We start from the raw sequence: 115343 nt of genomic DNA, 5'->3' as shown, positions 1-115343 counted from the left end.
AAAGCAAGGCGATGAAATCACGATAAAAATGGTGAAAAACCCGGATATCGTTGCCGGTGTCGCCGCGCTAAAAGATCGTCGTCCTTACGTTGTTGGGTTTGCCGCTGAAACGAATAATGTGGAAGAATATGCCCGGCAAAAACGTACCCGCAAAAACCTCGATTTGATTTGCGCGAACGACGTATCGCTGGCCACCCAAGGATTTAACAGCGACAGCAACGCACTGCACCTATTCTGGCAGGATGGAGATAAAGTCTTACCGCTTGAGCGCAAGGAACTCCTGGGCCAACTATTACTGGACGAGATCGTTACCCGTTATGATGAAAAAAATCGACGTTAAGATTCTGGACCCGCGTGTTGGTCAGGAATTCCCGCTGCCGACCTATGCCACTTCCGGCTCTGCCGGTCTTGATCTGCGCGCCTGCCTCGACGACGCGGTAGAGCTGGCACCGGGCGCCACCACGCTGCTGCCGACCGGTCTTGCCATCCACATTGCCGATGCCTCTCTGGCGGCGGTGATCCTGCCGCGTTCTGGCCTTGGCCATAAGCATGGTATCGTGCTGGGCAACCTGGTAGGCCTGATCGATTCTGACTATCAGGGTCAGCTGATGGTCTCCGTCTGGAACCGTGGCCAGGACAGCTTCACCATTCAACCCGGCGAGCGTGTCGCCCAGATGGTGTTCGTCCCGGTGGTACAGGCTGAATTTAATCTGGTAGAAGACTTCGACGCCACCGATCGCGGCGAAGGCGGCTTCGGCCATTCCGGGCGTAAATAAACCCGGCTAAACGCATCCCACAATCTAATAACGTATTAACAAACCGCAAACGTCTGTTTGCGGTCGTTGTGTGGATGTCAGCCTGACAAGTGCTTATTTTCAGGGGTATTTTGCAACATGGCAGAAAAACAAACAGCGAAAAGGAATCGTCGCGAAGAAATACTTCAATCTCTGGCTCTGATGCTTGAATCCAGCGATGGCAGTCAACGCATCACCACCGCAAAACTGGCCGCCTCTGTGGGCGTGTCGGAAGCGGCGCTGTACCGTCATTTCCCCAGCAAAACGCGGATGTTCGACAGCCTGATCGAGTTTATCGAAGACAGCCTGATCACCCGTATCAACCTGATTCTGAAGGATGAAAAAGACACCACCGCACGGCTGCGTCTGATTGTTCAGCTGATCCTCGGTTTCGGCGAGCGCAATCCGGGTTTAACCCGTATCCTGACCGGCCACGCACTGATGTTTGAACAGGACAGACTGCAGGGGCGTATTAACCAGCTGTTTGAGCGTATTGAAGCGCAGCTGCGCCAGGTTTTACGCGAAAAGAAGATGCGTGAAGGCGAGGGTTACAGCATTGATGAGTCGCTGCTTGCCGGGCAGGTGCTGGCCTTCTGTGAAGGGATGCTCTCCCGCTTCGTGCGCAGCGAATTCAAATATCGTCCAACGGACGATTTTGACGCCCGCTGGCCGTTAGTGGCTGCTCAACTGCAGTAACGCCGGATGGCGGCTGCGCCTTATCCGGCCTACCCTGTAGGCCCGGTAAGCGCAGCGCCACCGGGCAATTCATTTACACGCCAAACTCTTCGCGATACGCACGCACCGCCGCCAGGCTCCCGGCCATCTCCGGCTTCTCTTCCAGATACGCAATCAGGTCTTTCAGGGTGATGATCGACGTCACTTTGCAGCTGTAGTCGCGCTCCACTTCCTGAATGGCAGAGATGTCGCCACGTCCGCGCTCCTGGCGGTCCAGCGAGATCAGCACGCCCGCCAGCGTCGCGTTGTTGGCCTGGATAATCTCCATCGATTCACGAATGGCAGTGCCCGCGGTGATCACATCGTCCACCAGCATGACGCGACCCTGCAGCGCGCTGCCGACCAGATTACCGCCTTCGCCGTGGGTTTTGGCCTCTTTACGGTTAAAGCAGTACGGCACGTCGCGATCGTGATGCTCCGCCAGCGCCACGGCGGTGGTGGTGGCAATCGGAATACCTTTGTACGCCGGGCCAAACAGCAGGTCGAATTCGATCCCGGAGTCCACCAGCGCTTCGGCATAGAAGCGGCCTAACAGTGCCAGATCGCGCCCGGTATTAAACAGCCCGGCGTTAAAGAAATAGGGGCTCTTGCGCCCGGATTTCAGCGTAAATTCGCCAAACTTAAGTACCTGCTTGCTAAGCGCAAACTCAATAAACTGGCGCTGATAGGGTTTCATGGGTTTACTCCTCATCTGACTTTTGCTTTTCTACGAACAAAAAAAAGGCGACTCATCAGTCGCCTTTAAAATCAATTTTCTAACGCCGCCTTCTGCGTCGTTACGATAGATTCGATTCCCTCTCGGGCTAACGCCAACAGCGCCAGAAGCTCTTCATGGGTGAACGGCTCACCCTCTGCGGTGCCCTGCACCTCAATGATACGACCGTCTTCGGTCATCACCACGTTCATGTCGGTCTCGGCCGCAGAGTCTTCAACGTACTCCAGATCGCACAGCGCTTCGCCATTAACGATCCCAACAGATACCGCTGCAACCATGCCTTTCAGCGGGTTAGCTTTCAGCTTACCGGCCGCGACCAGTTTGTTCAGGGCATCGGCCAGCGCCACGCAGGCACCGGTAATAGAGGCGGTGCGGGTGCCGCCATCCGCCTGGATCACGTCGCAGTCCAGGGTGATGGTGAATTCGCCCAGCGTTTTCAGATCCACCGCCGCGCGCAGCGCACGGGCGATCAGACGCTGGATTTCCATGGTGCGGCCGCCCTGTTTACCCTTAGCCGCTTCGCGGGCGTTACGGGTATGGGTGGAGCGTGGCAGCATGCCGTATTCGGCAGTGATCCAGCCCTGACCCTGGCCTTTCAGGAAGCGCGGCACGCCCTCTTCGATGGAGGCGGTGCACAGCACTTTGGTGTCACCAAATTCAACAAGCACAGAGCCTTCAGCGTGTTTTGTATAGTTACGGGTCAGGGTGACGGGGCGCACCTGGTTGGCGCTACGACCTGATGGACGCATGATGATATCTCCGGCTTGAAACGAATGTGGCTGCGCATTATACGGATTAAACGCGCTTATTCCTATCCTGAGAAAGCCCCGAAAGCTATAATCCCCCCATCTCTCCTTCAAAAACGGAAATGTCTATGATCCGCAGTATGACCGCCTACGCCCGCCGTGAAATCAAGGGTAGCTGGGGCAGCGCTACCTGGGAAATGCGCTCGGTAAACCAACGCTATCTTGAAACCTATTTCCGTATGCCGGAGCAGTTCCGCAGTCTTGAGCCCGTGGTTCGTGAACGTATCCGTGCTCGCCTGACGCGCGGCAAGGTTGAATGCAACCTGCGTTTTGAGCCCGATGCGAGTGCGCAAGGGGAGCTGATCCTCAACGAAAAACTGGCTAAACAGCTGGTGAACGCCGCTAACTGGGTCAAGATGCAAAGCGACGAAGGCGAAATCAATCCGGTTGATATTCTGCGCTGGCCTGGCGTGATGGCGGCTGGCGAACAGGATCTGGACGCCATTACCGCAGAGATCCTGGCGGCATTGGACGGTACGCTGGACGATTTCATCGTGGCCCGTGAAACCGAAGGCCAGGCGCTGAAAGCGCTGATCGAGCAGCGCCTGGAAGGCGTGAGCGGCGAAGTGGTAAAAGTTCGTTCCCATATGCCAGAAATCCTGCAGTGGCAGCGCGAACGTCTGGTCGCCAAACTGGAAGATGCCGAAGTTCAGCTGGAGAATAACCGTCTTGAGCAGGAACTGGTGCTGATGGCCCAGCGTATCGACGTTTCCGAAGAGCTGGACCGTCTGGAAGCGCACGTTAAAGAGACCTACAACATTCTGAAGAAGAAAGAAGCTGTGGGCCGCCGTCTCGACTTTATGATGCAGGAGTTCAACCGCGAATCGAACACCCTGGCGTCTAAATCGATCAACGCCGAAGTCACTAATTCTGCGATTGAACTGAAAGTGCTGATTGAACAAATGCGCGAGCAGATCCAGAACATCGAATAAGCCGTAACCGCGTTACTTTGTTATTAATGGTCCCGTTAAGGGACCATTTTTATTTAATAGCCATAAGAATTTACTGTCTGCTTTCGGCGCATCAGAACATAAGCAGTCTTTTCGTGATTTTGATAGAATGCAGGCCGCATTCCTTATTCTGATCGTTCTTTTCAGGAAACTTAATGGCAAACATCAACTTATCTTTAGAGGGCGTCTCAAGCCTCTCAGTTGACCGCGATTTCAGGCAGGACATCAACCTGCTGCGTGGAATAGCCATTCTTTCTGTTGTGTTCTATCACTTTACCGCCACCCTGCTGCCCGGCGGTTTCGCAGGCGTGGATGTGTTTTTTGTTATCTCCGGCTTCCTGATGACCAAAATCATCGCCACGGGCCTGGAACGCAACCGCTTCAACCTTATTCAGTTTTATGCCGCGCGCTGCAAAAGAATAATTCCCGCCCTGCTGGCGATGTGTCTGGTTATCGCCGTGGCGACCTTTTTCTGGCTACCGACAAATGAGTATAAAAAGCTCGGAAACTATATTGGCTATGCCGCCCTGTTTATTTCCAACCTGAAACTCAACAAAGAGACCGGGGACTATTTTGCCCTCGACTCGCATGAAAACTGGTTTTTACATACCTGGTCTTTGTCTGTGGAATGGCAATTCTATCTGGTATTGCCGTTTATAATGATGGGCTTATATCCCCTCAGGAAAAAGCTGAACACCGGGCTCTGCCTGCTGATCCTCACCGTCGCATCGTTTGTGGTGAGCATTACACACACTTCCATAAACGCGGCCACCAGCTTCTATCTGATGCCCTATCGCGCCTGGGAGATGCTGTGCGGTGGGCTGGTCTGGTATGCCGCGCAGCGTTTTGTCCTGCCGTTAAGGCTGCGGCCGTTTACGGCGATCGCCGGTTACGCCCTGATCCTGCTCTCCCTGTTTTTCATCACCGCAGAGCAAGCCTGGCCCGGGCCACTGACCTTACTGCCCGTCGCAGGCGCGATGCTGGTGATTTACAGCGACTACCAGCCGCTGGTTAGTCTGTTCGACCGCAACTTCCGCTGGGCAGGGCTGAGCTCGTATTCCGTCTACCTTTGGCACTGGCCTATTGTGGTGTTTCTGATCTATTCCGGTCGCCAGCATAACGGGCTGTGGGTGATGAGCGCGATTGCGCTCTCCTTCGCCGCCGGATGGCTCTCCTGGGCTTTGATCGAACAGCCCGGCAAAAACTACCTGAACCAGCGTTCGACCCGCGCATTCTGGTTAATCCTGTTTGCCTGCGTGGGTGTAGCCTGGCTGTTCAGCTATCTGGTGAAAAACAATATCGTTGTCAGCCAGCCCGATCCGTTGGTAAACAAAATCGCGCTGGAAGCCACCAACAAAAACTATGCCGCCAACCCAAAAACGCACCTGAGCACATACGGTACGGGTAAGCCTGTCGCCATTATTATTGGCGACAGCCATGCGGAAGCCACCGCAACCGCCCTGGCAGAAGCCGCACAGGGAAAAGGCTCGGTTATCGGCATTACTTACTCTGGCTGCCCGACGCTGGCGACGGGTGAACTGGGCGAGAACAAAGGATGCGGCGAATTCAACCGCTCCCTCCCTTCGCGACTGCAGGATTACCCGTCAGATGTACCGGTAGTGATCGTGAACCGCCTGACGCATTACGCCGAACAGCAACTGGTAACCTTCGACGCCAGGGCGCAAAACAAGCAGGCGTACCTGCAGCAGTATGCCGATGCAATTGTCGGGATGGCGTGCACCCTGAACCGCACGCATCCGGTCTGGCTGGTTAACCCGATCCCCGAGATGGCGCATAATGTTCCCCGCACGTTATCTCATCGCCTGATGACCGGCAAAGCCACTCGCGATATATCGGTTCCGCTGGTGGACTACGAGCAAAAGAACGCGGCCATTTTGCAGGCCCAGGCGCGGGCGGCAAAACAGTGCGGCGTTCAGGTGATGGACCCCACCGCCTGGCTCTGTACCGCGGGTCGTTGCATGGGCAGCAAAAATCTACAGCCCTGGTACTTCGACGATAACCACCTCAGCGAAACCGGTAATAAAATACTGGTGCCGATGTTCCGCCAGGTTTTTAACCGCACGCAGCAGTAGTGACCTAATAAATCTAATGCGATATCTGGATAAAAACCCCGGAATAGCTTTTATCAGGCCAGGCATCCATTAGCTAAACTAAGGCATATCCGCTCACACAAAAAAATCTAAATCGTGAGCCAGCCCACAAAACGTTACCCTGACCGCCTTAACGTTGGGGGTAACATGCTGCTGCACATCCTGTATCTGATCGGTATCACCGCTGAAGCCATGACCGGTGCCCTGGCCGCCGGGCGTCGTCGTATGGACACCTTCGGGGTCATTATTATCGCCACGGCAACGGCGCTGGGTGGAGGTTCCGTCCGGGATATTCTGCTGGGCCACTATCCGCTCGGCTGGGTGCAACATCCGGAATATGTGATTATCGTCGCCGTCGCGGCGGTGCTGACCACTATCGTTGCCCCGGTGATGCCCCATCTGCGACGCCTGTTTCTGGTGCTGGATGCGCTCGGCCTGATCGTTTTCTCCATTATCGGTGCCCAGGTCGCGCTGGATATGGGCGAAGGCCCGGTTATCGCCACTATCGCGGCGGTGATCACCGGCGTCTTTGGCGGCGTACTGCGCGATATGTTCTGCAAACGCATTCCGCTGGTGTTTCAGAAAGAGCTCTATGCCGGGGTCTCCTTCGCTGCAGCGGTGCTGTACGTCGCCCTGCAGCACTACGTCAGTAATCAGGATGTGGTAATCATCTCCACGCTGCTCTTTGGCTTTACCGCCCGTCTGCTGGCGCTGCGTTTAAAGCTGGGCCTGCCGGTCTTTTATTACCGCCACGACAGCCACTAAAATCCCTGTACGCCCTGCTCATTGAGCCAGGAGGTCAGGATGTTAACGGTGGGGTGATGAACAAACTCCACCAGCCTGCGTGCTTTTCCCATGCCAATACCCGGAATCTGCTGCCAGCCCAGCAGATCCCTGCTCTGCAGCTGCTGCCAGTGCCGATCGCCCAGCGCGCGGATAGCCACCCTCGGGAGCGGCACGCCAAGCGCATCCAGCCAGCGGGTAAAAGGCTGACGGCGCGCCAGGTTGAACTGGTGCCAGAGCTGCAGGCCGCGCTGCGTCGAAAGCCCCGGCGTGTGCTGGAGCTGCTCCTGGGTCAGCGTCAGCCACGAAAACAGATGCTCAAAATGATGCGCCTGATGAAGCACCTGCCAGCCTGCGTCACCCAGCCCGCCGATATTTAACACCGACGACGAACTCAGCCAGGCCAGCCGGGCCATAAACTGCTCGTGGCATTCCGGCGAGGCATAAAAACAGGTGAGCGGCGTAAAGCGCGATTCAGGCGGGATCGGTTTTTGTCGGTTGGTCCCTCGCCAGACGACTTTATCCACCCGCGGGATCCCCTGCCCGGCCAGGCTGACCTGAACCTGATCGCCCGGCGCAATATCCAGTGCCTGCCAGCGACCCACCGACCCCAGATTGACGCGCTGCACCCGTTTATCATCAAGCTGCACGGGCTCAAGGGTAGCGACCACCGCGATCCTGCCGGTACGCCCTACGGTAAAGGTGATAGCGCGGACCTCAGCAACCCGTGCCGCCGGAGCATATTTCCACGCCACCACCCAGCTGCCGTCCCCGGGCAGCCAGAGGTTCCCTGCGGGCTCCTGCGCCGAGCGGATCACAATGCCATCGGTGACAAAGGGCAGGGGCGACTTCAGCCAGCGGTTGCGCATTTTTTCAGCCTCCTCCACCGAACTGACCCGATGCGTCCAGGGTTCGGTCAGGGTGAAGCCTGCCCGGGTTAATGCCTGCAGGCGTTCGCCCATCTGGGCGGGGCCGTCCGGCCAGGCCCAGATAAAGATGCCGATGTGATCCAGGGCGGCGCTGGCATCCTGGCGCATCATCGCCCCGGCGACTTTTGCCCGCGCATTCATGCCACCCATCTGCTGCTGGATATGGTTGTCGCGACGCAAGAAGAGCTCTCCCTGCAACACGCTGTTGGCGAGCGGGCCCGTTATCTGGCTGGGTACCGAGGCGATGCGCTTCACTTTTGCCGTCCAGTCTTCGCCTTTCAGCCCGTCGCCCCGGCTGGTGGCCTGCACCAGTTGGCCCTGACGGTAAACCAGCGTCACCGCCACGCCGTCTACCTTTGGCTGGATCCACAGGTCGCGACGCGAACGCATCCACTGCCGCAGCTCTGCTTTATCGGCTACCTTCGCCACCCCGGTATGGCTGACCGGATGCCTGACCGTCCCCTGTACAGGTGCCAGTACGTCTGTCGCCGGTTCATCGCCAAAGCAGTGCCGCCACTGCTTCAGCCGCGCGGCCAGCTGGTCATAGACTTCGTCGTTTACGTCGCTGACGCCCTGCTGCCAGTACGCTTTATCCCAGCGGGCTATCTGCGCACTGAGTCGGGCGATCTCCTGCTCTGCCTGCGCGGGCGACCAGACCGGGCATATCGCCAGACCGCAACCACTCCAGAATCCCATCACCACCGCTAACCCTCGCCACATCGTTACTCCTCCCTGTTTTCCAGAGGGTATAACGCGGTACGCAACCGCAGGCGACAGGCAAAACCAGGCTTTACGAGCCCGCATCAGGACTTTGTTTCTGTTGCAGCAAACGGCGGAGAAAAACGGAAAAGGGAGAGCAAAAATCAACTAAGAAGCGGAAAAAGTGTGACAAAGGCTACGTCACGAAGCGGCGACGTGTATAATAAGCCCGTATGTAGGACTTTCTTCGCTAACACATACAAAAGACTCTCATGGCTCAAGGCACGCTTTATATTGTTTCTGCCCCTAGTGGCGCGGGTAAATCCAGCCTGATTCAGGCACTGTTAAAAACCCAACCGCTGTACGATACCCAGGTGTCGGTTTCTCACACCACGCGCGCGCCGCGTCCGGGTGAGGTGCACGGTGAACACTATTTCTTTGTCGATCACGATGAATTCAGAACGATGATTGGCAGGGATGCGTTTCTTGAACACGCTGAGGTCTTCGGTAACTACTACGGTACCTCGCGTGAGACCATCGAGCAGGTGCTGTCCACCGGCGTGAACGTGTTCCTGGATATCGACTGGCAGGGCGCACAGCAGATTCGCAAGAAAATGCCTGATTCTCGCAGTATCTTTATTTTACCGCCGTCGAAAGATGAGCTGGATCGCCGTCTCCGCGGCCGCGGCCAGGACAGCGAAGAGGTTATCGCAAAACGTATGGCCCAGGCAGTTGCGGAAATGAGCCATTACGCCGAATATGATTACCTGATTGTGAATGATGATTTTGACGCCGCCCTGAGCGATCTCAAAACTATCCTTCGCGCCGAACGTCTGCGCATGAGCCGCCAGAAGCAGCGACATGACGCATTAATCACCAAACTGTTGGCAGACTGAACCCACATTCAGTATCATGCCCAGTCATTTCTTCATCTGTGGAGCATTTTAAGTATGGCACGCGTAACTGTTCAGGACGCTGTAGAGAAAATTGGTAACCGTTTTGACCTGGTGCTGGTCGCCGCGCGTCGCGCTCGTCAGATGCAGTCAGGCGGTAAAGATCCGCTGGTACCGGAAGAAAACGATAAAACTACCGTTATCGCACTGCGCGAAATCGAAGAAGGCCTGATCAACAGCCAGATCCTCGATGTTCGTGAGCGCCAGGAGCAGCAAGAGCAGGAAGCCGCAGAACTGCAGGCCGTTACCGCCATTGCTGAAGGTCGTCGTTAATTAAACCTGCGGGTCGCCCTTGTATCTGTTTGAAAGCCTGAATCAACTGATTCAAACCTACCTGCCGGTAGACCAGATTAAGCGTCTCCAGCAGGCGTATCTCGTTGCACGTGACGCTCACGAGGGCCAGACACGTTCAAGCGGTGAACCCTATATCACGCACCCGGTAGCGGTGGCCTGTATTCTGGCCGAGATGAAACTCGACTATGAAACGCTGATGGCCGCCCTGCTGCATGACGTGATCGAAGATACCCCCGCCACCTACCAGGACATGGAACAGCTGTTTGGCAAAAGCGTTGCCGAACTGGTGGAAGGGGTCTCTAAGCTTGATAAGCTGAATTTCCGCGATAAGAAAGAGGCGCAGGCCGAAAACTTCCGCAAAATGATCATGGCGATGGTGCAGGATATCCGCGTCATTCTGATCAAACTCGCTGACCGTACCCACAATATGCGCACCCTGGGCTCACTGCGCCCGGACAAACGTCGTCGCATAGCCCGTGAAACCCTCGAAATCTACAGCCCGCTGGCGCACCGTTTAGGTATTCATCACATTAAAACCGAGCTGGAAGAGCTGGGTTTTGAAGCCTTGTACCCGAACCGCTTCCGGGTGATCAAAGAGGTGGTGAAAGCCGCACGTGGTAACCGTAAAGAGATGATTCAGAAAATCCTCTCTGAAATCGAAGGGCGTTTGCAGGAAGCCGGTATTCCCTGCCGCGTCAGCGGTCGCGAAAAGCATTTGTACTCCATCTACTGCAAAATGGTGCTCAAGGAGCAGCGTTTTCACTCGATCATGGATATTTACGCGTTCCGCGTGATCGTCCACGACGCCGACACCTGCTATCGCGTACTCGGCCAGATGCACAGCCTGTACAAACCGCGTCCGGGCCGGATGAAAGACTATATCGCCATTCCCAAGGCGAACGGATATCAGTCCCTGCACACCTCGATGATTGGCCCGCACGGCGTGCCGGTTGAGGTGCAGATCCGTACCGAAGACATGGATCAGATGGCGGAGATGGGTGTTGCCGCGCACTGGGCCTATAAAGAGCGTGGCGGCGAAAGCAGCACCACCGCGCAGATCCGCGCCCAGCGCTGGATGCAGAGCCTGCTGGAGCTGCAACAGAGCGCCGGTAGCTCGTTTGAATTTATCGAGAGCGTTAAATCCGATCTCTTCCCGGATGAGATTTACGTTTTCACGCCAGAGGGGCGCATTGTCGAGCTGCCTGCTGGCGCAACCCCGGTCGACTTCGCTTACGCCGTGCATACCGATATCGGTCATGCCTGTGTTGGCGCACGCGTCGACCGCCAGCCGTACCCGCTGTCACAGCCGTTGACCAGCGGCCAGACGGTGGAAATCATTACCGCACCTGGCGCACGTCCGAACGCGGCGTGGCTCAACTTTGTTGTGAGCTCGAAAGCCCGCGCCAAGATCCGCCAGCTGCTGAAGAACCTCAAACGCGACGACTCTGTCAGCCTGGGCCGCCGACTGCTCAACCATGCGTTGGGCGGCAGCCGTAAGCTCGCTGAGATCCCGAAAGAGAACGTGCAGCGTGAAATCGAGCGCATGAAGCTCGCCACGCTTGACGATCTGCTGGCGGAAATCGGTCTCGGCAACGCGATGAGCGTGGTAGTGGCGAAGAACCTGCAGCAGGGCGAAACCTCTGTGCCGCAGCCGTCATCAACCAGCCACGGCCATCTGCCAATCAAAGGCGCCGACGGCGTATTGATCACCTTTGCCAAGTGCTGCCGACCGATCCCCGGCGACCCGATTATCGCTCACGTCAGCCCCGGTAAAGGCCTGGTTATCCATCACGAATCCTGTCGTAACATCCGTGGCTACCAGAAAGAGCCTGAGAAGTTTATGGCGGTAGAGTGGGATAAAGAGACCGAGCAGGAGTTCATCACCGAAATCAAGGTGGATATGTTCAACCACCAGGGTGCGCTGGCGAACCTGACGGCGGCAATCAACACTGCCTCTTCCAACATTCATAGCCTGAATACGGAAGAGAAAGATGGCCGGGTCTACAGCGCCTTTATTCGTCTGACCGCGCGGGACCGTGTGCATCTGGCGAACATCATGCGCAAAATCCGCGTGATGGCCGACGTGATTAAAGTCACCCGTAACCGAAACTAGCTTTATGAATTCAACACGTTATGCCCGTATCTGTGAGATGCTCGCCAGGCGTCAGCCCGATCTGACGGTCTGCATGGAGCAGGTACACAAACCTCATAACGTGGCTGCGATTGTCCGTACCGCCGACGCCGTCGGCGTGCATGAAGTGCATGCTGTCTGGAAGGGTACGCGGATGCGTCCCATGGCCTCAGCTGCCGCGGGCAGCAACAGCTGGGTCCAGGTCAAAGCCCACGACAATATTGCCGACGCCATTTCGCATCTGAAAGGGCGCGGTATGCAGATCCTGGCGACCCACCTTTCCGACAAAGCCGTCGACTTCCGCGAGATCGATTACACCCGCCCGACCTGCATTCTGATGGGTCAGGAGAAGACGGGGATCACCCAGGAAGCTTTAGATCTGGCGGATCAGGACATCATCATTCCGATGATCGGCATGGTGCAGTCCCTGAACGTCTCCGTGGCTTCCGCGCTTATTCTGTATGAAGCCCAGCGCCAGCGACAAAATGCCGGGATGTACAAACGCGAGAACAGCATGCTGCCGGAAGAAGAGCAGCAGCGCCTGCTGTTTGAAGGCGGTTATCCGGTGCTGGCCAACGTGGCGAAGCAGAAAAGATTACCCTACCCCCACGTGAACATGCAGGGCGAAATTGAAGCCGATGCGACGTGGTGGGCCACCATGCAAGCGGCGAAATAATCATGCAAGGCCGCCTGCTGGATGCTGTGCCGCTCAATTCACTGACGGGCGTTGGCGCGGCCCAGAGCAGCAAACTGGCAAAAATTGGCCTGCATACCGTGCAGGATCTTCTCCTGCACCTCCCCCTGCGTTACGAAGACCGCACCCAGCTCTATCAGATTGGCGACCTGCTGCCCGGCATTTACGCCACGGTTGAAGGCGAAGTCCTGAACAGCAACATCACCTTCGGCGGTCGCCGGATGATGACCTGCCAGATCAGCGACGGCTCCGGCATCCTGACCATGCGCTTCTTTAACTTCAGCGCGGCGATGAAAAACAGCCTCGCCCCCGGGCGCCGTGTGCTGGCCTACGGCGAAGCCAAACGCGGCAAATACGGCGCGGAGATGATCCACCCGGAATACCGCGTGCAGGGCGATCTCAGCACCCCTGAGATGCAGGAGACGCTGACCCCGGTCTACCCAACCACCGAAGGCATCAAGCAGGCGACGCTGCGCAAGCTGACCGATCAGGCGCTGGAGCTGCTCGACACCTGCGCCATTGCCGAGCTGCTGCCGCCCGAACTCGCACAGGGAATGATGAGCCTGCCGGAGGCGTTGCGCACATTGCATCGCCCGCCGCCGACGCTGCAGTTAAGCGATCTGGAGAGCGGGCAACATCCGGCCCAGCGCCGTCTGATTCTGGAAGAGCTGCTGGCGCATAACCTGAGCATGCTGGCGCTGCGCGCCGGTGCCCAGCGTTTTCACGCCCTGCCGCTCCCGGCCCGTAACGAGTTAAAAGATAAGCTGCTGGCCTCGCTGCCGTTTAAACCCACCGGGGCACAGGCCCGCGTGACTGCCGAGATCGAGCATGACCTGGCGCTGGACGTGCCGATGATGCGCCTGGTGCAGGGCGACGTCGGCTCCGGTAAAACGCTGGTGGCCGCACTGGCCGCACTGCGCGCCATTGCGCACGGCAGACAGGTCGCCCTGATGGCGCCGACCGAACTGCTGGCCGAGCAGCACGCGAATAACTTCCGCAGCTGGTTTGCCCCGCTGGGGGTTGAAGTGGGCTGGCTGGCCGGAAAGCAAAAAGGCAAGGCGCGACAGGCGCAGCAGGACGCCATTGCCAGCGGTCAGGTGCAGATGATTGTCGGCACGCACGCCATCTTCCAGGAGCAGGTGCAGTTTCACGGCCTGGCACTGGTGATCATTGATGAGCAGCACCGTTTTGGCGTGCATCAGCGCCTGGCGCTGTGGGAGAAAGGGCTCCAGCAGGGCTACCATCCGCACCAGCTGATCATGACCGCAACGCCGATCCCGCGCACCCTGGCGATGACCGCCTATGCCGATCTCGACACCTCCACCATCGACGAACTGCCGCCGGGGCGTACGCCGGTGACGACCGTCGCCATTCCGGACACGCGCCGCAGCGACATTATCGATCGCGTGCGCAACGCCTGTCAGGAAGGGCGTCAGGCCTACTGGGTCTGTACCCTGATTGAAGAGTCGGATCTGCTGGAAGCTCAGGCGGCGGAAGCCACCTGGGAAGAGCTAAAGCTGGCCCTGCCGGAGCTGAACGTCGGCCTGGTGCATGGCCGGATGAAGCCTGCCGAGAAGCAGGCGGTGATGCAGGCCTTCAAGCAGGGCGACCTGCATCTGCTGATCGCCACCACGGTGATTGAAGTGGGGGTGGATGTGCCTAACGCCAGCCTGATGATCATCGAGAACCCGGAGCGTCTGGGCCTGGCGCAGCTCCACCAGCTGCGGGGTCGCGTCGGACGTGGCGCGGTGGCGTCGCACTGCGTGTTGCTCTACAAAGCCCCGCTGTCGAAAACCGCCCAGAAGCGTCTGCAGGTGCTGCGCGACAGCAATGACGGCTTTGTGATTGCGCAACAGGATCTGGAGATCCGCGGCCCGGGCGAACTGCTCGGTACCCGCCAGACCGGTAACGCCGAGTTTAAAGTGGCCGATTTACTGCGCGATCAGGGCATGATCCCCGAAGTTCAGCGTCTGGCACGCCATATCCATGAACGCTACCCCGACCAGGCGGCAGCGTTAATCGAGCGCTGGATGCCCGAGACCGAGCGCTACTCCAACGCCTGATCAGCCAAACATTGGCAGCAGCAGATAGAGTTTGATCACCAGCGCGTTGACGATATCAATAAAGAACGCCCCCACCATCGGCACCACCAGAAACGCCATATGTGATGGACCGAAACGCTCGGTAATGGCCTGCATATTGGCGATCGCCGTCGGCGTGGCTCCCAGACCAAAGCCGCAATGCCCTGCCGCCAACACCGCCGCGTCGTAGTTTTTGCCCATCATCCGCCAGGTCACGAACACCGCGTACAGCGCCATAAACAGGGTCTGCACGGCGAGAATGGCCAGCATCGGCAGCGCCAGCGAGGCCAGCTCCCACAGTTTGAGGCTCATCAGCGCCATCGCCAGGAACAGGGACAGGCAGACGTTGCCCAGCACCGATACCGCCCGCTCAAAGACGCGATAAAAGCCCATCAGCGCCAGGCCGTTGCTGAGGATCACCCCGACAAACAGCACGCAGACAAAAGTCGGCAGCTCAAATGCGGATCCCGCCAGCAGTTGCGCAATCACCTTACCCACCGTCAGGCAGATGGCGATCAGCGCAATGGTTTCGATCAGCACCAGGGAGCTGATAATGCGCCCGACGTCCGGCTTTTCAAACGCCGACGGCACCGCTTCATCTTCCGGACAACCGTTCGGAGTGGCGGAATGTTTTACCAGATAGCGCGCCACCGGCCCGCCGATCAGCCCGCCCAGCACCAGCCCGAAGGTGGCGCAGGCCATCGCCACTTCGGTGGCATTCTGAAAACCATAGCGCTCGATAAACAGCTTGCTCCACGCCGCCCCGGTGCCATGTCCGCCGGAGAGGGTAATGGAACCAGCCAGCAGGCCCATCAGCGGATCCAGCCCCAGCAGGGAGGCCATACCGATCCCAATGGCGTTCTGCATTACCAGTAGCCCGACCACCACAATCAGGAACACCCCCAGCACTTTACCGCCGGCCCGCAGGCTGGCGAGGTTGGCGTTCAGGCCGATGGTGGCGAAAAAGGCCAGCATCAGCGGGTCTTTTAACGACATATCAAAGTTGATTTCCCAGCCCATGCTTTTGTTCAGCACCAGCAGCGCAACGGCGGCCAGCAGCCCGCCCGCGACGGGCTCCGGGATGGTGTATTTTCTGAGAAGGGGGACACTGTGAACCAGCTTTCGGCCAAGCAGTAAAACCAGCGTTGCCGCAACGAGAGTCGACAACGTATCGAGATGAATCATAGTGGGCTCCTTATATGGCACGTGCTCCATCAACATGCGCGTTTTCCTGAACCGTTTGCGCGACTTAAGCGCAATCGGGAGCAGGAGTGTAATGAACTTTGCCCTGGCGTGACAGAAAAGCCGTATTAAGCGGAAGGTTTTCTCTGCGATTTTTGCGAGCAATCGTTTGCTTTTCTCATCCACTCGGCTAAAATGCCCGCTTTTCTTCCTGGGGATCGCAGCAGATGTCCGTTAACGCCGTAGAACAGCAAGATGCGCAACCGATTGCGCAGCCGCATAACAGTGAACTGATTTACCGTCTTGAAGATCGCCCCCCGCTGGCGCAGACCTTGTTCGCCGCCTGTCAGCACCTGCTGGCGATGTTCGTGGCGGTCATCACCCCTGCCCTGCTGATCTGCCAGGCGCTCGGCTTACCGGCGCAGGACACCCAGCACATCATCAGCATGTCGCTGTTTGCCTCGGGCGTGGCCTCTATCATCCAGATTAAAGCCTGGGGTCCGGTGGGCTCCGGTCTGCTGTCGATTCAGGGCACCAGCTTTAACTTTGTCGCCCCGCTGATCATGGGCGGTACGGCGCTGAAAACCGGCGGCGCGGATGTGCCAACGATGATGGCCGCGCTGTTCGGCACCCTGATGCTGGCCAGCTGCACCGAGATGGTTATCTCCCGCGTGCTGCACCTGGCGCGCCGCATTATTACTCCGCTGGTCTCCGGCGTGGTGGTGATGATTATCGGCCTGTCGCTGATTCAGGTGGGTCTGACCTCCATCGGCGGCGGCTACGCTGCAATGGCCGACCACACCTTTGGTGCCCCGAAAAACCTGCTGCTGGCAGGTGTGGTGCTGGCAATCATTATTCTGCTCAACCGTCAGCGTAACCCGTACCTGCGCGTCGCTTCGCTGGTGATTGCCATGGCGGCAGGCTACCTCGCTGCCTGGGCGATGGACATGCTGCCGCAAAACACTGCCCCGACCGAGAGCCCGCTGATCGTGGTCCCGACCCCGCTCTACTACGGCCTGGGCATCGACTGGAACCTGCTTCTGCCGCTGATGCTGGTGTTTATGATCACCTCCCTGGAAACCATCGGGGATATCACCGCCACCTCCGACGTCTCTGAGCAGCCGGTCTCTGGCCCGCTGTACATGAAGCGTCTGAAGGGCGGCGTGCTGGCGAACGGCCTGAACTCCTTTGTCTCCGGCGTGTTCAACACCTTCCCGAACTCCTGCTTCGGCCAGAACAACGGCGTGATCCAGCTGACCGGCGTCGCCAGCCGCTACGTGGGCTTTGTGGTAGCGCTGATGCTGATCGTGCTGGGTCTGTTCCCGGCGGTGAGTGGCTTTGTACAGCACATTCCTGAGCCGGTACTGGGTGGCGCAACGCTGGTGATGTTCGGCACTATCGCGGCATCGGGCGTGCGTATCGTCTCCCGCGAGCCGCTGAACCGCCGCGCCATCATGATCATCGCCCTGTCGCTGGCGGTCGGTCTGGGCGTGTCTCAGCAGCCGCTGATCCTGCAGTTTGCACCGGACTGGGTGAAAAACCTGCTCTCTTCCGGCATCGCCGCCGGCGGGATCACCGCTATCGTCCTGAACCTGATTTTCCCGCCAGAAAAGAACTAATCTCTTTCACGGCAGCAGGCAACTGCTGCCGTAACCCAGAATTCCGCCCTTCCCGCCTTGAGCATTGCGCATAAATCGTGCATAACTCCTTTATGTGCGTTTTACGTGATGGAAGACCATGAAATTTATTGGAAAGCTTCTCGTTGGTATTCTGGCCGTTCTGCTTATTGCGATCCTCGCGCTCTATATCCTTGTTCAGACTCGTTGGGGCGCGGCGCAGGTCAGCAGCTGGATCACGGTAAACACCGACTACGAACTCAATTTCGACCTGATGGATCACCGCTTTTCGTCGCCCACGCACCTGGTGCTGAAAAACGTCACCTTCGGGCGCGACGGTCAGCCTGCGACCCTGGTAGCAAAAATGGTCGATATCGGCGTAAGCAGCCGCCAGCTCACCGATCCGCTGCACATGGATACCATCACCCTCTTTGACGGCACGCTGAACCTCTCGCCGCAGACGGCTCCCCTTCCCTTCCAGGCCGATCGCCTGCTGCTGAACAACATGGCCTTTAACAGCCCCAATACCGCGTGGGATCTGAGCGCGCAGAAAGTCACCGGCGGTGTGCGTCCCTGGGACCCTGAAGCAGGCAACGTGCTGGGTAAAAAAGCCAACATCCAGATCAGCGCCGGGTCGCTGACGCTGAACGGCGTCCCGGCCAGCAACGTGCTGATCGAGGGCGAGCTGACCGACAAAGAGGTGATACTGACCACCATCGGCGCCGACATGGCGCGAGGCTCGCTCACCGGCACCGCGCGCCGCGACGCCAACGGCGGCTGGAAGGTGGATAACATGCGCCTGAACGAGATCCGCCTGCAGAGCGATAAGTCGCTGTCCGACTTTTTTGCCCCCATCACCACCCTGCCGTCGCTGCAGATTGGCCGCCTCGACGTGACCGACGCCCGCCTGCAGGGGCCGGACTGGGCGGTCACCGATCTTGATTTAAGCCTGCGCAATCTGACCCTGAGCCGGGGGGGACTGGCAGAGCGAAGATGGTCGCCTGTCGATGAATGCCAGCGAGTATATCTACGGCTCGCTGCACCTGTTCGACCCGATCCTGAATGCGGAATTTTCTCCGCAGGGGATCGCCCTGCGCCAGTTTACCTCGCGCTGGGAAGGCGGGATGGTGCGTACCTCCGGCAACTGGTTGCGCAGCGGTAAAGAGCTGGTGCTGGATGATGTCGCCGTCGCCGGGCTGGAATACACCCTGCCGGAAAACTGGAAAACGCAGTGGATGGAGACCCTGCCGGAGTGGCTGCACAGCGTCACGCTGCGCAAATTCGGCCTGAGCCGTAACCTGGTGATCGACGTTGACCCCACCTTCCCGTGGCAGGTCACCGCGCTCGACGGTTATGGCACCAACCTGCAGCTGGCGAAAGATCGCCAGTGGGGCGTATGGGCGGGCACCGCCACCCTGAACGGCGCGGCGGCAACCTTTAACCGCGTGGACGTGCGCCGTCCGTCGCTGTCGCTCACGGCCAACGCCTCGACGGTGAATATCAGTGAACTGAGTGCCTTTACCGAAAAAGGCATTCTGGAAGCGAAGGCCAGCGTCTCGCAGACGCCGGTGCGCCAGACCACCATCAACCTGACCGGGCGCGGCGTGCCGTTGAACGTGATCCAGCAGTGGGGATGGCCGGCGTTGCCGGTGACGGGCGACGGCAATTTCCAGCTCACCGCCAGCGGCAACGTGCAGAAAGATTCGCCGTTGAAGCCGACGGTCAACGGCAGGCTGAATGCGGTGAATATGGATAAACAGCAGGTCACGCAGACGATGACCGGTGGGGCGGTGGGTGCGGTTGAAACACCCGCACCAACACCGTAGGCCCGGTAAGCGTAGCGCCACCGGGCATGAAGCCGCACTGCATCGCCGGGTGGCGGCTTCGCCTTACCCGGCCTACAACATCAAAACCGTAGGCCCGGTAAGCGCAGCGCCACCGGGCGTTTTACAGACGGCTCAGAGATGAATGACCACCTCATCCCCCTCCGCTTTCACCACCACGCCCCACTCGCTGCCCGCGTGTGACGCGCCTTTCACGCCGCTAATCTGATGCACATTGCGCAAACAGACCGACCAGCCCCGCGCCTCGCCGCTGCCTTTTAACGTCAGGGTATTGCCACTGCGCGTCGCGGTCAGGGTAAAGGCCACGGCACCGTTAGCCGCCGGCACTTCGCTTACCGCCGTGGCGCCATCGTCGAGGTTAAACAGCTGGAAAGCGGTGCCTTCATTCCACGCATAGTCCGGCTTCTGGTCGTTGTTGCCCAGCGCCAGCAGGGTATTGTTGCGCACGTACACCGGCAGGCTGCGGAAGTCGTGCTGCTGTTTGTGCCAGCGGCTGCCCTGCACCTCATCGTTATGCCACAGGTGCGTCCAGCGCCCTTCCGGCAGGTAAAACTGCACGTCGCCCGCCTCGCTGAATACCGGAGCCACCATCACCGAATCCCCCAGCATGTACTGGCGGTCGAGATAGTCGCAGGCCGGATCGTCCGGGAACTCGAGCATCATCGCCCGCAGCATCGGGGTACCAAACTCGCGGGCCAGCGCCGCCTGGCGATACAGATACGGCATCATCCGGCATTTCAGCTGCGTGAAGTGACGCACCACGTCGCAGGACTCGTCGTCATACGCCCACGGCACGCGGTAGGATTTGCTGCCGTGCAGGCGGCTGTGGCTGGAGAGCAGCCCGAACGCGCACCAGCGTTTATAGACGTGCGCCGGGGCGGTGTTTTCGAACCCGCCGATGTCGTGGCTCCAGAATCCGAACCCGGAGAGCCCAATCGACAGCCCACCGCGCAGGCTTTCGGCCATCGACTCGTAGTTGGCATAGCAGTCCCCGCCCCAGTGCACCGGGAACTGTTGCGCCCCCACCGAGGCCGAACGCGCAAACAGCACCGCCTCCTCTTCGCCCACCGTCTCTTTCAGCACGTTCCACACCAGCTCGTTGTAGATGTAGGCGTAGTGGTTGTGCATCTTCTGCGGATCGGAACCGTCGAACCACTGCACATCGGTCGGGATGCGCTCGCCAAAATCGGTTTTGAAGCAGTCGACGCCGATCTCCACCAGGCCTTTCAGCTTGTCGGCATACCACTGGCAGGCTTCCGGGTTGGTAAAGTCGTAGATCGCCAGCCCCGGCTGCCACTTATCCCACTGCCACAGGGAGCCGTCCGGGCGTTTCAGCAGGTAGCCCTTCTCTTTCAGCTCCTTAAAGATCGGCGATTTCTGGCCGATGTACGGGTTGATCCACACGCAGACCTTCAGCCCTTTCTCCTTCAGGCGGCGGATCATCCCTTCCGGATCCGGGAAAGTCACCGGGTCCCACTCGAAGTCGCACCACTGGAAGGCCTTCATCCAGAAGCAGTCGAAGTGGAAGACGTGCAGCGGCAGGTCGCGTTCGGCCATGCCGTCGATAAAGCTGTTCACCGTCGCTTCGTCATAGTTGGTGGTGAACGAGGTGGTGAGCCACAGGCCAAACGACCAGGCCGGGGGCAGCGCCGGACGCCCGGTGAACCGGGTATAGCGGTTGAGCACCTCTTTCGGCGTCGGGCCGTCGATCACGAAATACTCCAGATACTCGCCCTCGACGCTGAACTGCACTTTCGACACCTTCTCGGAGCCGATTTCAAATGAGACGTTTTCCGGATGGTTCACCAGCACGCCGTAGCCGCGGTTGGTGAGGTAGAACGGGATATTTTTGTACGACTGCTCGGTGCTGGTGCCGCCGTCACGGTTCCAGGTTTCCACCGTCTGGCCGTTGCGCACCAGGGCGGTAAAGCGCTCGCCGAGGCCGTAGACGGTTTCACCCACGCCCAGATCCAGACGCTCAAACAGGTAGTTGCGGTCGCTGTTGCCGTCCTGCACGTAGCCGTTGTTTTTCAGCTGGCTGCCGGTGATGCGCTGCCCGTTGCGCAGGAAATCCAGCGCCCAGAACTCGCCTTTGGTGACGCGCACGCTGACGTTACCGCTTTTCAGCTCGGCAAACGCCGCATTGTTTTCAATCTGCACCTTGACGTCTTTCAGGACGTTGAGCGGATAGTGCGGGCCCTTATCCAGTGCGCCCTGGAAGTGCTCGATACGCACCCCGACAATCCCCTCCTGCGGGGCAAACAGGCGCACCGCGAACATCAGGGTGTCGAGCTGCCAGGTGCGCTCGCGCACGTCGCGCGGGGCGACATAGACCACCAGGTCGTTGCCCTGCTGCTCGACATCGAACACCTGCACCGGGTAGGTCACGTTCAGACCCGGTTGAATGAGCCAGTTTCCATCACTGATTTTCATGCTTTCGTCCTCTTAGTTCTGCAATTCTTTGCTGACCGGCAGGGTGTTGAAATCCTGCTGATTACGACGCGCGCCCTGCGCCAGGTCGTTCATGATTTTCATCAGGAATGGCGTCTTCAGGCTGTAGTAGCGTTTGGCGATCGCCGCGCTCAGCAGGTAGCACGCCGCCGGGACCAGGGTAAACAGGGCGATGATGATGCTGATGGTGGCGCCGTTCTGGGTTTTGGCTGCGGCATCGTAGCCGCCGCCTGCCAGCATCCAGCCGATTAACGCCCCGCCCAGCGCCAGGCCCAGCTTGAGCACGAACAGCGTGCCCGCAAAGCTGATGCCGGTGAGGCGTTTACCGTTGGTCCACTCGCCGTAATCGACGGTGTCGGACATCATCACCCACTGGATCGGCGTCACCAGCTGGTGCAGGACGCCAATCACGAAGATAAAGCCGAACATGGTGATGCTGGCCTGCATCGGCACGAAGAACATCGCCACGCTCGCCACCGCCAGCAGGGCGTTGGTCCACCAGAAGACGCTGACTTTGCATTTCCAGTCGGTGAGCGGTTTCGCCAGCGCGGAGCCAATCAGGTTGCCGACGCAGTAGGTGGTGAGGAAGGCGACGAACAGCTCCGGCGAGCCCATGATCCAGGTGACGTAATACATCATCGCGCCGCCGCGCACGCAGACCGCCAGAATGTTGAGGATGGTGAGCAGCCCGACGATGCGCCACTGGTCGTTTTGCCAGATATCGCGCAGATCTTCGCGCATGGAAGTGGTGCTCGGCGGCACCTGGATGCGCTCTTTGGTGGTGAAGAAGCAGAACGCCAGCATCAGGAAGGCCACCACCGACAGCACCGCGATGCCGCCCTGGAAGCCGAGCGCCTTATCCTCGCCGCCAATCAGGTTCACCAGCGGCATCATCAGCACCGTGGAGAGCATGCCGCCCGCCGTCGCCAGCACGAAGCGCCAGGACTGGAGGGAGATACGCTGCGTCGGGTCGTTGGTGATCACTCCGCCCAGCGCGCAGTACGGGATGTTGACCACGGTATAGAGCAGGGTCAGCAGGGTGTAGGTGACGGCGGCGTAGATCATTTTGCCGTTCAGGCTGAGATCCGGCGTGGTGTAGGCCAGCACGCAGACCAGGCCAAAGGGGATGGCACCGAACAGGATCCATGGACGGAATTTCCCCCAGCGGCTGCGGGTACGGTCGGCAAGCAGCCCCATGCAGGGGTCGGAGATGGCATCCAGCGCACGCGCCAGCAGGAACATGGTGCCGACGAACCCGGCGGGGATACCGAAGATATCGGTGTAGAAGAACATCATGTAGAGCATGACGTTGTCGAAAATGATGTGACTTGCGGCGTCACCCATGCCGTAACCAATTTTCTCTTTGACGGATAAAACTTCGCTTTTCATTGTTATTCCTTCACGCGTAGGGCGCTGAGACCGGTTACATATTTTGTAAACCAAGGCCTCCCAGGCAGGTATTGCGTTTTCTGGTTACGTTTTTACGTTTCTTGTTTTTTGTGATCGCGGTAAAAGTGCGGGAGTAAAAATCGTAACGTGAGGATTTTCTTAAGGTTTAGTCTGGAGGGGTTAACACAGGTCAAAAAAGGGGTGAAATAAGTGAGGGAAAAGATGGGGTAAATGATTGAAAGTAGCTATAATGCGCCCCGCCTCCATGTAGCAATCGAGGCGCGGAAGATCGTCATCTCCGGTGAGGTGGCTGGACTTCAAATCCAGTTGGGGCCGCCAGCGGTCCTGGGCAGGTTCGACTCCTGTGATCTTCCGCCAAAATAACGCTCATGAGTATTTGAAACTTCTTATAATTCTTTAAATTACTTAAAGTATTTACTCTCTCACACGTACAATTCCCACATACTAGCTCTACTTTTATAAAAATAGATTTAATATAGTATTACCCCCCCCTTTACAGGGGGGAGCATTTTATTGAATACCATATTTCTTTTCGCGCACAGAAAAGGCAACATGTCCACCTTCAAGAATGGAGCATATATGGTATCTTATTCCATCCTGCATTTTAATATCGCCATCTTCAATTGCTCCGACGTCATAACTTATAAGGCTACCATCATAATTTGCAACGATAACTTGCTCTGAATCAGAATTTATAACTAAATTTGCATTATGTGTAACTATTATTACTTGCCGATATTTTTTAATTTTTTTGAAAAGTGGCACAAGCTGCTTCATAATGAAACTATTGTCAAGATCATCTTCAGGTTGGTCGAATACAAATGGACTTCCAAAAGGATCCGTAGCAAGCTTCAAACTTACATAAAAAGTACCACGCTGTCCAACAGAAAGCTTATCAACCGTTTTACCTTTATATGTAAATTCGGCATTTACATATAAATACCCCTTCATTTTATCGGTGGAAAACAAATAATGCATTAACTCGTAACGTCCACCTTGATTAAAATACTCATTTTTCCAGAAAAATTCTTCTATTGAAATTAATTGACCATTCCCTTCAGAGTCAATGACTTTTTCATTATTAATTAACCGAAAAAATTCATCGTAAGACTGTACATTAAACGTTTCCATTAGTTTTTGCTGTGTACTTTTTTCAGTGGAAGCCCTAAATTTACCACGATTAATACAACCTTCTAATCCTTTATAGAATTTTTCATTATCGAAAATAACTTTTCCACTTATATTAATATCTGACAATATATCTTTAACGATATAGTTTTGCTCGTCATTCCAACTATCATTTTTTATATGAAGAAAATCATATAATTTCTGTATTTCCAATGCTTGCTCTTCAATAAATTCTTTATATTTTACAGCATATTCACTTCGTTCTTTAACATAAGTAAAATACCTTTTCTTATACTCTTCGATTTCATTTATTTTTGACTTGGCTTTATCAATATTTTCTTGATATTCACTAAGTTTGCTTAGCAAGGATGAAATATCTTGATTAATACCTTGTTCTACAAATCCTTTTCTTATCTCTTCATTTTTATTATGAATTTCTTCGATACAAATTTTTATTGCTGCTAGATTTTCGTTTAACAAACTAACATATGCTGCATCTAGTACAGGAGGCAATTTTTGTTTTACAGCGTCTAATACATTATAATATTCAATTCTCTCGTTAATTTCAGTAAAACTTCTATTAATGAAAGAGAGTAACTCTTGTGTCTTATTGTATGCTAACTGCGATTTATTAATAGCCTCAGAATTTTTTGATATTCAGAGATTAATGATTTATTTTTTGGATTAGTTAGAGTCTCTGTAAGCTTCTGGTTATCATTGATTATTTTATTCTGAAATGAATCAGTATTGATCCTATTGCCCTGAGAGTCGGTAAGATTCCAATAATCGACGAACCCTCTATATTTTGAAAGATTGTCTAATAATAAACCCGAGTTTATAGGATCATATTCTTTTTCTTTTATTCCCAACATCCTCTTGATTTCATTACTCAAACTATCTGGATTTTTTGCAAAACTTACGATATCACCCTGAGAAACATGCAGATAATTATAAGGAGATTGCGTTTGAGAATCAAAAATTATGGATGACTCTTCACCGTAGCCTTTATCAAGAAAAACGCTAACACCATTTGTCGATAAATTTCGTTCAGAAAAGGAATTTATACCCGGCATTAAAACAGCTTTCATTGCATCGAGAAAAACACTTTTCCCAGTACCCCGACCACCTATTATTGAAACCATATTTTTATTTAAAGGGATTGTCTGCTTATTAAATGATAACTGGTTTTCATTAAAAATTTCACCTGACAACACTATTCGACTAAAGTGAGGCTTTATATAATTCAGCTCAATGAAATCATTTGACTGCTGTACTCTTTCTTCTGGTTCAAAAATCGTCTGCCTTAAGCCTTGGAATGTTGGCTTAGCTTTTACCCATGTAAATTTACTACCAATATCACCTAATTGATGCGCATCCGAGCAGACGAATACAGGTTTTTTAGGTGCTTCTTCATATCTGGTATCTAGCAAGAAAAAATCACGATCTCGGGCACGTCCAAGAACAATATCTCCAAGCTTATCTATCTCTTTAGCTACAGCCACAGAACGCCCTTCTGTTTTTTCCGGCTGAAAGCCACCATAGCCATTCGGACATATTGCAATAAAAAATTCCTTGCCAATTATAAAAGCATCTTTTAGTCCTTCTGAAAGCGTTTCATAATCTATTATAGCTCCATCAAAACTTATCTTTGCCTCATCCATAGAGTCTTTACTGCACCATATTGTCTTTTTATTATCGGTGGTGTTTTGTAGTTTAATACGAGATAGAGCCTTATTTATTTTTTCAGTTCCAATGCTTTCAGAAAAAATCGCATGGATATTTATCCATTCTCCAGCCTTATTTGGCTGGGCAATTCTGAATTCTATATTAGCCAGAATGCAAATAGGGTAATTTTTTTCTTGAAACTTACTCTTAATAACTTCAAGCTCATTAGGTGCGAGAAACCAGTAATTTGTTATTGCGATCAACCTCAGTTCACTTTTTATAACTTCATCTACAAATAAATCGATATCTTTTCTAATATAATTATTATTTATATGCGTCATTGGAGAGTGAATATGAAGATCCCATTTATTCCAAATTGAGCCAATCATGTTTAATCCTTCTTATCAATTGCTATGCACGGTTATAGTAAAAAATCATTGTAATATATTAAATATAATTATCCATCGCATAAAACTTATGTAAATGCTGTTAACATACCCAGATCACCTCAACAGCGAATCTCTAAGCTCTCAACTATTACATAACTGCCGTAACCACGCTTCTATATCAAAATGACTTTGTGATGCTCTCCACGAACTGACTATCTGTAAAGCTTAAAGCATGTCCTAGCCCCATCTCGCCTGCTTTCAAGAAGAGAATGTTTTATTGACGAGACATGAACGGCATCAGATGCTGTAGAGCCTGTACAAGCAATTGAAAACAGGATAAGGAAACTAGATCATGCATCGTGCATATACATGGTTTTTCATTAAGAATGACATGATTGCCAAAGATTTTATCGGCAGATTACTGCCCAATCGATTCCTTACGTTTTTTGGCTATAGTTTTGGTAATATAAAGCTAAGAATAAATTGTGGCGTTTATACTGCCACTGACCTGCTCCCCGTTGATTAATACACCGCGATGTTAGTAATGTCTTCATAAGCCACATGAGGACATCCCCATGAAGAAGCGTTTTTCCGAAGAACAGATCATCAGTATTCTCCGAGAGGCCGAAGCCGGGGTTTCTGCCCGTGAGCTCTGCCGCAAGCACGCCATTTCCGACGCCACCTTTTACACCTGGCGTAAGAAGTATGGCGGTATGGAGGTGCCCGAGGTTAAGCGCCTGAAGTCGCTTGAGGAAGAGAACGCCCGCCTCAAGAAGCTGCTCGCTGAAGCCATGCTGGATAAGGAGGCGCTTCAGGTGGCTCTGGGGCGAAAGTACTGACGACAGACCAGAAGCGGGAAGCTGTGGTGTTGATGTGTGATGCGACCGGTCTGTCGCAACGTCGTGCCTGCAGGCTTACAGGTTTGTCCCTGTCGACCTGCCGCTATGAGGCTCAGCGACCGGCTGCTGATGCGCATTTATCAGGGCGTATCACTGAGCTGGCACTGGAGCGCAGGCGTTTTGGCTACCGACGCATCTGGCAGTTACTGCGCCGTGAAGGCCTTCATGTTAATCACAAGCGCGTGTACCGCCTTTACCACCTTAACGGGCTGGGCGTAAAACGCAGACGACGTCGTAAAGGGCTGGCAACAGAACGTCTGCCGCTGCTCCGCCCGGAGGCGCCCAACCTGACCTGGTCGATGGATTTTGTCATGGACGCGCTGGCCACCGGTCGCAGGATCAAGTGCCTGACCTGCGTGGACGACTTCACGAAGGAGTGTCTGACGATTACCGCCGCATTCGGGATTTCAGGCGTTCAGGTCACGCGAATTCTGGACAGCATTGCACTGTTTCGCGGCTATCCGGCGACGATAAGAACGGACCAGGGGCCGGAGTTTACCTGCAGAGCACTTGACCAGTGGGCTTATGAGCATGGGGTGGAGCTGCGGCTTATCCAGCCGGGCAAGCCAACACAGAACGGATTTATTGAAAGTTTTAACGGACGATTCAGGGATGAGTGCCTCAATGAGCACTGGTTCAGCGATATAGTTCACGCCAGGAAAACGATTAATGACTGGCGGCAGGATTATAACGAGTGTCGTCCACATTCATCGCTGAACTACCAGACTCCGGCTGAATTTGCAGCGGACTGGCGAAACGGGAAATATGAAGAAAAACCAACCGACATTACTAACTGAAGGTTGTATCTAATCCTGGGGGCAGGTCACCACGCAGCGTTAAATTTGAAGTGAAGAGCTATTAATACGCTACTACTTTTTAAAACGTAAATATTATTTAAACCAGAATTATTACAGACTGATAATCATTACAGCAAAATATATTATTTTATAAATTGCTAATTTGAGGGTAAGTGGGGCGACTAGATGTGTAAAGTTTATCTACATTTTTTGAGTCAGTAGTGATGTGTTGTTCTATTCTCAAAGATTACAATATTAAGACAAATATACTAAAAAAAAGAAGTGTTATATATGCATCTATAACAATATAAATAAAATGAAACCCATACTAAAATAACAATAATCTTATGAGAATATTCCTCGGAAATTAAAAAAGAACAACAAGCCAAAATTTGAAATATTATTAATTACATACTCTGGGTTATTAAATAATAAATTATTTTTTAAGCCTTACATGCTCCAATTATTCAATATAATCATATTGGTGATTATGCTAGTAAAATAAAACCAATCAAAGCTAAAGATTATTCCCCAAATTCATATAATACCTTACGATTCTACTTTCTTTGATTTTTCTAATTCTTTACGACCTAAAGATTTAAGCCAGTTCCCCAAACTCATCCCCTCAGCCTTAGCAGCCGCCTCAAACTGTGCCTTCAACTCCGGCGTAATTCGAATCTGAAAAGTCGGTGCTTTACCGGATTTTGACTGATTTGGATCGCGTTTAACCGTTGACATGTACGTACCTATGAGAGCAATATCTAACCATTCAGGTACGTACCTTAGCAGAGGATAACCTGAGTCGAAACGCCCTCGCCCGGTACTCGCAATACCCGACGAGAGCTAACCTCACCAACTATCAAGGAGTTGATTATGGCTGATTCGCATTCTACCCCAGACACCACCGCAACCGGAACTGAGCGTACATTAATTGTGGGATATCGCCCGCAAGGTCTCGATCGCAGTACGCCAAACCTGATCCTTTCCGGCAAATGGCTGCGTGCGGCGGGGTTTGATACCGGGGATAAAGTCACGGTGAAAGTCATGGATGGCTGCATTGTCGTGATGGCACACAACCCGCATGAGAAGGCGCTGCTGGAAGAATTAAAGCTGGCACAGCAGAAGCTTAAAGGCATCGAAGGGGCGCTGGCGCTGGCTTCATGACCCTGGGTTAAACCGAGTGCGGGATGTTCACCCTCACCCCAACCCTCTCCCTCAGGGAGAGGGAGAAGTTCATGCCCGTATGTTTCCCCTCTCCCAACTCAACTCCCTGTGACCCCCTTCACAACTCCACCGCAAACTCCCTCTCGCGCAAAAAATGGGAACTCTGTGAACAAAGGCTGGCAAGCCGCTCTTTAGCGCCCCGGTATACTCAGGACGACACAAATCAGAATGAGTACCCTACAACATGAAAACAACAGACATCGCCTCGGGCAGCTACGTCAAAGTCAGCGTTCGGGAAAAGATTGGCTACGGGTTTGGCGATCTGGCTTCCAACCTGTCGTTTGGGTTTGTTTCGCTGTTTTTACTGTTCTTCTACACCAACATCTACGGCATCACCGCCGTTCAGGCGAGCCTGATCTTTGTTATCGCCCGCGTGCTGGACGCCCTGTTCAATATCTTTATCGGCTACGTGATCGATAAAACCAATACCCGCTACGGCAAGCTGCGCCCTTATTTGCTGTTCGGTGCCGTACCGCTGGGGCTGCTCACCATCCTCTGCTTCAGTACTCTGGGCGACGAGTTCAAGTTTTACTACGCCCTGATCTCCTACACCCTCTATTGCCTGGCCTATACCGCGGTGAACACCCCCTACTCCGCGATGACCAACATGCTCACCCAGCATGAAGGCTCCCGCGCGTCGCTCTCGGTCTACCGCATGGTGCTGGCGATTGTGGGGTATCTGATTGTCTCAACCACGGCGGATATGCTGATTTCACAGTTCGCCGATAAGAAACTGGGCTACGTGTTCGCCGTCAGCTGCTTCAGCCTGCTCGCCACCTTCTTCTTCCTCGCCTGCTTTGGCATGACCAAAGAGCGCGTTAAAAGCCAGCCGGAGCAAAAAGCCCCGACGCTGAAAGAGATGGTCGCCGCGGTCTCCGGCAACCTGCCGTTAATCAACCTCTCGGCGTTTACCGTCTTCTTCTACGTCGCCTACACGGTGTGGATGGCGATCGCGATTTACTTCATCAAATACACCCTGGGCGATGAGGCCTTTACCGCCAAATTCTTTATGATCCAGTCGGCGGCGTACGTGGCAGGCACCGTGGTCTCCGAAAAACTGATCGCCATGATGGGTAAAAAGCGCATGGTGCAGTTCGCGCTGCTGATCGGCATCCTCGGCATGCTGTTCCAGTATTTCCTCGCGGGCAGCAACGGCACCCTGATCATGACCGGCGTCTGTCTGTTCAGCATCACCTTAGGGATGGGCTTTGTGGCGATGTGGTCGATGATTGCCGACACCGTGGAGTACGCCGAATGGAAACAGGGCGTGCGTGCCGAAGGGGCGATTTACGGCTTCTTCAACTTCATCACCAAAATCGCGATGGCCATTGGCGGCGGCTGCGCCGGGCTGATGCTCGACTATTTTGACTACTCTTCCGACCATCTCAGCGCCAGTGCCCTGGACGGCATCAACCTGATGATGACCCTGTTCCCGGCCCTGATGTTCGCCCTGAGCATGGTGTTCATCTTCTTCTACACCCTCGATGAAAATACCTACCGAAACATCATCAAAGACATTGCGTTACGCAAAGCTAACGCGCTGTGATCTCAAAGGACATAAACATGAAAACTGACTTCCACACCCTGATTGCAGCGATGAACGCCGAAGATAAAGTCGCCCTGCTTACCGGCAGCGGCCTGTGGCGCACCGCCACTCTGCCACAGCACGGCATTGAAGACATTGTGATGACCGACGGCACCTACGGCGTGCGCTACAGCACCAGCCAGATTGAACAGGGCGAAAGCTGGAACATCACCGATTTTCTCGACGTGATCGCGCAAAGTGCCGGTGAAGTGGAGAACGAAGAGCAGAAAGGCGGCTCCGAGGCATTATTCAGCAAATCCCGACCGGCCACCTGCTTCCCGAACGGCTCAACTCTGGCCTGCAGCTGGGATATTTCGCTGGTTTATCAGATGGGCGAGGCGCTGGCGAAAGAGTGTCAGGAGATGGGCGTCGGGATCCTGCTTGGGCCGGGCATCAATATTCGCCGCACGCCGCTGGCCGGACGCGGGTACGAATACTACTCGGAGGATCCGGTGGTGAGCGGCGATATTGCCGCCGCGCTGATCAATGGCCTGCAGGACAACGGCGTGGGCGCCAGCCTGAAACATTTTGCCGCCAACAACTCCGAATACCACCGCACCGAGATGGACTCGGTGATTGAAGAGCGGGCGCTTCGAGAGATCTACCTGGCAGGCTTTAAGCGCGCCATCGATAAATCGAATCCGTGGACGGTGATGTCCTCCTACAACCTGCTCAACGGCGTGCAGACCTCGCAGAACCCCTGGCTGCTGACCGATGTGCTGCGTAATGAGTGGCAGTACGACGGGCTGGTGATGTCCGACTGGTACGGGATCAAAAACCGTCCGGCCTCTCTGCTGGCGGGCAACGATCTGGCGATGCCGGAAACGCGGCTCGACAAGCAGGATTTGCTCGAGGCCATCAACCGGGGCGAGATCCCCGCTGATATCCTCGACACCGCCTGCCTGCGGATGCTGACCCTGATCGAAAAAGTCCAGCGCCACCGCAAGCCGGGCTTTAAGGCCGACTTTCACCAGCATCACCAGCTGGCGCAGCGTCTGGCGACTGAATCCATCGTCCTGCTGAAAAATGAAGACGCCATTCTGCCGCTGCAGAAAGGCAAACAGCGCACCCTGGCGGTGCTGGGCAAGCCAGCCCAGGAGCCGGTGATCCAGGGCTCCGGCTGTGCCACCACCGTGCCGTACATGCTCGACCGTCCGCTGGACGAGATTTTTGAGGTCGCCGGAAACGACTTCAACATCGAGTACGCGGTGGGCACGCCAGATGACAACGCCACCGATGAACAGGCGCTGGCGCAGGCGGTGGCGGTGGCGAAAAATGCCGACGTCGCGATCCTGTTTGTCAGCACCGCCATCGGTGAGGACGGGGAGAACGGCGACCGCAAAGACCTGGCTATTTTGCCCAGGCATGAGGCGCTGATCCGCGCCGTCGCCAGCGTGCAGCCCAACGTGGTGGTGGTGCTGGCCAACAGCGATGCGGTGGTGATGCCATGGTTATCCGACTGTAAAGCCCTGCTGGAAACCCACTTTGGCGGCCAGGGCATGGGCCGTGCCGTGGCGGATATTCTGTTCGGTCGCGCCAACCCGTGCGGCAAGCTAACGGTCACGGTGCCCAATACCCTGGAAGAGACCCCGGCCTGGCTCAGCTATCCTGGCGAGAACCTGCGCCACCACTACAGCGAAGGGTTGTTCGTGGGATATCGCTATTACGATCGCCGTCAGCTCACGCCGCGCTTCCCGTTTGGTTTTGGTCTGAGCTATACCACCTTCGACTACAGCGGCCTAACCACCTCGGTGAGCGAGCTGGACGAAGGCCAGGCGTTAACCGTCAGCGTGGACGTGACCAACAGCGGCAGCATGGCGGGGAAAGAGGTGGTTCAGCTCTATCTTTCCGCCCCGGCGGGCGAACTGCTGCGTGAAGAGAAGGCCCTGAAAGCCTTTGCCAAGGTGCATCTTGAACCCGGCGAAACCAAAACCGTGACCCTGCAGCTTAACCGGGACGACTTCGCCTGCTATCACCCGGGCATCGGCGACTGGATTGTCGATTCCGGGGAATATCACCTGCACGTGGCGCGATCGTCACGGGATATTGCATTGAGCACTGCCATCACCGTGCGGGCCACGCCGCGCTATGCCCCGCTGGAGATTAATAATTCGTTGACCCAGCTGATTAACAACCCGCCAGCCTTCGCCCGGGTGGTGAAGCTGGTCGCCAGCAAAAATGGCGTCTCTGAGCAGCTGGTGCGCGAAAAACTCTGTGCGATTGCGCCCGATCTGGTCTTCGGCCTGTTTATCTCGCTAACCGAATTCCTGACGATTGATATTACGCGTGAGGAGCTGGCGGAAGCCCTTGCCGGGCCCGCATCACAGCAGTAAAGTCCGATCGCGCCCACTTGCTTCGGCAAGAGGGCCTTCACTCGACGGAGAGCCAGCCGATGTTTCCATTTTCTGTCACCCAGCATCCAGGGAAGATCTCCCGGCAGCAGGCCGGGACCACCGTCCATGAAGGCAGCGGCTACGAACTGATCTCCTTTGACGCGGAGAAACTGAACGTATTCGCCGCCGAGGTGTACTACTGCGAGCCGCACTGGCACTCGGCCCCGGAGCTGATCTGCATTCTGTCGGGAGAGTTTTCCGTCACCCTCGGCCATAGCACCTCGGTCTTTGCCGCCGGCGACATGCTGTGGATCAACCCGGATGAGATCCACTCCCTGGAGGCACGCGCACCGAACAGCCAGCTGCTGACGATCCAGTTTGCGCCGAGCCTGTTTGATGAGACCCATCCTGCGCCGCTGATGGAGAACGGTTCCCTGACCAGTCAGCAGGCAGATGACATCAGAAACAGCGTGATTGCGCTGGTCGAGCACCTGGTGCATGCCCGGCCGTCGTTCAGCCGTATCGCCCTGATTTATCAGCTTTTAGGCTCGCTAGCCGTGCAGGATGACCGCCAGCAGGTCACCGTCAGAAATAAAGATCAGCAGCTGGTGAAGTACGGCATTGAGTTTATTAATCAGCACTTTGACGATGAGCTGACCTTAACCACCATTGCCGATAACGCCGGGGTCAGTTACCACCACTTCTCGCGCATTTTTAAGAAGATCAGCGGCTACAACTTTAAAGAGTATCTGACCATGATCCGCATAAATAAGGCCAAGCGGCTGCTGAAGGATACCCAGATTCCGATCACCGATATCAGCTACAGCTGCGGGTTTAGCGGTCACAAGCAGCTGATTTTTGCCTTCAATAAATACTGCCGCATGACGCCAACGGCTTTTCGTAAAAGCTACATTACGGCGCTTAATTCTGCTGATGAGTTGCAGGTGATGACTGACTCACGATTTTTGCCGCTGGATGAAGGGGTGATTGCGCAGCTGCACAGGTTTAATCAGATATCTTTGTAGGTTTTGTAGGCCGGGTAAGGCGAAACCGCCACCCGGCAATGCATAGCGATAATGCATTTAATCCAATAGATAATCCCTGTAAATAATATTCCATAATTAATAGTAATATCCCGCACTATTTTAAAACTCTTTTCAGGCACGAATCACATTCTAAGCCTTTAACTAAAGCTATTTTATTTTCAATCTACATAAGGAGGTGAAAATGGCCATACCCGTTTATTTGTGGCTTGAAGATGATTCTGGCCGATCTATTAAAGGTTCAGTTGACATAAAAAATCGTGAGGGTTCAATTGAAGTTATCGAATTAATGCATTCAGTCGAGCAACCCATCGATAAATTTTCCGGAAAAATAACATCCAAGCGCATATATAGTTCTTATGCATTCATGAAAGAGATTGATTCATCATCCCCTTGGTTATACAAGGCTCTCAGCACTGGCCAAACGTTAAAAAAAGCAGAATTCATATTTTATCGAATAAATTGTAACGGACTGGAGGAAGCGTACTTCAAAACAACTTTAGAGAACGCGAAGGTCGTTCAAATTGAGCCGGTTATGTTTGATATCAAACACCCTCAAAATGCGCGCAACACGCATCAGGAGTATATCGACCTGACATATGAAAAAATCACGTGGCATTACCTTGACGGAAACATTATCCACTCGGACACATGGAAAGAAAGAGACTAAGGAGGAAGTATGTCGTGGGAATATGACGTAAAAGAACACAAATTTTATCTCGATGGAGTCTACCAGTTCGATGCTGATTACGCAGGGGCAAGTGGATATAAGAACGATCCCGCTCAGGAGTGCGTTAAGAACAGCGGGCCTCTGCCGCGAGGAAAATATACTATCGGTGCGCCCCATAATTCTGCCCACACTGGGAAATATACCCTCAGCCTTACACCTTATTCGACAAATGATATGTGCGGGAGAGATGCGTTCAAAATTCATGGGAAAAGCAGTCAGCATCCGGAAGACTCATCTGAAGGATGTATTATTGCTCCATTAAGTGCCAGAAGGAGCATCTGGAAAAGTGAGGATACGGAGCTGATAGTCAAATGAAACACTTATCGAGTCTACTCCTCTTGCTGCTTTCGGCCAGCCAATACGTTTACGCAGATCAAATGTCCGGCTTTGCAACGCAATATTATCAGGAAGATATCCCTTTACCGGAAATCGCATCAGCGTTTTCGCTTTCTCCTGTTGTCACTATCGGCAACAAAGCCATTCAGATTGAGGCTACTTCCCTGACGGATATTGCTGATATACCCATTCAGATAGACAGCTCTGCTCGCTGGATCTGCCTGCATTCAAAAGACGGTATAAATTATTGGTTTATTTCCGATAATGAAATGGGGAGAGGATTACTCACTGCTATTGCCATGGCTAAAGATGGCAATCATAAAGAGTGTGTAGCATCCCCAGCATCGATTCGCGTTTCCATAGGGAAGAGATCCCTGCTTGATGCCACTCGTCAGGATATCGCTCAGTCATTCGGTAATAATGAGGAAATAAAAAAGGAGGCTGTTCTTTTTTATCGGGAAACCCCCGTTCAGGGCGGATTCACTCAAAGCAATACCGTCTCTTATTACTTCAATGGCAAGAAAGTGCGCGGCGTTATCGTTGGGCAGATTACGAGTAACTAATCGGCTTCTGGAAACCCCTCTCTCCCAAAGAGGAGAGAGGGTCGAATGTGCGGCAGTTAACCGCCATACCGCATATGTAGCAATGGAAACGGATTACCCTGCCCGTCCAGTTCTGACCGTCCGGTTTGCACAAACCCCATATGCTGATAAAACCCCACGCCCTGCGGGTTTTGCTCGTTAACATCCACCTCGTTAGCGCCGAAATGGTTAATGGCGTACCTCAGCAACAGCGAGCCGACGCCTTTTCCCCAGCTCGCATCATCGACAAACAGCATTTCGATGCGGTTTTCGTCCACGCCCAAAAAGCCCTTTGTCAGGGAACGGCGGGTTCGATTTTGATGATGCGATCGTGGATAGCAGCGCTTCCAGAATCAAGCGGCTCAAGCCATTTAACGTCTTAGGTCGGAGAGAAAACTGTTTGGGCTTACGACGAACGTATGAACTTTATAGCATCCGTTTTCTTCAGGGCTACGATTTGATCATAGCATGCTGTCTCAGCACCAGGAGATCCCCAAATGGCAGATCAAAATGACAATTTTCTTAAAGATGAATATTTAAAACTGCAGGATCAATACGAAGACTACGATCGCAGGGCATTGATTATAAAGGGATGGATCGGTGCGGGAGCAGTTGCCGGTTTCGCATTGGGCACCAATTCAGATAAACATGTAACGTCGATCACGTTGTTTGCTATTGCGTCAATAGCACTTTGCTTCTGGTATCTTGAGGCAAAATGGAAAACTTTTCAGTACGCCATTGCTGATCGAATAAGAATCATTGAAGCACATTTTCGCCAGGAGTCAGATGTGCTTATAAAGGAACCGAAGCCATTACAAATATATCATTGGTGGTATAAATCTTATTTAAATAATGAACCTATTTACGAGTATGAAAATGCCTCAAGACCTCTCAGCAAATGGCGAAGATTAAAAAATGCTGCATTTCAGGATTTTGTCCATTTACCCTATTCGTTGATTATTGGGCTCTGCATTTTAATTGGTTTAATGGATACTACTGCCGATAAACCAACTCCTCCTTCCTGTAAACCTGCAGTTATTCTGACCCAACCCGCGTCGGGCATTCCGGTTTCTCCAACAGCCTATGTATGTATCTGGAATAAATGACGAAATTTATCCCCGAACAGCGCCTGGCTTGCCAGATCCGGGAAATCATCTCTGCAAGCTTTTCCCCTAACCCTCTCCCTAAATGGAGAGGGGGCCGACCGTGCTAATATTTTTTTGTGGGAAGCTCTCAGGGAGAGGGGGAGAGGGTCTAATGTGCGGTAGTTAACCGCCATACCGCATATGCAGCAACGGAAACGGATTACCCTGCCCGTCCAGTTCCGACCGCCCGGTTTGCACAAACCCCATATGCTGATAAAACCCCACGCCCTGCGGGTTTTGCTCGTTAACGTCCACCTCGTTAGCACCGAAATGGTCAATGGCGTACCTCAGCAACAGCGAGCCGACGCCTTTCCCCCGGCTCGCATCGTCGACAAACAGCATTTCGATGCGGTTTTCGTCCACGCCTAAAAAGCCGTGAATAGCGCCGGTTTCATCCCGGGCAATCACAACGTTTAAATTTGGCAGATAAGCGTTGAGCAATAGCGGGCGTAACGCCGCGATATCGCTCTCCTGCAGAAAGTGGTGAGTGGCACGAACGGAGGACTCCCAGATCGCGACGAGACGTTCAAATTGTGAGGGAACTGCGGTTTCGATTTTCATAATGCGATCATGGTCGAGAAAGGAATCTACTTCAAGCATAAGCACGTGCATTTATAAGTCGTAGCTTATACGATTCATGATTAGCAACAATGGAGACAAAAAATTGAAAACCCTGAATGAAGCGATCACTTCGCGTTCCCCTGAAAGCCAAAAAACGCATCAAAGAGATGGCCGACGAAATGATCCTCGAAACGGGTCTGCAAATGATGCGCGAAGAGCTGAAATTATCGCAAAAGCACGTCGCTGAGGTGATGGGGATCAGCCAGCCCGCAGTCACTCAACTTGAACAGCGCGGGAATGAGCTAAAAATCGCTACGCTTAAACGCTACATCGAAGCCATGGGCGGGAAGCTGAGTCTGGATATTGAGCTTCCGACGGGGAAGCGCGTAGCGTTTCACATATAGTGCAGCAAAACAAAAAATATCCTTAAAAAGGGGGGGGCAGCCATCGCTTTCCCCCATAAAAAGTAAATAACCTGCGCCACAGCCCTACCCCTTCACCTTCCCGGCCAGCACCTGCCACACAAAGGGGGCCAGCGCAGCATAACTCACCCCACGCTCCGCCATCTTCTCGGGTAACTGGCGTTGCGCCTGCACGGTCGCCTGGCTCATCACCCCATCGCCACCCACGTCACGCAGGGTTTTGACCACCTCTTCCATCTCTTCGCTGCGGCGGATACCGTGCTCGGCGACGCGGCCGATCAGATAACCGGGGAACTCCCCGTTCCAGCCCAGCGACGGAAAACTGGCGTGTAGCGAGGCCAGCACCTCTTCCTCCACCCCGTATTCACGAGCAGCGAACAGGCATTCGGTGGTAAGGGCTTCCAGCCCTTTGATCATCACGCTGCGACACATTTTGATTGCCGACACCTTCCCGATCTCGTCTGCGCCAGAGCGGGCGTTTAACCCCATCGCACTCAGTACCGACGCGATCGCCTCTGCCTGCGGGCCGCCGACAAGCAGCGGTGATTTACGTCGTGCAGGGGGAACCGGCGCCATGACCGCCACATCGACATACGCGCCGGGCAGGAAATGGCGGGCGGCATCGCGTTTGGTCTGCGGCGCCACCGAGTTGAGATCGAGAAAATACTGCCCGGCCGTTAACAGCGGCGCGGCCTGCTGCGCCACATCCAGGGCAGAACCCGCCGTGACGGTCGAGAAGACCAGCGCCGCGCCTTCAAGGGCTTCCGCCAGCGAGCCGGCGGCACGTACGCCAGCCTGACGGGCTTTAGTCAGCATCGGTTCGCGCTCTGCGCCGCTGAGCTTGCAGTCCCAGACGGTGACGGCATGATCCCGCGCCAGTTCGCTGGCAAAAATACCGCCCGCCTCGCCAAAACCAATAAAGGTTATTGCCGTCATGTTGACTCCTTACGTGGCCAGATGCTGGCCGGAATACAGACCTCACCCGCAAACAGCAGGCGGGCAGTGCGCAACAGGCCGCAGCCTGCCAGTTCGCCAGCGGCATTGCGTTGCAGCGCTACGCTGAACTCCCCGCTGGGATGTTCGACACTCAGAACCGGCGCGTTTCCGCCAGCAACCTGCGCCAGCCCGGCGGTGATGCTGCCGGGGATCAGGCAGGCGCTGGCGACGCTCACCGCCCCAAAAACGCCAATCGAGGCATGGCAGCGATGGGGAATAAAGGTACGGCTGCAGAGTGCGCCTCCGGCACGCGGCTCTGCGATCAGCGTCATTTTGGGTACCGTGCGTTGCGACACGTCGCCCAGGTTCATGCGCGGCCCGGCCTGCAGGCGGATCGACTCCAGACGCTGCTTCAGCTCAGGGTCATTATCCAGCTGCTCACGGGTTTCGTAGCCGCTGCGGCCCAGATCGCTGGCGCGCAGCAGCACCACCGGCATGCCGTTGTCGATACAGGTAACGCCGATGCCGTCAAAACGGTCAGTGGCCTTGCCGGTTGGCAGTAAGGCACCGCAGCTGGAGCCCGCCACGTCCAGGAAGTTGAGGACGATTTTGCTGGCGGTACCCGGTACGCCATCGATGCGGGTATCGCCCGTATACTCCACGCCATCGTCACCACAGGGCACCTCGGCAATCGCCAGTTGCCCTGTGTTCTCCATATAGATCCGCACCTGAGTCAGGGGCGTGGCCGGTGCAATTAATCCGCGCTCGATGGCGAACGGACCGACGGCCGCCAGGATATTGCCGCAGTTCTGGCCGTAATCGACCGTCGCGCTATCGACATTCACCTGGGCAAAGAGGTAATCGACGTCAGCATCCGGGCGGGCGGAGCGGCGAACGATCGCCACTTTGCTGGTCAGCGGATCGGCCCCGCCGATGCCGTCGATCTGCCGGGCATCCGGGGAACCCATTACCGCCAGCAGTACCGCATCGCGCAGAGTGTCATCTGAAGGCAGGTCATCCGCCAGGAAGCAGGCGGCCTTCGAGGTGCCGCCACGCATCATCAGGCAGGGAATTCTGCGTTGCGCCATCTTAACCCTCCACGTCATCCGCATTGTCGTAGTAGCGCAGCCCTTTCTCTGCCAGCCGCGGGCGCATGGCGTAGATATCCAGCCCCAGCTCGCCGTTGCGCATCCGATCGCGTTTCGCCTCTTCATTGGCCATGCGGGTTTCCGCTTTCGCCAGTACCGATCGGGCGTCAGCATGCGGTACCACCACCACGCCATCATCATCGGCAACGACCACATCGCCGGGGTTGACCAGTTGGCCGCCGCAAATCACCGGCACATTCACCGAGCCGAGCGTCTCTTTCACCGTGCCCTGGGCATAGACCTGGCGCGACCAGACGGCAAACCCCATTTCGCGCAGGGTCTGCGAGTCGCGGATCCCGATATCGCCCACCAGCCCGACCACGCCACGGGACTGCAACGAGGTCGCCAGCAGATCGCCGAAAAAGCCGTCGCCACAGGGCGAGGTTGGCGCTACCACCAGAATATCCCCCCGGAAGGCACTGCTCTACCGCCACATGGAACATCCAGTTATCGCCAGGGGTCACCAGTACGGTAACGGCATTTCCGGCGCGGCTTACCCCCTGCTGGATGGGGCGGATAGCCGGGTTCATCAGCCCCTGACGTTGATACGCTTCGTGCAGCGTGGCCACGCCCGCGGCGGCAAACAGGCGCAGGGTTGAGTGGTCATGGCGCGGCAGGTTGCGCACTACAATCCCTTTTTTATTCAACAGGTTCATGCTAGGTTCTCCGTCACGCGTGGGAAGATACTCTGGAAGCCTTCGGCATGAACGATATCGCGCGCGGCGGTGATGCCGATATTACGTTTTGCCTGCACGCCACGCTGAAGCGCCACGCGGGTGTAGTATTCCCACAAATGCTCCTGGCCCTGCATGCACTGAATGGCCTGGTATTTTTTCTCCCACGCGCTGGTGATATCCAGCAGCACGTCCGGTTTCCAGTTGCACTGTTCCGGCTGGTGCGGTTCAAAGCAGTACACCGGCGGCGCCTGCACCACCGTCTCTCCCGGGCGATAGCCTTCCGCCTGGGCGATGATCCGCGCTTCCTGGGCCAGGTTCGACGCCAGGGGGTGATCGTAGTTGTAGGGATCGTGCATCGAGTGGGTCAGCACAAAGTGCGGCTGCACGCGGCGATAGACATCGGCCAGGCGGAACAGGGTGGCGTTATCGGCGCGCAACGGATAGTCGCCGATATCAAAAAACTCGATGCTGGCCCCAAGGATATCGGCGGCGGCCTGCGCCTCTTCCCGGCGGTGATGTTTTACCGTCTCTTCTGTCATATTGCCTTTGCGCCACAGTTTGGCCGATTCCCCACGCTCGCCGAACGACAGACACACCACATGAACCTGATAGCCTTGCTGGGCATGCAGGGCGATCGCACCGCCCGCACGCCAGACGAAATCGGCAGAATGGGCGCTGACAACAAGGGCACTTTTTTTGGTTAACCGGATGAGACATGATGACTTCCTCTGCTGTTTTTTTCAGAGTGTCATGTCCGGGCGCAGGCGGGTAATTCGTTAAGTTGCGAATGCTATGATTTTTATTTATGTTGTCGATAAATTCACATTTCGGGATCGGGCGAATCATGGCGACAGAAAAACGAAATAACACAATAAATATCATGCAGCTGCGCTTTTTCTGCCGGGTTGCTCAGCGCGGCAGCGTCTCGCGGGCAGCCGATGATTTATTCCGTACGCAGTCGGCCATCACCCGGGCGATCCGTGACCTCGAAGAGAGCCTGAATGTCACCCTGTTTGAACGGCATCACAGCGGCATGGTCCTGACGGAATACGGCAAATGCATTCTGCCCCGCGCGCAGCGCGCCATCGACGATTTACAGGCCGTGCCCACGCTGATGCATAAGCTTAAGGCCCGTGCCACGGCGGTGCCGGATGCTGCCTGGCTGTTTAATACCCGACGGCTGGAGATTTTTATTCAGCTCTATCATGTCAATCATACCCAGACCGTCGCCACGCAGCTGGGCGTGACCCAGCCCGCGGTCAGTGCAGCGTTAAAAGTGCTGGAAAAGGGGGCCGATGCGGCGCTGTTTCGCCGTACCGCTGAAGGCGTACGCCCCACTCCGGCGGCAGATTTGCTCTATCCGCCTGTCAGCCGGGCGTTGAATGAGCTGGAGAATATCTGGAGCGATCTGGCGGCGCGGCGCGGGGTGCTGGAAGGCAGTGTGCGCATCGGCGCGCTGCCGCTGAGCCGTACCCGGCTGTTGCCGGTGGTGATCGGCGCGTTTCTGGCGCGTCACCCGGGTATCCGGGTGATCACCAATGAAAGCCCGTATGAGTCCCTGGTGTCGGACATGCGGGCCGGTAATATTGATTTTATTATTGGTGCGCTGCGTCAGGATGAGGATCTGCCGGACCTCAGCAGCGAAGCGCTGTTTGAAGAAGATATGCTCATTTTGCTGCGTAATAACCACCCATTGCTGAACGATCCCGATCCGCGCAGCAAACTGGCCGACGCGCAGTGGGTGTTACCGCGTTCCAATGCCCCCGCGCGTCATCTGCTGGATCGGGCCTTCCTGACCCTGCATTTGCCGCTGCCGCAACCGACCGTCGAAACCGGCGATGCCGCCATGGTGCGCGGGTTACTGCGTGACTCCGATATGCTGGCAGCGGTATCAGCCAGCCAGATGCGTTTTGAAATTGATAATGGCCTGCTCACCGTGCTGCCGGTGAGCCTGCCGGATACCACCCGCCGCATCGGGCTGACCTTCCGCGAAGGCAGCCTGCCCTCACCAGCAACCCAGGCGCTGCTGGGGTTTATCCATCAACAGGTGGCGCAGGGTTAGCGGCCCGCCACTGAGTACGTCACCTGCTGATTACGCGTCTTCTGGAATTCCTCCAGCGTTTGTCCGCGCATGGCCGCGTAAATGTGCAGGTTAGAAACGCCGACCACCGCCCCCATTTTTTCCAGCAGGAAGAAGCTGGCGCCATACTGGATCAGGCCACGCCAGTCGCGGCTATCCAGCAGGCGTTGCTCCTGCTCGCTCAGACCCGCTTCGGCGTACAGCGCCTGCGGTTCATTCAGGAAACGTTCGCGCCAGGCCGGCTGCGTCAGCTGGTGCAGGAAGCTGTTCAGCCGCAGGCCGTTCAGGCTCCGCTCGTGGGTAAACGGATAGGTGCCCGGCAGATTTTCTACCCCGGCAAGCTGCTGCGCCATATGCTGGCGGTGGCGGCTAAGGGTATCAACAGGCGGCGTGCGGGCGTTGTTTTCGAGGATCAGAGTGGCGATGCCGGTCATCGACGGCAGGTAGTAATCGCGCCAGGTTTCGGTGACGTTCGCCGACAGCGCACCGCGCATCACCAGCCACATGATCACCTCTGAGCCCTCCATACCGCCAAGCGTCGCGTATTCGCCCAGGGTCATTTCGGTCAGTTTTTCCGGGTCGTTCACCAGCATATCGACAAACTGCGCGTCCCAGTCGGGATTGTTAAAACCGCAGCGCTCGCCATGTACCTGATGCGACAGGCCCCCGGTGGCGACAATCGCCACGTTGATCTCCTCCGGGTAACTCTCGATAGCCCGGCGCAGCGCCTGGCCCAGCTTGTAACAGCGGCGGGCGCTGGGTACCGGAAATTGCAGTACGCCGATCTGCAACGGGATCACTTTTGTCGGCCAGCCGGCTTCCTGCTCCCAGGGCATCAGGGCGGAGAGCGGTGAGAACAGCCCGTGATCGAGTTTTTTATTCATAAAGAACGACATATCAAACTCGTCAGCCATCAGGCTGGCACCGATATGGCGCGACAGTGCCGCATCGCCTTTCACCGGCGGTAGATCGCGCGCGCCGCCGCCTTCATCCGCCACGCCATACTCGTGGTCAATCCCGAGGGTGAACGTGGAATAGTGATCAAAGAAAAAGGCGGTGACGTGATCGTTAAAGATATAGACCAGCGCATCGGGCTTTTTCTCGTCCAGCCAGCGTTTCAGCGGTTCAAAGCTCTGGAAGATAGGTGCCCAGGCCGCCTCCTGCTGTTTATGATGATCGACGGCAAAGCCGATGGTCGGGGTATGCGAGACGGCGATCCCGCCGAGTATTCTGGCCATGAATTTACTCCACTTATCGGTTATGCACGGTTTGCGACAGTGCGTTTAATTCTGCCTCTGTTTCCCGAGGCTTAATGCGGTTCATACGATGCAGCAAAATAGCGATCCCCGCCAGACAGGCCGGTAACGCCAGCACCAGAAAGATGGAAGAGTGCCCTGGCACCGCCAGCATGATCACCCCACCCAGCGTTGAGCTGAGAATGGCCCCCGTACGACCGATACCGTGCATCCAGCTTACGCCGGTGGCGCGGATTTCCGTCTGGTAAAAGGCGGGGGAGTAGGCCTGCAGGCCATTCTGTGCGCCGTTGATACACATGCCGCTGATAAAAATCAGTACCGCCAGCGCCAGCGACCCGAAGTCCATCAACCCTTGCGACAGCAGACACAGACAGCCGAGGAAATAGGTTACGGCAATCACTTTCTTCGCGGCTGTGCGGTCCATCAGATAGCCGACAATGATGCCGCCCAGCGGGCCGCCGAGCTGGAACAGACCGGTGATGATAGCCGCCTGCTGCAACGACAACCCGCCTGAACGCAGGATAGTCGGCAGCCAGCCATTGAGCAGATAGATGACAAACAGCCCCATAAAGTAGGTCAGCCACAGGGCCACCGTTCCGCGGCCATAGCCGTTGCGGAACAGCTGCGCGACTTTGCTGCGGCGGGAAATTTCCGGGGTATTGAGTTTGAACAGAGTATCAGCCGTGAAAGTTCCGCCCAGCCGGTTAAGCACCCGGGCAATCTGCGCGGGCGGAACGCGGCGCGCGACCATGCTCATCGCCGACTCCGGCAGCATGGCAAACATAAAGGGCAGCAGCACCAGCGGCAGCACGCCGCCAAAAATCAGTGCCGAGTGCCAGCTGAAGTGCGACAGCAGCGCCGCAGCAATAAACCCGCCCAGCCCGGAGCCAACGTTAAAGCCGCTGTACATCAGGGTGATCATCAACCCCTTGCGACGCTCCGGCATATACTCCGCCACCAGCGTGACGCAGTTCGGCATGACGGCCCCCAGCCCCAGCCCGGTCAGAAAACGAATCAGCGCGAGTTGTGCCGGGCTTTGCGCCAGCGCGGCGGCAAGGCTGAAAATGGCGAAGAGCGCCACCGACCATAGCAGAACCTGTTTACGGCCATAGCGATCCGACAGAGGTCCGGCGACCAGCGCGCCGATGGCAACACCGAACATCGCCGCTCCGAGGATGGGGCCGAGTGCGGAGCGGCTGATGCCCCAGTCTTCGATTAACGCCGGGGCGATAAACCCCATGACCGCGGCGTCATAACCATCAAGCATAATGATGACAAAACAGAGCAGCAGGACCTTCCACTGAAAGCGTGAGACAGGCCGGGCATCTATCCATGCCTTCACATCGACAACATGCGTCTGATTCATAGGGTGACTTCCTTAAGCAGGCGATACGAATGTTCTGGTTAGTGTTATGTGTTGAACGTTCGTAACCAACTTAAGGCAGACGGGGGGGCGCTGTCCGGTTCAAAAAACCCGCGCCAGGTATGAGTTCTGTTTATATTGTGATGAGGCTTACGAAATGCGTCAGGCCTGAACGGCCTGGCCCACACGGATCTCCATCACCGCATATACCCCGTCTTTCGGCACGATCACCGTGACGTTTTCCGCCGGGATCCCAGCCGCGAGGTGAATATCCTGCAGCTGCTGCAACGTGCGCGGGAAGATGGGCGTCCAGCCGATACAGCGCAGGGCGAAATCAATCTGCGGGCTGCTGGTCAGCATGTTCGAGATAATCAGCGCCCCGCCGGGTTTAATCAGGCGCAGGACATGTTGCAGGAAGGTCACCGCTTCAGCGTCGTTGAAATATTCGAAGATCCCCAGCGCATCCACCAGCTCGACGTTGCCTTCACCCAGCTCCTGTATCAGTTTATCGCTGTTGATCAGGCTTTCTTTTAGATCGCGCTGCAATATCGTCACCTGTTCCCCGACTCTCAGCCCTTCGGCAGCGGTCATTTTTTCTGCCCAGCGCAGGGAGACGGGATCGTAATCCACCAGGGTCAGATGCACGTTTTGTCCGTCCAGATGGGCGCCGCGCAGCGCCTCCAGCACCGGGACGGCCGCGCCGCTGGCGAGGCTGACCCAGACGTTGTCGATGTCGTTATGCAGGTACTGTTCCGCCAGCACCGAGAGCACCTTTGCGCGGGAACGGATGCCGATGGCATCGTTGGCGTGGATAAACCACTGGCGGCTGCGGCTGTCCATCCGGGTGCCGTCGGGGAGATGCTCATCCAGCGGGTTCTGGATGGCGTACAGGGCCAGCGCGGTGGGCACCAGCCGGGTACGCCAGGCGACGACTGCGGGGCGTGCGGTGAACGCCTCTTCAGACCAGCGGTGCTGGCACTTTATCGTCTTCTCGCCATTGGCGTCCTTTTCAATCAGCGGCGGCTTCAGCTGCGGGTCCGCCTTTAAGGCCCGATCGACGGCGTTCAGCTCGCGCGTCACCTCGTCCTTCATCGGCCAGTTGTCGCTGACATCGGGAAAGGACGCGCTGTAGAGGGTCATGCCGGTCGGCGCGGTGCCGCGAAAGGGTTGCCAGTGCATATGTCATCTCCCGTGTGCCCATGACGCAAGTCTATTACCCTTTCCGCACATTGCCCCAGGAAGAAAGCACGATCTTTACTGCTTCACCCATACCAGCTCATCCACCCGGAAGCCCAGGCTGCGCGCGGTATTGAGGTAATCCTGTTTCACCGCATCCGGAATGGTTGGCGTACGCGACAGGATCCACAGATAGTCGCGGTCCGGGCCGCTGACCAGCGCATACTGGTAGTCATCGTCCAGCTTGATCACGTTATAACCGCCGTAGAACGGGCCGAAGAACGAGACCTTCAGCGCTGCGGTGGTTGGCTCGCCGGTGTAATAGGCTTTGCCTTCGCTCTCATTCCACTTGCGCTTCAACGGATCATAGCCCCGGTTAAGCACGCTGATCCCGCCGTCGCTGCGCTTGCCGTAGGTGGCGGTCACCTGCTCCATCCCACGTTCGAAGCGGTTTTCCAGACGGGCGATTTCGTACCACTTGCCCAGATAGCGGCTGGCGTCAAAGTTGGTTATCGGCTGCACGCCTTTCGGCGGCGTAGGGGATTTACAGGCCACCAGGGTCAACGCGATGGCGACACCGGTCACAACGGGCCATAGTTTCATGAGAACTCCTGTCATTTTGCTCGGTTGGAATTAAAGTGTAGTGCAGCGCTCTGGTGCTTCATCCCGCCGGAAAATATTCGTAGAATATTGAGACTAATCCTCTTCGGACGCAGACATGGCATACTCCATTGGCGAATTCGCCAGGCTCAGTGGGATCACCCCCACCACGCTGCGGGCATGGCAGCGTCGCTACGGTTTACTCAAGCCGCTGCGCACCGAAGGCGGCCATCGCCAGTACAGCGATGAGGATGTCCAGCAGGCGTTAAAAATCCTCGACTGGGTGAAAAAAGGCGTCCCGATCGGCCAGGTGAAGCCGCTGCTGGAGCGCCCTGTCCCGAGCCGCACCAACAACTGGCAAACCCTGCAGCAGACCATGCTGGATCGTCTGCAGGCGGGCAAAATCGAATCCCTGCGCCAGATGATTTACGATGCCGGCCGCGAGTATCCGCGTCCGGAGCTGGTCGCGAACGTGTTACGCCCCCTGCGCAGCCTGGTCTCCGCCAACGTTGCCGCCGCCATGACCCTGCGCGAGATCCTGGATGGCATCATCATCGCCTACACCTCGTTTTGCCTTGAAAGCGATAAAAAAGCGCCCGGTGATAACCTCCTGCTCAGCGGCTGGCACCTGAACGACCCGTGCGAAATCTGGCTCGAAGCCCTGGCCCGCACCGGCCAGGGCCACCGCATCAACCTGCTGCCCATTCCCCCTGCCGCACTGGCACCGGAAATCTTCCCGGACCGCCAGTGGCTGCTGGTCACCAGCGGTAAACTTACCGCCGCGCGCAGAAAACAGGTGGAGCAGTGGCAGCAGCAGGTTGCCCTTGAGGTCATTATCCTCTGATTATTTTCTCCTGCGGGAATCTTCACGAAAAGTTGAATATTTTCCCGCGCGGCAAATGCTAACGTTTTCCTGTGACTTATCACTCCACAGGAAAAGATGATGAAAAAAACTGCCCCTCTGCTGATCCTGGCCTCCATGGCCTTTGCCCCTGTCGCCTTTGGCGCTGCCCCTGCCGGCACCCTGAGTGTGCATATTCTTGACCAGCAAACCGGCACACCACCGCTGGGCGTGACCGTTACGCTGGAAAAGCAGCAGCAGGATAAATGGACCCCGCTTGCCAGCGGCAAAACCGACCAGGACGGACGCATCAAGTCGCTCTACCCGGCCGATCAGGATATGCAGCCAGGCGTTTATAAAGTGACCTTCAAAACGGCGGAGTACTTCCACGGCAACAAGCTGGAGTCGTTCTTCCCGGAGATCCCGGTGCTGTTTACCGTGACCCGCACCAACGAAAAACTGCACATCCCGCTGCTGCTCAGCCAGTACGGTTACTCGACCTATAAGGGAAGCTAAAAGCTACTGATATCTATACTAAATAAAAAATATATCCGCCAATACTTGGACAAAATAATCATTTTGTGTAACTTTTAAAGAGTAACTTTGGAGGTGCATATCATGACAACGAAACCCGTGCTGGGTATTAGCGGATGCTTGACCGGTTCCGCCGTTCGCTTCGACGGCGGGCATAAGCGTATGGGCTTTGTCATGGATGAGCTGGCCGAATGGGTCAACTTCCGGCCTGTGTGCCCGGAAATGGCGATCGGCCTGCCTACGCCTCGCCCGGCGCTGCGTCTGACGCAGACCACGCGCGGTGATATCGAGATGCGGTTCAGCAAAGCGCCTCACGAAGAGGTCACTCAAAAAATGTCCGACTTTGCGGCAGGCTTTGTGCCGAAAATGAGCGATCTCTGTGGATTTATCGTTTGTGCCAAATCACCAAGCTGCGGCATGGAACGCGTGCGGCTGTATGATGAAAAGGGTAATGCAGGTCGCAAGGAGGGTGTCGGGCTGTTCACCGCCGCCCTGCTTGAAGCCTGGCCGTGGCTGCCGGTGGAGGAAGATGGACGCCTGCACGACCCGGTGCTGCGGGAGAACTTTGTCGAGCGGGTTTTCGCGCTCCATGAGCTGAATACGCTGCGGGCAGAGGGCCTGACGCGCCGCGGGCTGCTGGACTTCCACAGCCGTTACAAACTCCAGCTGCTGGCGCACCATCAGGCGGGCTACCGTGAAATCGGGCCGTTCGTCGCCTCGCTGCACGAATGGGAGGATCTGGAGGCTTTCTTCGAGGTCTACCGCGAAAAGCTGATGACGATCCTCAAAAAACCCGCTTCGCGGAAAAACCACACTAACGTCCTGATGCATATTCAGGGCTATTTCCGTAACCAACTGAACAGCCGCCAGCGCGGCGAACTGCGCGACGTGATCCTGCATTATCGCGACGGATTACTGCCGATTCTCGCTCCGCTCACGCTGTTGAAACACTATCTGGCCGAATATCCCGACCGGTATCTGATGACGCAAAACTACTTTGATCCCTACCCCGATGATTTGGGTTTGCGTCTGGCCGTTAACTGAATGTCAAATGCGAGGCCCCATTGACCCGGAGAGGCCCGAAGCACTACCCCGTTTAGACGACACCTCACTGTCGTCTTTTTTTTGCACTTTGCGCAGAACACTGTAACTCTGTACAGGTTTATTCCGCAAAAGGGGTCCGCCGATGATCAATACCCTGCACATTCAAAACTACCGCTCGATTCGCGACCTGTCGCTGGATCTGCAGCAGCTCAATATCGTTTTCGGCCCGAACGGCACCGGAAAATCCAATATCTATAAGGCGATCCACCTGATGCACAGCGCGGCGCAGGGGCAGTTTTCCCAGGCGCTGGCCAATGAGGGCGGGATTTTAAAGGTGTTCTGGGCGGGCAAAACCCGCAGCGACCAGCTCAGGCGCATGAACCTGGCGGTGGAAACCGAGACCTACGAGTATGAGTTGCAGGTGGGCTTTGTCGAAAAGCTGCCTTATCCCTCGCAGTTTCAGCTCGATCCGGTGATCAAAGAGGAGTCCATCTGGCTGAGCGGCCAGCACCGACGCCCCTCGTCCCAGCTGATGAAACGCAAAAATCAGGCCGTGTTTCTGAATAACGTGCATCACGAAAAGGTGACCCACAGCGGCACGCTGTACGAGAACGAATCGGTGTTCGGGCAGCTGGGTGAACCGCACCTCTACCCGGAGGTGTCGCAGATGCGCGAGTCCCTGCGTAACTGGCGCTTTTATCATGAATTTTCTGTCTCCTCCGGCTCGGCGATCCGCGCCCCGCAGGTGGGATTCCGCTCCCCGGTGCTGGCCAGCGACGGGGCAAATCTGGCCGCGGCCTTTCAGACCATTGTCGAGATTGGCGACGAGCTGCTGCTGATGCGCATTCTCGACCAGGCCTTCCCCGGCTGCGTGTTTTACAGCGACAACACCGGGGGACGTTTCCGCATGATGATGCAGCGCGAAGGCTTAAGCAGACCGCTGGAGCCCGCGGAGTTCTCCGACGGCACGCTGCGTTTTCTCTGTCTGGCGGTGGCGCTGTTAAGCCCGCGCCCGCCCGCGTTTATCGCCCTCAACGAACCGGAAAACAGCCTGCATCCGCAGATGCTGCCCGCGCTGGCGAGCCTGATTGCCGAGGCCAGCCGTTACTCGCAGATCTGGCTCACCAGCCACTCGCCGGAGCTGGCGAAGCTGATTGAAAAGCACCGGTCGTTTTCGCTGTATCAGCTGTCGATGGTGGAAGGGGAAACGCGGATGGAGAAGCTGGGGTAAATGTTGCGCTACCCGGCCTGACTCTGCGTGCGGAAGGTTTTGCGCCACTCCGCCGGGCTGACGCCAAAGCGGGCCTTAAACTGCTGGCGCCAGGTGACGGCTGAGAGGTACCCCACCTGCTCTGCCACCGCCTCGATCGGCAGATTGCTGCTCTCCAGCAGCAGCTGGCTACGCCGCAGGCGTTCGGCGGTGATCCACGAGGCAACGCTCATCCCGGTGGCTTTCATAAAATGGCGGGTCAGCGTGCGGCGACTCATCGCCACGCTCTCTGCCAGCACATCCAGGCTCAGCGGCTGGCTGATATTACGCTGGAGATAGTCGATCAGGTGGTTAATCCGCGCATCGCGGGTCGTTTCCGGCACCGGCTGGGCGATAAACTGCGCCTGCCCGCCCTCGCGGTGCGGCGGGACGATCATCCGCCGGGCAATCTGGTTGGCAACCTCGCTGCCAAAGCGCTGACGGATAATGTACAGGCAACAGTCCAGCGCAGCGGCAGTCCCGGCGGAGGTGATGATGTTATCGTCATCGACGTACAGGGCGTTGATATCCAGCTCTACCGCCGGGAACAGCGACTGGAACTGGCGTTCAAACTCCCAGTGGGTCGCCGCCCGTTTGCCGTCCAGAATGCCGGCATAGCCCAGAACAAATGACCCCAGGCACAGCCCGACGATTTCCGCCCCGTTGTCTCTGGCCTGCACCAGGCTGTCGAGCAACGCCTGCGGTGGGCTTTCGAGCACATGTGCCCAGTAGGGCACCACCACGATATCCGCCTGCCTGATGGCGGAATAATCCTGTGTGGCATTGAGCGCGAAGCCATCACGGGAGGTCAATAACCCCGGTTTTTCGGCGCAGATCGTCACCTCAAAGCGCTTTTTACCAGAGACGGTATCGCCAAAAAGAATGCAGGGCACGGAGTAGTGAAAAGGGCTGAATCCGTCGACGGCGACAATCGCCACTGTTGTTAGCTTCACACTGTTCTCCTCTGCCCCGATACTGTTCAGACTATAACGCTTTCCCCGTCCTGGGGAATAATCACCGCCTCGCCCATCTGGTTAGCGTCGACGTATTCGCGCAGCGCGCTGCGGGTAAGCAGGCAGTGGTTGATCGCCTCCATATGGACAGCGACGATTTTTGCCTGTGGCAGCAGGAAGTGCACATTCAGCACATCCTCCGCGCCCATAATGATGGGCCCGAAGCCGATCACGTGCGCGTACCCGGCGTTGAGCACCACCACATCCGGCTGATGCTTTTGCAGTTCGGCGGCGACCTGCGGGCGCAAAATGGTGTCGCCTGCAATCAGCAGCGTTTTTTCTTCGGGATGGCGAAACACCACGCCGCACGCCTCACCAAGCCGCTCCGCCAGCTCCGGCACCGCGTAAGCGCGGTCGGTGCCGTGCTGACCGCCGTAGGTTTTGCTCAGTTGGATCTCGCCAAACGGCGTGTTGTCCGTCAACACGGTCAGATTGTGGAAGCCCTGGCTGCGCAGCAGCTGCGCGTCCTCGTCGTGCTGGACAAAGATCGGCATCTCTTTGGCGATCCGCTCGATGGCGTGCTGATCCCAGTGATCGGCATGGGTATGGGTGACGATCACCGCATCGACATCCAGCAGGCTTTCCACCGAACAGGGCAGCTCCACCGTCGGGTTGCGGATCTCCGCCTGGGCGGTGCCCGGGAAACCAGAGTAAGCGTCTTTAGGTGCCAGCAGCGGGTCAATCAGAAAGCGTTTTCCGCCGTAGGTGATGAGCTGCGTCGCGTTGCGAATGTGGGTAATGTTCATGGGCTGTTCTCCGGTTTGTATGCAGAAAGCATAGCCGGGAGCATGACGACAGGATGTGGGCAAAAGGGCAATCAGCGATGGGATCGGGCCAGTCTTCATTTAGCCGCGGCAACAGAGGCCGCCGCGGCACGATTAACGTTATTCCCAGCCCGGCACTGCCCCGCCGTTAAAGATGGTCTCGGCCGCTTTCGCCACCTCTGGCGACTGATACGACTGAATAAATTCCTTCACGTTTTCCGCATCTTTATTGTCTTCCCGCGTGACGACGATGTTCACGTACGGCGAGTTTTTATCTTCGATAAAGACGCTGTCATGCACCGGCGACAGCCCGGTTTGCTGAAGATAGGTGGTGCTGATAATCGCCACATCCACTTTCGGATCGTCCAGCACGCGCGGCAATTGTGCCCCTTCCAGCTCCATGATTTTCAGGTTTTTTGGGTTGGCGGTGATATCCAGCGCCGTCGGCAGCAGGCCCACGTCCGGTTTCAGGGTGATGAGCTTTTCGTTTTGCAGCAGCAACAGCGCGCGGCCCAGATTGGTCGGGTCATTCGGGATGGCGATGGTCGCGCCGTCCTTCAGCTCCGTCACCGATTTGATCTTGCGGGAATAGCCCGCCATCGGGAACACAAAGGTATTGCCGACGGCCACCAGCTTGTAGCCGTGCGCCTTGTTGTCTTCCGCCAGGAATGGACGATGCTGGAAGACGTTGGCGTCCAGCTCTCCGTGGTCGGTGGCGTCGTTCGGCAGCAGCGAGCCGCTGAAGCCCACCAGTTCGACATCAAGGCCGAATTTCTCTTTCGCCACTTTTTTGGCGACTTCCGCCACGTCCTGCTCGGCACCGTTAATCACGCCGACCTTAATATGTTTGGCATCGCTGCCGTTTTGGTCACAGCCCGCCAGCAGCAGGCCAGCGAGAAGAAGCGCACCTAATCGAAGTTTCACCCGTCATATCCTTTTGATAACTGTTTTATCGACTATATCGGCAACGCAGCGGCAGGCTAAAAAACGAAATGGCATCAATAAGAAGGATAAATTATATGCAGGTTTTGCCGGGTGGCGCTACGCTTACCCGGCCTACGTAAATAAACGGCAAACTGCTGTAGGCCCGGTAAGCGTAGCGCCACCGGGCGTTGAGGTTCAGGCTTCATACCTGAACGCCATCCAGAGGATCCCGCTTTGTCACGCTCTGATTTCTCTCCTCTGGACTTAAAAATGAATCCGGTACGGTCATGTTTTCCAGCATCCTGAAAAACTCATCCCAGCTTTTTTCCTGGGCAGGTTTTGCAATCAAAACAACATTCCCCTCCTCATCCCGCCGGATCCAGACGCTCTCCGTATCAAACGCGAACTCCGCAGGCAGTAACACCGCCTGATTCCGCCCTTTTTTAAACAGTTTTGCTTTACGTTCCATCGCAACCTCTGCTGGTTTATTGACCAGGCCAAAGCATGCGCCAGCCGCGTTAAGGAAGACAAGCCTGGTCATGCAGATTCGGAAAGCGACTCGCAACAAATAGCAGAACCGCTAACCTTACGCCTCCCGCTTGCGTAGCGGCGCCTCGCGCAAAAACCACGACAGCACAAAGGCCAGCACCATGATCCCTGCCGCCATCAGGAATACCGCATGAATGGCGGAGCCAAAGGCGTCCAGGTAGTCGAGACGCAGGGCGTCAGGCAGATGGTGGATCGCAACAGGGTTCATCTCCCGCGGCAGTTCGGTGCCCTCGGGTATCCGCGCCATCAGTCCCGACTGCAACACGTGGGTGAAGACCGCGCCAAACAGCGCCACGCCAATCGCCCCGCCAATGGAGCGGAACAGCGTCACGCCCGAGGTCGCCACCCCATACTGTTCCGCAGAGACGCTGTTCTGTACCGCCAGCACCAGGACCTGCATCACCAGACCCAGCCCCGCTCCCAGCACGCCGGTAAACAGGTACAGCTGCCAGATCGGCGATTCAATGGTAATCCGCGTGAGCAACGCCATGCCGACCACACCCAGCAGGGTGCCAAGGATCGGGAACAGGCGGTATTTCCCGGTGCGGCTGATAATGCGGCCGCTGATAATCGAGGTCAGCAGCAGGCCGCCCATCAGCGGGATCAGCTGTAGCCCGGCCTGGGTCGGGGTGGCCTCTTTGACAATCTGCAGATAGAGCGGCAGGAAGGTGACAGATCCAAACAGCGACATCCCGATAATAAAACCAATCAGGCTACACAGCAGGAAGCTGCGATCCCGGAAGAGCGACAGGGGAATAATCGGCTCCCACGCCAGCCGCTCCTCATAGATAAACCCGGCGATACCCGTCAGGCCAAAGGCCAGAATGCACCACAGCTGCGGGTCGCTCCACTCGCGGACCGTACCCCCTTCGCTGGTAAACAGGATGATGCACAGCAGCGCCATGCTGAGGTAAATCGCCCCCAGATAGTCGATCTCATGCTTATTGCGCTTCGCGCTGCCGTGGAAGACCGCGCCGATCACCAGCAGGGCAAACACCCCCAGCGGCAGGTTGATATAGAAAATCCAGCGCCAGGAGGCGTGCTGCACCAGAAAACCGCCGACCAACGGGCCGATCACCGTCGCCAGACCAAAGACCCCGCCGAACAGGCCCTGGTAGCGGCTGCGATCCGCTGGCGGGATAACATCGGCCACCGCCGCCATGCTGATCACCATCAGCCCGCCGCCGCCCAGCCCCTGCAGGGCGCGCATCAGCACCAGCTGGGTCATGTTCTGCGCCAGTCCGCACAGGGCAGAGCCCACCAGAAACAGGACGATCGCGATTTGCAGCACGATTTTGCGGCCAAAGAGATCGCCAAACTTGCCGTACAACGGCACCACGATAGTGGAACTCAGAATATAGGCCGTAACGACCCAGGAGAGCTTATCCAGCCCGCCCAGTTCACCCACAATAGTGGGCAACGCCGTAGAGACGATGGTCTGATCGAGAGCCGAAAGCAGCATCACCAGCAGGAGCGCGCTAAACAGCAGTCGGATAGAGGGCGCGTTTTTGGTTTGTGTTGTCGATTCGGACGCCATAAAACACCGCTTGAAATTAATTAATTGGGTAATTAATATTTAATGAAGTTATGAATCAGGTCAAGGGATCCTCCGCGCATGTCAGCACATAAAGATAATTCTGAACCCACGCCACAGGCCCGCCGCCCGGGGCGTCCGCGCGGAAGCAAACCCACCGCCACCAGCCGGGAACAGCTGCTGGATATCGCCCTGGATCTCTTTGCCCGTCAGGGGATTGCCCGAACCTCGCTTAACGCCATTGCCAAAGAGGCGGGCGTGACGCCGGCGATGCTGCACTACTACTTCAACTCCCGGGAGCAGCTGCTTGATGCGATGATCGAGGAGCGTTTTCTGCCGCTGCGCAGCGCCATCGCGACGCTTTTCAGCGCTCATCCGGACGATCCGGTGACCGCCCTGACGTTAATGGTGAAAAAGCTGGCCGACCTGGCCGTCGAGCACCGCTGGTTCGCGCCGCTGTGGATGCAGGAGGTGATTGGTGAAATGCCGGTACTGCGCGCGCACCTGCAGGCCCGGTTTGGTGATGAGAAATATCAGGCGACGCTGGAGACCGTCGCCCGCTGGCAGCAGGAGGGAAAACTGAACCGCGATCTGGCTCCGGAACTGCTGTTCACTACCCTGTTAAGCCTGGTGCTGGTGCCTTTTTCACGAATGCGCAATGGCGAGAGGCTACACACCCTCTCGCCTGACAGCATCGTGCGCCATGCGCTGGCGGTGATAGGTCATGGTATTGGCGCTTAAAGCGCCTTCGACATGTAATGGCGCTGTATTCCCGCGTACGGAAAATCGTTCAGCGTCATGGTCACCGCATAACCCTGCTTTTCATAAAACGGACGCGCCTGGAAACTGAAGGTATCCACCAGCGCATGCCGGCACCCCTGTTGCCGGGCTTCGTCTTCGGCGGCGCGCATCAGCTGGCCGCCTAGCCCGGTGCCGCGGATTTCGTCGCTGACCCACAGATATTTAATGTTCAGCCACTCGCCCTGGCGGTTGCCGATCAGCCCACCGCGCAGTTTGCCGTCCTCATCGCGGGCATACACGGCAATATCACTCGCCACACGGGAAAAACTAATAAACTGGCTGTTATAGATCCGCAACCCTTGCAGTAATTCTTCCTGTTCGTGTTCAGTAATGGTGTCGGTAATACTCAGTTGCATATCATTCTCCCGTTACGTTGCACCTCGACTATCCCACATTCTGCCGACGATAAAAACCGCAAACTCTGGCGTAACGCGCTTAAAAAAATGTAAGTGCAATCAACGCTAAATTGCCTTTGCGAGCAGCATCAACCTTTGTGACCTTGCCGTCGCCTGCCGTCACAAATTTTTCTTCCGGGCTTGCCTCTCCGTCAAATTCTGCGGCTACGCTTATTCGTACCTCTGCGCAACTATTGGCAAAATTAATACTTTCGGCTTGGGTCGCAAAGGCGGATGTAACGATATATTTCATAAACGTGTGTGGTTTTTCCGGAGGTTTCCATGAAGTCAGCGCACCTGTTTTGCCTGGTCGTCTGCCTGCTTTTTGCCGCCTTCGTTCATGCTCAGGAACTGAACGATCCGGTCAAATTAGAACAGATGAAACAGTCGGTTTTGAAGGATGTGAAGAAAGCCTGTGCCCCGCAACGTAAGCAGAGTGATAAAGAGTGGCAGACAATGATCATGGCTTCTGAGGCCAATCAGATGCTGGTCAAAAATGCGGTCGTGGCGATGGAGCGGAACAACCAGGAAGGTTACTGGGATGCCGTAAGCCAGGTGGACTGTATGGAGGATTACTGATTTCGCATTAAGGGGCCCTTGCAGCCCCCTTAATTTTTTTAGCGCCGCACATCCGGAATAATTAAATCCCCGCGCAGCACATACGAACCCAGCATCTGGGTCTTCTCATTCAGCCAGCTGACAATCCGTGCCGCCATGGCGTCCATCGAGTACTCAATTGCCGGAATGGTCGGAATGCCCGGCAGATGCAGCGAGCCCGCCAGACTGAATACCATGATGTCGCCCGGTACTGACCTGTTGAAGGCCTGCAGCTGCGGGATCACCCGCTGTGCTTCCTGCTCGTCGGCCACCAGTAGGGCGTTGAAGTTAACCGTGGTGGCGTTATTGAGCAGCTCCTGCAGGGCCACGGAGGATGACGTGGCTTCCATAAAGACCAGGTTGCGATTAAACGGCAGGAAGTTCTTTTCCAGCCCATGCTTGTAGCCCAGCAGCACCTGATCGGCAAAACCACTGCCGTGCGGATGGATCAGGGCAATCTGGCGTCGCCCCTGGCTGGCGAGGAAGTTACAGGCGGTTTCCGCGGCAAAAGCATGGTCGTACTGGATGCTGTTGACGTTGTTGGTTTCCATACAGTCCACCAGGATGACGTTCTCCTGATCGATCTGCAGCGGGAAACGGGCGCCGATAATCAGAATGTCATCGCATAACCCGCAGGAGAGTTCATCCAGCGCGCTCATGACTTCGGCTTTGGTGTTGGCGAAGCGAAGCAGCAGGTGCTTCTGGTGCTGGCTGAGGTGTTTTTCCAGCGCGTAAAGGTAACCGGTAGTCTGGTTAATGTTGTCCTGCGCGCAAATGACGCCGATACAGCCGGTAGACTGGCTGAGCAGCGACTGGGCAATCACATTTGGCCGGTAGTTCAGCTCTTCCACCGCTTTCAGTACGGCCAGGCGACTGGCTTCCTTCACGCCGCGCGACCCGCTCAACACCCGTGATACCGTGGCTTTGGACACCCCGGCCAGACGTGATACATCGTTGATTGTAGACATCTTTATCCCCTGACAGGTCTCTCCAGGCCCCTGTAATTCCTGATTCCACTTCGGCTCATATTATAGCCACTCAGGAGTATATCCGTTTCCGTTTTCCATGGAAACCGATTTTCCGCTTCCACTCCATTTGATGTAAAAGCAGCCAAAATACGTGACCCAAATCCGATAATCAGGCCCCATAAGTAATGGATCTTGATGGCTGTCACACTTCTGTCTTATATCAATGGAAACCGGTTTCCATATGTTATCCAATCATCTCCGCAATAACTATTTACATTTTGAGGATGGTCGTCGATGTTCAAGATTATGCTGTGCTGTTCTGCCGGGATGTCCACCAGCCTGCTGGTACGGAAAATGGTCGAAGCCGCGAACGAACGCGGTTTACCGGTCAAAATCGATGCGTACGGTGTTTCAGAATTTGATACACAGTTTCCGCAATACCAGGTCGTACTTCTCGGACCCCAGGTCAAATACATGTTAAAAACGCTCTCAGACAAGGCTGCCGCTCAGGGCATACCCGTACAGTCCATAGATACAATGGATTACGGAATGCAACGTGGCGATAAGGTGCTGGACTATGCTCTGTCGCTCATTGAAGCGGCACACTAAGAAGGTGTTCTCATGAGTTCGTTATATCAATCTATGGTTGCGGTCATTGAGCAGTCCATCGCACCGCTGGCAGGCAAGCTGGGCCAGCAGAAGTACGTGATTGCCATCCGCGACGGCTTTACCGCCGCGCTGCCGTTTATGATCATCGGCTCGTTTATGCTGGTGTTCATCTTCCCGCCGTTCTCTGCGGACACCACCAACAGCTTTGCCCGCGGCTGGCTCGATTTCTCCGAGACCTACCGCGAACAGCTGATGCTGCCGTTTAACCTCAGCATGGGCGTGATGACTTTCTTCATCTCGGTCGGGATTGGTGCCAGCCTGGGCCGTCAGTTTAATCTCGACCCGGTGATGTCCGGCCTGCTGGCCTTTATGGCGTTCCTGCTGGTGGCCGCTCCTTATGCCGACGGCAAAATTTCCACCCAGTATCTGTCGGGCCAGGGGATCTTCACCGCGCTGATCACCTCTATCTATGCCACCCGCGTTTATGCCTGGCTGAAGGATCATAAAGTCACCATCCGTCTGCCGAAGGAAGTGCCGACCGGCGTGGCGCGCTCGTTTGAGATCCTGATCCCGGTCGTGGTGATCATTGGTACGCTGCACCCGCTGAACCTGTTTATCGAAGCGCAAACCGGAATGATCATCCCGCAGGCGATTATGCACCTGCTGGAGCCGCTGGTTTCCGCCTCTGACTCCCTGCCTGCCATTCTGCTCTCCGTGCTGTTGTGCCAGATCTTCTGGTTCGCCGGCATCCACGGCGCGCTGATTGTCACCGGCATCATGAACCCGTTCTGGATGGCTAACCTTTCCGCCAACCAGGCCGCCCTGGCTGCCGGCGCTGCGCTGCCGCACGTTTACCTGCAGGGCTTCTGGGATCACTACCTGCTGATTGGTGGTGTGGGCTCTACCCTGCCGCTGGCCTTCCTGCTGCTGCGCAGCCGCGTAACCCATCTGCGCACCATTGGCAAAATGGGCGTGGTGCCCAGTTTCTTCAACATCAACGAACCTATTCTGTTCGGTGCGCCGATCATCATGAACCCGATGCTGTTTATTCCGTTCGTGTTCGTTCCGATGATCAACGCTTGTCTGGCGTATACCGCCACCAAACTCGGCTGGCTGGCACAGGTCGTCTCGCTGACGCCATGGACCACTCCGGCGCCGATTGGTGCCTCCTGGGCGGCAAACTGGGCCCTCAGTCCGGTGGTGATGTGCGTCATTTGTATGGTGATGTCGGCGCTGATGTATTTGCCGTTCCTGCGTGCTTATGAGCGTTCTTTGCTGAAAACCGAAGAACAAAAAGCGCAGGCAACCGTAGGTGCAGCAGAGACCGTCGGCAATTAAGTCAAAGAGGACGTTTTATGAAATATGCATTTCCCGAAAACTTCTGGTGGGGTAGCGCCTGTTCTGCACTGCAAACCGAAGGGGAAAGCCAGAGCAGTGGCAAGGGATTAACCACCTGGGATCACTGGTTCGCGACCGAGCCGAATCGCTTTCACAATGGGGTAGGGCCGCAGAATACCTCCACGTTTTATCAGCACTGGAAAGCCGACATTCAGCTGTTAAAGCAGCTGAACCACAATAGCTTTCGCACCTCGATAAGCTGGGCGCGCCTCATCCCGGAAGGCACCGGTGAAGTGAACCAGGAAGCGGTTGCTTTCTACAATCAGGTGATCGACGAACTGCTTGCTCAGGGCATCAAGCCGTTTATCACCCTCTTCCACTTCGACATGCCGATGGCGATGCAGGAGATTGGCGGGTGGGAAAACCGTGATGTGGTAGCGGCCTATGCCCGCTACGCAGAAACCTGCTTTGAGCTTTTTGGCGATCGGGTGATGCACTGGTTTACCTTTAACGAGCCGATTGTGCCGGTAGAGGGCGGGTATCTGTATGACTTCCACTACCCGAACGTGGTCGATTTCCGTCGTGCGGCCACCGTGGCCTATCACACCGTGCTGGCCCATGCGCAGGCGGTTCGCGCCTTCCGCGCCGGGCACTACCCCGGTGAGATTGGCATCGTGCTGAACCTGACGCCGTCCTATCCGCGCTCGCAGAATCCGGCGGACGTGAAAGCCGCGCACCATTGCGACCTGCTGTTTAACCGCAGCTTCCTCGACCCGGTGCTGTGCGGCGAATACCCGGCGGATCTGGTGGCGATGCTGAAAGCACACGATCAGCTGCCTGCCTGTCTACCGGAAGACAGCGCGCTGATTGCCGACGGCAAAATCGACCTGCTGGGCGTGAACTACTACCAGCCGCGTCGGGTGAAGTGTCGTGATACGGCCATCAACCCGCAGGCGCCGTTTATGCCGGAGTGGTTCTTCGATAGCTACGAGATGCCGGGCCGCAAGATGAACCCGTATCGCGGTTGGGAAATCTACGAGCCAGGTATTTACGATATTCTCATTAACCTGCGCGATAATTATGGCAACCCACGCTGCTTTATTTCTGAAAACGGCATGGGCGTCGAAAACGAGCAGCGTTTTATTGAGAACGGTCAGATTAACGATCAATACCGTATCGATTTTATTTCTGAACATCTTAAATGGCTGCATAAAGGTATTAGCGAAGGCTGTAATTGTCTTGGCTACCATATGTGGACATTTATTGATAACTGGTCATGGTGTAATGCGTATAAAAACCGCTACGGTTTTATCCAGCTGGATTTAACCACGCAGCAGCGCACCATTAAAAAGAGCGGAGAGTGGTTTGCTTCCACCTCTCTGAATAACAGTTTTGATAAATAAACAGAGTAACTGATGATGATTGCCTTAGAAGAAGCCGTAATGGAAATCATCGTCAATGCTGGTCAGTCGCGCAGCCTGTGCTTTGAAGCACTGCATGCTGCGCGGCAGGGCAACTTTGACGAAGCGAAAAGCCTGCTGCGCGAAGCCGATGGCTACGCGCGCCAGGCGCACCATATGCAGACCAAACTTATCGAGCAGGACGCGGGCGAAGCCCGTCAGCCGATGACGTTAATTATGGTACACGCCCAGGATCACTTAATGAACTCGCTGCTGGCCCGTGAATTATCCGAAGAAATTATTCACCTGTATCAGCGTTAATTAATTAAATATCAGCACTGGAGATATCGTTACGATAATAGTGTAAAGCCTCTGTATCCTGAAAAATAAAAATCAACCTTTTCTGATGATAGCGACATATTCTGTCCATCCGGAACGGGGTGGTTATTGTCTGAATAAAATTTAAATATATTGAGATAACCATGAATATGATTAAAAAACTTCCATTAACAATGGCGGTTATCGCCGCGCTTTGCCCGATTTCTGTCCTCGCCCAGGAGTTTACGCAGGAGCAAATCGACGCCATTGTGGCCAAAGCGGTGGATAAAGCCCTGGCCGATCGCCAGGCGAAAATGGATGCCGCGGTGGCGAAAAAAGCCGACGTGGTGACCGAGCCCCAAAGCGCCGCCCAGTCCCCGGATATGGCGATCCCGTTCGGGATTAAATTTACCGGCTATGCCCGCTACGGGGCGCACTTCCAGGCCGCCGACCAGAAATACGTCGCCGTGGACGGCTCCTACAACGGGGCGTCAGCGATTGGCCGACTGGGTAACGAAGGCAACGGCGGCGAGTTCCAGCTCTCCAAAGCCTTTAAGGGCGAAAACGGCGCCATCTGGGACGTCAATGTGATGATCGACCACTGGGGCGACGAGGTTAACCTGAAAAAGGCCTACGCCGGGGTGACCAACATTCTGGAATCCAACCCGAACGCCTACATCTGGGCCGGGCGTGACTTCCACCAGCGTCCGCAGCAGGGCATCAACGACTACTTCTGGATGAACCACGACGGCCAGGGTGCCGGGGTGAAGAACTTCGACATCGGCGGCGTGCAGTTTGACGTGGCGACCGTCGCAGCGGTGGAATCCTGCAGCCCGCAGGTGATGAATGACGAGGCCAACCCTTCGCGCATCACCTGTACCGGCGGCTCCGGCACCGGCGACAAAGGCAACTATGCCGCCACCTCCAAAATTCACGGCATGAAGCTCGGCCCGATCGACCTGGAGCTGTACGCCAACTACGGCTTTGACTCGAAAGCCATCGACACCGAAGAGCGTACCAACGCCTGGCAGGGTGGCGTGGTCCTGAGCCACACCAACGACAGCGGCGTGAACAAGGTGATCGCCCGCTACTCCGATAACTCGGACAACAGCGTGTTCAACAAAACCGAGGACCTGACCACGGTGTACGCCAGCTTCGAAGGGCTGCACAGGTTCACCCAGGCGACCCAGGTGGAGTACATCCTGGCCTTCCACGACTACGACAACAGCCGGGACAGCACCGACAACCGCAAGAACTACAACGCCATCGTGCGTCCGATGCACTGGTGGAACGACGTGCACTCCACCTGGCTGGAAGCGGGCTGGCAGCATGTTGATTACGACAACGGCGGGGATAACAAGGGCTGGAAGCTGACCCTGTCGCAGAACATGTCCATCGCCATGGGCCCGGAGTTCCGTCCGATGCTGCGCTTCTACGTCACCGGCGGCAAGGTGGATAACGAACGCACCGCCCGCGTGAACAACACCCAGGACGAAACGCTCGACGACTTCAACGTCGGCGCGATGTGGGAGGCGTGGTTCTAGGTAAAAGCAAAACGGCAACGCAACGTTGCCGTTTTTGGTGTTTGCGCCCTCTCCCCGTGGGAGAGGGTCGGGGTGAGGGCATCAGACCGCACCGGCCCTTGCTCTGCCGGGTGGCGCTGCGCTTACCCGGCCTACGGTTTTCTGTAGGCCCGTGCAAGCGCAGCGCCGCCGGGCAAGGATCCCATGTTATGCTAGAAAAAAATCAACATAGCAGGGGAGAACATGGGTTCCACACGTAAAGGGATGCTGAACGTCCTGATCGCCGCCATCTTATGGGGCAGCTCAGGAGTTTGCGCGCAGTACATCATGGAGAAAAGTCAGATCCCCTCGCCTTATCTGACCATGATCCGCCTGCTGTTTGCCGGCGTGATCCTGCTGACGCTCTCCTTCGTCCACGGCGACAAGATTTTCTCGGTCATCAAAAATCGTAAAGACGCCCTCAGCCTGCTGATCTTCTCTCTGTTCGGGGCGCTGATCGTCCAGCTCACCTTCCTGGTGACGATTGAAAAATCCAACGCCGCCACCGCCACCGTGCTGCAGTTCCTCTCCCCGACCATTATCGTGGCGTGGTTCGCGCTGGCGCGCAAAAAGCGCCCGGGCATTTTCGTGCTGGCGGCGATCATGACCTCGCTTGTCGGCACCTTTTTACTGGTCACCCACGGCGACCCGACCTCGCTGACCATCTCCCCGGCCGCGCTCTGCTGGGGCATCGCCTCCGCCTTCGCCGCGGCGTTCTATACCACCTACCCCTCCACGCTGATTGCCCGCTACGGCACTTTGCCGATCGTGGGCTGGAGTATGCTACTGGCCGGATTAATGCTGACGCCCTTTTATGCCGGGCGCGGCACCACCTTCGTGGTCGACGGCAGCCTGCTGCTGGCGTTCTTCTATCTGGTGGTGATTGGCACGGCGGTGACGTTCAGCCTGTATCTGAAAGGTGCGCAGATGATTGGCGGGCCGAAGGCGAGCATTCTGAGCTGCGCCGAGCCGCTGAGCAGCGCGTTATTGTCGGTGATGTTGCTGGGCGTGGCGTTTACCCTGCCGGACTGGCTGGGCACGCTGCTGATTGTGTCGTCGGTGGTGTTGATTTCGATGGATTCGAGAAGACGGGTGCAGACATCGGCGTAGCCTGATGCCCTCACCCTAACCCTCTCCCTGTGGGAGAGGGTTAGGGTGAGGGCAAAATCACTGCGCCTTCACCTTACCCGCCACCAGCAGCGCGGTAATCAGCATCAGCGTGCCGGAAATCACCAGCGGTGACGTCAGTCCCAGATGGTCGAGCGCAATGCCGCCCACCGCCGCACCGCAGGTGTTCGCCAGCTGGATCACCGCCACCTGAATCGACCCGGCTTTTTCGGCCTGATCGGCCAGCGAGCGGGTGATCCACGTCGACCAGCCCACCGGGATTAGCGCAAAGGCAAAGCCCCAGATAATCGCAATCGCCGAGGCCGCCCACTTGTCGCTGCCCCACAGGATCAGCACGGCGGCACTGACTGCCAGCACCAGTGGTGCTCCCGCCAGCGCTACTTTCAGGGAACGTTTGAGGAACTGCGCCGACAGCGAGGTGCCGACAAAGCTGGCGATACCGAAGCTCAGCAGCACCAGCGTCAGACCATCGACATCAAACCCGGCCATGGTCGTAAACACCGGGCGGATGTAGGTAAAGAAGGCAAACTGCCCGGCAAACGACATGAAGATGGCGATCATCCCCGCCATCACGCCGGGACGTTTCAGCAGGCTGAACATATTCTGTTTATGATGCGCGGCTTCGCCCGGCAGCGACGGCAGCGCTTTCCACACCCACAGAATGCACAGCAGCCCCATCACTGCGGCACCGTTAAAGACGTTACGCCAGCCGATAATCCCCCCCGAGGAAGCTGCCCAGCGGCGCGGCAATCACCAGCGCGATGGAGACTGCGCCGAAGATAACGGAGAGCGCTTTCGGCACGGTACGCGCCGGCACCAGCCGCATGGTGAGCGAGGCCGACATCGCCCAGAAGCCGCCCAGCCCCAGCCCGAGGCAGGCGCGTCCCAGCAGCAGCAACATAAAGTTATCGGCAAAGGAGACCAGCAGGCAGGAGAGCGTCAGCAGAACGCTAAAAAGAATGACGACTTTGCGGCGATCGGTGGTGCCAATTGCCTGGGTGATAAACAGGCTGGCAAACATAGCGACAAAGGCGGTCACGGTGACCGACTGGCCCGCCAGCCCTTCAGAAATGCCCAGATCCTGCGCCATCGGCGTCAGCAGGCTGACCGGCAAAAACTCCACGGTAATCAGGCAGGCGACGCAAAACGCCACGGAAAAAACCGCCGACCAGTTTGGGCGGGAGACCGCTTTAGCATGGGGCGAAGGGGCGGATTGGATCTGTTCTGTCATGGCATCACCTGAGGAGAAAACGAGCGGGAAAGCCGTGCAGTTTAACAGTTAAAGTGTGATCTATTTAACGTTTAGACAACTTTTGGCACTTTTTGCCGGGCGGCGCTGCGCTTGCACCGGCCGACGGGTTTTGTCGCCCCGGTAAGCGAAGCGCCACCGGGGAATATCAATGCAGGAAGAAGACCCCCCTCTTCCGGCAGGAAGAGCTGGTTATAACGCAACTGGAAGGCGTTAAGCTCGTACGGATCGGGCTCCATATCGCGCATAAAGCCGAGCGCCAGACGGATCTGGGCATCGGTGATCGGCGCGGCGAGGCGCGCCTTGCGCAGCAGGCGATACCAGCTCATCAGGTTGTTTTCACTGCTGTCGACAATGCACACCTGCCAGATCAGCAGCACCTGGGCGGCATTCTGCAGGTGCGCCTCGTCCGGGCGTTCCAGGTAGCGAATAAACTCATTGCCGGCGCTTTTGCCAAACTGGTCGATCATCGATTCTACGGGAACCGGGGTGATGCCCAGACGCTCGCTGAGACGACGAATCGCGCGCCGGGGTCCCGACGTCATGACGCGAAAGCCCACCACAAATACCACGGCAAGCGTAGCCAGCATTATCCAGACCATGAACTCTCCTTAGGGTTAGTCGAGCATAATATCGGGAAACGCAGCGCGTCGACAGCAGACAACGTCGGATTAATGAACGGAGAAACAGTGGATCGGGGTTATGAAAAAAGATATCCGCCCGGGGAGGGCATCCGGGCGAATATTGGCGTGCGGTTAAAGACCAGTCAGCGCGCCTGAAGCCCTTTCAGCAGTGCCTCGTGGAAACGCGCTGGATCCTGCATCTGCGGCGCGTGGCCCATGTCGTTAAACTCCACCAGCGTGGCGTGCGGAATACGCTTAGCCGTCTCCTGGCCCAGTACCGCATAGTTGCCGAGCGTTTTGCGCACCTCCGGCGGGGCGAGATCTTTCCCGATGGCGGTGTTGTCCTTCGTGCCAATCATCAATAATACCGGCATCTTCAGCTCGCTGAATTCATAGAAAACCGGCTGGGTATAGATCATGTCGTAGAGCAGGGCCGAGTTCCAGGCGACACGCTCTTTGCCCGGCCCGTTATTCAGCCCGGCGAGCATGGTGACCCAGCGCTCGTACTCCGGCTTCCACTCCCCGGCATAGTAGGTATTTTTCTCGTACTGGCGGATGCCGTCGGCGCTGGTTTTCAGCTCGCGCTGATACCACTGGTCGACGGTGATATGCGGCACGCCGCGCGCTTTCCAGTCCTCCAGACCAATCGGGTTCACCATCACCAGCTGTTCCACCTGCTGCGGCCACATCAGCGCGTAGCGGGTTGCCAGCATGCCACCGGTGGAGTGCCCGATGACGGTGACGCGATCGATGCCCAGCGCTTTCACCAACGCATGAGTATTGTCCGCCAGCTGCTGAAAGCTGTACTGATAGTGTTCCGGTTTGGTGGATTTGCAGAAGCCGATCTGATCCGGGGCCACCACGCGGTAGCCGCTGGCGGTGAGGGCACGGATAGTGCCTTCCCAGGTGCCGGCGCAGAAGTTTTTACCGTGCATCAGCACCAGGGTGCGGCCGTTGGCTTTTTCCGGCTTCACGTCCAGATAAGCCATATCCAGCGACTGATTTTGCGAGGTGAAGGTGAAGTGCTTCACCGGCCAGGCGTAGTCAAAGCCTTCCATCTTCTCGCCGTAGGTGGGGGTATCGGCCGCCATAGCGGGTGAGGCCAGCGCCACCAGCAGCGCCAGGCAGGACAATCGTCGGGTCAACATGCAAGCTCTCCATTAGCAAAGGGGCTAAGGCTGCGCGAAAGGCGGCAGCGAAATAACACTGTAGAGCATGGCGCGGAGCGGGTGTGTAAAGCGGGGTAAGGTAATCGGGGTAAGAATGTAAAAAAAGCCCGGCATCACGCCGGGCAAAAAGTCATCAGCTTTAAAGAGTAATAGATGGATGAGCTTCAAACATTACTAACATAATGTTTTCCCATTTAGACTCTATGTGAATCATTCACCATCTGACCTTAATCTAGTTTGAAACTTTCATATCTTATTTTCCTTAGGTATAATATCTCTTTATTTTTACCATTTATGAATACTAGAAAATCATAGATTGTAATTTCAGATGCACCATAGAATAACGAAGGTCTAAATATTTTCTTTACCATCACACAATACAAAATAATAGCTCTCACTTCAAGTGCTTATAAAATTAATATGAAGATGTTAATTTTGGGTGATTAACCACTGATTTGAATTTTTTCATCCTGACTACAAATATCAAAAACCTTTACCTTTTCGCTGACAAATAATGTTGAAGACAAAAACTCCCAACATAAAAATAATGCCAACTCTAGCATATTTATGCTGTTATTTTTCATGGCAGGGCGATTTTCTTATCCCGATCAATAATTTCAATATCTAGCCGCTATTTTTATATTTCACTGACGCTTCCGGTAGCCATTTTTCGATATAGTCGAGTTCCATCTCAGGCGCTCCCTTATTGCGAAATAATTAATACGCTGCCCTTGTCGTCACGCTTAAGCAGCGACCAGCGGGCGCGGTGTTTTTTGCCGTGCTTGTCTTCAAAGGCAGGCATTTTTTCCCCTTCGCGGGTCTGGATATACTCCGTTGTGCCGTTAACGATGGCGGCCCACTGCCCGGCGTGCGGCGCGGTTTCATCGGTCCATCGGGTGATGCGAACCGGTTCAGATGAAGTTTCGGGCTCCTCGCTGTCCAGCAGGGCGCTGGTGTCGTCGAAGCGTCGATACCACTTCATGGTCGATTCTTTATTAAACTGATGGTTCTCGTATGACGAGTAAAAATGCAGGGAACGGGGTTCATCATAGCGAACCGGTTTAATGATTTGATTTATCTTCACCAGTAGCGGAGGAAGGCCTTCAGTTTTCATCTCACCCACTGACGGAGGTAATTCACCAGCTTTCATAATTACCCCGTTATTATAGGAGAGCAGGCTGATTTCCGGTGTTTTCACCAGGCGTCGTGCGACGGCGTCTTCTCCGCCGAGCTTTTCCAGCCACGGAGTGCCCAGAATAGTGTACCAGCAGGCACCCTTCAGACCAATGACAGCAGCACCGCCTTCCAGCGTTCCAATGGAATCCACCATCACGCCGGAAAAACGTTGCGCCAGGGCATATTCATAGGGAAACATCCGTTCAAAGGCGTAGGGCAGAATGAATGACAGCCCGGCATAGCCGCTTTCAACGTCGAAGGTGTTGCAAAGCCACAGCAGCCAGGACTCATAGCGTTCCTTACCGTCTGGCTCTTTTAGCAGGGAGAGCGGAAAGATTAGCTTAATAACGGACCTGTTATTTTCATTGTGGAAGATACGTTTCCCCATGATGAGAATTTCGTAATCCGGTGCCAGATATGATTCAGATGCAGAGCTCAGTACCCAGTCAAAAATCTCCTCAGGCGTTGAGTCCAGAATAGCCTGCCGCTGTTTGGCATAATTGTTTTCGGTGATTCTGGTCCATTTCTTTACCGGCAGCGTTTTCTTCAGATATGGCTTAAGTTCATCGTAATAACGATCCACACATTCCACCATTTTACGGCGGACATCCGGCGTATGGCCGTTTTTAAAAAACACGGTGATAATCAGCCCGAGATTGACCGCCGGGCTGCCGTCTTTGTATTTCACCGATGCTTCCGGCAGCCATTTTTCGATATAGTTCAGTTCCATCTCAGCTGCTCTTTTATTCCGGAATAATAAATACGCTGCCTTTGTCATCACGCTTAAGCAGCGACCAGCGGGCGCGGTGTTTTTTGCCGTGCTTGTCTTCAAAGGCAGGCATTTTCTGGCCTTCACGGGTTTCAATATATTCCGTAGTACCGTTGACGATGGCGGCCCATTGTCCTGCATGGGGGGGCTGTTTCATCTGTCCAGCGGGTAATACGTACCGGTTCGGATGAAGTTTCGGGTTCCTCGCTGTCCAGCATGGCGCTGGCACCATCGAAGCGGGCAAACCATTTCATGGAAGATGCTTCATCAAACTGGTGATTTTCGTATTCTGAATAGAAATGCAGCCCCTTATGGCCGTCATAACGAACCGGACGAATAATCTTGTTCACTTTTACCAGTAAGGGAGGAAGGCCTTCAGTTTGCTTTTCCCCCAGTGAAGGAGGCAATTCACCGGCTTTCATAATCACCCCGTTGCTATAGGAAAGCAGGCTGATTTCCGGGGTTTTCACCAGACGTCGCGCGACGGCGTTTTCTCCACCGAGCTTTTCCAGCCACTGGGTCCCCAGGATGGTGTACCAGCAGGCACCCTTGAGCCCTTCAACCGCCTCCCCGCCTTCCAGGGTGCCCAGGGAGTCCACCATCACACCGGAAAAGCGCTGCGCCAGGGCATACTCATAAGGGAACATGCGTTCACGGGCGTAGGGCAGAACGAACGACAACCCGGCATAGCCGCTTTCAACCTCAAAAGTGTTGCACAGCCACAGCAGCCAGGATTCATAGCGTGCCTTACCGTCCGGCTCTTTCAGCAGGGAAAGGGGAAAGACAAGTTTAATTACTGAACGGTCCGTATCATTATGAAAAACGCGTATTCCCATAATTAAAATGCTGTAGTCTGGCGCAAGATAAGATTCCGTAGCGGAACTCAGGATCCAGTCAAAACTTTCCTCGGGCGTTGAGTCAAGAATGGCCTGCCGCTGTTTAGCATAATTGTTTTCGGTGATTCTGGTCCATTTCTTTACCGGCAGCGTTTTCTTGAGATATGGCTTAAATTCACCGTAATAACGATCCATGCACTCCACCATTTTGCGGCGGATATCCGGTGTATGACCGTTTTTAAAAAACACGGTGATAATCAGCCCAAGATTCACAGCCGGGCTGCCGTCCTTGTATTTTACTGACGCTTCCGGTAGCCATTTTTCGATATAGTTCAGTTCCATCTCAGCTGCTCTTTTATTCCGGAATAATAAATACGCTGCCTTTGTCATCACGCTTAAGCAGCGACCAGCGGGCGCGGTGTTTTTTGCCGTGCTTGTCTTCAAAGGCAGGCATTTTTTCCCCTTCGCGGGTCCGGATATACTCCGTTGTGCCGTTAACGATGGCGGCCCACTGCCCGGCGTGCGGCGCGGTTTCATCGGTCCATCGGGTGATGCGAACCGGTTCAGATGAAGTTTCGGGCTCCTCGCTGTCCAGCAGGGCGCTGGTGTCGTCGAAGCGTCGATACCACTTCATGGTCGATTCTTTATTAAACTGATGGTTCTCGTATGACGAGTAAAAATGCAGGGAACGGGGTTCATCATAGCGAACCGGTTTAATGATTTGATTTATCTTCACCAGTAGCGGAGGAAGGCCTTCAGTTTTCATCTCACCCACTGACGGAGGTAATTCACCAGCTTTCATAATTACCCCGTTATTATAGGAGAGCAGGCTGATTCCCGGTTCGGGGAAGGGGTTGGTGGTATGCCGTCTGCCCGGCCCTGTTTGCGTGCTGCTGAGATAAGGGCGGGGCGGTGTGGTACGGATATCGAATGGCACTTCCGCCTTATACCACCAGTAATATTTCGCTGCGATTTCATCTGCGCGGATAAGCCCGCTCATCATCAGCTGCTTTAAGCTCATCTGATAGCTTTTGCCATTGCGGCGAACCTTTGCGGACAGGCGGGGGAAACGCATCGCATATTCAACTTTAATATGCAGATACTGGCGGTTATTTTCAGTCGGCAGCTGCGACTGCTTCTCCACCATCTCGACGCCGGTGGTGGTACAGTCCCACGGCTGGTTGTTTTTGCCCGAGGGATTATCGGGCGAGTCAGGCGATGTGGGTAAATCCGGTAGTTCCATTATGGCTACTCCCTGAGTTCAGTTTCCATTTGTTGCTCTGAGCCGTCACCGATAAACCACAGCGTTTCCTGTGGCTGCGGTTTTTTCTGCACAACGTGTAGTTCGACGTTTTCCTGATTGCGGGTATATACGGGCACCGTTTTCCCTTCGTGATCGGTATAACCTGTCGCAGTCTGCCCGGAAGGCGTTGTGAGCCTGTAAGGTTTACCTGTCAGGAGGGAGCCCTGCTCATCCTGTAACTGGTAGATCGCGGAATAGATATGTGAGGTACCCAGGCGGGGTATCTGTAACGGTATCGAAGCGGGTGCAGCCGCCATAGTCCGCTTCGTCCGGCGCAGGTAGGTTCCCAGGGTCCCGTACTCAATTTTCCCCGCCTCCAGCCGCAGGTAACTCCCGCCGCCAATCAGCGTGATGCGCTTTTTCCCGGCCAGGGAGATGTTACTTACCGAGGTCAGGGTCAGCTTCTGCTCCGCGAACAGCTGCAGGCTCCCGTTCTGGGCCTGCATCTCCACCGGACCTTCACTGGCCTTCAGACTCAGCTGGCCGGTCCGGGCAAACAGCCCCATTTTCTCCCCGGCCAGGGCGGTCATGTTGCCCGTCACCCCGAGGCTGGTATCCCCGCCTGCATTGATGGCGACATTCTTCGCAGCGGTCATCTGCATATGCTCGCCACTGGTGAAGGCCATCCCGTCCGGAGCGGAGAACAGCAGGGTCTCGTTCAGCGGCTTCAGGCGCTTTTCAAACATCTGAATCTGGCTGTCGATATCCGCCTTCAGGGCCTGCGCCTGCTCCGCCGCCACCTCCAGCTGCTGCAGTTGCCGGAGGCAGGCCTCGATTTCCTTGAGGGCGGTGTCCATGTCCAGCACCTCGCCCTGCGCCTTCTGCTGCCCGTCGGCGGTGATGAACAGCCCCTTCGCCACCCGTATCACGCCGTGCTCATCGGTTCTGAGCTCAAAGCCTTTGCCCCGGGGTTTCTCCTGCGCATCCACCAGATGCCCGGCATTCAGCTGGGTTCTGCCGTACTCCGTGGCAAGCTTGATGTGCTCCTCCCCGCGCAGGTCCTCCATCCGCAGCTTGTTGTTCGCGGGCGTGCGCAGCACGTTGCGGGTGTGGTTGTCCCGGGTGACGTGGTCAGGGTGTTCAGAGTCGTGCAGGGCGTGGGAGATATACGGCAGGTCGATGTCGCCGTTGCTGTACGCAACCGCCACTTCGGTCCCGTCAGTGAGCGGGGTGTGCCAGCCATATGTCCCGCCGGCATACGGCTTAGCCATCCGCAGCCACAGATAGCCGAAGCCCTGCTCACTGTCACTGCGGTCAAAGTCCAGCCGGACCCGGTAGCGGCCCTGGTCGTCCAGATGCGCATAAATGTCATCTTTTTCCCGGCTCTCGATGCGGGCCGGCAGGGTGCCGTGCACTTCCGGGCGCGGGACTCCGGCGGGGCGGAAGCAGTAGCGTTCCGTATAGGGTATCCCGTCGACAGAAACGTGGAGCCGGGTATCCCGGGCGGCGTGGTAGTTTATCTCCGTGATGAGCACGCCCTCCCGCAGGTCCCGGATGACATTCCCCTGCGGCTCCAGCACCTGGCCCGGCAGCAGGCCGGCGGCGTTACTCTCCAGATGAACACGGGCCGAGGCATTCAGCTCCCGCTCATGCCGGATACGGGCGTAGAAGGCCCCGGATTCGGTCTCCGGCGCCGGGTCAGTGTCATCGCCGGGCTCCCGGTACGGCTCTGCGTAATGGTAGTGCTCCCCGGTGGTCACGGCCTCACTGCGCACGCTTACCGCGGCGTCCATCGGCGCCCCGGCGTCGCGGGGGTTGTAGTCCCGGGTGCGGACCCTCCCCGGCACCACCTGATGTAACGTGCGCACGTCCCACACTGACTCTGCCGCCCCGTCATACAGGCCGGATGGCTCGCGGTACGGCAGGCGGACGTCGAACTGATAGTTAAGCTGGCTGTCGGCGAAAATCACCCTCTCCAGGCCGCGCGCCTCGTCCGGCTCCGTGCGCCAGAAAACCCCCACCTCCGAGAGAATGCGCTGCACAAACTGGAGGTCCGTCTCCCGCCACTGGGTAATCAGCTCCCGCGCCGGATACACACGCTCCAGGCGGAAGTCAAAATCCGCGCCCTCCAGGCCGTGCTGACGCAGGACCTGGTCCACCACCTCCGGCACGGACCGGTTCTGAAAGATGCGGCACTGGCGGGTGCGCGCCAGCAGGGCCAGGCGGGAGCTGAGCACCACCTGGTAATGAGACTGGTCGGCGGTGGTGGCAATCCACTCCAGACGGGTGATGATGCCGTGCACCGCCTTGCCGCTGCGCATCCTCAGGGTGGCATGTTTCAGCAGCACCTCTTCCGGGCGAATATTGACCTGCGGGGTGGTGAAGTCGATGGTCCACTGGAAGGGCTCGCTGAGGGCTTCCCGGCCGCTGAAGCGCAGCACGTCGGGGGTGACGGTGGAGCCGGTAATTTCCAGGGTGTAACGCGTCTGTCCGTCGAAAAGGGCCAGCCAGTTATCCATAACAAAGCCTCATTTAACGTAAGGTTAATGAGGGATGGTTGCACGGCGGGGGTAGGCTGTAAATGGCTGAAACAGGAGTTAAATTCTGAAAATTTACGCCGGGGAGTTACCTCCCCGGCGGTGAGTATCACGCCGGGCAAAAAGTTACCTGCACACTCAGACTGCTTTCAAACGTTGCACGCGTTTTTCGCGGCGAATTTTGCGCTCTTCCAGCACCGCGACCATCGCCATCAGAACGATACAGCCGATGGCGGCGGCATCCAGCGCGGCGAAGGTGCCCGCCCAGCCGGTGAGGCCGAAAATCGGTGTGCCGTCGGCAATCATCCCCAGCCCCAGCTTGGCGAAGCTGTCGCCAATCAGGTAGGCGAAGGTGCCTTTGATCCCATCGGCAGCGCCGATCGCTTTTTTCGGCACGAAGCCGACTGCTGCCACGCCGATCAGCAGCTGCGGACCAAACACCAGGAAGCCGAGGGCGAACAGGGAGGCCAGGTACACGTACTGGTTGCTGGCGTGCTGATAAATGCCGAGGGTGGCGATAATCAGCGCCAGCGCCACGCAGGCCACCAGCGCCCGACGGCCGTTGGCGAGATCCGAGAGCCAGCCCCACAGCAGGGTGCCGACCAGGGCACCCACTTCAAACAGGGTAAAACCCTGGATCGCCACTTCTTTGGAGAGCTTCAGCTCCTGAAAAGCATAGACGGTCGACCACTGGTCGATACCGATACGCACCACGTACAGGAAGATGTTGGAGAAGCAGAGCAGCCAGATGACTTTGTTTTTCAGCACGTACTCAACAAAGATCTGCCATTTGGTCATCTCGTTCTCTTCGGTCTCTTTGTCCTCCTCGCTGATCTCCTCGTCAAACAGCTCTTCGGCTTTACCGAGACCGTAGGATTCCGGGGAGTCGCTGCCGTAGCGCAGACCGATAAAGCCGACGATCAGGGCGATAATCGACGGGAAGATAAACATGCCGATCACGTGGCCGTCGAACAGCACGTTGGCCCCGAACAGCGCCACCCCTGCCGCACCCGCTCCGCCGAGGTTGTGGGAGATGTTCCACATCCCGAGGTACGAACCACGCTTGCGACGCGGGGTCCATTTGGTGATGGTGGAGTAGCTGCACGACCCGCCGGTACTCTGGAAGAAACCGCTCAGGGCGTAGAAGGCGATCATCATAAACAGGCTGACCGAGCCCGCGCCCATGCTGGCGCTAAAGCCGAGCATACAGATGGCGGAGAGGATCAGCATAAACGGCAGGAACTGCTTGGTGTTTTTGCCGTCGGCGTAATAGGAGACCAGGGTTTTCCCCACCCCGTAGGTGATGGAGAAGCCGAGGCCAATCATCCCCAGCTGGGTCATGCTCAGCCCGTAGGTGGAGATCATGTCGTTCTGGGCGATGTTAAAGTTTTTGCGGATCAGGTACATGGTCAGGTAGCCGATAAAGATCACCAGATAGGACTGCATGAAGGGTTTGAACCACATTTTGCGCCGCACATCGAGCGGCAGATCCAGGGTCGGCTTGCGCACCTGGTTTAAGAAGGCCAGCATGATTAAATGTCTCCCGAGCTGATTTTTGCCGCATTGTAAAAATCAGTCGGAAGCGACGCCTGAGACAGCGTCCAGGCGGAACCGGGAAAATTTCTTAGTTTTGCCCTACTCGCGGCGAAAAGGTGAGGCGCATCACGCTTCGCTCACCTCACGCGGGGCCTGCGCGTTGAGGAACGGCAGCAGCAGCAGGGCCGAAATCCCCGCCGCGATGGCGATCACCGCGAAGAACCCGCTCCAGTGCCAGGTGTCGATCACCCGTGCCAGCGGCCAGCCGGAGAGCGATGCCCCGAGGTAGGCAAACAGCCCGACAAAGCCCGTCGCCGCGCCCGCGGCGTCCTTGTGGGAACACTCCGCCGCCGCCATGCCGATCAGCATCTGCGGACCAAAGACAAAGAAGCCGGTGGTGAAGAAGCACGCCGCCTGCATCACGTAGCTGGCAAAGGGCATCAGCCACAGCGAGCCGACGGAGAGCAAAATCCCGGCGGCGAAGATCAGGTTCATCGGGCCGCGGTTGCCGTTGAACAGCTTGTCCGAGCCCCAGCCCGCCACCAGCGCGCCGATAAACCCGCCCAGCTCAAACATCGATACCGCCGAGTTGGCGGTCACCAGATCCACGCCGAGCGTCTCGGACATGTAGAGATTGCCCCAGTCGTTGATCGCCGCCCGCACCACGTAGACCAGCACGTAGCAGAGCGACAGCAGCCAGATCCAGGGGTTCAGCAGCACGTAGCGGGTGAGGATCTCCCGGCGGGTCAGCCCTGCCCCCTCCTGCTGCTGGGCGATCTCAAGCGCGTCGTGCCGCCAGTCGCCCACCGCAGGCAGGCCCACGGTTTGCGGTCGGTCGCGCAGCCGCCAGCACAAAAACAGCCCGGCAACAATCGCCAGCCCGCCCGCGATCATCATTCCCGCGCGCCAGCCGTAATGCAGCGCCGCCGCACCCACCACGATGGGGATCAGCGCCCCGCCGACGTTATGGGCGGTGTTCCAGATCGCCCACCAGCCGCCGCGCTCGGTACGCGAATACCAGCTGGTCAGCAGGCGGGCGCAGACCGGCGATCCCCAGCCCTGGAAAAAGGCGTTCAGCGCCCACAGCAGGGCAAAGGCCCACAGCGAGGTGGAGAAACCGAACAGGATATTCACCACCCCGGTGGCGATCAGGCCAAAGCCCATAAAATAGCGGGCGTTGGAGCGGTCGCTGACGATGCCGGAGAAGAACTTCGACAGGCCGTAGGTGATGTAAAACAGCGTCGCCAGCAGGCCGATATCGGTGCGGGTCATCACTCCGCTGGCAAGGATCTCCGGCGCGGCGGCGTTAAAGCTTTTGCGGGTGAAGTAGAACAGCGCGTAGCCGAGCCAGATAGTGATCAGAATATGGCGTCGCCAGTAACGATAGCGGGCGTCGATCTCGGCTTTGTCGCCGATCGGCGCGGCGTTGGCAGGGGTTTTAAACATGATGGCTCCTTAGCGGCAGGCTGACGCTGACGCGCGTCCCGTGGGTGCAGGAGATGGCCAGCGTGCCGCCCAGCGCCTTCACGCGCTCGCGCATCCCCGCCAGGCCAAAGCCCTGCTGGCCGGAGCCCGGCGGCAGGCCGCAGCCGTCGTCTTCAATAATCAACCTGAGGCGTTCATCCTGCTGCCAGCCCTGCAGCGTCACCGCGCTGGCGTTGGCGTGCTTAACAACGTTATTCAGCCCCTCCTGACAGACGCGAAACAGGGTGACGCGCTGGCCTTCGCTCAGCGCCGTTTCGTCGATATCCCAGTCGAGATGGCTGACGATGCCGCGGCTCTCCAGCTCCATCTCGCGCATCAGGGAGCGCACCGCCTGCTCCAGGGTCAGGTCGTCCAGCTGGCGTGGGCGCAGCCGACCCAACAGACGCCGCACCGAATCGTATACGCCAAGGGAGAGCTGTTCGATATGCGCCCCGCCCTGCTTCACCCCGGCGTTGTCCGGGGCAAGGCGCTGAACGATACCCGCCTGGGTGCGGATGGCGGTGATGGTCTGGCCGATGTCGTCGTGCAGCTCGCGGGCCACTTCACGGCGGACGTGCTCTTCAGTCTCCAGCAGACGCTCGGCAAGGCGACGGTTGCGCGCCAGCTCGGTTTGCAGGGACTGGTTCAGCTCGCGCAGGCGCTGGATGCCCGCCCCGAGCAGCAGCCCGGTCAGGCTCTGAGCCAGCAGCGAGAGCAGCAGATCCACCGGATGATCGTGCCAGGTCTGGCTGGCGATCAGCGCGATGGCGTTCATCAGGGCGGCGATCAGCGCCCCCCTGCCAGCCGTAATGCCAGGCCAGCGCGATGATCGGCAGCGCCAGACAGAAGGGGGTAAAGCGTGAAAGCTCGGCAGGCAGGCCAAGCTGCAGCCACAGGCTCACCACAAACAGCAGCAGATACCAGATAAGATGCCGGGCGCGCCAGTTCACCGGCTGGGAGACCAGCGCCGGACCCAGCGGTTGCCAGACGGTGCTGGTGAGATAGTGCCAGATAACGAGGCAGGTCGGGGCCAGCGTCAGGCCGCCGGTCAGGGTCAGCAGCAGGGCGTTGAGCATCTCCTTCTCGCCAATCCACGGCAGGGACTGTAGTAAGGCCGCCGCGATCAGCGCCGCTCCCTGCCCCAACAACGTGCGCCAGTCGCGCTGGTGACGATAGCGGGAGATCAGCGCCACGGGAATGAGCGTCAGCACGCTTCCGGTCATCAATAAGGGCAGATGCGCCAGCGCCACCTGCTGTGCCAGCCAGACCAGCATCAGCCATTCGGCACCGAGCAGCACCGGCCAGTAGCCGCGCGGGCACTGCAGCATCAGCCCCAGCCGCAGGCCAAAGGGGAACAGCAGCACCGCCAGCTCCGGGCGTTCCACCAGGTGCAGGCTGATGCTCCACAGGCAGAACCACGCGGCGGAGAAGATGAAGAAGCTGGCAACCACCGCCACCAGCCGGGAGAAAAAGGTGTGCATTACCAGCCGTCAAACATGCGGCGCGCCAGCTCCACGTCGTTGCTGACGCCCAGTTTTTCCATCAGGTTAGCGCGGTGAACATGGACGGTTTTTGGCGACAGGCCAAGCTCGACGGCGATCTCCTTCACCGCCATCCCCTGGGCCAGCTTCTCCGCCACCTGGCGTTCGCGTCGGGTGAGCGGATCCTGGCGTCCGGCCGCCAGCTTGATGGCGATGTCCGGCGTCAGGTAGCAGCCGCCGGTGGCGACGGTGCGCACGGCGGCAATCAGCTCGTCCGGGCTACAGCGTTTGGAGAGGAACCCGCGCGCCCCCGCGTTCAGCGCCTGCTCCACCAGCGCCGGGCTGTCGTGCACCGAGAGCATGATGGTCGCCATCCCTTTCGGCAGCTGGCTTAACAGCTCAAGCCCGGAGAGGTCCGGCATCGAGATATCGCAGATACAGACCTGCACCCGGCGCCCCGGCAGGTTGGCCAGCGCCTCGCGACCGGAGCCGAACTCGGCCACCACCTGAAAGTCGGGCTCCAGGCTCAGCAGCTGGGCAAATCCGGAGCGGACGATAAGGTGGTCGTCGATAAGGGCGATGGTGGTCATATTTGTTCCTGCGGTCTGAAAACGCCGGATGGCGCTGCGCTTATCCGGCCTACAAGAGCGAAAGACGCTTACCTTAAGTGATTTATTCGAAGAACACCGCAATTTTGTTAAACATGGTGGGATCGGACTGGTTACGCACTACTTTCACCACGTCCTCCAGCTTGTCGATCTGCGCCATCATCTGCTCCAGGCGCTGATCGTCATTCACCAGCAGCCAGATGCGGCTGTGCTCGCTGCCCTGAATCGGCAGACAGAGAATGCCCTCCACGTTGAACGCGCGGCGGGCAAACAGCCCGCAGACGTGGGTCATGACCCCGGGATGGTTGCGGACGGTAAGCTCCAGGATGACATTATCGTTTTGTTTTTGCATGGCTTATTCTCCCACCATTTCAGTATTGGCCGCACCGGGTGGGACCATCGGATAGACTTTTTGCTGTGGATCGATACGGACGTGGATCAGCGCCGGGCCCGGGCGTGAGATTGCCACCTGCAGCGCGGCATGGGCATCCTCTTCGGCATTCAGATCGCAGGTGTGCAGGCCGAAACCGGCGGCAATCTGCATAAAGTTAATCATCCCCGGATAGGTGGCGGCAAAAACGCCCTGCTTGTAGAACAGGCTCTGCTGCTGATGCACCAGGCCCAGCGCTTCGTTGTTCATCAGGATGATTTTCACATCCAGCTGATTTTCTGCCGCGGTGGCCATCTCCTGAATATTCATCATCAGGCTGCCGTCGCCGGAGAAGCAGATCACCTTGCGGTCCGGGTTCGCCAGCGCCGCACCCACTGCCGCAGGCAGACCAAAGCCCATGGTCCCCAGCCCGCCGGAGGTCAGCCACTGGCGCGGACGGTTCAGCGGATAGGCCTGAGCGGTCCACATCTGATGCTGCCCGACGTCGGTGGTGATAATCGCGCTGTCGTCCACGCAGGCGGCCACGGCGTTAATCAGCCCGTAATGGCTGAGCGGATCGCCTTCGGTCGGGATGGCACCCGGGAACTCCTGCTGCAAACCGGATACCTGCTGATGCCACGCGCTGCGCGGGGTGGCGTCGATGTGCGGCAGCAGCTGCGCCAGCACCTCGTTGACGTCGCCCTGGATCGCCACGTGCGGCTGCTTGATTTTACCCAGCTCCGCGCGGTCGATATCCACGTGAATGATTTTGGCATTCGGGCAGAACTGCTCGGTTTTGCCAATCGCCCGGTCATCAAAACGCGCCCCGAGAACAATCAATAAATCAGCTTCCTGCAAAATAAAGTTGGTGCTGCGCGCGCCGTGCATCCCGAGCATTCCCAGCGACAGCGGGTGCGCTTTTGGCAGCATGCCCAGCGCCATCAGGGTCATGGTGGTCGGCAGGCTGGCTTTTTCTGCCAGGGCGCGCACCGCGTCAGGGGCATCGATCACCCCGCCGCCCAGATAGAGCACCGGACGTTGTGCGGCATTAATCATCGCCGCCGCCTCGCGCACGCTCTCAATGCTGAATTCCGGCGATGGCGCGCGGGTGCCCGGCTCCGGCAGCACGTCGATCTCAATTTCAGCGGTCTGCACATCCTTAGGAATGTCTATCCACACCGGGCCCGGACGGCCGGACTGGGCGATACGGAACGCATCGCTGATAACCTGCGGTAATTCGCTGATATCGCGCACTAAATAGTTGTGCTTGGTGATGGGGATAGAGATGCCGTAGGTGTCCACTTCCTGAAACGCATCGGTGCCGATCATCGAGGCAGGCACCTGGCCGGTAATGCAGACTAACGGGATAGAGTCGAGACGCGCGTCGGCGATAGCGGTCACCAGGTTGGTGGCGCCCGGCCCGCTACAGGCCATACAGACCGCCGGTTTGCCCTGGGTACGCGCCATGCCCTGCGCGATAAAGCCAGCGCCCTGCTCGTGACGCGCCAGCACGTGGCGGATCTGCGTGCTCTGGCTTAAGGCGTCATACAGCGGGAGTACCGTCCCGCCAGGAATACCTGCAACCGTGGTAATGCCCTGACGTTCCAGCAGATGAACGATTAACTGCGCGCCAGTGAAACGCGTCTTGTGTGATGTTGTGCCCGAACTTGCCATGCTCCAGTCCTTCTTATGGGCCGACTTTCCGGGGGGGCTTTTAACGAAAAACCCCGCCGGTTTGCGCCGGCGGGGTTTGGAATCGTGTGTTGATCCAGTCCCTACGGCGCATTGCCGACGACCACCACCACACGCACGACGACCACTGCGGCTGGTTGCGCAGTTTTTAGTAGGGTCGAGGTCAGCATGGAAGCGTTCATTAGGAACCTGTCTCTGGAATCATTGAGTGGATTTATACAAGCACAGGTTTACAGGCGTGACAACGGAATTATTTCCATCTGCCTGAAAATGCGTCAGGGATCACGTTTCGCTTGTCGGGTGATGAAAACAAAAAACCCCGCCGGAGCGAGGTTTTTTTTACAGCGTTTGCGGCTGGTGACCGCAGAGCACACTGTGTTACATCAACGCACGAAGTATACGCGATCGCACGGGAACGCGCAATTTACGGCACGGATTTTGACGCCTTTGAGTATGGCTCCCGCTTCACGTTTTGTCCATAAATTACTGTTCATCTATACAGTATTCATCTATGCTGGGTGTGTTCACAGGGTGTGAGGGGAGCCGCTCGTAGTACACCGGCGCAACGAAGTCCTGGCTGAAACGGGTGGTGCCGTCAGCGCCTCCACTCCCCACCTGAGCACACTGTGTTACATCAACAAAGGTGCTGGTTACAGGCGGCGGAAAGGTACGCCAGCATCGTGCTCCTTAACCAGAGGAGACGCGTATGAGCGTAGTGGATATGGTTGTACTTATCCTCAAACTCATTGTTGCAGCACTGCAACTGCTTGATGCTGTCCTGAAATACGTTAAGTAATCCAGGTTCAAGCCGCACCAAAGAGGGGCGGGAAACCGCCCCTCTTTAATAACGAGGGAATGCTATGTTGCGTTTATTAATTGAGCCTGTCACGCCGGACGAACCGGGGTATATCGCGCTAAAAACCGAGAGCACCGAGCGCCATTTCAATATGTTGCGCCGGCTGGAAGAGAACTGGGAGCGGGGTGAAAACCGCTTTAACGCCCCGGGTGAAAAGCTGTTGGGTGCCTTTCTGAACGGCAAACTGGTGGGGATTTGCGGGCTAAACCGCGATCCGTTCAGCCAGCAGCCGCGGGCCGGTCGCATTCGCCATCTGTATATCAGCGAAAGCTGCCGTGGGCTGGGTATCGGCAGGCAGCTGCTCGCCGTGGTAATGGCTGATGCCAGCGTCTGGTTCGATTTTCTCAATACCAATGCGCCGCACACCGCCTGGTCCTTCTACCAGCGCGCTGGCTTTACGCAGGTCGCGGATGAACCGCGCGTCACCCATCGCCTTTTTTTGCGCAATATGAGCGGCTGGCAGCATCGGAGTGTGAATGTTACAGTTGAGTGACAATTCACCACCCGATACGCCATGACTCTCTCCGTTTTCTGCATCTTACTCTTTGCCGCACTGCTGCATGCCAGCTGGAATGCCATCGTGAAAGCCGGAACGGATAAGCTCTATTCGGCGATCGGCGTCAGCGGCTCCGCCACGCTGATTGCCCTGGTGTTGCTCCCCTTCTCTCCCCAGCCATCTGCGGCCAGCTGGCCGTTTTTGATTGTCTCCTGCGCCCTACAGGTGGTGTATACCGTTCTGGTCGCAAAGACCTATCAGGTTTCCGATATGAGCCAGACCTATCCGCTGATGCGCGGCACCGCACCGCTGCTGGTGGCGCTTATCAGCGTGCTGGCGCTCGGCGATCGCCTCTCGTGGTTCGCCTGGTCCGGCATTGGGGTGATCTGCCTGTCGATACTGGTCATGGCGATGAACGGACGCATGCAGTCCCGAAAAGGGGTCTGGCTGGCGCTGCTGAATGCCTGTTTTATCGCGGGTTATACCCTGGTGGACGGCACCGGCGTGCGGCTCTCGGACACCGCGCTGGGCTATACGCTGTGGACCTTCTTTATGAACGGCTTCTGCCTGCTGAGCTGGGCGATGGTGGCACGTCGGCGCGCCGCGTCCAGCTACCTGCGTCTGCACTGGAAAAAGGGGCTGCTCGGCGGCGTGGGGACCATGGGCTCTTATGGCCTGGCGCTATGGGCGATGACCCAGGCGCCGCTGGCGGTGGTCGCAGCGCTGCGTGAAACCTCCATTCTCTTTGGGGCGCTGATCGCATTTGTACTTTTAAAAAAGAAGGTTATGGGTCTGCGTATCGCTGCGGCGCTGGGTATTGCAGGCGGCGCCATTCTGCTGCGCCTGGCGTAAATGGCTGGCAATATTAGTTGCCGATCTGACAAAATCAACTTTCTGACTAAAGGACTCTATGATGTAAAAGTAAACATTGTACTAAATACATCTCCTCAAATCCGAGAATAAAATTCACAATATTTTAAGTTTCTTTTGATAATTCCATGCTTAAAGAATTTATTGACGCCATGTAGAACGCAATGCTTCTGGCGTATCCAGGTTAAGATTAGAAAATGCAATACCCAACCTATCATCTTGCATTAATTCAGAGATATATGAGGGACTTACGGCATCATCAATTTTAAACAAACTATAAGCTAGACCTAATAAAACCTCAACGATTAATCCAGGACCCGTTAAGATTGATGTTACACAATAATCTTTTGTTATCAATTCTGATCTCCATGGCAAAAGCCTGGCTAAATAGCAGTAATCGTTCTTACCTGTGTAGAAATCAAAAATACTGTTGTTATTTTCCAGAAAAGCATATCTTTTTGCCATTGTGCGCAGTACTATCTTTACCACTTTCGATTGTGGATGAGAGGCAATAAAACAATTAAGGTAAATACCTTTTAATCTTTTGTCAGTTCCAAGAGATAACAAATTCTTATATACATAAATTTTACCGAGTGGCAATATATCCTCAATATGAAAAGCAGCAACATCCGATTCAATTAGAGAATAAATCCTATCATCTTGCTGCCACTCTAAGCCAGCTATACCTTGAGCGTGATCAAGTATTTTATCTTGTCCAAAGTCTATTAATGACATTTTATTTAACAGACTTATTGTTTTAAACAAACTAATATTATCGCTCTCTATATATTTTTCCCTCGCCATGAAATTATTAAACTTCTTAAAGACACTATGAGTATTTGGAAGAACATCCACATCTATATAAACACCACCATAACGATAAATTATTACAAGTCTGGCAATATCACTAGCACTCGCAAGGTTACCTCGCAAAATCAATTCATAATAATAATATTTCATGAATCCTGAAAATCCACCGGTGAAAATATTAGATATACTTTTATATTTCACATTAGCATTCTGAAAATTTGGAAACATAGATTCTCTTTGGTTTTTATTATAAGGAATGTTGTTCTCCCTTAAAAAATCAATGACCGAATCACCAAACAAAAAGCCTTCTTTTAATTTGTTGAATATAAAATAGAATGTACTATTTCTGATATTTTTCTCTGCCTCGAATTGATCATGAGAAACATTAACCTGAACGTAATGGCGTATTGCATCATGCAGCAAAGCACAGTTGCCAGTGCTATCATCACACCATAAATTTATATCCTTATCTATGTTTGTTTCAGCCCACAAATTAATATAATTATGATTTAAATGATTAATATCCCCAATCCATATGAAGTTTATAACATCAGGAACTTGCACCTTTTGAAGGTGCATAATTTTTGAAGATAAAATGTCATCAATCACAAAAAACACCTCAATTCTAAATTTTTAAGTCACTTTTTAATTCAGTAGTTATTCACAATCAAATTTTAGCTTCTGAAAAAATAAACCACAGCCATTAAAATAACAACAACAGAAATTATTACTATGTTACCTGAATATTCACTCAGAGAATCCAAATAATCCTGGCTCTCTTTATTAACTTTTGTTATAGCCTCTTTTTCAGTATCAGCCTCAACTTCTACAATATGTTTTCTAAAGCCTTTTTTTTTCATATTTTTGATAAAGTCACGGGTTGCTTGTTCTTTTAACACAACTTCAGTTTTATCACTCTTTATAAAAACAACATACTTATTCATTATCACCTCTTGAGAGCACAGAGTAATTCTGTGCTCTCATATTGATTAGTACCGCCCATTCATCCTACTGCTTCTGTTTAAACCGTAATTACCATCACCGTAGTTTTCGCTATAGTTACTACCCCATATCCCACTTGCGCCTGAACCGCTTCCCTTTATAGAGTAAAGCGAAAGAAAAGACTGAAGGCTTCGATCACTTCCGGAGTGACCAGTATTTGCAGCGCCAAAACCTCCGTTTGAAGATGATCTTTTACCACTGCCATCCCTATCGTTCCATCCACCAGATACGTAATCCATTTGATAACTTAATATTTTCTTCATTGTATTTTCCTTTATTTATTTCTTCCTGAACTGTTGTTTCCGTTCAAGATCGATACTAATCATCGACAAAAAAAAATAATAAAATAGATACATTATTGAGATCAGTATCACAAAAAAATATTTGGAATTAGTTTGATGAATGATAGCGCAGTATTGAAACCTTAAAATATATAAAACTTTTAAATATTAAATATTAAAATAAAAAGCATTCCGTATTTATAATTTCAGAAATCTTTCCCATATTAAGCTCACCATATAAAAAATGCATTACGGAACTAGTTGGCATTCTTTTTATCCATGGTTTTATCTCGTTTTTTTCAAATTTTTCTATATAGCGTATCGCTTCTATGTTGGACCATATATAGTGGCAACTTTCGTTGCCATCATTGTTTATTAATCCTGCCTTTTTCCGCTTCTCCATTCATCGCGGCAATGCTCAATTTGTCATTTTCCTGTGGTAGATTCCTCGCGCATTTATGGGAATGCGTAGTCACTTACTCTTCATTTATCACTTTTGGCAAAATTATTCAGCGACATGAAAAGACAGCGGAACGTTAATTTACTCTTGATGTTGGTATTGCTGGTCGCCGTCGGTCAGATGGCGCAAACCATCTATATCCCGGCCATTGCGGATATGGCGAAGGAACTCAACGTCCGTGAAGGCGCGGTGCAGAGCGTGATGGGCGCGTATCTGCTGACCTACGGCGTCTCGCAGCTGTTCTACGGCCCGCTCTCGGATCGCGTTGGCCGCCGTCCGGTGATCCTGGTCGGGATGACGATTTTTATGATCGCCACGGTAATTGCCATGACCACCCACAGCCTGAGCGTGCTGATCGCCGCCAGCGCGTTGCAGGGCGTCGGCACCGGCGTCGGTGGGGTGATGGCCCGCACGTTGCCGCGCGATATGTATCAGGGCACCCAGCTGCGCCATGCTAACAGCCTGCTGAACATGGGCATTCTGGTCAGCCCGCTGCTGGCCCCGCTGATTGGTGGCCTGCTGGACACCATGTGGTCATGGCGGGCCTGCTACGGCTTCCTGCTGGTGCTGTGCGTTATCGTCACCTTCAGCATGGCGCGCTGGATGCCGGAAACCCGCCCCCAGGACGCGCCGCGCACCAGACTGCTCACCAGCTACAAAATCCTCTTCGGCAACGGAGCCTTTAACTGCTACGTGCTGATGCTGGTGGGTGGACTGGCGGGTATCGCGGTGTTCGAAGCCAGCTCTGGCGTGCTGTTGGGCGCCGGGCTGGGCCTCAGCAGCATGGTGGTGAGTATTCTGTTTATCCTGCCGATCCCGGCGGCGTTTTTCGGCGCCTGGTTTGCCGGACGCGCCAATAAACGCTTTACCACCCTGATGTGGCAGTCGGTGGTGAGCTGCCTGCTGGCAGGGCTGATGATGTGGATCCCGGGGCTGTTCGGGGTGATGAACGTCTGGACCCTGCTGATCCCGGCCGCGCTGTTCTTCTTTGGCGCGGGGATGCTGTTCCCGCTGGCGACCAGCGGCGCGATGGAGCCCTTCCCGTTCCTCGCCGGCACCGCCGGGGCGCTGGTGGGAGGCCTGCAGAATATTGGCTCCGGCGCGCTGGCCTGGCTCTCGGCGATGATGCCGCAAAACGGCCAGGCGAGCCTCGGGCTGCTGATGACTTTAATGGGTCTGCTGATTGTGCTCTGCTGGCTGCCGCTGGCCTCCCGCGCCTCGCACCACGAGCAGGCGGTCTGATCAGGTTACTCTTTCCCTGAGCCAGTGAATAAAGGCATCAATCTTTGGCCACTGGCGTCCTGAAAGGGTCGAAACGTAGTAGTGCTGGTGGCATTTCAGCGTCTTCTCGCCAAAGGGCGCAATCAGCTCCCCGCGATCGAGCCGCTTCTGCACCAGCCGTTTGCGCCCCATCGCCACCCCAACATGATTTATCGCCGCAATCACCGCTAAATCGGAACGATCGAACCCTATTCCCGAGGATGGCGGCAAATCCACCGCAAAATGCTGCGCCCAGCTAAACCACTCGTCGGTACCGGAGTCGTTGCTCCAGGCCTGCCGGTCGTGCAGCAGGGTGCAGTGGCGCAGGTTATCCGGGCTGGCGAGCAGCTGATGCTCCCGGGCGTACCCGGGGGAGCAGACCGGCAGGATCGCCTCGTCCATCAAAAAATGGTGAGAGAGCTGGGTCGGCGGCATATCGTCGAAATAGAGCGCCAGATCGACGCCGGTTCGCTGCATATTGACGTAATCATTGCCGGTCAAAACGGTGAGGGAAATCGACGGATAGCGGCGGGTGAAGTCCCCCAGCATCGGCACCAGCCAGCACTGCGCAATCGACGGACGCGAGTAGACGGTCAGGGTGCCGGATAAGGCCTGGTTTTTGATGTCGAGGATCTCCTGATTCAGCGTATCCAGCGACGATTTCAGGGTCCAGTAAACGCGTTTGCCCTCCGGGGTCAGCTCCACTTTACGGTGCGAGCGGACGAAAAGCGCGATCCCCAGCTCCTCTTCCAGCAGGTTGATCCTGTGGCTCACCGCACTCGGGCTGAGCGACAGCTCCTCCGCCGCCAGCGCAAACGACTCGTGACGCGCCGCCACCTCAAAGGTGTGCATCTTCGACAGTTGCCAGCCGTTCAGTAAGCGATTTCTCGCCTCACTCCCCTCGTTCATTGCCTGCCCTTATTCGCCTCTGTTCTGCGCCCAGAATAGCGGTTAAAGATGAAGAAAGGTGAACCAATGGCGGGAATAGTGCTTTTTTTAGAGGGTTGTCACTCAGTTGATCCAATCAGGCTCATGTGAACGGCAATTTATATCGTTTGTCAGCCGGAGCGGTTTTTTCGTCCAATACCCGCAGCTAATTTGAGGGTGAGGTGAGATATGGGATCTCCGGTCTGGGTTGTAGCCACGCTGCTGGCAAGCATTGTGCTGATTGTGTTTACCATCGTAAAACTGAAGTTTCATCCGTTCCTGGCGTTGCTGCTGGCGAGCTTTTTCGTCGGCACCCTGATGGGGATGAGCCCGCTGGATATGGTGAATGCCATTGAGAGCGGCATCGGCGGTACGCTGGGCTTCCTGGCGGCGGTGATTGGCCTCGGCACCATTCTGGGCAAAATGATGGAGGTGTCCGGCGCGGCTGAACGCATCGGCATCACGCTGCAGCGCTGCCGCTGGCTCTCAGCCGACGTGATTATGGTGCTGGTGGGGATGATTTGCGGCATTACCCTGTTTGTCGAGGTGGGCGTGGTGCTGCTGATCCCGCTGGCCTTCTCCATCGCCAAAAAGACCCACACTTCGCTGCTGAAGCTGGCGATCCCGCTCTGTACCGCCCTGATGGCGGTGCACTGCGTGGTGCCACCGCACCCGGCGGCGCTGTTTGTCACCAACAAGCTGGGAGCCGACGTCGGAACGGTGATTGTATATGGCCTGCTGGTGGGGCTGATGGCCTCCCTGATTGGCGGCCCGCTGTTCCTGAAGCTGCTGGGGAACCGTCTGCCGTTCAAGGCGGTACCGGCGGAGTTTTCTGACCTCAGGGTGCGGGAAGAACATACCCTGCCGTCGCTGGGCGCCACGCTGTTTACCGTCCTGCTGCCTATCGGCCTGATGCTGGTGAAAACCGTGGCCGAGCTGAACATGGTGAAAACCGGCACCCTGTATACGCTGCTGGAGTTTATCGGCAACCCGATCACGGCGATGTTTATTGCGGTGTTTGTGGCCTATTACCTGCTGGGGTTACGTCAGAAGATGGGCATGGCGACGCTGCTGACCCATACCGAGCACGGGTTTGGCTCGATCGCCAATATTCTGCTGATTATCGGCGCGGGCGGGGCCTTTAACGCCATCCTTAAGACCAGCGGTCTGGCCGATACGCTGGCACACATTCTCTCGAACCTGCATATGCATCCGATCCTGCTCGCCTGGCTGGTGGCGCTGATCCTGCACGCGGCGGTGGGGTCTGCCACCGTGGCGATGATGGGCGCGACGGCGATCGTCGCCCCGATGCTGCCGCTCTACCCCAACGTCAGCCCGGAGATCATCACCATTGCCATCGGTTCCGGCGCCATTGGCTGCACGATCGTTACCGATTCCCTCTTCTGGCTGGTGAAGCAGTACTGCGGTGCCAGCCTGAATGAGACCTTCAAATACTATACAACGGCGACATTTATCGCCTCGGTGCTTGCACTCGGCGGCACCTTCCTGCTTTCTTTCATTATCTAGCGCGAAGAGATCTCTTATGGAAAACGCAAACATCACCACCTTAATCGCACAGTATCCTCTGGTGGAGGATCTGATCGCCCTGAAAGAAACCACCTGGCTTAACCCGAAAGCCACCACCCTGGCCGCTGGCCTGCCGTATGTCGGGCTGACCGACGCCGACGTGGAGGATGCCCGGGCGCGCCTGAACCGCTTTGCGCCTTACCTCGCCAGAGCCTTTCCGGAAACGGCGGCCACTCAGGGGATTATCGAATCTGAGCTGGTCGCCATTCCATTGATGCAGAAACGGCTGGAGAAAGAGTCTGGCGCGACCATTCCGGGCACTCTGCTGCTGAAAAAAGACAGCCATCTGCCCATCTCCGGCTCGATTAAAGCCCGCGGCGGGATCTATGAAGTGCTGACCCACGCCGAAAAACTGGCGCTGGCCGCCGGGCTGCTCAGCGTTGACGACGATTACAGCATCCTGCTGGAACCGCGCTTCAAGGACTTCTTCAGCCAGTACAGCATCGCCGTGGGGTCGACCGGCAACCTCGGGATGTCCATTGGCATCATGAGCGCGCGCATCGGCTTTAAGGTGACGGTGCACATGTCCGCCGACGCCCGCGAGTGGAAGAAGGCTAAACTCCGCAGCCACGGCGTGACGGTGGTGGAATACGAACAGGATTACGGCGTGGCGGTGGAGCAAGGGCGCAAAGCGGCGGAAAACGATCCGAACTGCTTCTTTATCGACGATGAAAACTCCCGCACCCTGTTCTTAGGCTATGCCGTGGCAGGCGAGCGCCTGAAAGCGCAGTTTGCCGAACAGGGCCGGGTGGTGGATGCGGATCATCCCCTGTTTGTCTATCTGCCGTGCGGCGTGGGCGGTGGCCCTGGCGGAGTGGCGTTTGGGCTGAAGCTGGCCTTTGGCGATCATGTTCACTGTATCTTTGCCGAACCGACCCACTCCCCGTGCATGCTGCTGGGGGTCTATACCGGTCTGCACGATGAGATTGCGGTGCAGGATCTGGGGATCGATAACCTCACCGCGGCGGACGGTCTGGCGGTAGGCCGCGCCTCCGGCTTTGTCGGCCGCGCGATGGAGCGCCTGCTCGACGGGTTCTACACCCTCTCCGATCAGAGCATGTACGACATGCTGGGCTGGCTGGCGCAGGAGGAGAACATCCGCCTTGAGCCGTCTGCGCTGGCGGGCATGGCCGGCCCGGTGCGCCTCGCCGCCTCCGGTCACTATCCGCTGGAGAACGCCACTCACCTGGTGTGGGCCACCGGCGGCGGGATGGTGCCGGACGAGGAGATGGCGAAGTACCTGGCGAAAGGGCGTTAACTTGCCCGGTGGCTCTGCTGAAGCAGGGCCATCAGCTCGACAGGCGAGCGGTGATGGCGGATTAAATCGCGCATCACCCGCATATGCGGGGCGGAGTGGCGGAAAAAGGCCTGATACCCTGCACAGAGCACGCTTTTGCCCTCCACCCGGTGTTTAGGGCAGTCGCCGTTACACAGGTGACGCATCGGGCAGGCCTGGCACTCGTCAGATAACGCCGTTTGCTTGCGCAGACCAAAGGCGATGGCCGCCTCGCTCTGATTCAGCTCTGCCAGCGGCGTCTGATGGATGTTGCCCAGCCGGTAATCCGGCCAGACGTAGTGATCGCACTGGAAGAGATCGCCATTGGCCTCCAGCGCAAAGGCGTGACCGCAGGTGGCGGCAAGGGAGCACATCTGCGACGGATAGCCGCACCACACCCCCAGCGTTGAGTCAAAGAGCTGCACATAGACGCGACCAATATCCTCCCGCACCCAGACGTCAAACACCGTCGACAGAAACGCCCCCCCACTGCTCATCGCTGACCGATTCCGGGTTATCATGCTCCTGCAGGGGAAGAAACTGCAGATACGGGGTGCCCAGCGCGCGCAGATAGCGATATATGCGCTCCGGCTGGCGGCTGTTCTGCCGATTAACAACCGTCAGCAGGTTAAACGACACCTGATGGGCGCGCAGCTTTTCAATTGCCGCCAGCACCTTGTGATGGGTGGGATTGCCGCTGCGACTGACGCGGTACGCATCATGCAGCGCCGCCGGGCCATCCAGAGAGATCCCCACCAGCCAGCCCGACTCGCGAAAGAACCGACACCAGGCATCGTTAAGCAGGATCCCGTTGGTCTGAAAAGCATTGGTGATGCGCTTTCCCCCGCCATAGCGGTGCTGCAGCGCCGCGACGCGGCGGAAGAAATCCAGTCCGCAGAGCGTCGGCTCTCCACCCTGCCAGGCAAACTGCACCTCCGGCCCGGGCTGGGCGGCGATATGCTGCTGAATGAAGGTCTCCAGCGTGGCGTCATCCATGATCGGCTGCTGGAGTTTATCGATATAAAAACAGTAGTGACAGTTGAGATTGCAACGTGAACTGGCCGGCTTGGCCATGACCTGACATCCTGTCATGCAAAATCCCTGATAAAAATAATGAGATGGTGAACGTGACTAGCAGCAAACAGTAATGCGAGGGAGAACACTGCGAGGGAGATCAAAAATTTAATACGCACCGGTCGGGATGCTGAAAAGTCGTACAGCGAAACGTCCATCCGGGCGCGGTTGCGGGTGTAGTGCCAGAGGATCAGCGCCACCATCGCCAGCACTCCCAGCGCCACCCAGAACAGCGGGCCCGCCTGCTGCCAGTTGTGCCTGACCGCCAGCACCATCAACGCGCCGTAGCCAAACAGGGTGCGCAGCCATGCAAGCGAGGTGCGCTCCGGCTGCAGCCCGGGATCGGCCAGACGGCGCGCCTTGCGGTTATCCGCCATACAGCACCAGCCCCATCACAATCACCGCCACTATCATCAGGATCAGGCTGACCATCAGCAGGCTGCGGGTGTAGGGCAGATCTTCTTTCAGGCGCATCGCCTTTTCATTGCGCAGCCAGCGCAGGTAGCCGTAGATCGCCAGCCCGCCGGAAAAGAGGCACAGCAGCAGCGCCAGCAGCTGGCGGATCGCCGGCGTGGCAAAATCGGGGGCCAGCTGGTCAAGGCCGACACCGGCCGCCAGAAAGCCCAGCGCGGTGCGGATCCACGCCAGAAAGGTACGCTCGTTGGCCAGCGAGAAGCGATAATCCGGCGCTTCGCCGAGGCGGGAAATTTTCATGACGTCTCCTGTCTGACTGTCCGGTGTACAAAACTGCGGCAATAGTAGCGTATCCGGGGGAGTAATTCCCACCCGCCGGATCCGGCGGTGGCTCCAGTATAAATCCAGCCAGGGGAACAATTTACAGGCAGTGTAAAAGCGGCAAGTAACACGAGGCCGTAACTTGCCGCTGAGGATATTTTTAAATTAACGAACGCAGTTCATCGTAAGTGAATATTCTGCCGCGATAGCCTAAGCCGGTATCAATATCGTAAATCGATACCCCGATATTATTATCGGTATCAAAAACGAAGAAGGATTGTTCGGCACCGAAATAGACATTGTAATACTCATTCCCGACATCAAATACCGATGACGTGAGCTCGCTGCGCTGGTCGGGGAAATGAAACTGATCCAGACGCTGAACCGTCGCGGCGGTTAAATCGATGGCAAGAATAGTGGGTAAAGAATCCAGTGCGGCGGCGGTATAGGTTACTGGATCCGATTCAATCGTACGGACCAGCTCATTACCCTGTTCATCTGCGCACGAGTTGTTATTGAACAGGGAGACAACGAACCTGTTGTTACCCCGCCACGCCTGGTACCGGCTGTTATGCGTCACAAACACGGCATGCTCACCGTTGGGATAGCTGAAATTATCTGCATCCACCACCTGCAGATTCAGGGTGCTATTCAGCACGGGAAAGGCCGGGTTATCGATAATCCACTCCGGATCCCCGGACTCGCTATTAAGCCCCAGCACGGTACAGCTGGAGCGGGAATTGACCATCAGCTGTCCGGTCTCGGCGACATACTCCAGGCTGTTGAAATGCACGTCGTTGGTGTCGGTATTGTCCAGCACCGTGGCACCCATAAATTCCCGGGAGTAATCACGCTGCCAGAGCAACGCCCCACTGGCGATGTCGTATTTATAGAGGATGCTCTCCAGCTTTTGCTCGTCACTCCAGCCATCCAGCAGGGAGCCTAACACCCAGAGAGTGCCTTTCCCGTCGGTAGTGATGTCGTGATGAAAACCATACCCGGCAGGCGCGGTGTAGGTTTGTGCGATCTTACCGGCGAGGTTAAAGCGGTATAACGTTGGCGCGAAGGCATGCTTGTCCGGATCCCAGGTTTCGCTGGCTTCGGCTGACCAGAGCGCGTTTTCGATGATTTTTAAGTTGCCGTACATCCACGGAAACAGGCCGGTAATGCGCAGATCGCCATTGATGTCATAGCCATTCCACGCGCTGGTGACAAACCAACCCTGCCCTAAGGTACTCTCTGCCATCGCGCCGTCAGCAATATTGATCGTCAGCGCCAGGGGAACATCACCATAGTCCTGCCCCTGCGTTGATATCGTTATCAGAAAGGTTTCGGCGGCATTGTTCCCGGTGTAAAGATTCAGGGTAACGTTATTGGAATAATTGGCATACAAACCTACCACGGTAATTTCTGGATTAACGCTGTATTGCTCGGTGCCGTAATGAAAGCTGGTGTTCGCAGTTTTACCCTGGACGGTGTAGTCAAACCTTACCGCTTCCGGACTCTCAATGGTAATTAATGCGCTGAGTTTATTTTTATCGTAGGGGTTAAGTTTTACAGTATAGGTTGCGTTCATTTTTCAGTCCTTTGCTTAATGTAGAGAGAGACTTACTGAGTGGTGCAAAACCAAACTTATACCTCGACTTGAATTAAATATGTGGCTAACGCCACAAAATAAAATAGTTGCCATTAACTTATTTAACGCCTTACTTTAATAAGCCTTATATCAATAATTAAAAGCAGAATATCGAGCGCTGATATATTTAACTTACTAATAATGACAGAAACCTTCATTCACCAGACCATTTTATATATATTAAATTTATCAAATAAGGCTTTGAATCATCGAAGCCAATACTTTATTAATTTTGCAAATAGAATCACAAAAAATCACAATCAATCTTCTAATGACCAAATTTGATTATTAAAGTGGTTTCGCTTTCAAAATATCTTACCAAATAAAGTATTAGCCGTTCCGTTAATAAATAAGAAGCCATACTCAGCTGGATTTTATTTATCCGCAAGCGAATATCACGGAGGTTGACTGCATTATGTTTTCTGACTTTATTTCAGTAATACAATCTTTTCTAACCGAACCCGCTATTTTAATTGGATTACTGGTGGGACTGGGTTATGCCCTCGATAAAAAATCACCGATTAAAATTATTACCGGTATGGTGAGCGCCATGGTGGGATTAATGATGGTGCTCTTCGGCGGGTTTCAGTTTTCGGCCACCTTTAAACCCGTCGCTGATGCGGTGAGCAAGTCTTATGGCATCCATGGTTATTTAATGGATTCCTATGCCATGAAAGCGGCAACCCAGATCGCGCTCGGGGATAACTTCGGTTTTGTAGGCTATGTGTTTGTCCTGGCCTTTTTCACCAACCTGCTGCTGGTCCTGTTTGGCCGCTATACAAAGGTGAAAGGCATTTTCCTCACCGGCAATACCGGAGTGTCACACTCCCAGGCGGTGCTGTGGCTGATTGTCTTCTGGCTGGGCTTTGGCTGGGTGCCGTCAATTATTATCGCCGGGATCTTAACCGGTCTGTTCTGGGCGTTTGCCACCACCCTTATTGCCAAACCGGTCGCTAAAATCACCAATAATGCAGGCTTTACCATCGCCCATAACCAGATGCTGGGGATCTGGTTTTTCTCGAAATTCGCCCACCTGTTTGGCGACGCCGAGAAGCAGGATGCCGAGAACATGAAGCTGCCCGGCTGGCTGGCGATTTTTAACCATAACGTCACCTCCATCGCCATCGTGATGACCCTGTTCGTCGGCGGGTTCTTACTGACCACCGGCATTGATAACGTTCAGGCCATGGCAAAAGGGAAGCCCTGGTATATCTACATTATTAACCTCGGCCTGCAGTTCTCCATGTATATGGTGATTCTGTTACAGGGAGTGCGCATGATGGTCGGGGAAATTAATGCCTCCTTTAAAGGCTGGCAGGATCGTTTAATCCCGAACGCGATTCCCGCCGTCGATGTCGCAGCCTTATTACCTTTCTCCCCAAATGCCGCCACTCTTGGTTTTATCTTCTGTACCTTCGGCACGATTTTCTCGATGGGCATTCTGCTTATTACCCACAGCCCTATTATGGTGCTCCCCGGTTTTGTGCCGTTATTTTTCTCCGGCGGCCCGATTGGAGTATTAGCCAACCGGCTGGGCGGTTATCGCGCCGTGATTATTTGTACTTTCCTGCTGGGGATTATTCAAACCTTCGGCACCGTGTGGGCTATTCCCTTAACCGGGCTGGCAGCCGAAGGGGTGGGCTGGACCGGTATTTTCGACTGGGCGACTTTATGGCCCGCCATTTGTGAAGTGCTTAAGTTTATTGCCTCAACGTTCCATCTCGGGCCTTACGCGGGCTAAATCATCTCATTGTGAAAAGGATATCGTCATGAAAGACAAAATTAATATTCTGTTTGTTTGCGGCTACGGTGTCGGCAGTAGCGTGATGTTGCAGACGGTGGTGAAAAAAGCCTTAGCGAAATATGACATTGATTTCGACATGGAGCATACCGCCGCGGGCGAGGTCGGCGGATTTACCGAATGGGCGGATATCTACGCCATTTCGAAAAAGCTGATTGATGTGGTGAGCCTCGATCCGCGCCACGGACAGTATCTGATCCCCATCGAAAATATTATGGACGGAGAGACCATCGGGAAGCAGATCTACGCGGTGATTGAAGAGCATTTCCCGCACCTGATTCAGGCCCGTTAAGGAGCGACGATGAAAGCCATCATTCTGCTCTTCGACAGCCTGAATAAACACTATCTGCCGCCTTACGGGGATATGATCACTCAGGCGCCCAACTTCCAGCGCCTGGCGGCCCGCTGCGCCACCTTCAACAACAGCTATGTCGGCAGCATGCCCTGCATGCCCGCCCGCCGGGAGCTGCACACCGGCCGGTACAATTTTTTGCACCGGGAGTGGGGGCCGCTGGAGCCGTTCGACGACTCCATGCCGGAGCTGCTGAAAAAAGCGGGCGTTTATACCCACCTGATCAGCGACCATCTGCACTACTGGGAGGACGGCGGCGGCAACTACCACAATCGCTACAGCTCATGGGAAATAATCCGCGGCCAGGAGGGGGATCACTGGAAGGCCAGCGTCGCCGACCCCGCAATTCCGGAGGTGCTGCGGGTGCCGCAGAAGCAAACCGGCGGTGGGGTCTCGGGACTCTGGCGGCACGACTGGGTTAACCGCGGCTACATTCAGCAGGAGGCGGACTTCCCGCAAACCCGGGTCTTTAACGCCGGGTGCGAATTTATCGACAAGAACCATCAGCAGGACAGCTGGCTGTTGCAGGTAGAGACCTTCGACCCGCACGAGCCGTTTTACACCACCGAGGAATATCTCGCGTTATATCAGGATCCCTGGGACGGGCCGCACTACGACTGGCCGCGCGGCAAGGTGGAGGAGAGCCCGGAGGCGATAGAGCATATTCGCTGCCGCTATCGCGCCCTGGTCTCCATGTGCGATCGCAACCTCGGCCGGATTCTCGACCTGATGGACCGCCACGATCTGTGGCGCGATACGATGTTGATTGTCGGCACCGATCACGGCTTTCTGCTCGGGGAGCATGGCTGGTGGGCGAAAAACCAGATGCCCTATTACAACGAGGTGGCGAATAACCCGCTGTTTATCTGGGATCCGCGCAGCGCCCATCAGGGGGTGCAGCGCGATGCGCTGGTGCAGATGATTGACTGGGCGCCCACGCTGCTGGAGTTCTTCAACCAGCCTATCCCGCCCGACGTCCAGGGCAAGCCGTTAGCCCGCATTCTTGAGGACGACACCCCGGTGCGTGACGCGGCGCTGTTCGGGGTCTTCAGCGGCCATGTCAACGTCACGGACGGGCGCTATGTCTATATGCGCGCCGCGCTGCCCGGGCGGGAAAATGACATCGCCAACTACACCCTGATGCCGATCAAGATGAATACCCGCTTTACCCCGGAGGAGCTGGAGTCAATCGCCCTGGCACCGCCCTTCCGCTTTACTAAAGGGGTTAAAACGCTGCGTATTCCGGCGCAGGAAAAATACCCGGGGGTGAATCGCGTGGGCCATCTGCTGTTCGATTTACATACCGATCCGCACCAGCATTGCCCGATTGAAGATAAGGCCATCGAAGCGCGGATGATCGCCCTGCTGGTGCGTCTGCTACGTGAGAGCGACGCCCCGGCAGAGCAGTTCGCCAGATTAGGGTTAGAGGTTTAACCCATCCCCCAGAACAGCACCGCCAGCAATTGCGGTGTGATGATGCGCATAAACATCACCAGCGGATAGACAGTAGCGTAGGAGAGCGCCGCCGCACCGCTGGTGGCGTGCAGGTTGTTGGCAAAGGCCAGCGCCGGAGGATCGGTCATCGAACCGGCCAGCATGCCGCACAGGGTTAAATAGTTCATCTTCGCCAACAGCCGCGCCAGAATGCCCATGGTGATCAGCGGAACGGCGGTAATGAGGATGCCGTAGCCAATCCAGCTGACGCCGTCGCCGCGCGCCAGCGTCTGGACGAAATCCCCACCCGATTTCAGCCCCACCACCGCCAGAAACAGGACAATCCCCAGCTCGCGCAGGGCGAGGTTAGCGCTCGGGGGCATAAACCAGTAGAGCTTACCCACGCAGCCGATACGCCCGAGGATCAGGGCCATAATCAGCGGCCCGCCCGCCAGCCCCAGCTTGAGCGCCACCGGGAACCCCGGCACGTACAGCGGGATGGAGCCGAGCAGGACGCCAAGACCAATGCCGATAAACACCGGCAGCATCTGCACCTGCTGCAGTTTTTGCTGCGCGTTGCCCACGATATTGGCGACGGCGTCGATGGAGGCCGGACGCCCGACCAGGTTGAGGATATCGCCAAACTGCAGGCTGGCATCCGGACTGGCCACCAACTCTATCCCGGCACGGTTCAGACGCGAGATCACCACGTCATAACGCTCTTTAGCCTGCAGTTCGCGGATTTTCTTGCCTAATACCTGCTCGTTGGTGACCACCACCCGCTCGACGCGCATATCGGTACCGCGGGTGGAGAGCGAAGTGTCGACCTCCTGGCCGATCACCAGCCGGGCGTTGTTCAGGTCCGCCGGCTGGCCGACGAGGTGCAGCAGGTCGCCGGTCTGGATCACCGTCCCGGGCAGCGGCACCATCAGGGTCTGCTCGCGCTTCAGGCGGGAACAGATAATGTTGGCGCTGTTGAGGATCGGCACATCCTGAATCGCCAGGTTGTTGAGATTGGGGTTGTCGACGCGGATGTTGATGGTTTTAATCAGCGCCTGACCCTGGGTGAGGGTGGATTCGTGCTGCTGCGCCTCTTGCTCCACGTTAATGCGAAACAGAACGCGCATCAGCCACATGGTGAGCAGAATGCCGCAGATGCCGAACGGGTAGGCCATGGCGTAGCTCATGCCCATCTGATCCACGATGCCGGGCTCGATACCCAGATCGCGCAGAATTTGCTGCCCGGCCCCCAGCGCGGGGGTGTTGGTGACCGCCCCGGAGAAAATGCCCAGCACCACCGGCAGCGGGATGGCAAAGAGCTTATGCAGCAGGGCGGTGACCAGCCCGCCCATTACCACAATCCCCATCGCAAAGAGGTTGAGACGCAGACCCGAGACGCGCAGCGAGGCGAAAAAGCCGGGCCCAACCTGAATGCCGATGGTGTACACAAAGAGGATCAGGCCAAATTCCTGAATGAAATGCAGCATTTGGGCGCTGAGCGTGATGCCCAGCTGGTCGGCAAAGTGGCCGACAAATATCCCGCCAAACAGCACGCCGCCAATGCCAAACCCGACCCCGCGGATTTTGATATTGCCTATCCACAGCCCGACTACCGCAACCAACGCCAGAATACTGACCGTTAACGCTATATCACTCATGACGGCATCCCTGTGAATAACATTATTATTAGCAGGGATTTTCGCAGAGCGCAGGCGGGTTGTATGGGCGATGGCGCACAAAAAAAGCCGAGGTAAAAGCAAAACGGTCACCCGAAGGTGACCGTTTTTAGTGTGTGCGCCCTCTCCCTGTGGGAGAGGGTCGGGGTGAGGGCATCAGGCCGCACAAACCCGTATTAGCTATGTAGGTCGGGTAAGCGTAGCGCCACCCGACATGATGGCATTAGCTATTCAACGCCGGGCGTTCGCTGATGGCGATCCGCTGCGGAGCAATCTCTTCCGGCACGTTGCGGGTGATGTCGATATGCAGCAGCCCGTTGGTGAAGGTGGCGCCCGTCACTTCCATATGTTCAGCAAGGGTAAAGCTCAGGCTGAACGGCTGAGTGACCAGCCCCTGGTGCAGCCATTTGGTTTCGGTCTCCGGTTTTTCCGGCGTGCCTTTCACCGTCAGGCGCGTGCCTTCCAGCTGGATATCGAGGTTCTGCTGGCTGAATCCCGCCACCGCGAGCGTAATGCGATAGTGGTTATCGTCGCTCTTTTCGATGTTGTACGGCGGGAAGGTCTGGCTTTCGGTGGTGCTTTGCAGCGCGTTAGCCAGTTTGTCAAAACCGATCCACTGACGCAGGAGTGGGGATAAGTCGTAATTACGCATGGTAGTTCTCCTTCTGAGAAGCGAGTTCGGCACAGGTTAATTTTGTGCGCGGTTATTCCTGCAAATCCTGATGGATTCACATATGCTCCCGATATCGGCAAGCATTCAGGTTTGGGCCGCCACAGCGACCCGATCAATTAATTAATTTCAATACGGCGCGGTTTTTTCGCTTCCGGGATCACACGTTCCAGATCGATATACAGCAGGCCGTTGACCAGGTTCGCGCCGTGAACGTGAATGTTCTCAGCTAACTGGAACTTGCGTTCAAAGTTACGTTCCGCGATGCCCTGATAGAGGTAGGTACGTTCTTTCTGCTCGCCCGCATGAGCGCCTTTCACCACCAGCAGGTTGTCCTGCGCGGTGATCTCCAGTTCGCTTTCAGCAAAACCGGCCACGGCAATCGCGATGCGATAGTGGTTTTCGTCAACCAATTCAACATTGTAAGGAGGGTAGCCGTTGCTCTGGCTTTGGTTGTTTTCTAAATGATTGAACAGACGATCGAAGCCAATGGCTGAACGATAAAGCGGAGAAAGATCAAAGTTACGCATACAGTTAAAACTCCTGAAATCAGCAAGAATTGTCGCCTTCCACGGTGGACAGGCTGGGGTATCCCAAACGCCCCTCAGGCACGTTTGTTCATTGATACACTCTTAAAATGGGTCTGCTTCCGTTCTTTTCAAGAGCAACGCAGCGAGAATTTTTTGCACTTTGCGGGTACTGGAATAGACTGGGACTACAGCACGTAAGGTTAAAATGCGATAGGTGCCACAGAGCGGTACTTTTCAACTATTCATTTTGACAATGGCCCGTTATAAACCCGGTTGCGGGTCTGTTGCAGGCCATTGATGATGACTGACTGATAATGAAAAATGTTCTGATAAAGCTGACGATGTTCAGCGCGGTGATTGTGCTTTGCGGATGTTCGAGCGTGATGTCTCACACCGGCGGTAAAGAAGGAACCTATCCCGGCACGCGCGCCAGCGCGAACATGCTGGGAGATGACGACACCAACTGGGGCACTAAATCCCTGGTGGTGCTGGATATGCCGTTTACTGCTGTTGTCGATACCCTGCTGCTGCCGTGGGATCTCTTCCGCAAGGATAAATCCGTTCGCTCCCGCGTAGAGCAAAGCGAGGAGAAGACGCTGGCGACCAACGCCGTCATCCCGCCCGCTGCCATGCCCTCTCGCTGATTAGCACCCGGTTTCTGTCACCCAAATCTGACGGAAGCCGCCGACCTCCTCCATCCAGGCCAGATAGCGCCCGTCAGGCGAGTAAACCACCGCATCCCCCGACGGCGGGTTGCCGTGATCGGACGTCAAAAACGTCACCGCGCCTGTGGCGACATCACACTGAGCAATACGCTCCTCCAGCACAAACCCCAGCGAATGGCCCGCCGGATGCCAGTTAAACGCTGACTGAATATCGCTTTTATTATGCGTGAGCTGACGCGGCTCTCCCCCTTCCGGGGCGATCAGCCACAGCTGCACTACGCCGTTATCATCACGCATCAGGCACGCGATGTGCGTTGCCTGCGGGTTGCTGCGTACCCAGTGGCGCGGCACGTTCACCAGACCCGGATAACGGTGGTTATGGGTAAAGGTTAAGCGGCGCTGCACCACGCCGTCAGGCGGAGCGGGCATACGATCCGCCGTGCCCTGAAGCGGTAAATCGCCGGCCTGTTTCCAGCCCTGCTCGTCTTTCGGCAGATCCACGATAAACAGCTCCGGCACTTTTTCACCGTTAGCGGAAAGGGTATCGCCGATAAAGGCCAGCCTGTCGTTGCCGACCCAGCCCTCTTCATAAGCGCGGTTGATCTCATCGCTGCCCGGTTTTGGCGTCGGAGTGGTGCGGCTGACCAGCACGCTCCAGTGCGTGCCGCCATAGTTGCGCGGGTGATCGCCCTGCGGGTTCACCGGACCGAATGGCGCGGCCACGCCCACGTTACGTAAATCGAGCGCTGGATCGTACTCGTGCAGCACGTGGTCGTTATAGGTAAAGCTGACGAACTGCCCGTCCGGGCTATACACATGGACATGGCTGCCGCCGCGCAGCGCGCCGGGGGTGAAGGGCGCGGTGATATCCATCGCATCGAGATTATTTATCTGCCCCTGTGCGGCAATCACCCCCCTGACGGTGGTGAAAATCGTACTGCCAGTGGGCATCGGGATTTTGCGGGCCGTGGATAAAGAGATATTTATTTTCCGCAGGGTGAACGGTCACCACCCCAACGTGCGCGCCGTTGCTGGCGCGATAAATCACCTCCACCTCGCCCGTTTCAACGTTAACCCGCTCGATGGTTTCCCCGGTAAAGGACGCGCCGGAAGGACGGACGTCAAAGACCAGCCACTGGCTGTCTGCGGTCCAGGTGCGGGTGTTGGTGAGCTGGTGATTGCGGGGAGCGAAGGTGATTTGTTTCATGAGGATACCCTGATGCGCGGATGTCGCATCAGGGTATAGCATTGCCGGAGATTAGCCTACCCGTTTCACGTCCCCTACCAGCAGGATGTAGGAGAGCGCGCCGATCAGCGCTACCGCTGAGATATAGACCAGCGCCGGGCCGAAACCGTAGTCCTGTGCCAGGTAGCCGATCACCAGCGGCACGGTGATGCCCCCCAGGCCGCCAACGAAGTTAAACACCCCGCCGGTCAGGCCGATCAGACGCATCGGCGCCAGGGACGATACCAGCGACCAGGTGATAGAGGCGAAGCCATTCCCGAAGAACGCCACCGCCATCAGGGTCATAATCCACACCGGATCGTTGGTGTAGTTCGCGCCCATGATGCAGGTAGAGATCAGCAGCCCACAGATGATCGGCGTCTTACGCGCGATACCCAGGGAGTAGCCTTTTTTCACCAGTTTATCCGCCAGCCAGCCGGAGAGCAGTACGCCGAAGAAGGCCGCAAGGAACGGCACGGTGGTCATAAAGCCCGCCTTCAGGGCGGTAATGCCTTTCTCCTGGGTCAGGTAGTTCGGGAACCAGGTGAGGAAGAACCACAGCGTCGAGGTGACGGCAAACTGGCCCAGGTAAACGCCCACCAGCTTACGGTGGAACACCAGCTTCCAGTCGGCTTTAGTCAGCGGCTGACGCGCCTCTTTTTTCACCGGCGCATCGCCATCCACCAGACCGCCGCCGTCGCGGATGTAGTCCAGTTCGGCTTTGGTGATGCTTTTGGTCAGACGCGGCGGCTGATAAACCTTAATCCAGATTAGCGACCAGATGATGCCGATCCCACCGGTGACGATAAACACCCAGTGCCAGCTCAGCAGCTCCTGGATCCAGATCAGCAGCGGGGTCAGGAACGCCAGGCCGACAAACTGGCCGGAAGTATAGAACCCAACCGCAGAGGCACGTTCATGCTCCGGGAACCAGCTGGTCACCATACGGTTGTTAGTCGGGAACGCCGGGGCTTCGAAAATACCGGTGATGGCACGCAGGCCAATCAGCGACATTAAGCCGGTGGCAAAGCCCTGGAACAGCGTCGCCACGGACCAGCCGAAAATGGCGATAAAGTAGGTCAGGCGCGAGCCGACGCGGTCGAGGAACCAGCCGCCCGGGATCTGGCACAGCGTATAGAGCCAGGCAAAGGCCGAGAAGACGTAGCCCATTTCCGCTTTGGTGATACCAAACTCTTCCTGAATATGGGCCGAGGCCACGGCGAGGTTGGCGCGGTCGACATAACAGATGACCACGGTAATAAAGATCATAATCAGCGTCAGGTAACGGCGACGCCCGGTTTTGGTAGCAGTAACTGGAATATCCATCGCAATCTGTCTCCAGATTTTGGGCATAGCGAAGCCGCTCACCATGCCCTGTAAATTACAGAGGGTGTATTTGATTTTTTTAATTAAAAACTTAACCAGAATGCGCTAAATAATTCGTGCTGGGGGAAGGCGGCAAGTTTTCGCATCCCCGGGAGCATACAAAAGTATGTGACCGGGGTAAGAAAGCGCAGCCAACGCATCACCAGCGCGAAGTATGACGCGCATTTACCACTCGGCTACAGAACCGTCTTCATGACGCCACAGTGGGTTACGCCAGTCCGGCGCATTTTTACTCAGCTCAATGACTTTGGCTTCGTCGATCTCCACGCCAAGGCCCGGCTTCGTTAACGGTTTGAAGAAACCGCCTTCCATACTGAAGTCTTCTTTGTTCTTCACAAAGTCGAGCAGCTCCGCGCCCTTGTTGTAGTGAATGCCCATGCTCTGTTCCTGGAACACGGCGTTGCGGGAGACAAAGTCCACGTGCAGACAGGCAGCGAGCGCAATCGGCCCCAGCGGGCAGTGCGGTGCCAGCGCCACGTCGTAAGCTTCCGCCATTCCGGCAATTTTGTAGCATTCGGTGATGCCGCCCGCGTGAGAGAGATCCGGCTGCAGGATCGCAATACCGCCCGCCTCCAGCACGCGTTTGAACTCGAAGCGTGAGAACATACGTTCGCCCGCCGCGAGCGGAATATGGGTCTGCTCCGCCAGTTTCGGGTAGTACTCGGCCTGCTCGGCCAGCACCGGCTCTTCGATAAACAGCGGACGATACTGCTCCAGCTCTTTGATCAGCACTTTCGCCATTGGCGCGCTGACGCGGCCGTGGAAGTCCAGACCAAATTCAATCTCGTTGCCGAAGGCCTCGCGGATCTGCGCCACGGTATTCACGGCGCGATCAACCGCACGCGAGTTGTCGATAATGCCCATCTCTTCGCAGCCGTTGAGCTTAAAGGTGTCAAAACCGATGCCGCGCAGCTTGTTGATGCCGTCAATTACTTCCGCCGGACGGTCGCCGCCTACCCAGCTGTAGGCTTTGATTTTGTCGCGCACCAGGCCGCCCATCAGCTGCCAGACCGGGGCATTCAGCACTTTGCCTTTGATATCCCACAGCGCCTGGTCGATACCGGCGATGGCGCTCATCATGATCGGGCCGCCGCGGTAGAAGCCCGCGCGGTACATCACCTGCCACAGGTCGTTAATGCGTGCCGGATCCTGGCCAATCAGGTATTCGCCCAGCTCATGCACTGCCGCTTCGACGGTACGCGCGCGGCCTTCGATGACCGGTTCGCCCCAGCCAACCACCCCTTCGTCGGTTTCGATTTTCAGGAACATCCAACGCGGAGGTAAACGGTACGTGGTGAGTTTGGTTATTTTCATTTCACTGCCTCTCGATACGCTTTAACAAATGCCGCTGCCTGCTGGGCGGTACGTTCTACGGACTGCCCGGCGCGATAGAGATCGCTGCCCAGACCCGCACCGACACAGCCGGCTTTCATCCACTGGGCCAGGTTTTCTGGCGTTACGCCGCCCACGGCAAAGACCGGTACGCTGGCGGGTAAGACCGCCTTCAGCGCTTTGATGTAATCCGGGCCAAAGGCCGACGACGGGAAAATTTTGAGCGACTGCGCGCCCGCATCGAGAGCGGTAAAGGCTTCTGTCGCCGTGGCGCATCCCGGGCAGACGGTCATGCCGTAGCCCACCGCGCGGCGGATCACCTCAGGGTTGATATTGGGCGTCACAATGAGCCTGCAGCCCATCTTCGCCAGCCTGTCCACCTGCTCCGGCTGTAACACGGTACCCGCGCCGATCAGCGCTCTGTCGCCAAAGGCATCCACGACCGCCGGAATGCTTTTCTCCCACTCGGGAGAGTTGAGCGGGATTTCGACCGCGTCGAATCCGGCGTCGATTACCGCGCCAACGTGGGCTAAGGCCTCGTCGGGGGTGATGCCGCGCAGGATCGCGATAAGGGGAAGATTAGTTTGCCACTGCATGAGCGATGCTCCTTATTCCAGCCTGAAATGCCGTGTCGCCCTCCACCGCCGCCACGTCACGCCCGATGGCGTGGAACGCCTGGCGATAACGTGAGGTCAGCGAGGAACCCGCGACGAGGGTGATGGACTGCTGCCCGGCGAACTGCTCGCTCAGGGAGGCGACTTCTGCGCCAATCAGCAGGCCCGATAAAAACTCGCTGACCTGCTCGCGGGGAAGGGTTCCCAACACGTGCGAGGCGCGAACCTCAAAAAGCTGCGGCAAAACGGCGGGGGAAGCGATCCCGCGCTCAAGCCCGGCGGCAAACGCCTCGGGGGGAGGCATCCTGCTCAGGTAAGCCAGCGCCCACCAGCGAATGCTTAAGCAACAGATGGTGCAATTCGCCGGTCATTACGGTGCGAAAATCCTGGATCTGCTGAGCATCGGCCTGCACCCATTTACAGTGCGTACCGGGCATCACGTAGACAGAAGAAGGAGAGAGCGTGCGCGCGCCGAGCAGCTGAGTCTCTTCGCCGCGCATCACGTTGTGGTTATCGTCGCGGGAGACGCACAGCCCGGGAATGATCCAGACATTGTCGCCAACGGACGTTAACTGTTCGCCAATGGCAGAGAAATGGGCAGGAACCGGCAGGTACGGGGCAACCTTCCAGCCCACGTTGCTGCCGACCATTCCCGCCATCACTACCGGCGTGGCGCCATCGCGCCAGTTTTGTGTCACCTCTGCTAACACCGCCTCGGGGGATTTACCGTTCAGGCGCGTGACGCCTGCTTCGGATTGCCTGCTCTCCAGGCACTGTTCGCCCTGGTAGAGCCAGGCGCGCAGATTGGTCGATCCCCAGTCAATTGCGATGTAGCGAGATGTCATGTGATTTCCTTCAACCTTCGTGTTGAGCTGGCGATCATGGTTAATGCCGCCTGCTCTGCCGCATCGCTGTCCTGATGCCGTATCGCATCGAACAGCGCTTTATGTTCCTGGAGCGTCTTCGGCATATTGGCCTCATCACCCATCCAGGTTCGTTCAAATACTGCTCGCTGTAGCGAGCTGATCGCCACGCTAAGCTGCTGTAACACCGGGTTATGTACCGACTGCAGCACCGCCTCGTGGTAGCGGATGTCCGCCTCGTTAAAGGCATCCCGGTTCTGGTTATTGGCGATCATGTCGTTCAGGGCCGACTCAATCTGCGCCAGGTCGCCGGAGGTTGCGCGTTCCGCCGCCCAGCGGGCGATGGCTGGCTCAACCAGGTTTCGCACCTCGCTCATCGCGCCGATCAGCCGTGGGTCGTAGTCGTTTTCCAGCACCCACTGCAGAACGTCGGTATCGAGGTAGTTCCACTGGTTACGCGGGGCGACAAAGGCGCCGCGATAACGCTTCATTTCAATCAGCCGCTTCGCCATCAGCGAGCGGAACACTTCCCGGATGATGTTGCGCGAGGTTTCAAACTCCTCACACAGCTCCGCCTCTGCGGGCAGCGGCGAGCCGGGAACGTATTTGCCACCCACAATCTGGGTGCCCAGCGTAATGACGATGCGATCGGTTTTATTGAGAGTCATGGAGAGTCCTTGTGCTCTGTATGTCCATCACTACTTTACCGCGACCGCTGAATTTCGCCTCAATTTTGCAGTACAAACGTGATGCCATTCGTCATTGCCGTGGTCGTAATGTAGTACAATCACATAATGTTGTACTACAATATGGATCACAAAAAGAACAATCAGTGAAAGGAATGTTAAAGAAAGGTTCCTGTGGGGATAAAAAAACCCGCAACGGGTGCGGGTTGTGGAGCGTGGATTTTGCCAGGTCTTAATTCAGGACAAACTTCTCAATAGCGTATGCCACGCCGTCTTCGAGGTTAGATTTGGTGACGAAGTTAGCCACCTCTTTCACCGACGGGATCGCGTTTTCCATCGCCACGCCTAAGCCAGCATATTCCAGCATCGCAATGTCGTTTTCCTGATCGCCCAGGGTCATGATCTCTTCCGGTTTGATCCCCAGCGCGTCGGCCAGCGACTTCACGCCGGTGCCTTTATTGACGCGTTTATCGAGGATTTCGAGGAAGTACGGCGCACTTTTCAGCACGGTGTACTTCTCTTTCACTTCCGCCGGGATACGGGCGATGGCTTGATCCAGAATGGCAGGCTCATCAATCATCATCACTTTCAGGAACTGGGTGGCCGGATCCATCTTATCCGCTTCGCAGAACACCAGCGGGATGGTGGCGACGAAGGATTCATGCACCGTGTAGTAGCTGATGTCGCGGTTGGCGGTATAGAGCGTGTTGCGGTCGAGGGCGTGGAAGTGCGAGCCCACGTCGCGGGAGAGTTGTTCCAGATAGCGGTAATCGTCATAGCTCAGCGCGGTTTGCGCCACCGTGCTGCCGTCGGCCGCTTTCTGCACCAGCGCGCCGTTGTAGGTAATGCAGTAATCCCCTGGCTCACTCATGTGCAGCTCTTTCAGGTAGTTATGTACCCCCGCATACGGGCGACCGGTGCACAGCACCACGTTCACGCCTTTTGCGCGGGCTGCGGCAATCGCGTCTTTTACGGCGGGAGAGATGGTGTGATCGGGCAGCAGCAGCGTGCCGTCCATATCGATTGCAATGAGTTTGATAGCCATGGGATCCCCGGTTGGAATGAGTCTGGGTTCATGCTAACGCGATTCCGCTCAAAAAACAGTAAAGAAAAGGGGGATAGAAAGGGGAAGCGGGATTCCTCTTTTGCGGGCAAAAGAAAAGCCCGGCGGCGCTAGCGCTTACCGGGCCTACAGATTTTGTAGCCCCGGTAAGCATAGCGCCACCGGGGGAACAAACGGCTTAGATATCGATGTTCGCCGCTTTCAGGGCGTTCTCTTCGATAAAGGCACGACGTGGTTCAACCGCATCGCCCATCAGGGTGGTGAACAGCTGGTCCGCTGCAATCGCGTCTTTAACGGTGACGCGCAGCATGCGGCGGCTTTCCGGATCCATGGTGGTTTCCCACAGCTGATCCGGGTTCATCTCGCCCAGACCTTTATAACGCTGAATGGAGAGGCCACGACGGGACTCTTTCACCAGCCACTCCAGCGCCTGCTCGAAGCTGGCAACCGGCTGACGGCGTTCGCCGCGTTCGATAAAGGCATCGTCTTCGATCAGACCGCGCAGCTTCTCGCCCAGAGTACAGATACGACGGTACTCCGCACCGGTCACAAACTCCTGATCCAGCGGGTAGTCGGTATCCACACCGTGGGTACGCACGCGGATCACCGGCTCGAACTGCTGCAGCTCGGTGTTCTCGTTGACGTCGAACTTCCACTGGCTGCCGTGCTGCTCGTTCTCGTTCAGATCGGTCACCAGGGTGTTCACCCAACGGGTCACGGCCTGCTCGCTGCTGAGGTCAGCTTCGGACAGCGTCGGCTGATAGACCAGCGCTTTCAGCAGCGTGCGCGGGAAGCGACGCTCCATGCGGCCAATCATCTTCTGGGTGGCGTTGAACTCAGAGACCAGACGCTCCAGCGGTTCACCCGCCAGCGCCGGGGCGCTTGAGTTGGCGTGCAGGGTCGCACCGTCAAGGGCGATAGCGATCTGGTACTGATCCATCGCCTCGTCGTCTTTGATGTACTGTTCCTGCTTGCCTTTCTTCACTTTGTACAGCGGCGGCTGGGCAATGTAGACGTGACCACGCTCAACGATTTCCGGCATCTGACGGTAGAAGAAGGTCAACAGCAGCGTACGAATGTGCGAGCCGTCGACGTCCGCATCGGTCATGATGATGATGCTGTGATAGCGCAGCTTGTCCGGGTTGTACTCGTCACGGCCAATGCCGCAGCCCAGGGCGGTGATCAGCGTCGCCACTTCCTGAGAGGAGAGCATTTTGTCGAAGCGCGCCTTCTCAACGTTGAGGATTTTACCCTTCAGCGGCAGGATCGCCTGGTTCTTACGGTTACGGCCCTGCTTCGCAGAACCGCCCGCAGAGTCCCCTTCCACGAGGTACAGTTCGGACAGCGCCGGGTCGCGTTCCTGGCAGTCCGCCAGTTTGCCCGGCAGGCCAGCCAGATCCAGCGCGCCTTTACGACGGGTCATCTCACGGGCTTTACGCGCCGCTTCACGGGCACGCGCCGCATCGATAATTTTGCCGACCACGATTTTGGCGTCGGACGGGTTTTCCAGCAGGTATTCGCTCAGCAGCTCGTTCATCTGCTGTTCAACCGCCGATTTCACCTCTGAAGAGACCAGCTTATCTTTGGTCTGGGAGGAGAACTTCGGATCCGGTACTTTCACGGAGACAACAGCAATCAGGCCTTCACGGGCATCGTCACCGGTGGCGCTGACTTTCGCTTTTTTGCTGTAGCCTTCTTTATCCATGTAGGCGTTCAGGGTACGGGTCATCGCCGTACGGAAGCCGACCAGGTGCGTACCGCCATCGCGCTGCGGGATGTTGTTGGTAAAGCAGTAGATGTTTTCCTGGAAACCGTCGTTCCACTGCAGCGCCACTTCCACGCCGATACCGTCTTTCTCGGTGGAGAAATAGAAGATATTCGGGTGAATTGGCGTTTTGTTCTTGTTCAGGTACTCAACGAACGCCTTGATCCCACCTTCGTAATGGAAATGGTCTTCTTTGCCGTCGCGCTTGTCGCGCAGGCGGATAGAGACGCCGGAGTTGAGGAATGACAGCTCGCGCAGACGTTTGGCGAGGATCTCATATTCAAACTCGGTGACGTTGGTGAAGGTTTCATGGCTTGGCCAGAAACGGACCTGAGTCCCGGTCACGTCAGTTTCACCGGTCACGGCCAGCGGAGCCTGAGGTACGCCGTGCACGTAGGTTTGCTGATGCACTTTGCCTTCGCGGCGGATCAGCAGTTCCAGCTTCTGCGACAGGGCGTTAACCACAGAGACGCCAACGCCGTGCAGACCACCGGAGACTTTATAGGAGTTATCATCGAACTTACCGCCTGCGTGCAGGACGGTCATGATCACTTCCGCCGCAGAGACGCCCTCTTCCGGGTGGATACCGGTCGGGATGCCACGGCCATCATCGGTTACGGAGACGGAGTTGTCGGCGTGGATGGTCACCACGATGTCTTTACAGTGACCCGCGAGCGCTTCGTCGATAGCGTTATCCACAACCTCAAATACCATGTGGTGCAGACCGGTGCCGTCATCCGTGTCGCCGATATACATACCCGGGCGCTTACGCACCGCATCCAGCCCTTTCAGGACTTTGATACTGGAGGAGTCATAAGAATTCGACATCAACGTTTCTCGCTCATTTATTCTTGGGTTAATCCGTTATTTTACCCTTTTCCACGGTGAACATCTTCGAATTTTTGTCCGACATGTCCATTACGTGTTCAGCGCTGATGGCGCTGACGAAAACCTGCGACTGCGTGGCTTTTAAGCGGCTGGCAAGCAGCCCGCGCCGCGCGTCGTCAAGTTCCGAGGCAAAATCATCAATCAGGTACAGGCAGCGTCGTCCGCTTTCACGGGTCAAGAACTCGCCCTGCGCCAGGCGCAGCGCGCACATCAGGAGTTTGAGCTGCCCGCGTGACAAAGTATCTTCCACCGGCGCACCGTCAGCACGAATGCGGAAATCCGCCTTGTGCGGGCCGTGCGCGGTGTAGGTCAGCATGCGATCGCGCTCGAAGCTTCGCTCCAGCACCTCGGCATAGTCGGTCTCTTTCTCCCAGCCGCGCTGGAAGGAGAAGCTCAGAGAGAACTCGGGTAAAAACTGTTGGCAGGTATCCGCCATGTCCTGCGCGATCCCGGCGCTGTACTCGGCGCGCCAGCGGCTGATCTGCTCCGCCAGCGGGATCAGCTCTTTGTCCCATGCCCGCAGTTGGGCGTAGCGGGTCACCTGGCGCAGCGCGGCATTGCGCTGCTTGAGCAGCCGCTTAAGGTTGCTCCAGGCGGTAAAGAAGCCCGCTTCGTTATGGAAGCATCCCCAGTCGAGGAAGGCTCTTCTGTATTTGGGGCCGCCGTTGAGTAAAGTAAACCCCTCGGGGGTGATCAGCTGCATCGGCATCAGCAGCGCCAGCTCGGCGACTTTGTGCCCGTCGGTGCCGTCGATGCGCACCTTGCTGTCGCCATGCTTGTCTTTGGTCAGCCCGATGGCGGTTTCATGATCCTCGCCCTGTAAACGACCATGCAGGATGAACGACTCCTGCTCGTGGCGAATGACGCGGCCAATCTGCAAACTGCGAAACGCCCGGCCATGGCCCAGCGTATAAATGGCTTCCAGCACGCTGGTTTTGCCACTGCCGTTGGCGCCAACCAGGAAATTAAAGCCGGAGGATAAAGCAAGATCCGCGCTTTCGATATTGCGAAAGTCGCGGATCAACAGGCGGGTGAGCGACATTACAGTCTCATTGGCATGACAACATAGGCTGCCGACTGTGATGCGGCATCTTCAATCTGTACGCTCGACACGGAGTCGGTCAGCAGAATACGCACGTTTTCGCACTTCAGCGCATTCAGCACATCCAGCACGTAGCTGACGTTAAAGCCGATCTCCATTTCGGTGCCCGCCGCATAGGTGACATCCAGAATCTCTTCGGCCTCTTCCTGCTCCGGGTTGTTCGCGGTGATCTTCAGCTGATTCTCGCTGACATACAGGCGCACGCCGCGGAACTTCTCGTTGGAGAGGATCGCTGCACGGGCAAAGGCCTGCTTGAGGATATCGCAGCCCGCTTCCAGCGTTTTGTCCGGGTTCTTCGGCAGTACGCGGCGATAGTCCGGGAAACGACCATCCACCAGCTTGGAGGTGAAGATAAAGTCACCGACGTGAGCGCGGATGTTGTTGCTGCCAATCTGCACGCGCAGCGGGGTTTCACCGCCGTCGAGCATACGCATCAGCTCAATCACGCCTTTACGCGGTACGATCACCGAATGGTTCGGCAGGCTCACGCCAATCGGCATGGAGCAGACCGCCAGGCGGTGGCCGTCGGTGGCCACGGTACGCAGCTCTTCACCTTCGGTTTCGAACAGCATGCCGTTCAGGTAGTAACGAACGTCCTGATGCGCCATCGAGAACTGGGTGGCTTCAATCAGGCGCTTCATGGTCGCCTGCGGCAGGGTGAATTCAACTTCACTCTGCCAGTCATCGAGGTTCGGGAAGTCGATAGCCGGGAGCGTGGAGAGCGAGAAACGGCTGCGGCCGGAGCGCACCAGCATGCGGTCGCCCTCCAGCTGCACGGCGATCTCTGCCCCTTCAGGCAGGCCACGGCAGATATCAAAGAACTTACGCGCCGGAACGGTGGTTGCGCCCGCTTCGTGAGGCTGAGAAAGCGTCACGCGTGCGACCATTTCCATCTCGAGATCGGTGCCGGTCAACGACAGCGTGCCGTCTGCGACCTGCAGCAGCAGGTTACCGAGAATAGGCAGCGTCGGGCGGCCGCCTAAGGGGCCACTCACCTGTTGCAGCGGTTTTAATAAGTGTTCACGTTCAACGGTAAATTTCATAGCGTCACGAAGATAATGTTCTGATTAAATTGGAGAAGTCTTCTTTTATGTCGTGGCTTTCTTCACGCAGCTGCTCGATCTTACGACAGGCGTGCAGCACGGTAGTATGGTCACGGCCACCAAACGCATCGCCGATTTCCGGCAGGCTGTGGTTGGTCAGTTCCTTTGCCAGCGCCATCGCCATTTGACGCGGTCTCGCTACCGAGCGGGAACGACGTTTGGATAGCAGGTCCGCCACTTTAATTTTGTAGTACTCCGCCACCGTCTTCTGAATATTGTCGATGGTGACCAGTTTTTCCTGCAGCGCCAGCAGATCGCGCAGCGCTTCACGCACGAAATCGATGGTGATCGCCCGTCCGGTGAAGTTGGCGTTAGCGATCACGCGGTTCAGTGCGCCTTCCAGCTCACGGACGTTGGAACGCAGGCGTTTGGCAATAAAGAACGCCACCTCGCCCGGCAGACGAATGTCGTTCTCGTCGGCCTTTTTCATCAGGATCGCCACGCGGGTTTCCAGCTCTGGCGGTTCGATCGCCACGGTCAGGCCCCAGCCGAAGCGGGATTTCAGACGATCCTCAACCCCGTTGATCTCTTTGGGATAGCGATCCGAGGTCAAAATGATCTGCTGATTGCCTTCCAGCAGGGCATTAAAGGTGTGGAAAAACTCTTCCTGAGATCGTTCTTTATTGGCAAAGAATTGAATGTCATCGATCAGCAGCGCATCAACGGAGCGGTAGTAGCGTTTAAACTCTTCGATCGCGTTGTTTTGCAGGGCTTTAACCATGTCCTGAACGAAGCGCTCGGAGTGCATATACACCACTTTGGCATTCGGCTTACGCGCCATGATGCCGTTGCCGACCGCGTGCAGCAGGTGCGTTTTACCCAGACCGGTGCCGCCATAAAGGAACAGCGGGTTATAGGCACCGCCGGGGTTATCTGCGACCTGACGGGCCGCCGCGCGTGCCAGCTGGTTCGATTTACCTTCGACGAAGTTATCAAAGGTGTGTTTGACGTTAACGTTAGAGCGGTATGTCGGCTCTGCCGGGGCCGGGACGTTGTCCCAGCCAGCCCGCGGCGCAGGGGCCACGCGCGGCATATGAACCTGCGCGGTTTGTGCGGGTGCAGCGGCGACGTTAACGGTCTCTTTGAGGGTTTGGGTGACCGGTTTTGTGCCCACTTCGAAACGCAGCTGTGGGGCATCGGCACCGCAAAATTCGTTTAGCAGTCCATTGATGTTATTGAGGTATTTGTCCCTGACCCAATCGAGCACAAAACGGTTTGGCGCATACAAAGCCAGCGTGTTATCGCTCAGTTCCGCCTGCAACGGGCGGATCCACATACTGAATTCTGTGGCTGGTAACTCATCCTGCAATCGGGCAAGACACTGCTGCCAAAGCGAAAGTGACAC

General features: G+C 56.2%; 96 protein-coding genes, 1 tRNA gene and 12 pseudogenes (1 of these 109 running past the window's edge). 47 read left to right on the top strand and 62 right to left on the bottom strand.

The genetic code is table 11. The features are described from left to right. The 3 genes from coaBC to slmA form a co-directional block, all read left to right on the top strand. On the top strand, positions 1-340 hold the 3' end of the coding sequence (gene coaBC / locus AAHB66_RS00545; RefSeq protein WP_347116556.1) for a bifunctional phosphopantothenoylcysteine decarboxylase/phosphopantothenate--cysteine ligase CoaBC. The gene continues 872 nt to the left of window position 1, outside the view; the window shows 340 of its 1212 coding nt (coding positions 873-1212); its start codon lies off the left edge, out of view; it ends in the stop codon at positions 338-340. Beyond that, the gene (gene dut / locus AAHB66_RS00540) at positions 318-776 is read left to right on the top strand and encodes a dUTP diphosphatase (RefSeq protein ID WP_337018151.1); all 459 of its coding nucleotides are present in this window, start codon (positions 318-320) and stop codon (positions 774-776) included. The genes coaBC and dut overlap by 23 nt, the downstream gene beginning before the upstream one ends. A 117-nt stretch (positions 777-893) precedes the next feature. Then, positions 894-1490 (top strand): nucleoid occlusion factor SlmA, encoded by a 597-nt coding sequence (gene slmA / locus AAHB66_RS00535; RefSeq protein ID WP_106995437.1) that lies wholly within the window; start codon positions 894-896, stop codon positions 1488-1490. Between the two features lie 73 nt (positions 1491-1563). On the opposite strand, the gene pyrE is transcribed toward slmA, so the two are convergent. Both pyrE and rph read right to left on the bottom strand, forming a co-directional pair. Beyond that, positions 1564-2205: an orotate phosphoribosyltransferase gene (pyrE, locus tag AAHB66_RS00530; protein ID WP_347114848.1), complete on the bottom strand. Its 642-nt coding sequence runs from the start codon at positions 2203-2205 to the stop codon at positions 1564-1566. Positions 2206-2276: 71 nt separating this feature from the next. Continuing rightward, positions 2277-2993: a ribonuclease PH gene (gene rph / locus AAHB66_RS00525; RefSeq protein WP_032615700.1), complete on the bottom strand. Its 717-nt coding sequence runs from the start codon at positions 2991-2993 to the stop codon at positions 2277-2279. 125 nt (positions 2994-3118) lie between these two features. On the opposite strand from rph, the gene AAHB66_RS00520 reads away from it, so the two are divergent. The 3 genes from AAHB66_RS00520 (at position 3119) to AAHB66_RS00510 (ending at position 6876) form a co-directional block, all read left to right on the top strand. Then, positions 3119-3982, top strand: coding sequence for a YicC/YloC family endoribonuclease (locus tag AAHB66_RS00520; protein WP_347114847.1), 864 nt, complete (start codon positions 3119-3121; stop codon positions 3980-3982). A gap of 173 nt (positions 3983-4155) precedes the next feature. Continuing rightward, positions 4156-6093 (top strand): acyltransferase family protein, encoded by a 1938-nt coding sequence (locus AAHB66_RS00515; RefSeq protein ID WP_347114846.1) that lies wholly within the window; start codon positions 4156-4158, stop codon positions 6091-6093. Between the two features lie 165 nt (positions 6094-6258). Beyond that, positions 6259-6876 carry a trimeric intracellular cation channel family protein gene (locus AAHB66_RS00510; RefSeq protein WP_347114845.1) on the top strand — a complete coding sequence of 206 codons (618 nt, stop codon included), beginning with the start codon at positions 6259-6261 and terminating at the stop codon, positions 6874-6876. Here the strand turns inward: AAHB66_RS00510 and ligB are convergent. Next, a complete protein-coding gene (ligB, locus tag AAHB66_RS00505) occupies positions 6873-8543 on the bottom strand; it encodes an NAD-dependent DNA ligase LigB (protein WP_347114844.1) in 1671 nt (556 codons plus the stop codon). The two genes, AAHB66_RS00510 and ligB, sit on opposite strands and share 4 nt — an antisense overlap. Before the next feature lie 251 nt (positions 8544-8794). Here ligB and gmk point away from each other — a divergent pair, with 251 nt between their 5' ends. From gmk to recG, 5 genes are read left to right on the top strand one after another with little or no spacing between them, the layout of a single operon-like run. After that, positions 8795-9418: a guanylate kinase gene (gene gmk / locus AAHB66_RS00500; protein ID WP_142487723.1), complete on the top strand. Its 624-nt coding sequence runs from the start codon at positions 8795-8797 to the stop codon at positions 9416-9418. Between the two features lie 54 nt (positions 9419-9472). Next, positions 9473-9748: a DNA-directed RNA polymerase subunit omega gene (rpoZ, locus tag AAHB66_RS00495; RefSeq protein WP_039030179.1), complete on the top strand. Its 276-nt coding sequence runs from the start codon at positions 9473-9475 to the stop codon at positions 9746-9748. 19 nt (positions 9749-9767) lie between these two features. After that, entirely contained in the window at positions 9768-11882 is a 2115-nt protein-coding gene (spoT, locus tag AAHB66_RS00490; protein WP_347114843.1) for a bifunctional GTP diphosphokinase/guanosine-3',5'-bis pyrophosphate 3'-pyrophosphohydrolase, read from the top strand. A 4-nt stretch (positions 11883-11886) separates the two neighbouring features. Beyond that, entirely contained in the window at positions 11887-12576 is a 690-nt protein-coding gene (gene trmH, locus AAHB66_RS00485) for a tRNA (guanosine(18)-2'-O)-methyltransferase TrmH (protein WP_347114842.1), read from the top strand. Positions 12577-12578: 2 nt separating this feature from the next. Beyond that, complete coding sequence (gene recG / locus AAHB66_RS00480; protein WP_347114841.1) at positions 12579-14657, top strand: ATP-dependent DNA helicase RecG; 2079 nt, start codon at positions 12579-12581, stop codon at positions 14655-14657. Here recG and gltS read toward each other — a convergent pair whose 3' ends face one another. Further along, the gene (gltS, locus tag AAHB66_RS00475) at positions 14658-15860 is read right to left on the bottom strand and encodes a sodium/glutamate symporter (RefSeq protein ID WP_347114840.1); all 1203 of its coding nucleotides are present in this window, start codon (positions 15858-15860) and stop codon (positions 14658-14660) included. It lies immediately after the preceding gene. Between the two features lie 224 nt (positions 15861-16084). On the opposite strand from gltS, the gene AAHB66_RS00470 reads away from it, so the two are divergent. Together AAHB66_RS00470 and AAHB66_RS00465 are read left to right on the top strand one after the other, a co-directional pair. Continuing rightward, a complete protein-coding gene (locus AAHB66_RS00470) occupies positions 16085-17476 on the top strand; it encodes an NCS2 family protein (RefSeq protein ID WP_347114839.1) in 1392 nt (463 codons plus the stop codon). Between the two features lie 118 nt (positions 17477-17594). Continuing rightward, positions 17595-19299: pseudogene (locus AAHB66_RS00465) on the top strand (AsmA family protein). Positions 19300-19431: 132 nt separating this feature from the next. On the opposite strand, the gene yicI reads toward AAHB66_RS00465, so the two are convergent. Together yicI and AAHB66_RS00455 are read right to left on the bottom strand one after the other, a co-directional pair. Beyond that, positions 19432-21750, bottom strand: coding sequence for an alpha-xylosidase (gene yicI, locus AAHB66_RS00460; RefSeq protein WP_347114838.1), 2319 nt, complete (start codon positions 21748-21750; stop codon positions 19432-19434). A gap of 12 nt (positions 21751-21762) precedes the next feature. Then, on the bottom strand, positions 21763-23157 hold the full coding sequence (locus tag AAHB66_RS00455) for a glycoside-pentoside-hexuronide family transporter (RefSeq protein WP_347114837.1): 1395 nt from the start codon (positions 23155-23157) through the stop codon (positions 21763-21765). Between the two features lie 283 nt (positions 23158-23440). On the opposite strand from AAHB66_RS00455, the gene AAHB66_RS00450 reads away from it, so the two are divergent. Further along, positions 23441-23535: transfer RNA gene (locus AAHB66_RS00450), tRNA-Sec, on the top strand. A gap of 153 nt (positions 23536-23688) precedes the next feature. Here AAHB66_RS00450 and AAHB66_RS00445 read toward each other — a convergent pair. Then, positions 23689-26360: pseudogene (locus AAHB66_RS00445) on the bottom strand (TrlF family AAA-like ATPase). Positions 26361-26935: 575 nt separating this feature from the next. Between AAHB66_RS00445 and AAHB66_RS00440 the strand changes: the two are divergent. Further along, positions 26936-28056 (top strand): IS3 family transposase gene (locus AAHB66_RS00440; RefSeq protein WP_105580531.1). Its coding sequence is split into 2 segments (ribosomal slippage): positions 26936-27194 and positions 27194-28056, totalling 1122 coding nucleotides; the frame shifts between segments, so codons are not numbered across the junction. A gap of 549 nt (positions 28057-28605) precedes the next feature. Here the strand turns inward: AAHB66_RS00440 and AAHB66_RS00435 are convergent. Continuing rightward, on the bottom strand, positions 28606-28794 hold the full coding sequence (locus AAHB66_RS00435) for a toxin-antitoxin system HicB family antitoxin (RefSeq protein WP_347114836.1): 189 nt from the start codon (positions 28792-28794) through the stop codon (positions 28606-28608). 135 nt (positions 28795-28929) lie between these two features. On the opposite strand from AAHB66_RS00435, the gene AAHB66_RS00430 reads away from it, so the two are divergent. The 7 genes from AAHB66_RS00430 to AAHB66_RS00400 all read left to right on the top strand — a co-directional run bounded on the left by AAHB66_RS00430 (position 28930) and on the right by AAHB66_RS00400 (position 35870). After that, positions 28930-29220, top strand: coding sequence for a SymE family type I addiction module toxin (locus tag AAHB66_RS00430; RefSeq protein WP_347114835.1), 291 nt, complete (start codon positions 28930-28932; stop codon positions 29218-29220). Positions 29221-29464: 244 nt separating this feature from the next. Beyond that, on the top strand, positions 29465-30826 hold the full coding sequence (locus tag AAHB66_RS00425) for an MFS transporter (RefSeq protein ID WP_347114834.1): 1362 nt from the start codon (positions 29465-29467) through the stop codon (positions 30824-30826). Between the two features lie 17 nt (positions 30827-30843). Continuing rightward, positions 30844-33198, top strand: coding sequence for a glycoside hydrolase family 3 C-terminal domain-containing protein (locus AAHB66_RS00420; RefSeq protein ID WP_347114833.1), 2355 nt, complete (start codon positions 30844-30846; stop codon positions 33196-33198). Between the two features lie 59 nt (positions 33199-33257). Then, the gene (locus tag AAHB66_RS00415) at positions 33258-34223 is read left to right on the top strand and encodes an AraC family transcriptional regulator (protein ID WP_347114832.1); all 966 of its coding nucleotides are present in this window, start codon (positions 33258-33260) and stop codon (positions 34221-34223) included. Positions 34224-34425: 202 nt separating this feature from the next. Beyond that, a complete protein-coding gene (tssD, locus tag AAHB66_RS00410; protein ID WP_347114831.1) occupies positions 34426-34911 on the top strand; it encodes a type VI secretion system tube protein TssD in 486 nt (161 codons plus the stop codon). A 9-nt stretch (positions 34912-34920) separates the two neighbouring features. Then, positions 34921-35286, top strand: a complete 366-nt coding sequence (locus AAHB66_RS00405) for a tlde1 domain-containing protein (protein WP_347114830.1) — start codon at positions 34921-34923, stop codon at positions 35284-35286. Continuing rightward, positions 35283-35870 (top strand): hypothetical protein, encoded by a 588-nt coding sequence (locus AAHB66_RS00400; protein WP_347114829.1) that lies wholly within the window; start codon positions 35283-35285, stop codon positions 35868-35870. Before AAHB66_RS00405 ends, AAHB66_RS00400 begins: the two co-directional genes overlap by 4 nt. Before the next feature lie 56 nt (positions 35871-35926). Here AAHB66_RS00400 and AAHB66_RS00395 read toward each other — a convergent pair. Beyond that, a pseudogene (locus AAHB66_RS00395) lies at positions 35927-36178 on the bottom strand (GNAT family N-acetyltransferase); the annotation flags it as partial. A gap of 207 nt (positions 36179-36385) precedes the next feature. Here AAHB66_RS00395 and AAHB66_RS00390 point away from each other — a divergent pair. After that, positions 36386-36994 carry a hypothetical protein gene (locus tag AAHB66_RS00390; RefSeq protein WP_347114828.1) on the top strand — a complete coding sequence of 203 codons (609 nt, stop codon included), beginning with the start codon at positions 36386-36388 and terminating at the stop codon, positions 36992-36994. 162 nt (positions 36995-37156) lie between these two features. Here AAHB66_RS00390 and AAHB66_RS00385 read toward each other — a convergent pair whose 3' ends face one another. Further along, a complete protein-coding gene (locus tag AAHB66_RS00385; RefSeq protein ID WP_347114827.1) occupies positions 37157-37594 on the bottom strand; it encodes an acetyltransferase in 438 nt (145 codons plus the stop codon). Between the two features lie 103 nt (positions 37595-37697). Between AAHB66_RS00385 and AAHB66_RS00380 the strand changes: the two are divergent. Then, positions 37698-37998: pseudogene (locus AAHB66_RS00380) on the top strand (helix-turn-helix domain-containing protein). Positions 37999-38082: 84 nt separating this feature from the next. On the opposite strand, the gene AAHB66_RS00375 reads toward AAHB66_RS00380, so the two are convergent. From AAHB66_RS00375 to galB, 4 genes and pseudogenes are all read right to left on the bottom strand, one after another. Beyond that, a complete protein-coding gene (locus tag AAHB66_RS00375; RefSeq protein ID WP_347114826.1) occupies positions 38083-38952 on the bottom strand; it encodes a DUF1932 domain-containing protein in 870 nt (289 codons plus the stop codon). Beyond that, entirely contained in the window at positions 38949-40040 is a 1092-nt protein-coding gene (locus AAHB66_RS00370) for a 4-oxalomesaconate tautomerase (protein ID WP_347114825.1), read from the bottom strand. The genes AAHB66_RS00375 and AAHB66_RS00370 overlap by 4 nt, the downstream gene beginning before the upstream one ends. A gap of 1 nt (position 40041) precedes the next feature. After that, positions 40042-40756, bottom strand: a pseudogene (locus tag AAHB66_RS00365) (4-carboxy-4-hydroxy-2-oxoadipate aldolase/oxaloacetate decarboxylase). Continuing rightward, positions 40753-41494: pseudogene (galB, locus tag AAHB66_RS00360) on the bottom strand (4-oxalmesaconate hydratase). The pseudogenes AAHB66_RS00365 and galB overlap by 4 nt, the downstream one beginning before the upstream one ends. 127 nt (positions 41495-41621) lie before the next feature. Between galB and AAHB66_RS00355 the strand changes: the two are divergent. Further along, positions 41622-42839: a LysR family transcriptional regulator gene (locus tag AAHB66_RS00355; RefSeq protein WP_347114824.1), complete on the top strand. Its 1218-nt coding sequence runs from the start codon at positions 41622-41624 to the stop codon at positions 42837-42839. Here the strand turns inward: AAHB66_RS00355 and AAHB66_RS00350 are convergent. From AAHB66_RS00350 to AAHB66_RS00335, 4 genes are all read right to left on the bottom strand, one after another. Then, positions 42836-44095: a gallate dioxygenase gene (locus AAHB66_RS00350; RefSeq protein WP_347114823.1), complete on the bottom strand. Its 1260-nt coding sequence runs from the start codon at positions 44093-44095 to the stop codon at positions 42836-42838. The genes AAHB66_RS00355 and AAHB66_RS00350 overlap by 4 nt on opposite strands. Before the next feature lie 13 nt (positions 44096-44108). Next, positions 44109-45479, bottom strand: coding sequence for an aromatic acid/H+ symport family MFS transporter (locus tag AAHB66_RS00345; RefSeq protein ID WP_347114822.1), 1371 nt, complete (start codon positions 45477-45479; stop codon positions 44109-44111). A gap of 159 nt (positions 45480-45638) precedes the next feature. Beyond that, positions 45639-46655, bottom strand: a complete 1017-nt coding sequence (locus tag AAHB66_RS00340; RefSeq protein WP_347114821.1) for a class I SAM-dependent methyltransferase — start codon at positions 46653-46655, stop codon at positions 45639-45641. Between the two features lie 75 nt (positions 46656-46730). Continuing rightward, positions 46731-47255, bottom strand: coding sequence for a lipocalin family protein (locus tag AAHB66_RS00335; RefSeq protein ID WP_347114820.1), 525 nt, complete (start codon positions 47253-47255; stop codon positions 46731-46733). Positions 47256-47370: 115 nt separating this feature from the next. Between AAHB66_RS00335 and AAHB66_RS00330 the strand changes: the two genes are divergently transcribed. The 4 genes from AAHB66_RS00330 (at position 47371) to AAHB66_RS00315 (ending at position 50902) form a co-directional block, all read left to right on the top strand. Then, the gene (locus tag AAHB66_RS00330) at positions 47371-48096 is read left to right on the top strand and encodes a MerR family transcriptional regulator (protein ID WP_347114819.1); all 726 of its coding nucleotides are present in this window, start codon (positions 47371-47373) and stop codon (positions 48094-48096) included. Between the two features lie 99 nt (positions 48097-48195). Further along, positions 48196-48609, top strand: a complete 414-nt coding sequence (gene uraH, locus AAHB66_RS00325) for a hydroxyisourate hydrolase (protein WP_347116555.1) — start codon at positions 48196-48198, stop codon at positions 48607-48609. 102 nt (positions 48610-48711) lie between these two features. Continuing rightward, entirely contained in the window at positions 48712-49671 is a 960-nt protein-coding gene (locus AAHB66_RS00320) for a DUF523 and DUF1722 domain-containing protein (protein ID WP_347114818.1), read from the top strand. 142 nt (positions 49672-49813) lie between these two features. Next, the gene (locus AAHB66_RS00315) at positions 49814-50902 is read left to right on the top strand and encodes an AAA family ATPase (protein ID WP_347114817.1); all 1089 of its coding nucleotides are present in this window, start codon (positions 49814-49816) and stop codon (positions 50900-50902) included. A gap of 8 nt (positions 50903-50910) precedes the next feature. On the opposite strand, the gene AAHB66_RS00310 is transcribed toward AAHB66_RS00315, so the two are convergent. The 5 genes from AAHB66_RS00310 to AAHB66_RS00290 all read right to left on the bottom strand — a co-directional run bounded on the left by AAHB66_RS00310 (position 50911) and on the right by AAHB66_RS00290 (position 55707). Continuing rightward, a complete protein-coding gene (locus tag AAHB66_RS00310; protein WP_347114816.1) occupies positions 50911-51873 on the bottom strand; it encodes a helix-turn-helix domain-containing protein in 963 nt (320 codons plus the stop codon). A gap of 26 nt (positions 51874-51899) precedes the next feature. Next, positions 51900-52679 carry an MBL fold metallo-hydrolase gene (locus tag AAHB66_RS00305; protein WP_347114815.1) on the bottom strand — a complete coding sequence of 260 codons (780 nt, stop codon included), beginning with the start codon at positions 52677-52679 and terminating at the stop codon, positions 51900-51902. Positions 52680-52817: 138 nt separating this feature from the next. After that, positions 52818-53621: a lipoprotein NlpA gene (gene nlpA / locus AAHB66_RS00300; protein WP_347114814.1), complete on the bottom strand. Its 804-nt coding sequence runs from the start codon at positions 53619-53621 to the stop codon at positions 52818-52820. Between the two features lie 202 nt (positions 53622-53823). Continuing rightward, a complete protein-coding gene (locus AAHB66_RS00295) occupies positions 53824-54090 on the bottom strand; it encodes an AbrB/MazE/SpoVT family DNA-binding domain-containing protein (RefSeq protein ID WP_347114813.1) in 267 nt (88 codons plus the stop codon). Positions 54091-54207: 117 nt separating this feature from the next. Next, positions 54208-55707: an MDR family MFS transporter gene (locus AAHB66_RS00290; protein ID WP_347114812.1), complete on the bottom strand. Its 1500-nt coding sequence runs from the start codon at positions 55705-55707 to the stop codon at positions 54208-54210. Positions 55708-55785: 78 nt separating this feature from the next. Here AAHB66_RS00290 and AAHB66_RS00285 point away from each other — a divergent pair, with 78 nt between their 5' ends. Further along, positions 55786-56445, top strand: coding sequence for a TetR/AcrR family transcriptional regulator (locus tag AAHB66_RS00285; RefSeq protein WP_347114811.1), 660 nt, complete (start codon positions 55786-55788; stop codon positions 56443-56445). Here the strand turns inward: AAHB66_RS00285 and AAHB66_RS00280 are convergent. Continuing rightward, positions 56442-56861: a GNAT family N-acetyltransferase gene (locus AAHB66_RS00280; RefSeq protein ID WP_347114810.1), complete on the bottom strand. Its 420-nt coding sequence runs from the start codon at positions 56859-56861 to the stop codon at positions 56442-56444. The two genes, AAHB66_RS00285 and AAHB66_RS00280, sit on opposite strands and share 4 nt — an antisense overlap. Positions 56862-56940: 79 nt before the next feature. After that, on the bottom strand, positions 56941-57153 hold the full coding sequence (locus AAHB66_RS00275; RefSeq protein ID WP_347114809.1) for a hypothetical protein: 213 nt from the start codon (positions 57151-57153) through the stop codon (positions 56941-56943). Between the two features lie 29 nt (positions 57154-57182). Between AAHB66_RS00275 and AAHB66_RS00270 the strand changes: the two genes are divergently transcribed. After that, positions 57183-57479: a YicS family protein gene (locus tag AAHB66_RS00270; protein WP_225759888.1), complete on the top strand. Its 297-nt coding sequence runs from the start codon at positions 57183-57185 to the stop codon at positions 57477-57479. A gap of 38 nt (positions 57480-57517) precedes the next feature. Here AAHB66_RS00270 and AAHB66_RS00265 read toward each other — a convergent pair whose 3' ends face one another. Beyond that, a complete protein-coding gene (locus tag AAHB66_RS00265; RefSeq protein WP_347114808.1) occupies positions 57518-58465 on the bottom strand; it encodes a LacI family DNA-binding transcriptional regulator in 948 nt (315 codons plus the stop codon). A 294-nt stretch (positions 58466-58759) separates the two neighbouring features. On the opposite strand from AAHB66_RS00265, the gene AAHB66_RS00260 reads away from it, so the two are divergent. From AAHB66_RS00260 to AAHB66_RS00235, 6 genes are all read left to right on the top strand, one after another. Next, positions 58760-59074 carry a PTS sugar transporter subunit IIB gene (locus tag AAHB66_RS00260; protein WP_333852607.1) on the top strand — a complete coding sequence of 105 codons (315 nt, stop codon included), beginning with the start codon at positions 58760-58762 and terminating at the stop codon, positions 59072-59074. A gap of 12 nt (positions 59075-59086) precedes the next feature. Next, a complete protein-coding gene (locus tag AAHB66_RS00255) occupies positions 59087-60412 on the top strand; it encodes a PTS sugar transporter subunit IIC (RefSeq protein WP_032615636.1) in 1326 nt (441 codons plus the stop codon). A gap of 17 nt (positions 60413-60429) precedes the next feature. Continuing rightward, positions 60430-61815, top strand: coding sequence for a glycoside hydrolase family 1 protein (locus AAHB66_RS00250; RefSeq protein WP_347114807.1), 1386 nt, complete (start codon positions 60430-60432; stop codon positions 61813-61815). Between the two features lie 15 nt (positions 61816-61830). Next, positions 61831-62133 carry a PTS lactose/cellobiose transporter subunit IIA gene (locus tag AAHB66_RS00245; protein WP_072250852.1) on the top strand — a complete coding sequence of 101 codons (303 nt, stop codon included), beginning with the start codon at positions 61831-61833 and terminating at the stop codon, positions 62131-62133. 161 nt (positions 62134-62294) lie between these two features. Continuing rightward, positions 62295-63674 carry a carbohydrate porin gene (locus AAHB66_RS00240; RefSeq protein ID WP_347114806.1) on the top strand — a complete coding sequence of 460 codons (1380 nt, stop codon included), beginning with the start codon at positions 62295-62297 and terminating at the stop codon, positions 63672-63674. A 222-nt stretch (positions 63675-63896) separates the two neighbouring features. Next, entirely contained in the window at positions 63897-64802 is a 906-nt protein-coding gene (locus tag AAHB66_RS00235) for a DMT family transporter (RefSeq protein ID WP_347114805.1), read from the top strand. A 57-nt stretch (positions 64803-64859) separates the two neighbouring features. Here AAHB66_RS00235 and nepI read toward each other — a convergent pair. From nepI to ivbL, 14 genes and pseudogenes are all read right to left on the bottom strand, one after another. Beyond that, positions 64860-66051: pseudogene (gene nepI, locus AAHB66_RS00230) on the bottom strand (purine ribonucleoside efflux pump NepI). A 209-nt stretch (positions 66052-66260) separates the two neighbouring features. Next, a pseudogene (locus AAHB66_RS00225) lies at positions 66261-66671 on the bottom strand (DUF1198 domain-containing protein); the annotation flags it as partial. Between the two features lie 164 nt (positions 66672-66835). Next, a complete protein-coding gene (locus AAHB66_RS00220) occupies positions 66836-67840 on the bottom strand; it encodes an alpha/beta hydrolase (protein ID WP_347114804.1) in 1005 nt (334 codons plus the stop codon). Positions 67841-68564: 724 nt separating this feature from the next. Then, positions 68565-69767, bottom strand: coding sequence for a DUF3396 domain-containing protein (locus AAHB66_RS00215; protein ID WP_347116554.1), 1203 nt, complete (start codon positions 69765-69767; stop codon positions 68565-68567). 131 nt (positions 69768-69898) lie between these two features. Continuing rightward, positions 69899-70984 carry a DUF3396 domain-containing protein gene (locus AAHB66_RS00210; RefSeq protein WP_347114803.1) on the bottom strand — a complete coding sequence of 362 codons (1086 nt, stop codon included), beginning with the start codon at positions 70982-70984 and terminating at the stop codon, positions 69899-69901. Between the two features lie 13 nt (positions 70985-70997). Further along, positions 70998-71885 (bottom strand): type VI immunity family protein, encoded by an 888-nt coding sequence (locus AAHB66_RS00205; RefSeq protein WP_347114802.1) that lies wholly within the window; start codon positions 71883-71885, stop codon positions 70998-71000. Positions 71886-71890: 5 nt separating this feature from the next. Then, complete coding sequence (gene vgrG, locus AAHB66_RS00200) at positions 71891-74404, bottom strand: type VI secretion system tip protein VgrG (protein WP_347114801.1); 2514 nt, start codon at positions 74402-74404, stop codon at positions 71891-71893. A 156-nt stretch (positions 74405-74560) separates the two neighbouring features. Beyond that, on the bottom strand, positions 74561-75952 hold the full coding sequence (gene uhpT, locus AAHB66_RS00195) for a hexose-6-phosphate:phosphate antiporter (protein WP_347114800.1): 1392 nt from the start codon (positions 75950-75952) through the stop codon (positions 74561-74563). A 132-nt stretch (positions 75953-76084) separates the two neighbouring features. Next, positions 76085-77404: an MFS transporter gene (locus AAHB66_RS00190; RefSeq protein WP_347114799.1), complete on the bottom strand. Its 1320-nt coding sequence runs from the start codon at positions 77402-77404 to the stop codon at positions 76085-76087. Further along, positions 77397-78903, bottom strand: a pseudogene (uhpB, locus tag AAHB66_RS00185) (signal transduction histidine-protein kinase/phosphatase UhpB). The gene AAHB66_RS00190 and the pseudogene uhpB overlap by 8 nt, the downstream one beginning before the upstream one ends. Beyond that, the gene (uhpA, locus tag AAHB66_RS00180; protein ID WP_347114798.1) at positions 78903-79493 is read right to left on the bottom strand and encodes a transcriptional regulator UhpA; all 591 of its coding nucleotides are present in this window, start codon (positions 79491-79493) and stop codon (positions 78903-78905) included. Before uhpA ends, uhpB begins: the two are co-directional and overlap by 1 nt. An 82-nt stretch (positions 79494-79575) precedes the next feature. Further along, positions 79576-79863 carry an acetolactate synthase small subunit gene (gene ilvN, locus AAHB66_RS00175; RefSeq protein WP_039032259.1) on the bottom strand — a complete coding sequence of 96 codons (288 nt, stop codon included), beginning with the start codon at positions 79861-79863 and terminating at the stop codon, positions 79576-79578. 3 nt (positions 79864-79866) lie between these two features. Further along, the gene (gene ilvB, locus AAHB66_RS00170; RefSeq protein WP_347114797.1) at positions 79867-81555 is read right to left on the bottom strand and encodes an acetolactate synthase large subunit; all 1689 of its coding nucleotides are present in this window, start codon (positions 81553-81555) and stop codon (positions 79867-79869) included. A 101-nt stretch (positions 81556-81656) separates the two neighbouring features. Continuing rightward, positions 81657-81755, bottom strand: coding sequence for an ilvB operon leader peptide IvbL (ivbL, locus tag AAHB66_RS00165; RefSeq protein WP_337018032.1), 99 nt, complete (start codon positions 81753-81755; stop codon positions 81657-81659). A gap of 524 nt (positions 81756-82279) precedes the next feature. On the opposite strand from ivbL, the gene tisB reads away from it, so the two are divergent. The 3 genes from tisB (at position 82280) to AAHB66_RS00150 (ending at position 83777) form a co-directional block, all read left to right on the top strand. Beyond that, on the top strand, positions 82280-82369 hold the full coding sequence (gene tisB / locus AAHB66_RS00160) for a type I toxin-antitoxin system toxin TisB (protein WP_039032257.1): 90 nt from the start codon (positions 82280-82282) through the stop codon (positions 82367-82369). Between the two features lie 64 nt (positions 82370-82433). Then, entirely contained in the window at positions 82434-82922 is a 489-nt protein-coding gene (locus AAHB66_RS00155; protein WP_347114796.1) for a GNAT family N-acetyltransferase, read from the top strand. Between the two features lie 21 nt (positions 82923-82943). Next, positions 82944-83777 (top strand): EamA family transporter, encoded by an 834-nt coding sequence (locus tag AAHB66_RS00150; protein ID WP_347114795.1) that lies wholly within the window; start codon positions 82944-82946, stop codon positions 83775-83777. 159 nt (positions 83778-83936) lie between these two features. Here AAHB66_RS00150 and AAHB66_RS00145 read toward each other — a convergent pair whose 3' ends face one another. From AAHB66_RS00145 to AAHB66_RS00135, 3 genes are all read right to left on the bottom strand, one after another. Further along, entirely contained in the window at positions 83937-85214 is a 1278-nt protein-coding gene (locus AAHB66_RS00145; RefSeq protein WP_347114794.1) for a TcdA/TcdB catalytic glycosyltransferase domain-containing protein, read from the bottom strand. A 65-nt stretch (positions 85215-85279) separates the two neighbouring features. Continuing rightward, positions 85280-85549 (bottom strand): hypothetical protein, encoded by a 270-nt coding sequence (locus tag AAHB66_RS00140; protein ID WP_347114793.1) that lies wholly within the window; start codon positions 85547-85549, stop codon positions 85280-85282. Between the two features lie 45 nt (positions 85550-85594). Then, positions 85595-85870 carry a hypothetical protein gene (locus tag AAHB66_RS00135; RefSeq protein ID WP_347114792.1) on the bottom strand — a complete coding sequence of 92 codons (276 nt, stop codon included), beginning with the start codon at positions 85868-85870 and terminating at the stop codon, positions 85595-85597. Between the two features lie 535 nt (positions 85871-86405). On the opposite strand from AAHB66_RS00135, the gene emrD reads away from it, so the two are divergent. Beyond that, entirely contained in the window at positions 86406-87590 is a 1185-nt protein-coding gene (emrD, locus tag AAHB66_RS00130) for a multidrug efflux MFS transporter EmrD (protein ID WP_347114791.1), read from the top strand. On the opposite strand, the gene dsdC is transcribed toward emrD, so the two are convergent. Further along, positions 87591-88517, bottom strand: a complete 927-nt coding sequence (dsdC, locus tag AAHB66_RS00125; RefSeq protein ID WP_347114790.1) for a DNA-binding transcriptional regulator DsdC — start codon at positions 88515-88517, stop codon at positions 87591-87593. A 207-nt stretch (positions 88518-88724) separates the two neighbouring features. On the opposite strand from dsdC, the gene dsdX reads away from it, so the two are divergent. Together dsdX and dsdA are read left to right on the top strand one after the other, a co-directional pair. Continuing rightward, positions 88725-90062 carry a D-serine transporter DsdX gene (dsdX, locus tag AAHB66_RS00120; RefSeq protein WP_347114789.1) on the top strand — a complete coding sequence of 446 codons (1338 nt, stop codon included), beginning with the start codon at positions 88725-88727 and terminating at the stop codon, positions 90060-90062. Between the two features lie 16 nt (positions 90063-90078). Next, entirely contained in the window at positions 90079-91380 is a 1302-nt protein-coding gene (gene dsdA / locus AAHB66_RS00115; protein ID WP_347114788.1) for a D-serine ammonia-lyase, read from the top strand. Here the strand turns inward: dsdA and AAHB66_RS00110 are convergent. The 4 genes and pseudogenes from AAHB66_RS00110 to AAHB66_RS00095 form a co-directional block, all read right to left on the bottom strand. Beyond that, positions 91377-92490 (bottom strand): annotated as a pseudogene (locus tag AAHB66_RS00110) (anaerobic sulfatase maturase). The gene dsdA and the pseudogene AAHB66_RS00110 overlap by 4 nt on opposite strands. Next, positions 92487-92849 (bottom strand): DUF202 domain-containing protein, encoded by a 363-nt coding sequence (locus AAHB66_RS00105; protein ID WP_347114787.1) that lies wholly within the window; start codon positions 92847-92849, stop codon positions 92487-92489. The pseudogene AAHB66_RS00110 and the gene AAHB66_RS00105 overlap by 4 nt, the downstream one beginning before the upstream one ends. Next, positions 92839-93186: a YidH family protein gene (locus AAHB66_RS00100; RefSeq protein ID WP_347114786.1), complete on the bottom strand. Its 348-nt coding sequence runs from the start codon at positions 93184-93186 to the stop codon at positions 92839-92841. Before AAHB66_RS00100 ends, AAHB66_RS00105 begins: the two co-directional genes overlap by 11 nt. Before the next feature lie 181 nt (positions 93187-93367). Next, positions 93368-94783 carry an aryl-sulfate sulfotransferase gene (locus tag AAHB66_RS00095; RefSeq protein ID WP_347114785.1) on the bottom strand — a complete coding sequence of 472 codons (1416 nt, stop codon included), beginning with the start codon at positions 94781-94783 and terminating at the stop codon, positions 93368-93370. Positions 94784-95258: 475 nt separating this feature from the next. Between AAHB66_RS00095 and AAHB66_RS00090 the strand changes: the two genes are divergently transcribed. The 3 genes from AAHB66_RS00090 to AAHB66_RS00080 are packed head-to-tail and all read left to right on the top strand — an operon-like array spanning position 95259 to position 98430. Beyond that, positions 95259-96584 carry a PTS sugar transporter subunit IIC gene (locus AAHB66_RS00090; protein WP_347114784.1) on the top strand — a complete coding sequence of 442 codons (1326 nt, stop codon included), beginning with the start codon at positions 95259-95261 and terminating at the stop codon, positions 96582-96584. A gap of 28 nt (positions 96585-96612) precedes the next feature. Beyond that, a complete protein-coding gene (locus AAHB66_RS00085; protein WP_347114783.1) occupies positions 96613-96936 on the top strand; it encodes a PTS sugar transporter subunit IIB in 324 nt (107 codons plus the stop codon). Positions 96937-96945: 9 nt separating this feature from the next. Continuing rightward, the gene (locus AAHB66_RS00080; protein ID WP_347114782.1) at positions 96946-98430 is read left to right on the top strand and encodes a sulfatase; all 1485 of its coding nucleotides are present in this window, start codon (positions 96946-96948) and stop codon (positions 98428-98430) included. On the opposite strand, the gene AAHB66_RS00075 is transcribed toward AAHB66_RS00080, so the two are convergent. The 3 genes from AAHB66_RS00075 to ibpA all read right to left on the bottom strand — a co-directional run bounded on the left by AAHB66_RS00075 (position 98427) and on the right by ibpA (position 101306). Then, positions 98427-100088: a putative transporter gene (locus AAHB66_RS00075; protein ID WP_347114781.1), complete on the bottom strand. Its 1662-nt coding sequence runs from the start codon at positions 100086-100088 to the stop codon at positions 98427-98429. The two genes, AAHB66_RS00080 and AAHB66_RS00075, sit on opposite strands and share 4 nt — an antisense overlap. 241 nt (positions 100089-100329) lie before the next feature. Next, positions 100330-100758 carry a small heat shock chaperone IbpB gene (gene ibpB, locus AAHB66_RS00070; RefSeq protein ID WP_142487671.1) on the bottom strand — a complete coding sequence of 143 codons (429 nt, stop codon included), beginning with the start codon at positions 100756-100758 and terminating at the stop codon, positions 100330-100332. A gap of 137 nt (positions 100759-100895) precedes the next feature. Continuing rightward, positions 100896-101306: a small heat shock chaperone IbpA gene (ibpA, locus tag AAHB66_RS00065; protein ID WP_032615564.1), complete on the bottom strand. Its 411-nt coding sequence runs from the start codon at positions 101304-101306 to the stop codon at positions 100896-100898. 311 nt (positions 101307-101617) lie between these two features. On the opposite strand from ibpA, the gene AAHB66_RS00060 reads away from it, so the two are divergent. Next, complete coding sequence (locus AAHB66_RS00060) at positions 101618-101950, top strand: YceK/YidQ family lipoprotein (RefSeq protein ID WP_347116553.1); 333 nt, start codon at positions 101618-101620, stop codon at positions 101948-101950. Here the strand turns inward: AAHB66_RS00060 and AAHB66_RS00055 are convergent. From AAHB66_RS00055 to dnaA, 11 genes and pseudogenes are all read right to left on the bottom strand, one after another. After that, positions 101951-103178: pseudogene (locus AAHB66_RS00055) on the bottom strand (DUF3748 domain-containing protein). 51 nt (positions 103179-103229) lie between these two features. Continuing rightward, positions 103230-104567 (bottom strand): MFS transporter, encoded by a 1338-nt coding sequence (locus tag AAHB66_RS00050; protein ID WP_347114780.1) that lies wholly within the window; start codon positions 104565-104567, stop codon positions 103230-103232. Positions 104568-104747: 180 nt separating this feature from the next. Further along, the gene (gene dgoD, locus AAHB66_RS00045) at positions 104748-105896 is read right to left on the bottom strand and encodes a galactonate dehydratase (RefSeq protein ID WP_347114779.1); all 1149 of its coding nucleotides are present in this window, start codon (positions 105894-105896) and stop codon (positions 104748-104750) included. Beyond that, the gene (locus tag AAHB66_RS00040; RefSeq protein WP_347114778.1) at positions 105893-106510 is read right to left on the bottom strand and encodes a 2-dehydro-3-deoxy-6-phosphogalactonate aldolase; all 618 of its coding nucleotides are present in this window, start codon (positions 106508-106510) and stop codon (positions 105893-105895) included. The genes dgoD and AAHB66_RS00040 overlap by 4 nt, the downstream gene beginning before the upstream one ends. Further along, positions 106494-107373, bottom strand: a pseudogene (locus tag AAHB66_RS00035) (2-dehydro-3-deoxygalactonokinase). Before AAHB66_RS00035 ends, AAHB66_RS00040 begins: the two are co-directional and overlap by 17 nt. Next, positions 107370-108059, bottom strand: a complete 690-nt coding sequence (gene dgoR, locus AAHB66_RS00030; protein ID WP_337017992.1) for a D-galactonate utilization transcriptional regulator DgoR — start codon at positions 108057-108059, stop codon at positions 107370-107372. Before dgoR ends, AAHB66_RS00035 begins: the two are co-directional and overlap by 4 nt. Positions 108060-108309: 250 nt before the next feature. Next, positions 108310-109122, bottom strand: coding sequence for a sugar-phosphatase (gene yidA, locus AAHB66_RS00025; protein WP_347114777.1), 813 nt, complete (start codon positions 109120-109122; stop codon positions 108310-108312). 196 nt (positions 109123-109318) lie between these two features. Beyond that, on the bottom strand, positions 109319-111733 hold the full coding sequence (gene gyrB / locus AAHB66_RS00020) for a DNA topoisomerase (ATP-hydrolyzing) subunit B (protein ID WP_347114776.1): 2415 nt from the start codon (positions 111731-111733) through the stop codon (positions 109319-109321). Between the two features lie 28 nt (positions 111734-111761). Further along, positions 111762-112835: a DNA replication/repair protein RecF gene (gene recF / locus AAHB66_RS00015; protein WP_347114775.1), complete on the bottom strand. Its 1074-nt coding sequence runs from the start codon at positions 112833-112835 to the stop codon at positions 111762-111764. Beyond that, positions 112835-113938: a DNA polymerase III subunit beta gene (gene dnaN, locus AAHB66_RS00010; protein WP_032615539.1), complete on the bottom strand. Its 1104-nt coding sequence runs from the start codon at positions 113936-113938 to the stop codon at positions 112835-112837. Before dnaN ends, recF begins: the two co-directional genes overlap by 1 nt. A 4-nt stretch (positions 113939-113942) precedes the next feature. Further along, positions 113943-115343, bottom strand: a complete 1401-nt coding sequence (dnaA, locus tag AAHB66_RS00005) for a chromosomal replication initiator protein DnaA (protein ID WP_039032235.1) — start codon at positions 115341-115343, stop codon at positions 113943-113945.

This window comes from Leclercia sp. S52 (assembly GCF_039727615.1).
Taxonomy (GTDB): domain Bacteria; phylum Pseudomonadota; class Gammaproteobacteria; order Enterobacterales; family Enterobacteriaceae; genus Enterobacter; species Enterobacter adecarboxylatus_B.
Note: the sequence above shows the minus strand (reverse complement) of the source record. Positions and strands in the feature narration are given on the sequence as shown.

What these genes read in the sequence shown, in the direction of transcription:
- dut (WP_337018151.1), top strand. Translation starts at nt 318, where the DNA reads ATGATGAAAAAAATCGACGTTAAGATTCTGGACCCGCGTGTTGGTCAG.
- slmA (WP_106995437.1), top strand. Translation starts at nt 894, where the DNA reads ATGGCAGAAAAACAAACAGCGAAAAGGAATCGTCGCGAAGAAATACTT.
- pyrE (WP_347114848.1), bottom strand. Translation starts at nt 2,205, where the DNA reads ATGAAACCCTATCAGCGCCAGTTTATTGAGTTTGCGCTTAGCAAGCAG.
- rph (WP_032615700.1), bottom strand. Translation starts at nt 2,993, where the DNA reads ATGCGTCCATCAGGTCGTAGCGCCAACCAGGTGCGCCCCGTCACCCTG.
- AAHB66_RS00520 (WP_347114847.1), top strand. Translation starts at nt 3,119, where the DNA reads ATGATCCGCAGTATGACCGCCTACGCCCGCCGTGAAATCAAGGGTAGC.
- AAHB66_RS00515 (WP_347114846.1), top strand. Translation starts at nt 4,156, where the DNA reads ATGGCAAACATCAACTTATCTTTAGAGGGCGTCTCAAGCCTCTCAGTT.
- AAHB66_RS00510 (WP_347114845.1), top strand. Translation starts at nt 6,259, where the DNA reads ATGCTGCTGCACATCCTGTATCTGATCGGTATCACCGCTGAAGCCATG.
- ligB (WP_347114844.1), bottom strand. Translation starts at nt 8,543, where the DNA reads ATGTGGCGAGGGTTAGCGGTGGTGATGGGATTCTGGAGTGGTTGCGGT.
- gmk (WP_142487723.1), top strand. Translation starts at nt 8,795, where the DNA reads ATGGCTCAAGGCACGCTTTATATTGTTTCTGCCCCTAGTGGCGCGGGT.
- rpoZ (WP_039030179.1), top strand. Translation starts at nt 9,473, where the DNA reads ATGGCACGCGTAACTGTTCAGGACGCTGTAGAGAAAATTGGTAACCGT.
- trmH (WP_347114842.1), top strand. Translation starts at nt 11,887, where the DNA reads ATGAATTCAACACGTTATGCCCGTATCTGTGAGATGCTCGCCAGGCGT.
- recG (WP_347114841.1), top strand. Translation starts at nt 12,579, where the DNA reads ATGCAAGGCCGCCTGCTGGATGCTGTGCCGCTCAATTCACTGACGGGC.
- gltS (WP_347114840.1), bottom strand. Translation starts at nt 15,860, where the DNA reads ATGATTCATCTCGATACGTTGTCGACTCTCGTTGCGGCAACGCTGGTT.
- AAHB66_RS00470 (WP_347114839.1), top strand. Translation starts at nt 16,085, where the DNA reads ATGTCCGTTAACGCCGTAGAACAGCAAGATGCGCAACCGATTGCGCAG.
- yicI (WP_347114838.1), bottom strand. Translation starts at nt 21,750, where the DNA reads ATGAAAATCAGTGATGGAAACTGGCTCATTCAACCGGGTCTGAACGTG.
- AAHB66_RS00455 (WP_347114837.1), bottom strand. Translation starts at nt 23,157, where the DNA reads ATGAAAAGCGAAGTTTTATCCGTCAAAGAGAAAATTGGTTACGGCATG.
- AAHB66_RS00435 (WP_347114836.1), bottom strand. Translation starts at nt 28,794, where the DNA reads ATGTCAACGGTTAAACGCGATCCAAATCAGTCAAAATCCGGTAAAGCA.
- AAHB66_RS00430 (WP_347114835.1), top strand. Translation starts at nt 28,930, where the DNA reads ATGGCTGATTCGCATTCTACCCCAGACACCACCGCAACCGGAACTGAG.
- AAHB66_RS00425 (WP_347114834.1), top strand. Translation starts at nt 29,465, where the DNA reads ATGAAAACAACAGACATCGCCTCGGGCAGCTACGTCAAAGTCAGCGTT.
- AAHB66_RS00420 (WP_347114833.1), top strand. Translation starts at nt 30,844, where the DNA reads ATGAAAACTGACTTCCACACCCTGATTGCAGCGATGAACGCCGAAGAT.
- AAHB66_RS00415 (WP_347114832.1), top strand. Translation starts at nt 33,258, where the DNA reads ATGTTTCCATTTTCTGTCACCCAGCATCCAGGGAAGATCTCCCGGCAG.
- tssD (WP_347114831.1), top strand. Translation starts at nt 34,426, where the DNA reads ATGGCCATACCCGTTTATTTGTGGCTTGAAGATGATTCTGGCCGATCT.
- AAHB66_RS00405 (WP_347114830.1), top strand. Translation starts at nt 34,921, where the DNA reads ATGTCGTGGGAATATGACGTAAAAGAACACAAATTTTATCTCGATGGA.
- AAHB66_RS00400 (WP_347114829.1), top strand. Translation starts at nt 35,283, where the DNA reads ATGAAACACTTATCGAGTCTACTCCTCTTGCTGCTTTCGGCCAGCCAA.
- AAHB66_RS00390 (WP_347114828.1), top strand. Translation starts at nt 36,386, where the DNA reads ATGGCAGATCAAAATGACAATTTTCTTAAAGATGAATATTTAAAACTG.
- AAHB66_RS00385 (WP_347114827.1), bottom strand. Translation starts at nt 37,594, where the DNA reads ATGAAAATCGAAACCGCAGTTCCCTCACAATTTGAACGTCTCGTCGCG.
- AAHB66_RS00375 (WP_347114826.1), bottom strand. Translation starts at nt 38,952, where the DNA reads ATGACGGCAATAACCTTTATTGGTTTTGGCGAGGCGGGCGGTATTTTT.
- AAHB66_RS00370 (WP_347114825.1), bottom strand. Translation starts at nt 40,040, where the DNA reads ATGGCGCAACGCAGAATTCCCTGCCTGATGATGCGTGGCGGCACCTCG.
- AAHB66_RS00355 (WP_347114824.1), top strand. Translation starts at nt 41,622, where the DNA reads ATGGCGACAGAAAAACGAAATAACACAATAAATATCATGCAGCTGCGC.
- AAHB66_RS00350 (WP_347114823.1), bottom strand. Translation starts at nt 44,095, where the DNA reads ATGGCCAGAATACTCGGCGGGATCGCCGTCTCGCATACCCCGACCATC.
- AAHB66_RS00345 (WP_347114822.1), bottom strand. Translation starts at nt 45,479, where the DNA reads ATGAATCAGACGCATGTTGTCGATGTGAAGGCATGGATAGATGCCCGG.
- AAHB66_RS00340 (WP_347114821.1), bottom strand. Translation starts at nt 46,655, where the DNA reads ATGCACTGGCAACCCTTTCGCGGCACCGCGCCGACCGGCATGACCCTC.
- AAHB66_RS00335 (WP_347114820.1), bottom strand. Translation starts at nt 47,255, where the DNA reads ATGAAACTATGGCCCGTTGTGACCGGTGTCGCCATCGCGTTGACCCTG.
- AAHB66_RS00330 (WP_347114819.1), top strand. Translation starts at nt 47,371, where the DNA reads ATGGCATACTCCATTGGCGAATTCGCCAGGCTCAGTGGGATCACCCCC.
- uraH (WP_347116555.1), top strand. Translation starts at nt 48,196, where the DNA reads ATGAAAAAAACTGCCCCTCTGCTGATCCTGGCCTCCATGGCCTTTGCC.
- AAHB66_RS00320 (WP_347114818.1), top strand. Translation starts at nt 48,712, where the DNA reads ATGACAACGAAACCCGTGCTGGGTATTAGCGGATGCTTGACCGGTTCC.
- AAHB66_RS00315 (WP_347114817.1), top strand. Translation starts at nt 49,814, where the DNA reads ATGATCAATACCCTGCACATTCAAAACTACCGCTCGATTCGCGACCTG.
- AAHB66_RS00305 (WP_347114815.1), bottom strand. Translation starts at nt 52,679, where the DNA reads ATGAACATTACCCACATTCGCAACGCGACGCAGCTCATCACCTACGGC.
- AAHB66_RS00295 (WP_347114813.1), bottom strand. Translation starts at nt 54,090, where the DNA reads ATGGAACGTAAAGCAAAACTGTTTAAAAAAGGGCGGAATCAGGCGGTG.
- AAHB66_RS00290 (WP_347114812.1), bottom strand. Translation starts at nt 55,707, where the DNA reads ATGGCGTCCGAATCGACAACACAAACCAAAAACGCGCCCTCTATCCGA.
- AAHB66_RS00285 (WP_347114811.1), top strand. Translation starts at nt 55,786, where the DNA reads ATGTCAGCACATAAAGATAATTCTGAACCCACGCCACAGGCCCGCCGC.
- AAHB66_RS00280 (WP_347114810.1), bottom strand. Translation starts at nt 56,861, where the DNA reads ATGCAACTGAGTATTACCGACACCATTACTGAACACGAACAGGAAGAA.
- AAHB66_RS00275 (WP_347114809.1), bottom strand. Translation starts at nt 57,153, where the DNA reads ATGAAATATATCGTTACATCCGCCTTTGCGACCCAAGCCGAAAGTATT.
- AAHB66_RS00270 (WP_225759888.1), top strand. Translation starts at nt 57,183, where the DNA reads ATGAAGTCAGCGCACCTGTTTTGCCTGGTCGTCTGCCTGCTTTTTGCC.
- AAHB66_RS00265 (WP_347114808.1), bottom strand. Translation starts at nt 58,465, where the DNA reads ATGTCTACAATCAACGATGTATCACGTCTGGCCGGGGTGTCCAAAGCC.
- AAHB66_RS00260 (WP_333852607.1), top strand. Translation starts at nt 58,760, where the DNA reads ATGTTCAAGATTATGCTGTGCTGTTCTGCCGGGATGTCCACCAGCCTG.
- AAHB66_RS00255 (WP_032615636.1), top strand. Translation starts at nt 59,087, where the DNA reads ATGAGTTCGTTATATCAATCTATGGTTGCGGTCATTGAGCAGTCCATC.
- AAHB66_RS00250 (WP_347114807.1), top strand. Translation starts at nt 60,430, where the DNA reads ATGAAATATGCATTTCCCGAAAACTTCTGGTGGGGTAGCGCCTGTTCT.
- AAHB66_RS00245 (WP_072250852.1), top strand. Translation starts at nt 61,831, where the DNA reads ATGATTGCCTTAGAAGAAGCCGTAATGGAAATCATCGTCAATGCTGGT.
- AAHB66_RS00240 (WP_347114806.1), top strand. Translation starts at nt 62,295, where the DNA reads ATGAATATGATTAAAAAACTTCCATTAACAATGGCGGTTATCGCCGCG.
- AAHB66_RS00235 (WP_347114805.1), top strand. Translation starts at nt 63,897, where the DNA reads ATGGGTTCCACACGTAAAGGGATGCTGAACGTCCTGATCGCCGCCATC.
- AAHB66_RS00220 (WP_347114804.1), bottom strand. Translation starts at nt 67,840, where the DNA reads ATGTTGACCCGACGATTGTCCTGCCTGGCGCTGCTGGTGGCGCTGGCC.
- AAHB66_RS00215 (WP_347116554.1), bottom strand. Translation starts at nt 69,767, where the DNA reads ATGGAACTGAACTATATCGAAAAATGGCTGCCGGAAGCATCGGTGAAA.
- AAHB66_RS00210 (WP_347114803.1), bottom strand. Translation starts at nt 70,984, where the DNA reads ATGGAACTGAACTATATCGAAAAATGGCTACCGGAAGCGTCAGTAAAA.
- AAHB66_RS00205 (WP_347114802.1), bottom strand. Translation starts at nt 71,885, where the DNA reads ATGGAACTACCGGATTTACCCACATCGCCTGACTCGCCCGATAATCCC.
- vgrG (WP_347114801.1), bottom strand. Translation starts at nt 74,404, where the DNA reads ATGGATAACTGGCTGGCCCTTTTCGACGGACAGACGCGTTACACCCTG.
- uhpT (WP_347114800.1), bottom strand. Translation starts at nt 75,952, where the DNA reads ATGCTGGCCTTCTTAAACCAGGTGCGCAAGCCGACCCTGGATCTGCCG.
- AAHB66_RS00190 (WP_347114799.1), bottom strand. Translation starts at nt 77,404, where the DNA reads ATGTTTAAAACCCCTGCCAACGCCGCGCCGATCGGCGACAAAGCCGAG.
- uhpA (WP_347114798.1), bottom strand. Translation starts at nt 79,493, where the DNA reads ATGACCACCATCGCCCTTATCGACGACCACCTTATCGTCCGCTCCGGA.
- ilvN (WP_039032259.1), bottom strand. Translation starts at nt 79,863, where the DNA reads ATGCAAAAACAAAACGATAATGTCATCCTGGAGCTTACCGTCCGCAAC.
- ilvB (WP_347114797.1), bottom strand. Translation starts at nt 81,555, where the DNA reads ATGGCAAGTTCGGGCACAACATCACACAAGACGCGTTTCACTGGCGCG.
- ivbL (WP_337018032.1), bottom strand. Translation starts at nt 81,755, where the DNA reads ATGAACGCTTCCATGCTGACCTCGACCCTACTAAAAACTGCGCAACCA.
- tisB (WP_039032257.1), top strand. Translation starts at nt 82,280, where the DNA reads ATGAGCGTAGTGGATATGGTTGTACTTATCCTCAAACTCATTGTTGCA.
- AAHB66_RS00155 (WP_347114796.1), top strand. Translation starts at nt 82,434, where the DNA reads ATGTTGCGTTTATTAATTGAGCCTGTCACGCCGGACGAACCGGGGTAT.
- AAHB66_RS00150 (WP_347114795.1), top strand. Translation starts at nt 82,944, where the DNA reads ATGACTCTCTCCGTTTTCTGCATCTTACTCTTTGCCGCACTGCTGCAT.
- AAHB66_RS00140 (WP_347114793.1), bottom strand. Translation starts at nt 85,549, where the DNA reads ATGAATAAGTATGTTGTTTTTATAAAGAGTGATAAAACTGAAGTTGTG.
- AAHB66_RS00135 (WP_347114792.1), bottom strand. Translation starts at nt 85,870, where the DNA reads ATGAAGAAAATATTAAGTTATCAAATGGATTACGTATCTGGTGGATGG.
- emrD (WP_347114791.1), top strand. Translation starts at nt 86,406, where the DNA reads ATGAAAAGACAGCGGAACGTTAATTTACTCTTGATGTTGGTATTGCTG.
- dsdC (WP_347114790.1), bottom strand. Translation starts at nt 88,517, where the DNA reads ATGAACGAGGGGAGTGAGGCGAGAAATCGCTTACTGAACGGCTGGCAA.
- dsdX (WP_347114789.1), top strand. Translation starts at nt 88,725, where the DNA reads ATGGGATCTCCGGTCTGGGTTGTAGCCACGCTGCTGGCAAGCATTGTG.
- dsdA (WP_347114788.1), top strand. Translation starts at nt 90,079, where the DNA reads ATGGAAAACGCAAACATCACCACCTTAATCGCACAGTATCCTCTGGTG.
- AAHB66_RS00105 (WP_347114787.1), bottom strand. Translation starts at nt 92,849, where the DNA reads ATGGCGGATAACCGCAAGGCGCGCCGTCTGGCCGATCCCGGGCTGCAG.
- AAHB66_RS00100 (WP_347114786.1), bottom strand. Translation starts at nt 93,186, where the DNA reads ATGAAAATTTCCCGCCTCGGCGAAGCGCCGGATTATCGCTTCTCGCTG.
- AAHB66_RS00095 (WP_347114785.1), bottom strand. Translation starts at nt 94,783, where the DNA reads ATGAACGCAACCTATACTGTAAAACTTAACCCCTACGATAAAAATAAA.
- AAHB66_RS00090 (WP_347114784.1), top strand. Translation starts at nt 95,259, where the DNA reads ATGTTTTCTGACTTTATTTCAGTAATACAATCTTTTCTAACCGAACCC.
- AAHB66_RS00085 (WP_347114783.1), top strand. Translation starts at nt 96,613, where the DNA reads ATGAAAGACAAAATTAATATTCTGTTTGTTTGCGGCTACGGTGTCGGC.
- AAHB66_RS00080 (WP_347114782.1), top strand. Translation starts at nt 96,946, where the DNA reads ATGAAAGCCATCATTCTGCTCTTCGACAGCCTGAATAAACACTATCTG.
- AAHB66_RS00075 (WP_347114781.1), bottom strand. Translation starts at nt 100,088, where the DNA reads ATGAGTGATATAGCGTTAACGGTCAGTATTCTGGCGTTGGTTGCGGTA.
- ibpB (WP_142487671.1), bottom strand. Translation starts at nt 100,758, where the DNA reads ATGCGTAATTACGACTTATCCCCACTCCTGCGTCAGTGGATCGGTTTT.
- ibpA (WP_032615564.1), bottom strand. Translation starts at nt 101,306, where the DNA reads ATGCGTAACTTTGATCTTTCTCCGCTTTATCGTTCAGCCATTGGCTTC.
- AAHB66_RS00050 (WP_347114780.1), bottom strand. Translation starts at nt 104,567, where the DNA reads ATGGTGAGCGGCTTCGCTATGCCCAAAATCTGGAGACAGATTGCGATG.
- dgoD (WP_347114779.1), bottom strand. Translation starts at nt 105,896, where the DNA reads ATGAAAATAACCAAACTCACCACGTACCGTTTACCTCCGCGTTGGATG.
- AAHB66_RS00040 (WP_347114778.1), bottom strand. Translation starts at nt 106,510, where the DNA reads ATGCAGTGGCAAACTAATCTTCCCCTTATCGCGATCCTGCGCGGCATC.
- dgoR (WP_337017992.1), bottom strand. Translation starts at nt 108,059, where the DNA reads ATGACTCTCAATAAAACCGATCGCATCGTCATTACGCTGGGCACCCAG.
- yidA (WP_347114777.1), bottom strand. Translation starts at nt 109,122, where the DNA reads ATGGCTATCAAACTCATTGCAATCGATATGGACGGCACGCTGCTGCTG.
- gyrB (WP_347114776.1), bottom strand. Translation starts at nt 111,733, where the DNA reads ATGTCGAATTCTTATGACTCCTCCAGTATCAAAGTCCTGAAAGGGCTG.
- recF (WP_347114775.1), bottom strand. Translation starts at nt 112,835, where the DNA reads ATGTCGCTCACCCGCCTGTTGATCCGCGACTTTCGCAATATCGAAAGC.
- dnaN (WP_032615539.1), bottom strand. Translation starts at nt 113,938, where the DNA reads ATGAAATTTACCGTTGAACGTGAACACTTATTAAAACCGCTGCAACAG.